112 protein-coding genes and 6 tRNA genes (2 of these 118 running past the window's edge) are annotated in these 111,404 nt (G+C 69.9%); 53 read left to right on the forward strand and 65 right to left on the reverse strand.

The genetic code is table 11. From position 1 onward, the window contains the following. The 5 genes from ACLJQF_RS05930 to ACLJQF_RS05950 all read right to left on the reverse strand — a co-directional run. Positions 1-29, reverse strand: a tRNA-Phe gene (locus ACLJQF_RS05930); it reaches 45 nt to the left of the window's first position. Positions 30-60: 31 nt separating this feature from the next. Then, positions 61-134 (reverse strand) — tRNA-Asp (locus tag ACLJQF_RS05935). 21 nt (positions 135-155) lie between these two features. After that, a tRNA-Glu gene (locus ACLJQF_RS05940) sits at positions 156-228 on the reverse strand. A gap of 118 nt (positions 229-346) precedes the next feature. Beyond that, positions 347-1,123 carry an SCO6745 family protein gene (locus ACLJQF_RS05945; RefSeq protein WP_410607178.1) on the reverse strand — a complete coding sequence of 259 codons (777 nt, stop codon included), beginning with the start codon at positions 1,121-1,123 and terminating at the stop codon, positions 347-349. Between the two features lie 149 nt (positions 1,124-1,272). Then, a complete protein-coding gene (locus ACLJQF_RS05950; RefSeq protein WP_410607179.1) occupies positions 1,273-1,527 on the reverse strand; it encodes a hypothetical protein in 255 nt (84 codons plus the stop codon). Positions 1,528-2,171: 644 nt separating this feature from the next. On the opposite strand from ACLJQF_RS05950, the gene ACLJQF_RS05955 reads away from it, so the two are divergent. Further along, positions 2,172-2,618, forward strand: a complete 447-nt coding sequence (locus ACLJQF_RS05955; protein ID WP_410607180.1) for a hypothetical protein — start codon at positions 2,172-2,174, stop codon at positions 2,616-2,618. A gap of 126 nt (positions 2,619-2,744) precedes the next feature. Here ACLJQF_RS05955 and ACLJQF_RS05960 read toward each other — a convergent pair whose 3' ends face one another. Next, entirely contained in the window at positions 2,745-2,948 is a 204-nt protein-coding gene (locus ACLJQF_RS05960; RefSeq protein ID WP_003097368.1) for a cold-shock protein, read from the reverse strand. Between the two features lie 463 nt (positions 2,949-3,411). On the opposite strand from ACLJQF_RS05960, the gene ACLJQF_RS05965 reads away from it, so the two are divergent. From ACLJQF_RS05965 to ACLJQF_RS05980, 4 genes are all read left to right on the forward strand, one after another. Continuing rightward, positions 3,412-4,617 (forward strand): L,D-transpeptidase, encoded by a 1,206-nt coding sequence (locus tag ACLJQF_RS05965; RefSeq protein WP_410607181.1) that lies wholly within the window; start codon positions 3,412-3,414, stop codon positions 4,615-4,617. A 170-nt stretch (positions 4,618-4,787) separates the two neighbouring features. Beyond that, positions 4,788-5,093: a hypothetical protein gene (locus ACLJQF_RS05970; RefSeq protein WP_410607182.1), complete on the forward strand. Its 306-nt coding sequence runs from the start codon at positions 4,788-4,790 to the stop codon at positions 5,091-5,093. Between the two features lie 4 nt (positions 5,094-5,097). Further along, a complete protein-coding gene (locus tag ACLJQF_RS05975) occupies positions 5,098-5,652 on the forward strand; it encodes a SigE family RNA polymerase sigma factor (RefSeq protein WP_410607183.1) in 555 nt (184 codons plus the stop codon). A gap of 5 nt (positions 5,653-5,657) precedes the next feature. After that, positions 5,658-6,140: a hypothetical protein gene (locus ACLJQF_RS05980; protein WP_410607184.1), complete on the forward strand. Its 483-nt coding sequence runs from the start codon at positions 5,658-5,660 to the stop codon at positions 6,138-6,140. Positions 6,141-6,406: 266 nt separating this feature from the next. Here ACLJQF_RS05980 and ACLJQF_RS05985 read toward each other — a convergent pair whose 3' ends face one another. Continuing rightward, positions 6,407-7,741: an MFS transporter gene (locus tag ACLJQF_RS05985; RefSeq protein WP_410607455.1), complete on the reverse strand. Its 1,335-nt coding sequence runs from the start codon at positions 7,739-7,741 to the stop codon at positions 6,407-6,409. A 237-nt stretch (positions 7,742-7,978) separates the two neighbouring features. On the opposite strand from ACLJQF_RS05985, the gene ACLJQF_RS05990 reads away from it, so the two are divergent. Continuing rightward, complete coding sequence (locus tag ACLJQF_RS05990) at positions 7,979-8,572, forward strand: PaaI family thioesterase (RefSeq protein WP_410607185.1); 594 nt, start codon at positions 7,979-7,981, stop codon at positions 8,570-8,572. Between the two features lie 26 nt (positions 8,573-8,598). On the opposite strand, the gene ACLJQF_RS05995 is transcribed toward ACLJQF_RS05990, so the two are convergent. The 10 genes from ACLJQF_RS05995 to ACLJQF_RS06040 form a co-directional block, all read right to left on the reverse strand. After that, positions 8,599-11,247 carry a tetratricopeptide repeat protein gene (locus ACLJQF_RS05995; protein ID WP_410607186.1) on the reverse strand — a complete coding sequence of 883 codons (2,649 nt, stop codon included), beginning with the start codon at positions 11,245-11,247 and terminating at the stop codon, positions 8,599-8,601. Between the two features lie 91 nt (positions 11,248-11,338). Continuing rightward, positions 11,339-12,280 carry a glutamate ABC transporter substrate-binding protein gene (locus tag ACLJQF_RS06000; RefSeq protein ID WP_410607456.1) on the reverse strand — a complete coding sequence of 314 codons (942 nt, stop codon included), beginning with the start codon at positions 12,278-12,280 and terminating at the stop codon, positions 11,339-11,341. Positions 12,281-12,309: 29 nt separating this feature from the next. Beyond that, the gene (locus ACLJQF_RS06005) at positions 12,310-13,719 is read right to left on the reverse strand and encodes a hypothetical protein (protein WP_410607187.1); all 1,410 of its coding nucleotides are present in this window, start codon (positions 13,717-13,719) and stop codon (positions 12,310-12,312) included. A gap of 190 nt (positions 13,720-13,909) precedes the next feature. Continuing rightward, the gene (locus tag ACLJQF_RS06010; protein WP_410607188.1) at positions 13,910-15,031 is read right to left on the reverse strand and encodes a sensor histidine kinase; all 1,122 of its coding nucleotides are present in this window, start codon (positions 15,029-15,031) and stop codon (positions 13,910-13,912) included. Positions 15,032-15,071: 40 nt separating this feature from the next. Continuing rightward, a complete protein-coding gene (locus ACLJQF_RS06015; RefSeq protein ID WP_410607189.1) occupies positions 15,072-16,334 on the reverse strand; it encodes a GAF domain-containing protein in 1,263 nt (420 codons plus the stop codon). A gap of 96 nt (positions 16,335-16,430) precedes the next feature. After that, positions 16,431-17,180 carry a thiamine pyrophosphate-dependent dehydrogenase E1 component subunit alpha gene (locus ACLJQF_RS06020; RefSeq protein ID WP_410607190.1) on the reverse strand — a complete coding sequence of 250 codons (750 nt, stop codon included), beginning with the start codon at positions 17,178-17,180 and terminating at the stop codon, positions 16,431-16,433. Then, complete coding sequence (locus ACLJQF_RS06025; RefSeq protein ID WP_410607191.1) at positions 17,177-18,211, reverse strand: ATP-NAD kinase family protein; 1,035 nt, start codon at positions 18,209-18,211, stop codon at positions 17,177-17,179. Before ACLJQF_RS06025 ends, ACLJQF_RS06020 begins: the two co-directional genes overlap by 4 nt. 106 nt (positions 18,212-18,317) lie before the next feature. After that, complete coding sequence (locus ACLJQF_RS06030; protein WP_410607192.1) at positions 18,318-18,518, reverse strand: cation-transporting ATPase; 201 nt, start codon at positions 18,516-18,518, stop codon at positions 18,318-18,320. A 64-nt stretch (positions 18,519-18,582) separates the two neighbouring features. Next, a complete protein-coding gene (locus ACLJQF_RS06035) occupies positions 18,583-18,786 on the reverse strand; it encodes a cold-shock protein (RefSeq protein WP_013222289.1) in 204 nt (67 codons plus the stop codon). 597 nt (positions 18,787-19,383) lie between these two features. Next, positions 19,384-21,042: a thiamine pyrophosphate-binding protein gene (locus ACLJQF_RS06040; RefSeq protein WP_410607457.1), complete on the reverse strand. Its 1,659-nt coding sequence runs from the start codon at positions 21,040-21,042 to the stop codon at positions 19,384-19,386. 84 nt (positions 21,043-21,126) lie between these two features. On the opposite strand from ACLJQF_RS06040, the gene ACLJQF_RS06045 reads away from it, so the two are divergent. Both ACLJQF_RS06045 and ACLJQF_RS06050 read left to right on the forward strand, forming a co-directional pair. Further along, positions 21,127-22,458 carry a hydroxyacid-oxoacid transhydrogenase gene (locus ACLJQF_RS06045; RefSeq protein ID WP_410607193.1) on the forward strand — a complete coding sequence of 444 codons (1,332 nt, stop codon included), beginning with the start codon at positions 21,127-21,129 and terminating at the stop codon, positions 22,456-22,458. Continuing rightward, a complete protein-coding gene (locus ACLJQF_RS06050) occupies positions 22,455-22,865 on the forward strand; it encodes an acyl-CoA thioesterase (protein WP_410607194.1) in 411 nt (136 codons plus the stop codon). Before ACLJQF_RS06045 ends, ACLJQF_RS06050 begins: the two co-directional genes overlap by 4 nt. 700 nt (positions 22,866-23,565) lie before the next feature. Here the strand turns inward: ACLJQF_RS06050 and lanKC are convergent. After that, on the reverse strand, positions 23,566-26,130 hold the full coding sequence (gene lanKC / locus ACLJQF_RS06055; RefSeq protein WP_410607195.1) for a class III lanthionine synthetase LanKC: 2,565 nt from the start codon (positions 26,128-26,130) through the stop codon (positions 23,566-23,568). 444 nt (positions 26,131-26,574) lie between these two features. On the opposite strand from lanKC, the gene ACLJQF_RS06060 reads away from it, so the two are divergent. The 3 genes from ACLJQF_RS06060 to ACLJQF_RS06070 all read left to right on the forward strand — a co-directional run bounded on the left by ACLJQF_RS06060 (position 26,575) and on the right by ACLJQF_RS06070 (position 28,287). Beyond that, a complete protein-coding gene (locus ACLJQF_RS06060) occupies positions 26,575-26,940 on the forward strand; it encodes a hypothetical protein (protein WP_410607196.1) in 366 nt (121 codons plus the stop codon). Positions 26,941-26,962: 22 nt separating this feature from the next. Then, the gene (locus ACLJQF_RS06065) at positions 26,963-27,334 is read left to right on the forward strand and encodes a hypothetical protein (RefSeq protein ID WP_410607458.1); all 372 of its coding nucleotides are present in this window, start codon (positions 26,963-26,965) and stop codon (positions 27,332-27,334) included. A 236-nt stretch (positions 27,335-27,570) separates the two neighbouring features. Next, a complete protein-coding gene (locus tag ACLJQF_RS06070; protein ID WP_410607197.1) occupies positions 27,571-28,287 on the forward strand; it encodes a S1 family peptidase in 717 nt (238 codons plus the stop codon). A 49-nt stretch (positions 28,288-28,336) separates the two neighbouring features. Here ACLJQF_RS06070 and ACLJQF_RS06075 read toward each other — a convergent pair whose 3' ends face one another. The 4 genes from ACLJQF_RS06075 to ACLJQF_RS06090 form a co-directional block, all read right to left on the reverse strand. Continuing rightward, complete coding sequence (locus ACLJQF_RS06075; RefSeq protein WP_410607198.1) at positions 28,337-29,638, reverse strand: alginate lyase family protein; 1,302 nt, start codon at positions 29,636-29,638, stop codon at positions 28,337-28,339. A gap of 108 nt (positions 29,639-29,746) precedes the next feature. Then, positions 29,747-30,256, reverse strand: coding sequence for a SixA phosphatase family protein (locus ACLJQF_RS06080; protein WP_410607199.1), 510 nt, complete (start codon positions 30,254-30,256; stop codon positions 29,747-29,749). 69 nt (positions 30,257-30,325) lie between these two features. Next, positions 30,326-33,841, reverse strand: a complete 3,516-nt coding sequence (locus tag ACLJQF_RS06085; protein ID WP_410607200.1) for a beta strand repeat-containing protein — start codon at positions 33,839-33,841, stop codon at positions 30,326-30,328. Positions 33,842-33,887: 46 nt separating this feature from the next. Further along, positions 33,888-34,046: a peptidase gene (locus ACLJQF_RS06090; RefSeq protein ID WP_410607201.1), complete on the reverse strand. Its 159-nt coding sequence runs from the start codon at positions 34,044-34,046 to the stop codon at positions 33,888-33,890. Positions 34,047-34,352: 306 nt separating this feature from the next. Here ACLJQF_RS06090 and ACLJQF_RS06095 point away from each other — a divergent pair, with 306 nt between their 5' ends. Then, the gene (locus ACLJQF_RS06095; RefSeq protein WP_410607202.1) at positions 34,353-35,708 is read left to right on the forward strand and encodes a glycosyltransferase family 2 protein; all 1,356 of its coding nucleotides are present in this window, start codon (positions 34,353-34,355) and stop codon (positions 35,706-35,708) included. A 608-nt stretch (positions 35,709-36,316) separates the two neighbouring features. Here the strand turns inward: ACLJQF_RS06095 and ACLJQF_RS06100 are convergent. From ACLJQF_RS06100 to ACLJQF_RS06120, 5 genes are all read right to left on the reverse strand, one after another. After that, positions 36,317-37,636, reverse strand: a complete 1,320-nt coding sequence (locus tag ACLJQF_RS06100; protein ID WP_410607203.1) for a hypothetical protein — start codon at positions 37,634-37,636, stop codon at positions 36,317-36,319. Between the two features lie 78 nt (positions 37,637-37,714). Next, entirely contained in the window at positions 37,715-39,115 is a 1,401-nt protein-coding gene (locus tag ACLJQF_RS06105) for an RNA polymerase sigma factor (RefSeq protein WP_410607204.1), read from the reverse strand. Between the two features lie 70 nt (positions 39,116-39,185). Then, positions 39,186-39,449, reverse strand: coding sequence for a hypothetical protein (locus ACLJQF_RS06110; protein WP_410607205.1), 264 nt, complete (start codon positions 39,447-39,449; stop codon positions 39,186-39,188). 485 nt (positions 39,450-39,934) lie between these two features. Continuing rightward, positions 39,935-40,753, reverse strand: coding sequence for an RNA polymerase sigma factor ShbA (gene shbA, locus ACLJQF_RS06115; RefSeq protein WP_410607206.1), 819 nt, complete (start codon positions 40,751-40,753; stop codon positions 39,935-39,937). Continuing rightward, positions 40,746-41,636 (reverse strand): hypothetical protein, encoded by an 891-nt coding sequence (locus ACLJQF_RS06120; protein WP_410607207.1) that lies wholly within the window; start codon positions 41,634-41,636, stop codon positions 40,746-40,748. The genes shbA and ACLJQF_RS06120 overlap by 8 nt, the downstream gene beginning before the upstream one ends. A gap of 229 nt (positions 41,637-41,865) precedes the next feature. On the opposite strand from ACLJQF_RS06120, the gene ACLJQF_RS06125 reads away from it, so the two are divergent. After that, positions 41,866-42,387 carry a hypothetical protein gene (locus ACLJQF_RS06125; RefSeq protein ID WP_410607208.1) on the forward strand — a complete coding sequence of 174 codons (522 nt, stop codon included), beginning with the start codon at positions 41,866-41,868 and terminating at the stop codon, positions 42,385-42,387. A 108-nt stretch (positions 42,388-42,495) separates the two neighbouring features. Here ACLJQF_RS06125 and ACLJQF_RS06130 read toward each other — a convergent pair whose 3' ends face one another. Next, entirely contained in the window at positions 42,496-43,359 is an 864-nt protein-coding gene (locus ACLJQF_RS06130) for a nucleoside triphosphate pyrophosphohydrolase family protein (protein WP_410607209.1), read from the reverse strand. 117 nt (positions 43,360-43,476) lie between these two features. Here ACLJQF_RS06130 and ACLJQF_RS06135 point away from each other — a divergent pair, with 117 nt between their 5' ends. The 4 genes from ACLJQF_RS06135 to ACLJQF_RS06150 are packed head-to-tail and all read left to right on the forward strand — an operon-like array spanning position 43,477 to position 45,905. Continuing rightward, entirely contained in the window at positions 43,477-43,749 is a 273-nt protein-coding gene (locus ACLJQF_RS06135) for a phosphopantetheine-binding protein (RefSeq protein WP_410607210.1), read from the forward strand. Between the two features lie 10 nt (positions 43,750-43,759). Then, the gene (locus ACLJQF_RS06140; RefSeq protein ID WP_410607211.1) at positions 43,760-44,134 is read left to right on the forward strand and encodes a helix-turn-helix domain-containing protein; all 375 of its coding nucleotides are present in this window, start codon (positions 43,760-43,762) and stop codon (positions 44,132-44,134) included. Next, positions 44,131-45,117 carry an ImmA/IrrE family metallo-endopeptidase gene (locus ACLJQF_RS06145; RefSeq protein WP_410607212.1) on the forward strand — a complete coding sequence of 329 codons (987 nt, stop codon included), beginning with the start codon at positions 44,131-44,133 and terminating at the stop codon, positions 45,115-45,117. The genes ACLJQF_RS06140 and ACLJQF_RS06145 overlap by 4 nt, the downstream gene beginning before the upstream one ends. Then, the gene (locus tag ACLJQF_RS06150; RefSeq protein WP_410607213.1) at positions 45,114-45,905 is read left to right on the forward strand and encodes a hypothetical protein; all 792 of its coding nucleotides are present in this window, start codon (positions 45,114-45,116) and stop codon (positions 45,903-45,905) included. The genes ACLJQF_RS06145 and ACLJQF_RS06150 overlap by 4 nt, the downstream gene beginning before the upstream one ends. Positions 45,906-45,917: 12 nt before the next feature. Here the strand turns inward: ACLJQF_RS06150 and ACLJQF_RS06155 are convergent, their stop codons facing one another. Then, positions 45,918-47,159 carry a nucleotide kinase domain-containing protein gene (locus ACLJQF_RS06155; RefSeq protein ID WP_410607214.1) on the reverse strand — a complete coding sequence of 414 codons (1,242 nt, stop codon included), beginning with the start codon at positions 47,157-47,159 and terminating at the stop codon, positions 45,918-45,920. A gap of 478 nt (positions 47,160-47,637) precedes the next feature. On the opposite strand from ACLJQF_RS06155, the gene ACLJQF_RS06160 reads away from it, so the two are divergent. The 5 genes from ACLJQF_RS06160 to ACLJQF_RS06180 all read left to right on the forward strand — a co-directional run bounded on the left by ACLJQF_RS06160 (position 47,638) and on the right by ACLJQF_RS06180 (position 53,574). Then, complete coding sequence (locus tag ACLJQF_RS06160; protein ID WP_410607215.1) at positions 47,638-49,398, forward strand: hypothetical protein; 1,761 nt, start codon at positions 47,638-47,640, stop codon at positions 49,396-49,398. A gap of 251 nt (positions 49,399-49,649) precedes the next feature. Beyond that, entirely contained in the window at positions 49,650-49,994 is a 345-nt protein-coding gene (locus ACLJQF_RS06165; RefSeq protein ID WP_410607216.1) for a hypothetical protein, read from the forward strand. Further along, on the forward strand, positions 49,984-51,153 hold the full coding sequence (locus tag ACLJQF_RS06170; protein WP_410607217.1) for a putative T7SS-secreted protein: 1,170 nt from the start codon (positions 49,984-49,986) through the stop codon (positions 51,151-51,153). Before ACLJQF_RS06165 ends, ACLJQF_RS06170 begins: the two co-directional genes overlap by 11 nt. 40 nt (positions 51,154-51,193) lie before the next feature. After that, a complete protein-coding gene (locus ACLJQF_RS06175; RefSeq protein ID WP_410607218.1) occupies positions 51,194-51,619 on the forward strand; it encodes a contact-dependent growth inhibition system immunity protein in 426 nt (141 codons plus the stop codon). A 725-nt stretch (positions 51,620-52,344) separates the two neighbouring features. Next, positions 52,345-53,574, forward strand: coding sequence for a tyrosine-type recombinase/integrase (locus ACLJQF_RS06180; RefSeq protein WP_410607219.1), 1,230 nt, complete (start codon positions 52,345-52,347; stop codon positions 53,572-53,574). A gap of 615 nt (positions 53,575-54,189) precedes the next feature. Here ACLJQF_RS06180 and ACLJQF_RS06185 read toward each other — a convergent pair. Next, a tRNA-Lys gene (locus tag ACLJQF_RS06185) sits at positions 54,190-54,262 on the reverse strand. 110 nt (positions 54,263-54,372) lie between these two features. Here ACLJQF_RS06185 and ACLJQF_RS06190 point away from each other — a divergent pair. Next, a complete protein-coding gene (locus tag ACLJQF_RS06190; RefSeq protein WP_410607220.1) occupies positions 54,373-54,768 on the forward strand; it encodes a hypothetical protein in 396 nt (131 codons plus the stop codon). A 51-nt stretch (positions 54,769-54,819) separates the two neighbouring features. Here the strand turns inward: ACLJQF_RS06190 and ACLJQF_RS06195 are convergent, their stop codons facing one another. After that, the gene (locus tag ACLJQF_RS06195; RefSeq protein ID WP_410607221.1) at positions 54,820-55,641 is read right to left on the reverse strand and encodes a hypothetical protein; all 822 of its coding nucleotides are present in this window, start codon (positions 55,639-55,641) and stop codon (positions 54,820-54,822) included. A 239-nt stretch (positions 55,642-55,880) separates the two neighbouring features. Between ACLJQF_RS06195 and ACLJQF_RS06200 the strand changes: the two genes are divergently transcribed. After that, positions 55,881-56,423: a DinB family protein gene (locus ACLJQF_RS06200; RefSeq protein WP_410607222.1), complete on the forward strand. Its 543-nt coding sequence runs from the start codon at positions 55,881-55,883 to the stop codon at positions 56,421-56,423. Between the two features lie 4 nt (positions 56,424-56,427). Here the strand turns inward: ACLJQF_RS06200 and ACLJQF_RS06205 are convergent, their stop codons facing one another. After that, positions 56,428-57,069 (reverse strand): TMEM175 family protein, encoded by a 642-nt coding sequence (locus ACLJQF_RS06205; protein ID WP_410607223.1) that lies wholly within the window; start codon positions 57,067-57,069, stop codon positions 56,428-56,430. 68 nt (positions 57,070-57,137) lie between these two features. On the opposite strand from ACLJQF_RS06205, the gene pcaB reads away from it, so the two are divergent. Both pcaB and ACLJQF_RS06215 read left to right on the forward strand, forming a co-directional pair. Continuing rightward, positions 57,138-58,604 carry a 3-carboxy-cis,cis-muconate cycloisomerase gene (pcaB, locus tag ACLJQF_RS06210; protein WP_410607224.1) on the forward strand — a complete coding sequence of 489 codons (1,467 nt, stop codon included), beginning with the start codon at positions 57,138-57,140 and terminating at the stop codon, positions 58,602-58,604. Between the two features lie 159 nt (positions 58,605-58,763). After that, positions 58,764-59,768, forward strand: coding sequence for an SCO0930 family lipoprotein (locus tag ACLJQF_RS06215; protein ID WP_410607225.1), 1,005 nt, complete (start codon positions 58,764-58,766; stop codon positions 59,766-59,768). Positions 59,769-59,783: 15 nt separating this feature from the next. On the opposite strand, the gene ACLJQF_RS06220 is transcribed toward ACLJQF_RS06215, so the two are convergent. Further along, positions 59,784-60,446, reverse strand: a complete 663-nt coding sequence (locus tag ACLJQF_RS06220; protein ID WP_410607226.1) for a DUF4383 domain-containing protein — start codon at positions 60,444-60,446, stop codon at positions 59,784-59,786. 190 nt (positions 60,447-60,636) lie between these two features. Here ACLJQF_RS06220 and ACLJQF_RS06225 point away from each other — a divergent pair, with 190 nt between their 5' ends. After that, positions 60,637-61,512 (forward strand): hypothetical protein, encoded by an 876-nt coding sequence (locus tag ACLJQF_RS06225; RefSeq protein WP_410607227.1) that lies wholly within the window; start codon positions 60,637-60,639, stop codon positions 61,510-61,512. A gap of 10 nt (positions 61,513-61,522) precedes the next feature. Here the strand turns inward: ACLJQF_RS06225 and ACLJQF_RS06230 are convergent, their stop codons facing one another. Continuing rightward, the gene (locus tag ACLJQF_RS06230; RefSeq protein WP_410607228.1) at positions 61,523-62,731 is read right to left on the reverse strand and encodes an alpha/beta hydrolase-fold protein; all 1,209 of its coding nucleotides are present in this window, start codon (positions 62,729-62,731) and stop codon (positions 61,523-61,525) included. A 147-nt stretch (positions 62,732-62,878) separates the two neighbouring features. After that, complete coding sequence (locus ACLJQF_RS06235) at positions 62,879-63,841, reverse strand: alpha/beta hydrolase (protein WP_410607229.1); 963 nt, start codon at positions 63,839-63,841, stop codon at positions 62,879-62,881. A 153-nt stretch (positions 63,842-63,994) separates the two neighbouring features. Between ACLJQF_RS06235 and ACLJQF_RS06240 the strand changes: the two genes are divergently transcribed. Next, the gene (locus ACLJQF_RS06240) at positions 63,995-64,444 is read left to right on the forward strand and encodes a MarR family winged helix-turn-helix transcriptional regulator (protein WP_410607230.1); all 450 of its coding nucleotides are present in this window, start codon (positions 63,995-63,997) and stop codon (positions 64,442-64,444) included. Next, positions 64,441-65,283, forward strand: coding sequence for an SAM-dependent methyltransferase (locus tag ACLJQF_RS06245; RefSeq protein ID WP_410607231.1), 843 nt, complete (start codon positions 64,441-64,443; stop codon positions 65,281-65,283). The genes ACLJQF_RS06240 and ACLJQF_RS06245 overlap by 4 nt, the downstream gene beginning before the upstream one ends. 12 nt (positions 65,284-65,295) lie before the next feature. Here the strand turns inward: ACLJQF_RS06245 and ACLJQF_RS06250 are convergent, their stop codons facing one another. Next, positions 65,296-66,234 (reverse strand): patatin family protein, encoded by a 939-nt coding sequence (locus ACLJQF_RS06250; protein ID WP_410607232.1) that lies wholly within the window; start codon positions 66,232-66,234, stop codon positions 65,296-65,298. A 126-nt stretch (positions 66,235-66,360) separates the two neighbouring features. On the opposite strand from ACLJQF_RS06250, the gene ACLJQF_RS06255 reads away from it, so the two are divergent. The 3 genes from ACLJQF_RS06255 to ACLJQF_RS06265 are packed head-to-tail and all read left to right on the forward strand — an operon-like array spanning position 66,361 to position 69,919. Then, positions 66,361-66,906, forward strand: a complete 546-nt coding sequence (locus ACLJQF_RS06255; RefSeq protein WP_410607233.1) for a PadR family transcriptional regulator — start codon at positions 66,361-66,363, stop codon at positions 66,904-66,906. After that, positions 66,903-68,915 (forward strand): FAD-dependent oxidoreductase, encoded by a 2,013-nt coding sequence (locus tag ACLJQF_RS06260; RefSeq protein WP_410607234.1) that lies wholly within the window; start codon positions 66,903-66,905, stop codon positions 68,913-68,915. The genes ACLJQF_RS06255 and ACLJQF_RS06260 overlap by 4 nt, the downstream gene beginning before the upstream one ends. Positions 68,916-68,965: 50 nt before the next feature. Further along, a complete protein-coding gene (locus tag ACLJQF_RS06265; protein WP_410607459.1) occupies positions 68,966-69,919 on the forward strand; it encodes a prephenate dehydrogenase in 954 nt (317 codons plus the stop codon). A gap of 50 nt (positions 69,920-69,969) precedes the next feature. On the opposite strand, the gene ACLJQF_RS06270 is transcribed toward ACLJQF_RS06265, so the two are convergent. Then, a complete protein-coding gene (locus ACLJQF_RS06270) occupies positions 69,970-70,194 on the reverse strand; it encodes an antitoxin (RefSeq protein ID WP_410607235.1) in 225 nt (74 codons plus the stop codon). A 23-nt stretch (positions 70,195-70,217) separates the two neighbouring features. Next, entirely contained in the window at positions 70,218-72,194 is a 1,977-nt protein-coding gene (locus tag ACLJQF_RS06275; protein WP_410607236.1) for an FUSC family protein, read from the reverse strand. Positions 72,195-72,262: 68 nt separating this feature from the next. Here ACLJQF_RS06275 and ACLJQF_RS06280 point away from each other — a divergent pair, with 68 nt between their 5' ends. Both ACLJQF_RS06280 and ACLJQF_RS06285 read left to right on the forward strand, forming a co-directional pair. Beyond that, a complete protein-coding gene (locus ACLJQF_RS06280) occupies positions 72,263-72,712 on the forward strand; it encodes an SRPBCC family protein (RefSeq protein WP_410607237.1) in 450 nt (149 codons plus the stop codon). 116 nt (positions 72,713-72,828) lie between these two features. Continuing rightward, on the forward strand, positions 72,829-73,575 hold the full coding sequence (locus tag ACLJQF_RS06285) for a polysaccharide deacetylase family protein (RefSeq protein WP_410607460.1): 747 nt from the start codon (positions 72,829-72,831) through the stop codon (positions 73,573-73,575). On the opposite strand, the gene ACLJQF_RS06290 is transcribed toward ACLJQF_RS06285, so the two are convergent. From ACLJQF_RS06290 to ACLJQF_RS06305, 4 genes are all read right to left on the reverse strand, one after another. After that, positions 73,572-74,045, reverse strand: coding sequence for a carboxypeptidase regulatory-like domain-containing protein (locus ACLJQF_RS06290; RefSeq protein WP_410607238.1), 474 nt, complete (start codon positions 74,043-74,045; stop codon positions 73,572-73,574). The genes ACLJQF_RS06285 and ACLJQF_RS06290 overlap by 4 nt on opposite strands. Beyond that, the gene (locus ACLJQF_RS06295; protein WP_410607239.1) at positions 74,042-74,647 is read right to left on the reverse strand and encodes an RNA polymerase sigma factor; all 606 of its coding nucleotides are present in this window, start codon (positions 74,645-74,647) and stop codon (positions 74,042-74,044) included. The genes ACLJQF_RS06290 and ACLJQF_RS06295 overlap by 4 nt, the downstream gene beginning before the upstream one ends. A 416-nt stretch (positions 74,648-75,063) precedes the next feature. Then, positions 75,064-75,729, reverse strand: coding sequence for an SGNH/GDSL hydrolase family protein (locus tag ACLJQF_RS06300; protein ID WP_410607240.1), 666 nt, complete (start codon positions 75,727-75,729; stop codon positions 75,064-75,066). A 9-nt stretch (positions 75,730-75,738) separates the two neighbouring features. Beyond that, entirely contained in the window at positions 75,739-76,347 is a 609-nt protein-coding gene (locus ACLJQF_RS06305; protein WP_410607241.1) for an NAD(P)-dependent oxidoreductase, read from the reverse strand. 84 nt (positions 76,348-76,431) lie between these two features. On the opposite strand from ACLJQF_RS06305, the gene ACLJQF_RS06310 reads away from it, so the two are divergent. After that, positions 76,432-76,995: a TetR/AcrR family transcriptional regulator gene (locus ACLJQF_RS06310; RefSeq protein ID WP_410607242.1), complete on the forward strand. Its 564-nt coding sequence runs from the start codon at positions 76,432-76,434 to the stop codon at positions 76,993-76,995. Here the strand turns inward: ACLJQF_RS06310 and ACLJQF_RS06315 are convergent. Next, positions 76,992-77,480, reverse strand: a complete 489-nt coding sequence (locus ACLJQF_RS06315) for a GbsR/MarR family transcriptional regulator (RefSeq protein WP_410607243.1) — start codon at positions 77,478-77,480, stop codon at positions 76,992-76,994. The two genes, ACLJQF_RS06310 and ACLJQF_RS06315, sit on opposite strands and share 4 nt — an antisense overlap. Before the next feature lie 93 nt (positions 77,481-77,573). On the opposite strand from ACLJQF_RS06315, the gene ACLJQF_RS06320 reads away from it, so the two are divergent. Beyond that, entirely contained in the window at positions 77,574-78,470 is an 897-nt protein-coding gene (locus ACLJQF_RS06320) for an ATP-binding cassette domain-containing protein (protein WP_410607244.1), read from the forward strand. Then, the gene (locus tag ACLJQF_RS06325) at positions 78,467-80,101 is read left to right on the forward strand and encodes an ABC transporter permease (RefSeq protein WP_410607245.1); all 1,635 of its coding nucleotides are present in this window, start codon (positions 78,467-78,469) and stop codon (positions 80,099-80,101) included. Before ACLJQF_RS06320 ends, ACLJQF_RS06325 begins: the two co-directional genes overlap by 4 nt. Here ACLJQF_RS06325 and ACLJQF_RS06330 read toward each other — a convergent pair. Further along, positions 80,098-80,565: a hypothetical protein gene (locus ACLJQF_RS06330; RefSeq protein WP_410607246.1), complete on the reverse strand. Its 468-nt coding sequence runs from the start codon at positions 80,563-80,565 to the stop codon at positions 80,098-80,100. The two genes, ACLJQF_RS06325 and ACLJQF_RS06330, sit on opposite strands and share 4 nt — an antisense overlap. Before the next feature lie 38 nt (positions 80,566-80,603). Beyond that, positions 80,604-80,924, reverse strand: a complete 321-nt coding sequence (locus ACLJQF_RS06335) for a hypothetical protein (RefSeq protein ID WP_410607247.1) — start codon at positions 80,922-80,924, stop codon at positions 80,604-80,606. A gap of 140 nt (positions 80,925-81,064) precedes the next feature. On the opposite strand from ACLJQF_RS06335, the gene ACLJQF_RS06340 reads away from it, so the two are divergent. Next, complete coding sequence (locus ACLJQF_RS06340) at positions 81,065-82,291, forward strand: MFS transporter (RefSeq protein ID WP_410607248.1); 1,227 nt, start codon at positions 81,065-81,067, stop codon at positions 82,289-82,291. Here ACLJQF_RS06340 and ACLJQF_RS06345 read toward each other — a convergent pair. Beyond that, positions 82,233-82,805 (reverse strand): TetR/AcrR family transcriptional regulator, encoded by a 573-nt coding sequence (locus ACLJQF_RS06345; protein ID WP_410607249.1) that lies wholly within the window; start codon positions 82,803-82,805, stop codon positions 82,233-82,235. The two genes, ACLJQF_RS06340 and ACLJQF_RS06345, sit on opposite strands and share 59 nt — an antisense overlap. 95 nt (positions 82,806-82,900) lie before the next feature. On the opposite strand from ACLJQF_RS06345, the gene ACLJQF_RS06350 reads away from it, so the two are divergent. Next, positions 82,901-83,350, forward strand: a complete 450-nt coding sequence (locus ACLJQF_RS06350) for a nuclear transport factor 2 family protein (protein ID WP_410607250.1) — start codon at positions 82,901-82,903, stop codon at positions 83,348-83,350. Here the strand turns inward: ACLJQF_RS06350 and ACLJQF_RS06355 are convergent. The 3 genes from ACLJQF_RS06355 to ACLJQF_RS06365 form a co-directional block, all read right to left on the reverse strand. Continuing rightward, entirely contained in the window at positions 83,313-84,101 is a 789-nt protein-coding gene (locus ACLJQF_RS06355) for a metal-dependent hydrolase (protein WP_410607461.1), read from the reverse strand. The two genes, ACLJQF_RS06350 and ACLJQF_RS06355, sit on opposite strands and share 38 nt — an antisense overlap. 59 nt (positions 84,102-84,160) lie before the next feature. Beyond that, positions 84,161-84,514: an STAS domain-containing protein gene (locus ACLJQF_RS06360; protein WP_003078104.1), complete on the reverse strand. Its 354-nt coding sequence runs from the start codon at positions 84,512-84,514 to the stop codon at positions 84,161-84,163. Between the two features lie 205 nt (positions 84,515-84,719). Then, the gene (locus ACLJQF_RS06365; protein ID WP_410607251.1) at positions 84,720-85,040 is read right to left on the reverse strand and encodes a WhiB family transcriptional regulator; all 321 of its coding nucleotides are present in this window, start codon (positions 85,038-85,040) and stop codon (positions 84,720-84,722) included. 164 nt (positions 85,041-85,204) lie between these two features. On the opposite strand from ACLJQF_RS06365, the gene ACLJQF_RS06370 reads away from it, so the two are divergent. The 3 genes from ACLJQF_RS06370 to ACLJQF_RS06380 all read left to right on the forward strand — a co-directional run bounded on the left by ACLJQF_RS06370 (position 85,205) and on the right by ACLJQF_RS06380 (position 86,879). Then, entirely contained in the window at positions 85,205-85,621 is a 417-nt protein-coding gene (locus ACLJQF_RS06370) for an anti-sigma factor (RefSeq protein WP_410607252.1), read from the forward strand. Continuing rightward, on the forward strand, positions 85,618-86,397 hold the full coding sequence (locus ACLJQF_RS06375; RefSeq protein ID WP_410607253.1) for a SigB/SigF/SigG family RNA polymerase sigma factor: 780 nt from the start codon (positions 85,618-85,620) through the stop codon (positions 86,395-86,397). Before ACLJQF_RS06370 ends, ACLJQF_RS06375 begins: the two co-directional genes overlap by 4 nt. Positions 86,398-86,459: 62 nt before the next feature. Continuing rightward, a complete protein-coding gene (locus ACLJQF_RS06380) occupies positions 86,460-86,879 on the forward strand; it encodes an ATP-binding protein (protein ID WP_410607254.1) in 420 nt (139 codons plus the stop codon). Here the strand turns inward: ACLJQF_RS06380 and ACLJQF_RS06385 are convergent, their stop codons facing one another. Then, the gene (locus tag ACLJQF_RS06385) at positions 86,880-87,380 is read right to left on the reverse strand and encodes a MarR family winged helix-turn-helix transcriptional regulator (protein ID WP_410607255.1); all 501 of its coding nucleotides are present in this window, start codon (positions 87,378-87,380) and stop codon (positions 86,880-86,882) included. Between the two features lie 42 nt (positions 87,381-87,422). On the opposite strand from ACLJQF_RS06385, the gene ACLJQF_RS06390 reads away from it, so the two are divergent. Further along, positions 87,423-88,400 (forward strand): aldo/keto reductase, encoded by a 978-nt coding sequence (locus tag ACLJQF_RS06390; RefSeq protein ID WP_410607256.1) that lies wholly within the window; start codon positions 87,423-87,425, stop codon positions 88,398-88,400. Between the two features lie 18 nt (positions 88,401-88,418). Then, positions 88,419-89,057, forward strand: a complete 639-nt coding sequence (locus tag ACLJQF_RS06395; RefSeq protein ID WP_410607257.1) for a nitroreductase family protein — start codon at positions 88,419-88,421, stop codon at positions 89,055-89,057. An 81-nt stretch (positions 89,058-89,138) separates the two neighbouring features. Here ACLJQF_RS06395 and ACLJQF_RS06400 read toward each other — a convergent pair whose 3' ends face one another. The 3 genes from ACLJQF_RS06400 to ACLJQF_RS06410 all read right to left on the reverse strand — a co-directional run bounded on the left by ACLJQF_RS06400 (position 89,139) and on the right by ACLJQF_RS06410 (position 91,327). Next, on the reverse strand, positions 89,139-89,879 hold the full coding sequence (locus tag ACLJQF_RS06400) for a 3D domain-containing protein (RefSeq protein ID WP_410607258.1): 741 nt from the start codon (positions 89,877-89,879) through the stop codon (positions 89,139-89,141). Between the two features lie 127 nt (positions 89,880-90,006). Next, positions 90,007-90,645 carry an alpha/beta fold hydrolase gene (locus ACLJQF_RS06405; RefSeq protein WP_410607259.1) on the reverse strand — a complete coding sequence of 213 codons (639 nt, stop codon included), beginning with the start codon at positions 90,643-90,645 and terminating at the stop codon, positions 90,007-90,009. A gap of 10 nt (positions 90,646-90,655) precedes the next feature. After that, complete coding sequence (locus tag ACLJQF_RS06410) at positions 90,656-91,327, reverse strand: HNH endonuclease family protein (RefSeq protein ID WP_410607260.1); 672 nt, start codon at positions 91,325-91,327, stop codon at positions 90,656-90,658. A 177-nt stretch (positions 91,328-91,504) separates the two neighbouring features. Between ACLJQF_RS06410 and ACLJQF_RS06415 the strand changes: the two genes are divergently transcribed. Together ACLJQF_RS06415 and ACLJQF_RS06420 are read left to right on the forward strand one after the other, a co-directional pair. Then, a complete protein-coding gene (locus ACLJQF_RS06415) occupies positions 91,505-92,548 on the forward strand; it encodes a tetratricopeptide repeat protein (RefSeq protein WP_410607261.1) in 1,044 nt (347 codons plus the stop codon). A gap of 100 nt (positions 92,549-92,648) precedes the next feature. Then, positions 92,649-93,116 (forward strand): hydrogenase maturation protease, encoded by a 468-nt coding sequence (locus ACLJQF_RS06420; protein ID WP_410607262.1) that lies wholly within the window; start codon positions 92,649-92,651, stop codon positions 93,114-93,116. Here ACLJQF_RS06420 and ACLJQF_RS06425 read toward each other — a convergent pair. Further along, positions 93,094-93,999 (reverse strand): LysR family transcriptional regulator, encoded by a 906-nt coding sequence (locus ACLJQF_RS06425; RefSeq protein WP_410607263.1) that lies wholly within the window; start codon positions 93,997-93,999, stop codon positions 93,094-93,096. The genes ACLJQF_RS06420 and ACLJQF_RS06425 overlap by 23 nt on opposite strands. An 87-nt stretch (positions 94,000-94,086) precedes the next feature. Here ACLJQF_RS06425 and ACLJQF_RS06430 point away from each other — a divergent pair, with 87 nt between their 5' ends. Beyond that, positions 94,087-95,388, forward strand: coding sequence for an aspartate aminotransferase family protein (locus ACLJQF_RS06430; RefSeq protein WP_410607264.1), 1,302 nt, complete (start codon positions 94,087-94,089; stop codon positions 95,386-95,388). Positions 95,389-95,470: 82 nt separating this feature from the next. Here ACLJQF_RS06430 and ACLJQF_RS06435 read toward each other — a convergent pair whose 3' ends face one another. From ACLJQF_RS06435 to ACLJQF_RS06470, 8 genes are all read right to left on the reverse strand, one after another. Then, positions 95,471-96,820 carry a cellulose binding domain-containing protein gene (locus tag ACLJQF_RS06435; protein ID WP_410607265.1) on the reverse strand — a complete coding sequence of 450 codons (1,350 nt, stop codon included), beginning with the start codon at positions 96,818-96,820 and terminating at the stop codon, positions 95,471-95,473. Further along, entirely contained in the window at positions 96,817-98,448 is a 1,632-nt protein-coding gene (locus ACLJQF_RS06440) for a glycosyl hydrolase family 18 protein (RefSeq protein ID WP_410607266.1), read from the reverse strand. The genes ACLJQF_RS06435 and ACLJQF_RS06440 overlap by 4 nt, the downstream gene beginning before the upstream one ends. A 385-nt stretch (positions 98,449-98,833) precedes the next feature. Next, positions 98,834-100,084, reverse strand: a complete 1,251-nt coding sequence (locus tag ACLJQF_RS06445) for a hypothetical protein (RefSeq protein ID WP_410607267.1) — start codon at positions 100,082-100,084, stop codon at positions 98,834-98,836. Between the two features lie 170 nt (positions 100,085-100,254). Beyond that, a tRNA-Arg gene (locus ACLJQF_RS06450) sits at positions 100,255-100,328 on the reverse strand. A 41-nt stretch (positions 100,329-100,369) separates the two neighbouring features. Continuing rightward, a tRNA-Ser gene (locus tag ACLJQF_RS06455) sits at positions 100,370-100,459 on the reverse strand. Positions 100,460-100,524: 65 nt separating this feature from the next. Then, a complete protein-coding gene (locus ACLJQF_RS06460) occupies positions 100,525-102,240 on the reverse strand; it encodes a phosphatidylglycerol lysyltransferase domain-containing protein (protein WP_410607268.1) in 1,716 nt (571 codons plus the stop codon). Between the two features lie 37 nt (positions 102,241-102,277). Next, entirely contained in the window at positions 102,278-104,257 is a 1,980-nt protein-coding gene (locus ACLJQF_RS06465) for an acetoacetate--CoA ligase (protein ID WP_410607269.1), read from the reverse strand. Positions 104,258-104,342: 85 nt separating this feature from the next. Beyond that, complete coding sequence (locus tag ACLJQF_RS06470; RefSeq protein ID WP_410607270.1) at positions 104,343-104,972, reverse strand: dienelactone hydrolase family protein; 630 nt, start codon at positions 104,970-104,972, stop codon at positions 104,343-104,345. Between the two features lie 146 nt (positions 104,973-105,118). On the opposite strand from ACLJQF_RS06470, the gene hisC reads away from it, so the two are divergent. Further along, positions 105,119-106,183: a histidinol-phosphate transaminase gene (hisC, locus tag ACLJQF_RS06475; protein WP_410607271.1), complete on the forward strand. Its 1,065-nt coding sequence runs from the start codon at positions 105,119-105,121 to the stop codon at positions 106,181-106,183. Here hisC and ACLJQF_RS06480 read toward each other — a convergent pair. Then, a complete protein-coding gene (locus ACLJQF_RS06480) occupies positions 106,164-106,937 on the reverse strand; it encodes a sulfite exporter TauE/SafE family protein (protein WP_410607272.1) in 774 nt (257 codons plus the stop codon). The two genes, hisC and ACLJQF_RS06480, sit on opposite strands and share 20 nt — an antisense overlap. A gap of 135 nt (positions 106,938-107,072) precedes the next feature. Between ACLJQF_RS06480 and ACLJQF_RS06485 the strand changes: the two genes are divergently transcribed. Together ACLJQF_RS06485 and ACLJQF_RS06490 are read left to right on the forward strand one after the other, a co-directional pair. Further along, on the forward strand, positions 107,073-107,597 hold the full coding sequence (locus tag ACLJQF_RS06485) for an RNA polymerase sigma factor (RefSeq protein ID WP_410607273.1): 525 nt from the start codon (positions 107,073-107,075) through the stop codon (positions 107,595-107,597). Next, entirely contained in the window at positions 107,597-108,406 is an 810-nt protein-coding gene (locus tag ACLJQF_RS06490; RefSeq protein WP_410607274.1) for a hypothetical protein, read from the forward strand. The genes ACLJQF_RS06485 and ACLJQF_RS06490 overlap by 1 nt, the downstream gene beginning before the upstream one ends. 9 nt (positions 108,407-108,415) lie before the next feature. Here the strand turns inward: ACLJQF_RS06490 and ACLJQF_RS06495 are convergent, their stop codons facing one another. Further along, on the reverse strand, positions 108,416-108,775 hold the full coding sequence (locus ACLJQF_RS06495) for a VOC family protein (protein WP_410607275.1): 360 nt from the start codon (positions 108,773-108,775) through the stop codon (positions 108,416-108,418). 54 nt (positions 108,776-108,829) lie between these two features. Between ACLJQF_RS06495 and ACLJQF_RS06500 the strand changes: the two genes are divergently transcribed. Further along, a complete protein-coding gene (locus ACLJQF_RS06500; RefSeq protein WP_410607276.1) occupies positions 108,830-109,519 on the forward strand; it encodes a FadR/GntR family transcriptional regulator in 690 nt (229 codons plus the stop codon). 15 nt (positions 109,520-109,534) lie between these two features. Further along, the gene (locus ACLJQF_RS06505) at positions 109,535-110,368 is read left to right on the forward strand and encodes a class I SAM-dependent methyltransferase (protein ID WP_410607277.1); all 834 of its coding nucleotides are present in this window, start codon (positions 109,535-109,537) and stop codon (positions 110,366-110,368) included. Here the strand turns inward: ACLJQF_RS06505 and ACLJQF_RS06510 are convergent. After that, on the reverse strand, positions 110,365-110,862 hold the full coding sequence (locus ACLJQF_RS06510) for an FBP domain-containing protein (protein ID WP_410607278.1): 498 nt from the start codon (positions 110,860-110,862) through the stop codon (positions 110,365-110,367). The genes ACLJQF_RS06505 and ACLJQF_RS06510 overlap by 4 nt on opposite strands. A 63-nt stretch (positions 110,863-110,925) precedes the next feature. Here ACLJQF_RS06510 and ACLJQF_RS06515 point away from each other — a divergent pair, with 63 nt between their 5' ends. Then, positions 110,926-111,404: the beginning of an adenylate/guanylate cyclase domain-containing protein gene (locus ACLJQF_RS06515; protein ID WP_410607279.1), read on the forward strand. It continues 1,021 nt past the right edge of the window; 479 of the gene's 1,500 nt are visible here — the first part of the coding sequence; its start codon is at positions 110,926-110,928; its stop codon lies off the right edge, out of view.

Here is a 111,404-nt window from a genome sequence, read left to right on the forward strand (position 1 = left end):
GACGCTCGTACCAACTGAGCTACCTGGCCGGGAACGCCGGCAAGGAGCCGAACGATCTTGCGACCCTGACGGGACTCGAACCCGCGACCTTCGCCGTGACAGGGCGACGCGCTAACCAACTGCGCCACAGGGCCTTGCGTTACTACAGTACTACGTACTCCCAACGGGATTCGAACCCGCGTTGCCGCCTTGAAAGGGCGGAGTCCTAGGCCACTGAACGATGGGAGCCCGGTCGGTTTCGGGTGACCGACCGACCGCGCTCTCAGGTTCCCCTGGGAGCGATTACAAGCATAGGGCACGCCACCACCGCTTTGCACCGGGGGTTCCTTAAGCCGTCGGCAAGGGCTCAGACCTGCGCAAACGGCGCCAGATCCACCAGACGGCGATCGAGCTCCGCCTGCTCCGGCTCCGCCAGTGCCGACGACAGCAGTTCGCCGATCCGGTCGTCGGTCAGGGCTTCGGCGCGCTGCCAACGGTCGCGCAGGTCCGGCTTGCGCTCCGCCGCCGCGAGGAGCTCGTCGGCCGCGTCCTCGGGCCACGCCGTGCGCAGGAGGCGCGCGCGGCCGCCCTCCGGGTCCGCGATCACCGCCTCCGGGATCGACAGGCCCAGCGCCCGCAGCGCGGCAAAGTGGAGGCCGCCGCGCAGCTCGCGGAAGACCATCAGAGCGAAGCCGAGGCGCTCGACGTCACCCGTGGGGCGCTCGGCGTGCTTCCATCCCGCGAAGAGCGCCAGCCCGCTGGCGTCCGCGGCGTCCACGACGCGGAACAGCAGCTCCGCCAAGCGGCCGGGCTCCGATACGGCCGAAAGGCTGACGCGCGACCACCGAGCCGATGACTCCACGTAGGCGCGGACCGCGGCGGGCGCGTCGAGGGCCGCCATCGCCGGCGGCAGGACGAACTCGAACAGCCAGTGCGGGAAGATGCCGAACAGCTCCGCAGCCACCTTCGGCGGGACGTCCCCGAGCACCGCCGACCGCCCCCGGACGTACAGCGAACGCGGCGGCAGCCCGACCTCCGCCTCGACCGCGGCCAGCTCCGGCGACGTCATGAACTTGCCGCCCAGCACCTGCACCACCGGCCTGATCCGGTGTGCCAGACCCACCGCGCCTTCGATCGTCGTCATGTCGTCCCCTTTCGGCACCGCTAACGTAACACTGTTACGAAAACCGCGTCAAACACTCGGCGACAACCTGGCAATTACTTCCCGAAAAGGGGCACAACCAGCGGAAATATCACCGGACGGGCCCGGCGCACCACGCCGGACCCACCCGCTCAACGCTGAACCGGCGCCTGCCCGTCCTCATCCAAGTTCAAGCCCAGCATCTCCAGCAACTGACCACAGTCCTCGACCCCCAGCGCACCATTCGCCACCGCCAGCCGAGCCCGCCGGACCTGATCATCCGACACCCGCTGCGCATCCGCCGCCCCACTCCGCTGCGCCGGCAACGCACCGGCCAACGGCGCACTCCCCCCATCGGCACCTTCGTACCGAAGGAGGAACTGCCGCACTTCAACAGACCCGCTCATAGCCCCTCCACACGGCTCACAACAACTTGGCCGCGAGGCTAACCAGCACCGGCCACCACACACAGCCCCCCGGAGAGTGAACCTGAGGCCACGCTCCGCTCAACGCAGCGCAATCAGCAACCCCGGAGAAGAACCCACCCGAACGAACGTCACCCCCGCGCCAAAGTGACACCACACGGGGAAATTTCCCGCTCTCCACTCGCCCAACCACCCAACTCGTGCAACAATCGAGGTGCTGACACACCCCCGGTCAGCGCCTGTGGAGATCCCCTCCGACCCCCGCGTTCCTCCCCCTGGCGCGGGGGTCCTCCATTTCTTGGCCCTCTTCGGGCTTCGCCCTTCGATGGCCAAGCATTTCGGTGTGCTGACCCGGGGGGCCGAGCCCCCCGGACCCCCCACGGTGCGGTGCGCTCGGCTTCCAGCGGGGTGGGTTTTCGGCTTCGGCTTCGGGCGCTGGGCGCCCTTGCCTTTGGGTGGTTTTTTCTGGGGCGTGGGGTGATCGATTCGGTTGGTTAGTGGGGGGTTGCTTTCTGTTGATGGGGGTTGGGCTTAATGGGTGAGGGTTGGGCTTTTTGGGGACCTTGAGGGGCGTGTTGTAGCTCACAGTGGTTTGTGTGGCGAGATCTAAACGTTATCGTGGGGGCGTGCCTCTTCCCTCCCTTGGCCGCTTGAGCAGCCGCACGAACCTGAAAGCCGCCGCGTCTTCCGGGCGTCATCGTGGTGCCGCGAAGCCCGTGGACGACGGTGTCGTCGAGGACACTGAGCTGACGTCGTACCTTGCCGCCCTTGCTCCGGAGAACGATCTGGAGAGCACCGGATCCGGCAAGCGGTTCGGGGAAGCTCAGGTGTTCCAGCTGCGGATGAGCCTTGTTGCCAGCCAGCAGCTCAAGGATATTGCCGCCGAGCGGCAGATCTCGCCGCAGGCGCTCGCTCAGGAGTGGATCCTCGAGCGGCTCAACTGGGAGGGGCAGGCCTCCTCCGTGCAGGACCAGCGGCAGCAGGCCGCCGGTGTCGGCGAGGTCAGCGATCTCACCGATGAGTTCCACTTCGCTGCCGATGCCTTCGATGCGCCGGCCGTTGCGCGGCGCTGAGCCCGGCGCACCAGACCGGCGCGCCACACAGACCCCATGAGAAAGGGCCCCCGGCTGCTGCCGGGGGCCCTTCGCTCAGGCCTTAAGACGCGCAAAAGGGCCTGCGAGGCTTGCTCAGCCTCAATTTCAGATCGCGCGGACCTTCTGGGCCTGCGGACCCTTCTGGCCCTGGCCGACCTCGAACTCCACTCGCTGGTTCTCCTCGAGGGTGCGGAAGCCGCGGCCCTCGATCTCCGAGTAGTGAACGAACACGTCGCCTTCGCCGCCGTCCTGCGCGATGAAGCCGAAGCCCTTCTCCGCGTTGAACCACTTCACAGTGCCTTGCGCCACCGCTGTACTCCTCGTTACACAGATCCGCTTCGAATGCCACCGAAGCGGCACCCCGACCGTCCCGGGCGGTTCCAACGAGACGAGTCAAGAGCGGGTCGGCTCCATGGCTCGCGTCAGAAGTTCCGCGAGTGTGAAGCCACGAACACGCAAAACGACGGCCTGAGAGCAGACTACCGGGATCTGGCCAAAGTTGAACCCCGTGATCGAGGCGAAAACCGGCTCTGCGCACCAAGGTCACCGGAACGTCGTAGGGCTCCCGGCCGGTTCTGTCGGACCCACCGGCTAGTCTGACGCGGCACAGCGACACCGTGATCACCGGATACGGGTCGGAGTCGGCCGTGCCCCCTCCGTGAAAGCCTTTCCAGGCCACTGTGACGCTCGTCACGCCTGGGTTACTCAACGTACCTGGTCCGCGGGGCGTCTCGAAGGGGGGAAGCACCAAAAGGGGCAAAGGGGAATAGGTGTGACGGTCAGGATTTCCACGCGGCGCCGGGGCGCTGCCGTGGCACTGGGCTTGGTCGCCGTGCTCACGCTGGGGGCGTGCAGCAGCGAACCGACGGTCTCGGCGAGCGGTTCGTCCGGCGGGGGCCCGACCAGCTCGCCCGCACCCAGCGCGCAGCCCGCCAAGCTGACGGTGACGCCGGCGGGTGGCGCCCAGGACGTCGCACCCGGTGAGCCGGTCGGTATCCAGATCACCGACGGCACGATCATGTCGGTGACGCTGACCAACCCGGAAGGCAAGCAGGTCCAGGGCCAGACGTCGGCGGACAAGAAGACCTGGAACACCACCGAGCAGCTCGGCTACGGCAAGACCTACACGTGGTCCGGCCAGGCGCAGGGCGCCGACGGCAAGAACCTGCCCATCGCCGGCGCGTTCACCACGGTCAAGCCGAAGCGCCAGATGGCCGCCAGCCTGAACGTCGGTGACGGCCAGACGTACGGCATCGCGATGCCGATCGCGCTGACCTTCCCGAACCGCGTCACCGACAAGGCCTCCGTCGAGAAGGCGCTGTCGGTCGAGACCACGCCGAAGACCGAAGGCTCGTGGGCCTGGATGCCCGGCGACGCCTCGGTGCACTGGCGGCCGAAGGAGTACTTCAAGCCCAACACGCAGGTGAAGGTGAACGCCAAGATCTACGGCGTCAAGATCGGCGACGGCGTGTACGGCAAGCAGGACGTGTCGGCCAGCTTCGCCATCGGGCGTTCCCAGATCGTCAAGGGCAACACCACGCAGCACACGATGCAGGTGATCCGCGACGGCCAGCAGATCGCCGACTACCCGGTGAGCTACGGCCTCGACTCCGACCCGGGACGCGTCACGCACAGCGGCGTGCACGTCGTCATGTCGAAGCACGCGACCTACTCGATGAGCAACCCCCGGTACAACTACACGGACGTCAACGTGCCGTGGGCGGTCCGGATCTCCAACAACGGCGAGTTCATCCACGGCCTCGCGGCGTCGGTCTGGGCCCAGGGCAAGAAGAACATCTCCCACGGCTGCCTGAACCTCTCCCCGGCGCGGGCCAAGGAGTACTTCGACGGCGTGCTCACCGGCGACCCGGTCGAGATCACCGGCAGCACGCAGACGCTGAGCGCGAAGGACGGCGACTACAGCGACTGGACCTACGACTGGGCGAGCTGGCAGAAGCTCTCGGCGCTCGCCCGCTGAGCCACCTGCGAACACGGGGCGGCCGGGAAGTCCACTGCGGGCTTCCCGGCCGTTCGCGGTTGCGCCCCGGAAACCGCGAAAATCCGATGCAACCCCGGCGATCACCCACCGCATGACTAAGGGCAGAGGCGCAGCGATTCCTGCTGCGCCCGCGAGAATGAGGAGCTGTCTTGCGTATCCGCATCGCCCTGACCCTCGGCGCGCTCGTGCTCGCCGGTGGCGCCCTGACCAGTGGCATCGCGCTGGCTTCCGAGGCGCAGGCGCCGGCCGCCCCGACCACGACCCAGGCGACCCGGCCGGGCGAGCCGACCGTGGCGCCTGCCCCGGACTCCACCCGTCCGGGCCGCCCGAGCGCGATGCCCGCGCCGCGCGACACGACCAAGCCCCGCACGGGACAGGTCCCGCGCGTCCCCCGTGCCGTCCCGGCCGGGCCGACCGGTGACCTGCACCTCCCGGCCGTGTGGGAGACCCGGTAACCAGGTGATTTCCCGCTCCCGTCCGGCGACCGGGCCGGGCTCGCCGTGGGACGGCGAGTTCGCCCGGTACTTCGGCGAGCGCGCGCACAGCCTGCGGTCGACCGCCTTCCTGCTCTGCGGGGACTGGCACCAGGCCGAAGACCTCACGCAGGCCGCGCTGCTCAAGCTCTACCTCGCCTGGCCGAGGCTGTCGCGGCACGACACGCTGGACGCCTACGCGCGCAAGATCGTCCTGCGCACGTTCCTCGCCGAGCACCGGCGCAGCAGGTGGAAACGGGAGCGGCTCACCGACGCCCCGCCGGAACTCCCGGCGGAACCGGCCGCGAGTGACCGGGACGAACTGGTCCGGCAGGCTCTGGCCGTGCTGGCCCCCAAGCAGCGCGCCGTGCTGGTGCTGCGGTACTTCGAGGACCTGAGCGTCGATGAGACGGCGAAGGCGCTCGGCTGCAGCACCGGCACGGTGAAGAGCCAGGCCTCCCGCGGCCTGGCCACGCTGCGCAAGCGGCTCGGCCCGCACTACGGTGCGCTGACCTTCAGCGCGCCCACGGAGGGGAGGTGACGAACATGGACCCCGAAGACGACGTCCGCGCGATCCTGACCGGCGCGGCCGGCGGCGCACAACCGCCGATGCGCCTCGAAGCCGCCGACGTGATCGAGCGCGGCGGCCGGGTCCGGCGACGACGCAAGCGTTTCGCCGTCGCGGGCACTTCGGCCGCGACGGCGGTCGTCCTCGCGGTGGCCGGCTTCCTGGCCGGCCACCGCGTGGGCCCGCCGCAGCCGGTCGAGCCGGCCGGCCCCGGGTTGTCCACGATCGGCACCACGTCCCCCAGCCCGTCGCCCCTGGAGGTGCCGGTCCCGGCGACGTCGATCGCTCCGGCGGCGCCGTCGGCCGAGCCAGGCGAGACCCGGCCCCGCACCCAGCGGACGTCGGCTCCCCAGGTGCCGTCCGCGGGTCCGCGGGATACCTCCCGCCGGGCGCCGACGGCCACGCCCTCCTCGACGACGGTCGCGACCCGGCCGGGGGCGGCGACGCCGACCACGCGCTAGTACTGCAGGGCGAGAACTTTGCCCGGTGCGGCCGAAGACAGCCTGCCAGGACAATCCTGGACGCCGGCCTGCCGATCTGCCGCAGCCGGTCGTGAGTGGTAATTCGGGTTCTAACCCGAATTACCACTCACGACCACCAGCCACGGCAAACGGGAACCTTGATCCCCCAGGTCACGCACACTCCTCGCCGCGACGCGAACTGACCCCTGGCGCACGTGTGCCCCGCCCGGTGATCCGGACGGGGCACACGGCTATCCGTGGACCGCTCAGCGTTGAGCAGCCGCGGAGGTCAGCTTGCCGCTGTTGTCCTCGGTGTCGATCTGGTCCATCGGCACCTGTGACGTCTCCGGGATGCGGATGATCGGGATGATCGCGATCAGCGCCGCCGCCATCAGGTAGTAGGCCGGCCAGTCCTCGTTGCCGGTGCTCTTGATCAGCGCCGTCACGATGACACCGCAGGTACCGCCGAACAGCGACGTCGAGATGTTGTAGCCGATCGCGAACGAGCCGTAGCGCACCCGCGTGGGGAACATCGCCGGGAACGTCGAACCGATCACCGCGAGCATGAGCACCAGCAGGAGCGCCACGATCAGGAATCCGACGAACAGCCACAGGATGCTGCCGGACTGCATGAGCTTGAGGCTGGGCCAGCTCAGCACCAGGAATCCGATGGCCGCGGTGAGCAGCAGCGGTTTCCGGCCGATCCGGTCGGACAGCGCGCCGAGCGGGATGATGATCGCCATCTGGATGACCTCGACCGCGATGATGATCAACGTCGAGGTGTTGTCGTTGATCTTCAACGTATCGGTGAAGTACGTCGGCATCGTCGTCAGCAGCAGGTAGTCCGCGACGTTCAGCAGCAGCACGATGCCGATCAGGTTGAGGATCATCCGCCAGTTGCGGACGAAGATCTCCCTCAGCGGTGCCTTCTTCGGCGCCTCGCCCGCGGCCTCCATACGGCGGAACTCGGGGGTGTCCTCGAGCTTGTTCCGCAGGTAGAGCCCGATCAGGCCGAGCGGCAGCGCGACGAAGAACGGGATCCGCCAGCCCCAGGCGTCGACCTGCTCGGACGACAGGGACAACGTCACCGACAGCACCACGAGGTTGCCGAGCACGTAGCCGGCCAGCGTGCCGAGTTCGAGGAAGCTGCCGAAGAAGCCGCGGCGCTTCGTCGGGGAGTACTCGGCGATGAACGTCGCCGCCCCGCCGTACTCGCCGCCGGTGGAGAAGCCCTGGATGATCCGCAGGAGCAGGATCGCGATCGGCGCCGCGATGCCCATGCTGTAGCTGCCGGCGTACGTCGGCAGGACGCCGACCAGGAACGTGCAGCCGGACATCAGCAGGATGGTGATGGCGAGGACCCGCTTGCGGCCGAGCTTGTCGCCGAGCGGGCCGAAGAACGCCCCGCCGAACGGCCGCACGATGAACCCGACGGCGAGCAGCGCCAGTGATTTCAGCACGGCGTTCCCCTCACCGGGGAAGAACTGCGTACCGATGCTCACCGCGATCGCGCCCGAGGTGAAGACGCCGTAGTCGTACCATTCGGTGGCGTTTCCCATGGCCGACGCCCACACTGCGCGCTTGACGGTTCTCTCGTCCACTGACGGTTTGCCCGTCGTTGCTGCTGGTTCGCTCATGCCGGCGACGACTCCTCCCGTGCAGTGCCCACTGGGCCATTCGAGCTCATCAGCCCAGTCTTGACCGGCTTTCGCAGGTCGGCAGTCTGAGCCGGAAATTGCCTACAGTGGGGAACTTTCCGACTACTGAGAGAGGTGGGTGGTCCGGCGGCGCCCCGGGTCGCGCGCGAGGGCCGGCTACCCGCCGGTTAACGTCAGCGCATGAGTCGTGTTTCTCAACCCTGGCCGCCGGTGGCAGTGGAGCCCGCGGTCCCGCACCCCGAGGCGCCGAAGCCGGGCACCGAGCTCGGCGTGCACTTCACGGAGTGCTTCGGGTGCGGCGACGAGGCCGACGCCGGGCTGCACCTGCGCTCGACCGTCGGCGAGGGCCAGGTCGTGCACTCGCGGTTCACCGTCACCGCGGCCCACCAGGGCGCGCCCGGGCTCGCCCACGGTGGCCTGCTGGCCTGCGCGTTCGACGAAGCGCTCGGCTCGACGGTCGGGAACCTGATGCGCCGCCCGGCGGTGACCGGCAAGCTCGAGACGGACTTCCGGCGGCCGGTCCCGGTCGGTTCGACGCTGTTCATCGCGGCCCGCCTGGACGGCATCGCGGGCCGCAAGATCTACGTCAGCGCGAACGGCCGCCTCGACGCCGAAGACGGCCCGATCGCGGTCAGCGCGCGGGCGTTGTTCGTCATCGTCGGCTTCGAGCACTTCAGCACCCACGGCGACCCGCAGGCGCTGGAGAAGCTCGCGGCGCAGCACGAAAAGAACCAGCGGGAGCGCGGCGAACGCGACTGGGAGATCAACCCCTGAGGGGCACTTTCACGTGAAAGTGCCCCTCAGGTGAGTGTTCGGGGGCGGATGGCGTTCGCCCGGTCCACCAGCTCGATGCGCTCGTCGAGCGTGCCCGCCAGCCGCGCCAGCGCCCGGTAGCACCGCTCGAGACCGAACCGCAGCTCGCGTTCCTCGAGCCGGCACCCGAGCACGCGCGCGCCCGGCGTCGGCTTGCCCTGCTTGAGCCATTCGTGCGCGGCTTCGAGCACGCCGGCGGACAGGCGCGTCTGGCGTTCGACGTCCAGCCGCAGCCGCTCGAGCCGGGCCGACGCGTCGAGCAGGTCGTGCTCGGTGACCGGGGTCTCGCGGCCGTTGGCCTTGGTCGCCGTCGTCTTGATCTTGATCGCCGCGACCTGCGCGTCGACGTAGTGGGTGGAGGACGGCGGCACGGTCTCCAGCACCTCGACCGCGCTCGCCCGCGCGCCCTGCGCCAGGTACACGCGGGCGAGGCCGAAAGCGGCGCTGACGTAGGTGCGGTCGGTGCGCCAGACCAGTTCGTAGAACCGCGCGGCGGCGAAGTAGTCACCGACGCCTTCGGCGCTGACGCCCAGAGCGAGCTTCGGGGCGATCTCGCCCGGCAGGTCGTCGTACACCGCTTCGAACGCCACGTGCGCGACCCGCGAACGGCCACCCGCGAGTTCGATCAGGCCGCGGTACCAGTCGATCCGCCAGTCGTGCGGGAAGCCGTTCTTGATGGCCAGGTACTGCGCGGCCTGCAGCTGCCGCTGCGCCTCCGCGAACTCGCCCAGCTCGATCCGGGCGCGCACGATCCGCAGCCGCACCTCGATCGACTCCCGCGGCGCGCCGCTCAGCGCCTCGATGGCGGCCCGCGGGTCGAGCGCGGTCGTGGTGGCGAGCACGCCCGCCGCCGGGTCGTCCGTGTCCACCTGCGGGATCGGCAACCCGGCGACGACCTCGTCCGCGCCGGGCAGCGGCACGCTGGCGCCGGCTTCGGGCACCACCAGCTGCACACCGAACGTGCGGCTTTCCGGGCCGAACACCGTGGACACGCCGGGCCGCGGCTTGCCGGTGCCGAGCGCCATGATCTCGCGCAGCACCCCGGTGAGCTGGTCGGCCATCTCCTCGGCGGAGAGGAACCGCCGGTCCGGGTCGGAATGCGTCGCACGCCGGAGGAACCGGTAGTACGAACCGAACAGCGCGAACAAGGGGACGGCGTCCGGGCCGGGCAGGGTCGTCTTGAACTTGCTGGTGTAGCCGGTGAATTCGAAGCTGAGCACGGCGAGCGTGCGCCCGACGGTGAAGAGGTCCGACGCCACCGACGCGCCCTGCTTCGGCAGTTCCGGCGCGCTGTAGCCGGTGGTGAAGAACAGCGGGCTCTCGTAGTCGTCGGTGCGGCGGACCGCGCCGAGGTCGATCAGCTTCAGCTGCTCGTTGGTCTGGATGACGTTGTCCGGCTTGAGGTCGCAGTAGAGCAGGCCCTGGCTGTGCAGGTAGCCGAGCGCGGGCAGGATCTCCAGCCCGTAGGCGATGACCTGGCCGATCGGCAGCGGCTCCGGACGGCGGCTTTCCCGGTGGTGCGCCAGCGCGAGCTGCCGCAGCGACTGGCCGCCGACGTACTCCATCACGATGTAGCCGACGGTCGTCCCGCTGTGGGCGTCCGGGTGCTGCACGAAGTTGTGGATCTTGACGATGTTCGGGTGCTCGACCTCGGCGAGGAACCGCTGCTCGTTGGCCGCGGCCGCCATCGCCGTCGCGTCACCGGTGTCGATCAGTCCTTTGAGGACGACCCAGCGGTCGCTGACGTTGTGGTCCTGCGCCAGGTAGATCCAGCCGAGGCCACCGTAGGCGATCGCGCCGAGGACCTCGTACTGGCCGCCGACGAGCTCGTTCGGCTGGAGCTTCGGCAGGAACGAGAACGGCGCGCCGCAGTTCTGGCACTTCCCTTCCGGCACACCGGGTTGCCCCTCCATGCCGCGGCCGACCTTGGCGCTGCAGCTGCCGCAGAACCGCTTTTCCTCCGACACCACCGGGTTCGTCAGCACCGCGGACGCGGGATCGCGCGCGGGGACCGGCGGGACCTCGACCAGCCCGGCGCCGAGCCGGCCGCGACGTGATCGGGACGTCCGCGACGACGTCCGCCGCGAGGTGCCGGGGAACGCGCCGGAGCCGGAACCCGAGCCACTGCCTGTCCCTGTTCCAGTGCCCGTCCCGGTGCCGGTGTGGCGGCCTTCGCTGGTGCGCTCGGGCAGGACGCTTTCGGTACCCGGATCCGGCAGCGGCGCGCCGGGAGCGGTGTCCGGCCGCGGTGCCGGCGGCATGATGCTCTGGGTCTCCGGCGCCGGCGCGGCGAGGACGCTCGTCGGCTGCGGCGCGTCGGGGTCCGGGCGCAGGGCCTGCGTCGGCGGGGCGACGGGGGCGATGCTGCCCGGCGGGCGGGTCGGGTCTTCGGCACCCGGGATCGGCGGGCGGCCGGCGGACGGCTGCCCGCGCGGCGGCGTCGGCGGACGCCGCACCGGAGCGTGGAACACGGTCTCCTGGCCACCGGACGGGTCGCCCTCGTCGAGGCGGCCCGAGATCGACGGCTCCGGCGTCTCCCACCGCACCGGTGGCGGCGGCTGCCAGTTCGGCGCGGCCACCTGCTGCGGCTCGTCGTCCGGCGCGGCGTGCCGAGGACGGCGCGACTCCTCCGACACTGCTACCTCCCGGATCCCCTGCGACGTGCGGAGATCGATCCTAGTCGCGCTGCATTGCCTGAGAACGCTGTATTGCCTGGTCCTGCGCCGTTCACTGCTGGTACTGGGGCGACGGCGGCGAAGCCGGTCCGAGACGGGCTTCCACCCAGCGGCGGTAGCTGTCCTGCCACACGCCGTTGCCGCGGATCTGGTCGAGCACCGCGTTGACGTAGCGGACCATGTCCTCGTGGTCCTTCGGCACGCCGATGCCGTAGTTCTCCTGCGTCAGCCGATCGCCGCGGACTTCCAGGGTCGAGTCCTGCGCGGCCATCCCGGCGAGGATGGTGTCGTCGGTCGACACCGCCTCGACCTGGCCCTGCTGGAGCATCACCAGGCAGTCCGACCAGTTGTCCACCGAGATCGGCACCGGCTTGGCCGGGTCCGTCGCGATCTTCGCCAGCGACGTCGACTTCTTGGTCGCGCACACCCGCTTGCCGCTCAGGTCCGCCAGCTTCTGCGCCTTCGACTCCTTGGTGACCAGGATCTTCTGGCCCGCCACGTAGTACACGGAGGAGAACTCGACGTCCTTCTTGCGCGTGCAGGTGATGCTGTAGGTCCGGACCACGATGTCGACCTGGTGCTTCTTCAGGACCTCTTCGCGCTGCGACGACGGGATCGCGCGGAACTGGACGTGACCGTCGGCCGAGCCGAAGATCGCCTTGGCGACCGCGTTGACCATGTCGATGTCGAAGCCCTCGAGGTTGCCCGAGGTGGGGTTGCGGAAGCCGAACAGGTAGGTGGTCTGGTCGACACCGGCGATCAGCTTGCCGCGCTTGCGGATGTCGGACATCGTCGAGTTGTCGGGGACGGTCGTGCTGGTCGGCGACAGGCTGGCCAGCGGGTTGCAGCTGGTGTCGGACGTCCCGCCGGCCGTCGCGTCCGGGCCGCCGACGTGCGCGGGCTGCGGCCAGGCCGCGTTGCTGACCGGCGCCGGGTCGACCGGTTTCCCGGGGCTGCCGCAGGACGCCGCCAGCAGCGCGACGACCGCCAGCACACCCGCCCGGACCGTGTTCCCGCGCCTGCTCACCGGTACTCCCTCAGTCGCTCCCGGATCCCCATGGTGACACCCGCCGCGGCGACGATCGCCAGCACGGCCAAACCGGGTGCGAGGAGCGTCAGCGCGCGGTCGCCGTTGTGGGTGTCGTCGAGGAAGTCCTGCCTGCCGACGTCGATCGCCGCCTGGAGGCTGTCGTCGAGCCGCCGGAACGCCGGCGCGGAACCGCCCTTCGCGTCCTCCTTGACAGCGAAGTCGACGGCTTCCTGGTACGCCCCGGCGTCGTCCTGGGCACGCACCTGCCGGTGCGCCTTCAGCCAGTCGGTCGCGGCCGCCGACGCATCGGCGACCTTCGTGGCGCCCTCGCCGTCCTTGATGAGGCCGCGGGCTTCGCCGAGGAGACCGCCCTGGCCGTCCTCGCCGACCAGCTGGACCGCCTTGGCGCTGAAGTCCTTCTCGTACGTCCCGCCGTCACCGCGGGCGACCAGCGTCAGCGTTTCGTCGGCACGGGCCTGCAGCGCGGCGATCCGCGCGCGGACGAGCACGTCGACGCGGTGGGAGCCGTCCTCCTGGCCGCTGCCGACCAGGCTGCCCTGGAAGACCAGCGCGACCGCGCCCCACAGCAGCGACACCACGACGGCGGCCGTCGCGACGACGAGCCCGACGTTGAGCAGCCGGTTGGTGCGCCGGGTCAGGTAGACCTGGGCGACGATCAGCGCGGCCAGCAGCGCGACCACCAGGATCGTGGCGAGCCACGGGAAATCGGTGGCGCCGTCCTGCTCGTCGATGAGCCGTTCGGTGTCGACGCGGTAGAGGTCCTGGGCGGCGGGCAGGATCTTCGCCCGCATCAGCTCGGACGCCTCGCGCAGGTAGGACGCGCCGACCGGGTAGCCGAGCCGGTTGTTCGCCCGGGCCGTCTCGATGAGCCCGGTGTAGACGGGCAGCTGCTGGTTCAGCATGTCGACCGGGGTGGCCGCGTCGGCGACGTCCGCGGCGTCGGAAGCGGCTTTGGCGAGCGCGGCGCCGGCTTCGGCAATATCCCGTTCGTAGCGCTGGCGGAGCTCGGGCGGCTCGGTGCCGATGGAGAGGAACGCGCTCGCCGCGGTCGCGTCGGCGTCCGAAAGGGAGCGGTAGACCTGCTGCGACGCGGCGGCGAGCGGCTCGCGGCGGTCGATGACGCCGCTGATCGTGTCGTCGCGGACCTGCACCGACAGCGTCGCGACGAGCCCGGCGACGAGCGCCAGCAGGACCAGCCCGACGGCGATCACGGTGAGCCGGCCGGGCGTGGCCGCGGCCGACCGGACGATCGCACGGACGCCCTGACCCGGCAGCTCGAGCAGCCCCAGCAGGCCGCCGCGGCCCCCGGTGCGGTCACGGTTGTCCGGTGGCGACGGCGGAGCTCCCGGCGCGGGCGCCGGGGCCGTCGCTGTGCTGGTCATCCCCGAATTCCTCCCCCTGCCATCCGGGGCATCGCCCCAGGCCGGGGCTGCGCCTCCCGGAGCCCCCGAAAAAGATCGCTGTGAGCCGTACCCGCAGAAGGTAGCCGAGTCGCCGCGCGCGCAGCCACCGGCACCGCCCGCTGTCATCAGCACGTGATCTGGGCGGATGTGTTCCCGCGCACACCGGTGATCAGGTGCGGACTTCCGCCAGCACGCGCCAGTGGCCGTCTTCGGGGCCCGACGTCAGCGTGCCACCGGCGAGGGCGAGCCGCTCACGCATGCCGGCCAGGCCGAATCCTTCACCTGTCCGGGTGAACGTCTCGAGGGCGTTGCGGACGTCGAGCCGGACGACGCCGGGCGCGTGGTCCAGCCGCATCCGGATGTCCTCGCCGGGCGCGTGCTTACCGGCGTTCGTCAGCGCTTCCCGCGCGATGCCGGCCAGGGCGACGACGGCCGCGGACGGGAGCGGCCGGGGTGCGCCGTCGGCGGCGAATTCCACGGTGACGCCGTGGTCGCGGGCGTGCGCGGCGACCACCGCGGCGAGGGTTTCGGTGAGCGGCAGGACATCCTGGCGGAGCGCGGCAACGGCGTCGCGCGCCTCGGCAAGCCCGTCCGCGGCGAGCTTCCGCGAGCGCCGGACGGACCGCAGCGCACCGTCCACATCGGACCGTTCGGTCAGCAGCGCCTCGGCCAGCTCGAGCTGCACGCCCAGCGCGCCAAGGGAATGCGCAAGGACGTCGTGCAGCTCGCGGGCGATCCGGGTGCGTTCGTCGAGCGCTGCGGCGCGGGCGTGTTCGGCCTGGGCGAGCCGCGTCTGCGCCAGCAGCGCCTCGCTCTGCGTCGCCTGCACCTCGTACTGGCGGCGGTTGAGCCCGAGCAGCACCAGCAGCAGCATCACCCCGGCGTCGGCGAGCGACTCGCCGAGGGAGTGGCCGGCGAACGCGTGTGACGTCACCGCCAGCGCAGCGTCCAGCAGGCTGGTGGTGAGGATCGCGCCGACGCTGACCGAGGTGAGCGTCGCGAGCCGGCCGAGGGCGATGACGGACAGCAGGATCGCCGACGAGTCCCCGGCCCAGCCGACGATCGCCGCCGGCAGCGCGCTCGCCGCGGCGAGCAACGCGGCCGCCGTCTTCGGCCGGCGGGAGGCGAGGAGGACGAAGCCCAGCCAGCAGGCGGTGGCAACGCCGTACACGGTCCACACGCGCGGGTCGGTCTCGCGTGCGGTGAGCAGGGTCGCCGCGAAGAAGAGCGTGCCGAGCAGCTGCACGACCAGCCAGCTCGGCGCGATGGTGTCGGGCAGGCGTTTCGGCACGGCGTCCATGATCCCCCGCCCGTCCCGGCCGGTCGGTCGGTCAGCCGCGGATGGCCGGGGCGAGCGAGTGCGGGAGGACGGCTTCGTGCTCCGGTGGCCGCCGGACCACCACCTCGACGTCGTCGGCGAAGCGGTACGGCTTCGCGCCGAGGATGCCGCCGAAGTGACGTCGCAGCCGGGACATCTCGGCGCGGACGGTGACCGTCCGGCCGGCGTCGCCGAACAGGTCGGCCGACAGCTCGGACGCCGACCGGCCGTCGCGGCGGCTGGCCAGCACGTACAGGACCTCGGCGTGACGTGGGCTGAGCCGGTGCGTCCAGGTCCCGGCGGCACTGGCCACGGTGAGTTCGGGCTCGCGCGGCGACCGGACGTCGAGCACGACGCGGGTGGGCGGGGCGGTGTCGTCCTCGGTCAGCCGGAGCAGCCAGCCGCCGGGCACCGGCTCGACCGAGCAGCCGCCGTACGCCGGCAGCCAGGCCCGGCCGGGGCCGAGGCCGGTGGGCAGGGCGACCCGATCGACCGGCGCGAGCCCCGCGGCCGCGGCGACCCAGCCGTGTCCGTCGGCCACCATCGCCCGTCCGCCGACCTTCGCGAGGACCGGGACGGCGAAGCCGCGGAGCCGTTCGAGCTCGGTGAGGTGGGTGGTGCGCAGCTGGGCCTCCGCGAGCCGCGTCACGGCGTCGACCAGCGCCAACGTCGTCGCGTGGACGGTCGAGGCCGAACCGGAGAGGTCGACGACGCCGAGCAGCCGGCCGTCACGTGGATCGTGCAGCGGCGCGGCCGCACACGTCCAGGAGTGCTGGGCCCGGACGTAGTGCTCGGCGGAGTACACCTGGATCGGGCTGCGCGCGACGAGCGCGGTGCCGATCGCGTTGGTGCCGACGGATTCCTCCTGCCAGTCGACGCCTTCGACGAACCCGAGCCCGTCGGCGCGGCGGCGGACCGCGGCACTGCCGTCCCGCCAGAGGACGGCGCCCCCGGCGTCGGCGATCACCATGATGTGCGCGGCCTGCTCGGCGAGGCTGATCAAGCCACCGCGCAGGACCGGCAGCGCCTCGGCCAGCCCGCTCGCGCGGCGGCGCCCTTCCAGCTGTTCGAAGGTCAGGACGGGCGCGGCGGCCCGGCTGTCCGGATCCATGCCGAGCCGGCGCATCCGCTGCCAGGACGCGCCGATGACCGGCCGCGGCCGGCTGGGCAGCGCCCGGCCGGCCAAGGCCGCTTCGTGCACTTGCGCGAGGACACGGGCGTGCCGCCGGGGATCCGCCCCGGCCGGCAACGCTGCCTCGAGGTCCTGCTGCCCCAACCGCCGCTCCTTGCGCTGTGCCTCCTCGGAGTCTGCCGTTTCGGCGGGATGATCGGTAGGTGGCGCACGTCGCGGTCGGTCCCGGGTTTGCTGCGGTCAGTAAGAGACGTAGACGTCGGTCTCGACGTCTTCCGGGGCGGATTTCGGCGCGGAGACGGAGTCCGCGATGAGCCGCGCGACTTCGGCGTCGATCGCGTCGAGAACCTGTTCGCGCAGCTCACCGCTGTCGGTGACGCGGGTGCGGAACCGCTGGAGGCAGTCGCCGACGTGGCGGGGGAAGCCGGCCTCGATCAGCGTCGGGCCACCGCCGTCGCGAGCCCGGCCGACCGCTTCTCCGGCCGCTTCGTGCACGGCGAAGAAGTCGGATCCGTCGACGACGACCCCCGGCACACCGAACCCGGCCACCCGATCGGCGTAACCGGAGTCCTCCGTGACGAAGATGGCGGGCAGGTGCCAGGCCGACGCGAGGTTCAGCGCCTCCAGCGTCGTTCCCGGGCCGTCCCCGAGGAAAGCCACTCCGACGCCGCCGGTGTCCTGCTGTTTCGCGGCGATCGCGGCGCCGCAGATCAGCAACGGAACGCCACCGAGCGTGTCCGTCGCGACCAGCCGGTGGTGCCGGATCTCGGCCATGACGGCCCTGACGTCGACGCCCTTGGCGATGCGGTGGCCGTGCCGGCGATGGGTGCCGGCGATGGCGTCACGGCCGTCGAGGTGGAGGCAGACGCCCGCGGCCAGGGCCTCCTCACCGGCGTACGGGTGCCCGCAGTCGCCGGTCGCGCGGACCTGCTCTTCGACGGCCCGGATGGTCCGCATCACGCGATACGCACCCCGGAGGGCGTCCGTCATCTCGGGCGCTCCTTCCCCAGCTCGGTGTCTGTGCGCAACAGCCCTTTCCGGGCCGCTTCCGCCATCGCCGCCCGCACGTCGACGACCCACGGCCCGTCCGGCTTGAGCTCGACGAACGCGCTCTCTCCGGTCTTCAGCTCGAGTTCGCGCTCGCCGTCGAGCGCGATGACACCGCCCGCCGCGGCGAGCTCGACGCGCATGCCGGGCCGCAGGAGCCCCCAGCCACGCACGCCGACCGGCCGCACGAGCCCGGGCGCGATCGGCGCGTGCACGACGTACGGCGTCTCCCCGACCGGCCCGAGCTGCAGCGCGACGCCGTCCGGGCTCGACCGCGGGCTCGGGCAGAGTTGCCCTGGAACGCTGGAGAGGCCGATACCGTCCGGCTCGGCGAAAGTGCAGTAGAGCTCGGTGAGCGACGACGGGTCCCACAGCGCCCGTGCCCCGATGTGCCTGCTCAGCGACACGCAGACGTCGACGAGCGCGATCTCCCGGCGTGCTTTCGTGACGACCTCGAGCACGCTGACGCGGTGGGTGACGAGGTCGGGATCGATCTGCCCGGTGGCGATCAGGCCGGCGGCCAGGCCGGCGACGGTCGCCTCCCGCATCTGCGGGAAGACGTTGTTGGTCCCGGTGGAGAGGGCGAGGAGCGGAACGTCCTCGCAGGCCGCGGCGGCGACCCGGGCCGTGCCGTCCCCACCGAGGACGACGATGACGCCGGCGCCGGCCTCGACCATGCGACGCACCGCGTTCGTCGTGTCGGCAGCGGTGCCGGTGATGTCGTCGTCCTCGCAGAAGTCGACCTTCGGCCAGGAGCCGCCACGGCCGAGCGCGCGCAGAACCGCAGCGGAAATGCCGCCGAGGTCGGTCGAGACGAGGGCCCGGTCGAGCCCGGTGACGGCGAACGCTGCCAGCAGCCGCTGGACCATGTTCGCCTTCTCCGCGGTGGGGAACACCGACGCCTGCGCGACCAGCCGGCGGATGTCCCGCCCCGAAGCGGGGTTCGCAACGATCCCCGCCACCGTTTCGCCCACCTGACCTCCCGTTCTTTCACCAACAACAGGAGACTCCGCGATCGGGCGGAACGGAAGGGTTGCAGGGCGTTGCAGTGCCGGTGCGATGCGGCCGAAGCGACGCAGATCACACCGCGCGTCTCACCCAGTGATCTTCAGTGGACAGTCCAACCTGGATCGGCGAGGAATGAACCAACCGGCGCGAGGTCCCGGCAGAGGACGACGAGACCAGGTCGGCGACGCCCTCGGAGCCGAAGCCGGCTTCGGTCACCGACTGGGCGCAGTGCCCGCAGTTCATCCCGGAAACGGTGTAAGCGTGCTCGACCATGGTGTGGAGCGCACGAAAAGGGCCGCCACCCCGAACGGGTGACGGCCCTTCCCCAAGATCAAAGTCAGATCACGGTGACCGACGTGGCCTGCGGACCCTTCTGGCCCTGGCCGATCTCGAACTCGACGCGAGCGTTCTCCTCCAGGCTCTTGAAGCCGTTACCCTGGATCTCGCTGTAGTGAACGAAGACGTCGCCGCCACCGTTGTCGGGGGTGATGAAGCCGAACCCCTTCTCGGAGTTGAACCACTTCACAGTGCCCTGAGTCATAAAAAAATCTCCATGTGTAACACAAAAAAAACGGGAAGCCACATCAGCGACCCGGGTCATCACCCGGACGGTTTGCTTCCTCGGTGAGGAGACACTACGCCCGCCGAATCTTGCGAGCGTGACTCAACACGAACACAAAAATCAAGACCTTAAGTAGTAAAGCACACGTGGACCAGGGCGGACAAGCCGTCTTCACCCGGGCGGGGTGAGCTATTCGCCACTCGCCGGGCGCAGCCCCTCGGTCGTGAACGGCGAACGCCAGGTCGCGTCCCGGTCCGCAGCCACTACAGCGTCGTCGTGGGCCTCTGAGCTGGCGCTGAACAGCACCGGTACGACGCCGGAGGCCTTCCGCGCCGGTTCGGATGCGTGCTGGTGATCGGTCACGTCGAAACTCCCCTCGTTCCCTGCCCGCTTCGGCGCGGGTCATGACCGTGATGGTGCCATGCGGCACCGACAGAAACCGGTTGTCTCCCGCCGGGACCCGGCCGGGAAGGTTCAGCGGCGAACCACCACCGGAACACCGTCAGGTTACCCGAGCCAACGCCCTGCTACCACACGACATTCCCAGCTTTTCCGGAACGAAACAGAGCAAAACCGTTACTGGGCGGGAGGTTGCGGACGCGCCTGGCCGAGCAGGGCCGAGAGCCGCACGTCCGGGGTCACGACGTCGGGATCCGTGCGCACGTCGATGACGCACGGCCGCTGCCGGACCAGAGCACTGGCGATGATCGGCTCGAGCTCTTCACGATCGTCCACGGTGTACCCGGCGGCGCCCAGCCCACGCGCCCACGAAGCGAAGTCGGTCAGTGGGATGGAGACTCCGGTGAGCCGGCCGTAGGTGCGGGCCTGGTGCATCGCGAGCGCGCCGTGCACGCCGTTCTGGAAGACGACCACCATCACCGGAGCCCGGTACCGGACGGCCGTTTCGATCTCCTGGCCGGTCATGAGCGTCCCGGCGTCCCCGACCATGGCCACGACGGTCCGCCGCGGCTCGGCCAGTTTCGCCGCCACCGCGGCCGGCACGGCGTACCCCATCGCGGCGTTGCTCGGGCCGAGCTGGCTGCGCGGCGCCGTGAAGCACCAGTAGCGGTGCATGAACTGGGCGAAGTTCCCCGCGTCGCTGGTCACGATGGTGTCCTCGGGCGCCAGCTTCCGCAGCGCACGGACGACGTCGACCGGGTGCACCCGGGTGTTCCCGCTGGTGTCGGGCGGGGTCATGAAGGTGTGGACGGCTGCGTTCGCCGCCGAAGCCCGCCGCGTCCGCGGCGACGCCACCTCCCGCAGCTCCCGCAGGAACGGCTCGACCTCGGAGTCGACGCGGAAGGTGAGTCCCCGCCGCTTCGGGCTGACGTCGATGCCGGTGCCGACCATCACCAGCGTCTGCTGCGCGGTCGGGTAGCGGTAGGCCTGGGTGGTCACCTCGTCGAGCTGGGTGCCGAGCGCGAGCACCAGGTCCGCGCGCTCGAGCGCGTCCAGCTGCCGGGCCGGGATGCCGAGACCCAGGTGGCCGGCGTACCGAGCATGGTTTTCCGGGAAGGCGTCCTGCCGCCGGAAGGCGTTGTAGACGGGCAGCGCGAGCTCATCGGCAACGGCGATCAGCTCGTCCCGCGCCGACCGCGCCCGTCCGCCGACGATGACCACCGGGTACTTCGCCTCGTCCACCAGCTGCGCCACGGCGTCAGCCGAACGGCCCAGTGTTCCGGACGCCGGCGGCCGCACCCGCGCCATCGGCTTCGCCGCGTCGTAGGGCATCCCCCAGATGTCGCAGGGCACGCCGAGCACGACCGGCCCCGGCCGTCCTTCCTGCGACGTCGTCAGCGCGTGCGCGAGCAGCCCCGGCAACCCGTCCGGGTCGGTCACCCGCACAGTCGACTTGGCGATCGACTCGAACATGGCCGTCAGGTCCGACGTCGGCAGCTCCCCCGACGACGACGGCACCGGCTCGGTCGCCGGCGTCTCCAGCAGCACGACCATCGGCGTCTCGTCCTGGTACGCCGTTTGGACGCCGATGGCCAGGCTCGCCGCACTCGGCCCCCGGCTGGCGAGCAGCACGGCGGGACGTTCGGTGAGCTTCCCTTCGGCCTCCGCCATGAACGCCGCGCCCGCGTCGTGGCGCGCCGAGACCAGCGTGATCTCCCGCTCCCGCTGCAGGGCGTCGAGCAGTTCCAGGAAGGACTCACCGACCACCGCGTACACGCGGCGGACACGCGCCTCGGTCAGGATCCGCACGGCCGTCTGGGCGACGGTCGCTCCCAGTTGGTATCTAATGAGGAGAGCTTAGGCGGGCACCGTTCAGTGCAGTCAAGTGATCTTCACCGAAACCGGACAAGGATAGGCCGAATGTCCGCTTTGACCGACTGCCAGCCGATCAAGGGAGCGAGGACCACCGACTTGGCCGCGACCGAACATGAAACTGTTTTTACTTATGGCGCACCGGCGTTGAAGTACGGCACCGGCGCCAGCGACGAGATCGGCTACGACCTGACCCAGTACGGCGCGCACCGCGTGCTCGTCGTGACGGATCCTCAGGTGGCCGCGACCGGCTGGCCCCGCCGCATCGCCGACGGCATCGCGGGCTACGGCATCGAGACCGAGATCTTCGACGGCGTACACGTCGAACCCACCGATGTCAGCATGCAGAAGGCGGTTGACTTCGCGCGCGGAACGGGTCCGTACGACGCCTTCGTCGCCGTCGGCGGCGGGTCCGCCATCGACACCGCCAAGGCGGCGAACCTCCTGACGAGCAACGACGGCGACCTGATGGACTACGTCAACGCACCCGTCGGCGGCGGCCGCGCGCCGGCCCAGCCGCTCAAGCCGCTGGTCGCGGTACCCACCACCACCGGTACGGGTTCGGAGAGCACCACAGTCTGCGTCCTGGACGTGTTGTCGCTGCGCGTCAAGAGCGGAATCAGCCACCTGCGGCTGCGCCCGACCCTGGCGGTCGTCGACCCACGGCTCACCGTCAGCCAGCCGCCCGGAGTGACGGCCGCCAGCGGCATGGACATCCTCTGCCACGCCGCGGAGAGCTACACGGCCAAGCCGTACACCGACTTCGAGCGCAAGCGCCCGGAGCAGCGCGTGCCGTACTGCGGCTCGAACCCGCTGGCCGACATGTTCGCCGAGCAGTCCCTGCGGCTGCTGTCGTGGGCCCTCCCGGCAGCTGTGCGCGACGGTTCGGACCTCAAGGCCCGCGAAGCCATGGCCTTGGCCGCGACGTTCGCCGGGCTCGGCTTCGGCAACGCCGGCGTGCACATCCCGCACGCGAACGCCTACCCGATCGCAGGTCAGGTCAGGGATTTCCACCCGGACGGCTACCCGGGCGAAGAACCCATGGTCCCGCACGGCATGGCCGTTTCGCTGACCGCGCCCGCCGCGTTCCGCTTCACCTTCGACGCGGCACCGGACCGCCACCTGCGCGTCGCACGCCTGTTGGCACCCGACTTCGAGTGGCCCGGCGACTTCGCCGACCACCTGCCCGCGGTGCTGATCGACCTGATGCGGCAGATCGGCATCCCGGACGGCATCGGTGCCGTCGGCTACGCGGAGTCCGATGTGGACTCCCTAGTCGAGGGAACGCTCAAGCAGCAGCGCCTGCTGGCCACCGCACCCCGCGAGGCCTCCGCGGACGACCTGTCGGACATCCTGCGCGAGTCGGTGTCGCTGCGGTGAGCGACTACCCGCACTGGCAGACGGTCCCGTTGCGCTGGAAGGACAACGACGTCTACGGGCACGTGAACAACGTCGTCCACTACGCGCTGATGGACACCGTGATCAACACGTGGCTCATCGAACAGGGCGGCCTCGACATCGAAGCCGGGGCGGTGATCGGGCTGTGCGTCGAGTCGCACTGCGGATATCACGCATCGGTGTCCTTTCCTGGTTCGCTCAGGGTCGGGTTGCGGGTCGCGCACCTCGGGAAGTCCAGCGTCCGCTACGAGATCGGGATGTATTCGGTCGACGAGTCCCTGGTCGCGGAGGGGCACTTCGTGCACGTCTTCGTCGACCGCGAGTCCCGCCGGCCGACACCGGTCTCCGGCAAGCTGCGCGAGGCACTGGAGGCACTGCAGCCCGGATGACGTGCACCGCCGCCGTTTCACCTCCTTGTCCGACAGTGTCGATTCCGGCCTGCTCTTCTCCCGCGTTCGATCATGCACCACAGCGCCGACAGAACCGGCCGATCGGCCCGAGTTGTCCACAGGCGGCCCGGACACCGGCGAGTTGTCCACAGATTTCCTGCAGGGGGTTCCCCACCCGCTCGACGGCGATAAGCTGGAAAGCACATGAGATCGGTCCACAGTGGACGAGCTGTTTCTTACCGGATCGGCTAGTAACACGGATGGCGGCCTAGGCGTCGATCCGGTTGCGGCGACAGAGTGGTGAGCCGACGGCTCGAGAGTGGTCCCGGACCCGTCGCCGGCAGGCGTCCCTGCGACGGTCGAGGCACCCAAACACAGAAGTGGACCACAGTGGTGGTGGTCGCGCGTCCGCTCCCGGCAGACGCCCCGCGGGCGGACGCGCCACTGCTTTTATGTGGCCTGGTGGAGATCGCGGAGCCGTCGCCGGAAGGCGTCCCGCCGACGACTGAGACCCACCCGTAGATGGCCTGGTAGTGGTGCGGGCCGTCGCCGGAAGGCGCCCCGCCGGTGGCCCGCATCACGACCGCAGGCAGCCGCCTCCCGACAATGGGCGGCGGGCGGCCTGCCCCGGCCGTCGCGGCACCGGCCGGGGACGGCGAGCGTGCCCCATCACCGGTCCCGGCGGTCGTGGCGCTTCCGCTCAACGACCGGTAGCCGGAGAACACGGCGTGCCACCCAGGAAGGGCAAAACTTCCTTGCCGTCAAAGAGCGAAGCGAGAGAAAGGAGGACCCCCGCACCGCCGGTCTTGACGTCCATCGAGAGGCGCAGCAACCGGTCGCCTGGGAACGCGAGGCCGCCCTTGTACGGCACCGCGTACCAAGCCAGCCACTCCAGGTGCCGGTCGATCGCCGCAACATGGCTCGGCTGCTCCGCGTCCTGGTGCGCCGCCAGCGCGACAGCCAGCCCGCACCGGCCGTTGAGCAGGCCCGGGTGGACGACGAACTCGCCGAGGCACGCCTCGCGTAAAGCGGGAAGGCTGTCACCGGCCTCTGCGTCCGGACGGTGCCGCACCAACTGCTCGGCGGCCAGGAGAATCCCGGCGCTGCCGACACCGACGTAGGGCAGTGTGCGGGCTGCGCCGTCGCGGACATGCAGCGAACCGTCACCGGCCTCGATGCATTCTTCGAGGTCACGGCACAGCGCCTGGTCGGCGAACGAGAGCCAGGCCGGCTCACCGGTGCGTTCGAAGAGCCGGATGAACAGCAGCGCCGGCCCGGCCCAGCCGGACAACAGGCCCGCCCGAGCGGAGTTCCCCGGCGGCGCCGCGGTCTCGAGCGCCTCGGCCAGCCGGACGGCCGTGGCCAGCGCCTGGCGGCCGAACTCGTTGTCCTGGCGGACCGTCGCGAAGTGCAGCATGGTCAGCCCGATGCCGGCCAGGCCGCTCTCCAGGGAGTGGTCGGTCGTCTGTTCGACGAGCCGCGCGGACGACGCCAACAGCTTGCCGGCTTGGTCGTGGTAGCCGAAGTTCTCCAGAACGTAGGCGATGCCGGAGCTGCCGTCGTAGAAACCCGGGCTGGACGGCGGCTCACGACGGACCGCTTCGACCAGCCACCGTTCGTGCTCGGGAAAGCGACCGGCGCCAGCGAGGTCGAGGGCGTGCAGCACGCCGGCGGCACCGACACCGAAACAGGCACTGCCGACGCGGAACTGCTCGATGTCGCCGGGGAACAGCCGGTCCTGGCGGGAGGGTGTGGCGCTGGCCAGGATCGCCTCGGCGATCTGCTTGCGAACCAGCGGCCAGTCCGGTTTGCCGTGGTCGAGCTCGGTGTGGACCGGCACCGGCTCCGCGTGGGCACCACGCGGAGCCAGCACCGCGACTATGGCGTCGGCGTACCCCTCGGGCAGCGCGAACCGGCGTTCGGCGAAGTCGGCGATACGGCGCAGCTTCGCCGGGGCGAGCTCCGCCAGGGGCGACAGCGGCAGGAACACCCACAGCCGCAACGCTGCGAGCGCATGCTCGTCGACCTCGAATCCGCTGCGGTCGGCCGGGGCGCGGAAGCCGGGTGTGCCCGGGGCGGGGCGGCTGCCGGACTCAGCGTCTGAGGCCGTCCCGAAGTCGGTCAGGGAGATGCGGTCCTGGTGGTCTTCGTCGATCAAGATGTTCTGCGGGTGCAGCTCACCCAAGACGATGCCGCGGGCGTGGACTTCCGCGAGGGTCTTCTCCACTCGCGCGATGATGTCCAGCGCGCGCCGTACGTAGGCGGCGAGGTCGGCAGGCGCCACGTTGCTGCTGGTCAACGGGTAGTTGCCGGTCAGCCAGCTGGCCAGTGAGATACCCGGCAAATACTCCGTGGCGAGGTAGTGTCGCTCCGAGACGGTGAACTGCTCGACGACCCGCGGCACACCCGGGATGCCGGCAAGCCGGCCGAGCATCTCGTGCTCCCGGCGTAGCCGTTCGACGGCGTCGATCCGCGCCTCGTCGAGACCCGCGTGCGCGCGGGCCTCCTTGAGGACGACCTGGTCGCCGCCCGTCGTGGGGTCGGCAAGGTAGCTGCCACCGCCGTTCGAGATGTGCAGTGGCCGCACTATCCGGTAGGGGAGCCGGGCCGGGATACTTCCGATGCGCGCGGGGATGCTTCGTAAACAGGCCGGGACCTTGACCCAGTCGGGCACGGAGAACGTCGGTTCGCGCTTCTCGGGGACCAGCCGACCGTCCGGCTTGCGGACCGCCGGGACGCGGTTGCCGTTGTGTTCGACCCACTGGTCGACAAATCCGCCGTAACGCACGTAGAGGGGACCGTCGCCGTACCGCAGGCCCCCTGGAATGCTGGGGCCGTGCTCGCCCTCCAGCCGCGTTGACAGGTCGGTGAGTACTCGCTCGAGTTCGTTGTGGTCGACCGGGTAAATGGTGGCCAGCTCGACCCCACAGTCGCCGGAGGCGTATTTCGAATTTCGCGCGAGCAAAGTCAGCCTCGAGCGGAGGTGCCTGTAGCCGACCGCATACCCGGCACAGCACTCGTACACCTGCGCGAGAACCCGGCTCGCGTTGTCCAGGCCAGCGGAGACATGGATCTTCCAGCCCTGAGCGGGAAGAACCTGACCTTCGGGCTGCCTCGTGCGCCACACGCCACGGTCGGTGGTCACCCAGCCGATGTCCGGCGCCGGGAGCGTCGCCGCAAGATTCTCGGCCGGCGCGCCGTTTTCCTGTTGTTCGTCGTAGAACAACGGGTCGGCGAAGCAAAATGCTTCGTAGCGCAGGTCCATCGAGATACCCCTCCGTGCGATCCCCTGGACACCACGGTCCTGGGACGAGGATATTCCCCCATGCCGAACAGCCCTGGGCCAATCCGCCAACCCGGCGGTTCAACTGGGCTATCCGAGGTAGGCAAAAAGTGCGTCTACCGACCGGTAGTCGAACCCAGGGTGATTTTGTCCAGTCCGATCACCACACCATGGTGGTGTAACGTGAAGGCCTTTCCAGCATTTCCGCAGGTCGACCAGGGAACCGCGCCGGATATTCCACCGAATTGGCAGAATGCCATCAAGCGCAGCCCGTGACCAATTTTCGCGATAGGACCCGTTCACGTCCGGCGCGCCGAGAACGCGGGATGACCGTGGTGGTCCGCGCCACGCCCGCGACACCTCGGCCGACGGGCCCGTCGGTACCACGGAGTAAGTTGACGAGCGGCGGACCGGAAGGAGGAACGGGTGATCTTCGGATTCGCCGTGACGGTCGCCGTGGCTGCCACGCTCGTCGCGCTCTGGAGCTTCGTCCAGTCGGCTCGGAACCGGCTTCCGGACAACCCGCTCCTCATCGCGATCGCGGTCCTCGAACTGCTGCTGGTCGTTCAGCTGGTGATCGGGATCGTGCTGCTCGCCGGCGGTGACCGGCCCGGCAGCCTGGCGACCTACCTGGCCTACCTGATCGGCTGCCTGGTCGTGCTGCCCGTCGGCGCCGCCTGGGCGCTGGCCGAACGGAGCCGGTCGAGCACCGCCGTGCTCGGCATTGCCTGCCTGGCCGTCCCGGTGATGGTGCTGCGACTGAACGAGGTGTGGAGTGGAGCAACAGCGTAGGACGGCCAGCGGCCCCGGACGGGTGCTCGTCGCCGTGTACGCGATCTTCGCGCTGGCCGCGACGTCGCGGGCCGGCGTCCAGATCGGCACGAAGTTCCACGAAGCCCCGCTCGCCTACCTGCTCTCGGCGTTCGCCGCGGCCGTCTACATCGTCGCGACGATCGCGCTGGCCCGGCGCGGTGACGGCTGGTGGCGCGTGGCCCTCGTCGCCTGCTCGATCGAGCTGCTGGGCGTGCTGACGATCGGCACGCTGAGCCTCGTCGACGCAGACGCATTCCGGCACCCGACCGTCTGGTCCGTCTACGGCGAGGGCTACCTCTTCATCCCGCTGGTCCTGCCGGTCGTCGGGCTGTACTGGCTGCGGAAGACCGCCCCGGTGAAGATCGCCGCCTGACTTCCCCCCACGGCCGGCACGCACCTCACCGCCGCCCTCCCGGACAGCGACCGCCACTGCCCAAGAGCGCGGAACAGTACGGGAACTGCACGTAGCCCACTCCGGGAAATAAATACGGATTCGACCGGCGACTTTCGTCGGTTCCGGACATTCGCCGAAAACTCGGACAATCTTCGAGTTCGGTCCCCACCGGCTTTTCCCCCACGCGGTTCTCCCCCGCGTGGAAAGGAGTGAGCGTGAAATTCGGCAAGTTCGTCCTGCTGGCCGCGAGCACCGCACTGGCCGTCGTCGGCCTCGGCGGTCCGGCGGCCGCCGACAGCACCCCGCAGGCCCAGCCGTCGATCATCGGCGGCAGCACCGCCACCAGCGGCCCCTGGGCGGCCCGGCTGTTCGTCAACGGCCAGCAGAACTGCACCGCGACGATCATCGCCCCGCAGTACATCCTGACCGCCAAGCACTGCGTCAGCAGCTCCGGCACCTACACGTTCCGCATCGGCAGCCTCGACCAGTCGAGCGGCGGGACGACGGCCACCGGCTCCACCATAACGCGGTACCCCGGCTCCGCCGACCTGGCGATCGTCCGGCTCACCACCTCGGTGAACGCCACCTACTCGCCGCTCGGCAGCGTCGGTGACGTCTCGGTCGGCCAGAACGTCTCGGTTTACGGCTGGGGTGCCACCAGCCAGTGCGGCTCCGAGATCAACTGCCAGTCACGCTACCTCAAGGTCGCGACCGTGCGGGTGAACTCGATCGGCTGCAGCGACTACACCGGCGGCGTCGCCGTGTGTGCGAACCGCGTCAACGGCATCACCGCCGGCGGCGACTCGGGCGGCCCGATGTTCGCTTCCGGCCGCCAGGTCGGCGTCGCGTCGACCAGTGACCGCGCGAACAACACTGCCTATACCAACATCACGCGTTATCGCGGCTGGATTTCGCAGGTGGCGGGCGTCTGATTCCGCCGAGAAAGGGCCCGGCCTCGAATTGCCGGGCCCTTTCTCGCCGTCAGGACGTCGAAATGTCGTCGAGCTGTTCCGCCGCCGGCCGCACCGGGTAGAGGTCGCCGCCCGGCTCCACGGGCACCCGTGGCAAAGCCGAGCGAGCCGGTGCGTCACCCGCGTCGGCCGCCGCGTGCAGGACGTCCAGCGCCGCGTACGGCCGGAAGTCCAGCTCGGGGTACGGCCACGCCGGCTGCCCCTGCGTGGCTCCCGGGATCAGGAAGTCGACGGCGGCGAACAGCGTCGCGCCGCTCGGCGCCGTGTAGCGCCACAGGTCGACGCCGACGTGCTTGCCGATCTGTGCGAGCCGGGTCAGCGCGACCAGGTTGAACGCCGAGTAGTGCCAGCTGCGCGTCCGGCTCGTCTCCTGCGGCTGCAGCCCGCCGGCCTGGATCTGCGACGCGATCCGCATCGGCCCGGCGTCCCGGGCGATGGCCGCGGCCAGGTCCCGCTGTCCCGTGCCGAGGGCGAGCGCCGCGACGAGCATGTCGTAGAAGCTGCCGTGGTTGTTCTGGGCCTTGGCCTCGTCGGTCCCGTTCCTGCTGGTGCGCAGCCAGTCCAGGAACTGCGTGTACCAGCCGGTCATGCCGGCCTGGTCGGTCTTCGACCAGCCGGGAGCGCCGGTCGCCAGGATCGCGGTGGCGTCGACGACCTGGCTCAGCGTGTACGCGAACTCGATGATGCCGATGCCGCGGCCGTCCACCTTGCACGGAATGCCCTGGGCGAAGTTCATGTTCGGGTTCATCTTCGTCGCCGCGTCGAGGAACCACGTGCGCAGGTCGAGCGCCGCACGTCGGGCGTACCGCGCGTCCCCGGTGTAGTACCAGGCGAGCGCGAGCCGGTAGATCGCGGCGAACGCCTTGCCTCGGTAGGCGTGGTCGGTGATCTCGTCGACGATCGGGTTGCGCTGGCCGTCGCGCTGCACGAACGGGCAGCCCCAAGGGTTCTCGGCGGTCGGCTGCGTCGTCGGCCACCAGTAGGGCGCCAGGCTGAGGTAGTCGTGCTTGTCCCCGCTCGGCGGGACCTGTTTCTTCGACGTGACGCTCCACGGCCCCTCCGTGAGGTCGGTTTTCGCGGCAGCGAGCAGGTTGTTCAGCGCGGTGCGGGACGTCTTTTCGCCGACGAGTGCGGCGAGCTTCGTGCGTAGCAGCTCCTTGCCGTCGAGGACGGCGGTTGCGGGTGCGCACACCGGCCCGATGACCGGGACAGTGCAGCCGATGGGGCGCGACGCGGCTTCGGCCGGCGCGGCAACGGAAGCGACGAGGCCGAGCGCAGCGAGCGCGGCCACGACGGTGTGGCGGGAAACCATGTCCGCTCCATTCACAAATATGAACACCAAACCTGTGAGTGAATGGAGCGTACGCATGTGAACATGAATGAAGCAATGCTTGGTCCAAACCACCGGGCCGACGGACCGTCAGCCGGCGAAGTCCCGAGGCCGGAAGAAGGCGATGAGCCGCGCGGTGCGCAGCGCGTCCCAGGGATCCGTGGTCGCCAGCACGGCCGCGGCACCGGTGGGGAACTTGGTCTGGACCGGCACGGTCTCGTCCCCGTGCCCGGCGAGGTGCAGGGTCACGTCGCTGACCCCGGGCTCGTGCCCGACGAGCGCGAGCGCGGTGACGCCGGGCGGCGTCCGGCGGGCCGCGGCCAGGAACTCGGGAACGTCGGCGCCGTACAGATCGTCGTCGTACTCGACGGGCGGCGGCGCCGGAAGTTCGTCGCTCACGCGCAACCACGTTTCCCGGGTGCGACGCGCGGTGGAGCAGACGACCAGATCGGGCACGTGCCCCTCCGCCGCGAGCCACCGGCCGAGCCGGGGCGCGTCACGGAGACCGCGCGGCGCCAGCGGCCGCTCGTGGTCGGGCAGGCCCTCCGACCAGTCCGACTTCGCGTGCCGGACAACGATGAGCCACCTGGTCGCGTCCATGCCCGCCACCCTAACGGCGAAGGGGCCCTGGAGCGGATCGCTCCAGGGCCCCGATTACCGCTCAACCGATCACGGCCGGGTCGACACACCCGGCAGCTCAATCCCCAGCAGGCTGCTGCCGGCGAAACCGGTCACAACGGGCACGGTCGGCACAGACGGGCTGTCACTGCGCGCCTCGCGCCCGGCGGCACCGGCCACGGCGCCCGGCAGACCGCCGACCGTCCGGCCCGACACCGAGCCCAGGGCACCGGTCGCCTTGCCGAGCGCGTCTGCCGGCCCGTACCCGAGCAGGCCAAGCGCGCTTTCGACGCCGTCCGCGCCGAGCCCCGGCGTGTCGGCCCGCGCCGAGACGTCGTCACGAGCCAGTGGCGACACCCCACCGAGCGCACCGGTCAGGTCGAGCTCCACCGGGATGTGCGCGGCCTCGGTCCGCCCGACCACGACGTCGGTCGTGTCGGTGCCCGTGTTGAGCACCTCCGCCAGGACCGGGATCGTCACGTTCTTCACCTGCGGCACCACGCCGACCGGGAGCTGCACCGCCGGCTTCGCCGTCGGCGTGCCGCTGACCTGGCTGTCCACCGTGCTGTCGACGTGGTTGTTCACGGTCGACAGCGCGCCGACGCCCCAGCGGAACGCTGCCGGGTCGACCGCGACCGGCACGTCGAGCAGAGCGCCGCTGAGCGCGCCGGCGCCGGCCGTGGTCTCGTCGCCGCCGTCGGTCGCCGTCACGTCGTTCTGGACGTCGTTCGTCGCGGACCCGAGCGCGGCGACGCCCAGGCCGTAGACCTGCGGCATCGCCTGGGGGTCGGCCGAGACGATGTCGCCCGAGAGCGCGCCGCCCGTGCCGTCGGTGACGATCGGGCCGCCGGAGACGAGGTCGTAGGCGTTCTCGGTGTGGTCGGCCGTGGCGGACATCAGCGAGATCGACTGACCGGTCGCCTGGACCAGCGGCTGGATCGGCGCCGCGACGGCGTCACCGGCGATCGCACCGTCCACACCGGACGTGTACGTGGTGCCACCGGCGTGCGAGCTGATGTCGTTGTCCGCGTCGGTGACCGCGCCACCGATCCAGGACACTGCCCAGCTGCTGACCTGGCCAGCGCCACCGATCGGCGCCTCGACGACGTTGCCGGCCACCGCGCCCTTGTCGCCGTCGGCGTAGTTGGGCCCGCCGGAGTTGAAGGCCGTGATGTTGGTGCCGGTCGCCTCGGCCTGGCCGCCCCACGTGGCACCGATCGTGTTGACCTGCACCGGAAGCGAGCTGGCCTGGTCGACGATGTTGCCGGCGACGGCGCCGCCCTTGCCGGTCGCCGAGTCGGCGCCACCCGCGTGCACGTGGGTGATGAAGTCGCCGTGGCTGGTCGGGTTGCCGCCCCACGCCCCGGCGATGTTCATCACCTGGGCGCCGATGGCTTCCGGCGCGGAGACGATGTTGCTGGAGACCACACCGCCGTCGTCGTCGGTGTTGTTGTCCCCGCCCGAGGTCAGGCACTTGTGCTCGGTCATCGTCGAGGTCGGGATGCCGCCCCACGCGTAGGCGCCGTTGAGCACCTCGACCGGCGTCGCCAGCGGCGCGTCGACGAGGTTGCCCGCCGCGACGGAGTTGTTGCCCGAGGTGCCCTGGAAGCCGCCCGCGACCACGTTCTCGGCGTTGGAGCAGGACGACGTCGGGATGCCGCCCCACGCGCCGGCGTTGCAGATGACGTCGGCGTCGCCGGCCAGCGACGGGCCGACGATGTTGCCGCCACCCACGGAGTTGTCGCCGTGGTCGTAGGTGTTGCCGCCGACCACGGAGTCGACCGTGGTGTAGCACTCGGCGGTGGAGATGCCGCCCCAGTCGCCCGCGGTGCCGCAGACCTGGGCCGGGAGCGTCGCCGGCGCGTCGGCGACGGTGCCGCCGAGGATCGAGCTGTCGCCGGTGGTCGCCTGGCCGCCGCCGGCGTGCGCGGTGTTCTCGTGCGTGCAGTGCGTGGAGGTGACGCCGCCCCACGCGCCGGTGTTGCAGGAGGCCACGACGGGCTCCGCGACCTGCGGGTGCGCGATCGTCCCGCCGGCGAGCGAACCCGCGCCGCCGCTGTAGACGTCACCGCCGGCCGTCGAGTCGACGAAGCTGGCGCCCATCGCGTCGGACAGGCCGCCCCACGCGGCGGAGTTGTGGTTGCCGGTCACCGGCAGCGCGACCGGCGCGTCGGCGACGGTGCCGCTCGCGACCGACTTGGTGCCGTCGGTCACGTCGCCGCCGCCGGACTGCACGGAGTAGTCGTTCGTGCAGGTGGTGCCGGTGATCCCACCCCACGGGCCGGTCGTGCAGTCGACCTCGGCGGGGCCGGCCACCTGCGGGTGGACGACGCTGCCGGCGGCCAGCGCTTCGGTGCCGGCGGTGAGGATTTCGCCGCCCGCGACCGAGCCGACGTTGTTCTCGGAGTTCGCGAAGGCGTCGCCGCCCCACGCGCCCGCGGTGCCGAGCACGGTGACCGGCAGGGCCACCGGGGCCTCGGCGCCGGTGCCGCCGGCGACGGACTTGACGCCGTCGGTGACGATGCCGCCGCCGGTGTTCGCGTCGAGGTTGTTCACGGAGTCGGTGTGGGTGAGGCCGCCCCAGGCACCCGAGGTGCCGTTCACCGCGACCGGGCCCGCGACCTCGGGAGCGAGCGCGGTGCCGCCGGCCAGCGAACCCTGACCGGCCGTCGTCGCGTACGGTCCACGGCCTTCGCCGCCCCGCGCGGCCGATTCGGTCGTGCCGGCCTCGGCGAGCACCGTGTTGACGGTGTTCGCGGTGCCCGTGCCACCCCAGCCGGCCGCGGTCCCGTCGACCTGCGGCGCCACCGCGACCGGCACGCCGGCGACGGTGCCGGACGCGACGCCGTCGTTGCCACTGGTGGTCAGCTGGCCTGGCGAGTGCGCGCCCTGGCTCGTGGTGGTGTTGACCGTGCCGGTGCCGCCCCAGCCGGCGGCGGTGTTGTTGACGCCGATCGGCAGCGCGCCCTGGACCGCGGCGATGGTGCCGGAGATGACGCCGTTGTCGCCGTTGGTGGTGACCGGGCCGCCCACCACGCTGTCCTGGTTGGCGAAGCCGTCGACCGTCGCGTCGGACAGCGTGCCGAACGCCAGGTTGTTGACCCCGATCGGCGCCGTCACCGGCGCGGTGACGACGTTGCCGCCGAGCGGACGTCCTTCACCCGTGGTGGTGATCGGGCCGCCCTGCTGGTGGAACTGCTGCGAGTCGTTGACGACGTGGGAGTCGCCGCCCGCGCCGACCGCCCAGCCGGTGACCTGGACCGGAGCCGACACGTCGGGCTTGACGACGTTGCCCAGCAGAGCGCCGGCGAGCGGCTTGCTCGAGTCGTGGAGCACCGTGCCGGTGGTGATGTCGGCGTCGGTGTCGAGCGGCAGCGGCGTCTCACCGGCGGGCGTGCCGAGGTTGATCTTGCGGATCTGGATCGGCACGGACGCGCCACCGTCCAGCGGCGACGGAGCGAGGTCGGGGTTGACCTGCTCTTCGGCGGAAGCGATGCCGGTACCCAGCATCATCAGACCGCCGGCCAACATCGCGGACTGCAGCCCGCGCTTGGCCCAAGGGTGCATTACCTGTTCTCCTGTTCGTGTTCTTCGCGGAACTGGTGGGGGAACGTCAGCCGGCGGCCCGCGCGCGGCGCCGGGCGGACCGGACGAGCACGACACCCAGAACGAGACTCACGACCCCGAAGACAATCCACCACGTCAGATTCGCGCCGGTCGTCGCCAGCAGCCCGCCGCCCCCGACGACACCGCCGATTCCAGGTCGATACACGATTTTTCTCCGTTTTTTGGCATGACCGCGTCGCGCGACGCTCACCGACGCGCGGAACCGCGAATGAATTGATCATGACAGTATCCGCGGCGTGACATAACGCGCAAACGGGATGCCGAGACTACACCTGATGGTGGGGTTTGAGCCGTCCACCAAGGTTACTGACGCGGGGTGATCACCGAGCCGGCCGCGTGCTGCCCCGAACAACGGACGCCCGGACGAGTGATCAACCCCGCCCGGAACTGCGCAGCGCAACCCCGTTATCGTCCGCCCAGCACGCTGTTTCTTCCGTCCCGGAGCGACGTAATGAGCCTGTCGTTATTGCTGAGCTTCGCGCAGGCGTTCGCGATTGTCATGAGCGCGGCGTTCGTTCTCTACGTCTGCGCGATCATCGTGCCGTACCTGCGGCACCGGCCCACCTGGCCTGGCGATCCGACGCTGTTTCGGTGGCATTTCTTCGTGCCGTGCCGCGACGAGGAACAAGTCATCGGCGACACGATCCGATACCTGCGGACGCGCTTCCGGGCCGCCCATGTCTGGGTGATCGACGACCATTCCGACGACCGCACGCTCGACGTCGCCCGCCGGCTTCAGGACCCGCAACTGCACATCGTCGCCCGCCGCCGTCCCCACGCCCGGACGGGTAAAAGCGACGCCCTCAACGCGGCTTACCGGGCCCTGCGCGCGTGGGCCGGCGGGCACGACGACGGCACGAACACGATCGTCGTGGTGGTCGACGCGGACGGCAGGCCGGCGTGGAACTGCCTGTACGTCTGCACGGCGCCGCACCTCTTCGGCGACCCGTCGGTCGGCGCGGTGCAGATCGACGTCCGGATGGGCAACCGCGGCACGGCACCCGGGGCGGGCAACAAGATCCGCCGCAGGTTCGGCCGCGCGCTGGTGCGCATGCAGGACCTGGAATTCCGCACGGCGATCGCGGCGATCCAGATGTCCCGCGGCCACACGGGAACGATCGCCATGGGCGGCAACGGCCAGTTCACCAGGCTGTCCGCGCTCGATTCGATCGCCGGCCCCCACCGCCGCCCCTGGCGCGGTTCGCTGCTCGAGGACTTCGAGCTCGGAGTCCACCTGCTGACGGAGGGCTGGAAGACGGGCTTCAGCGTCGACACGCACGTCGACCAGGAGGGCCTGTACAGCATGCGGCGGTTCCTGGCGCAGCGAACCCGCTGGAGCCAGGGCACGATGCAGTGCGCGCGGTACGCCCGCAGGATCTGGAAGTCCCCGCACCTGACGACGTTCGGCGCGGCGGAGATGCTCTACTACCTGGCCCAGCCGTGGATGCAGCTGCTGGGCAGCGTGGTGTACCCGATCCCGTTGGTGCTCCTTACGATCCACGCGGTCACCGAACCGGCGGCGGTGTGGGCGTGGTTCACGGGTGGGGCGTGGAAGTACCTGCTGATGTACGGGATCGCGGGGTTGCTGCCGTTCCTGATCTGGGGACCGGTTTACCGCAAGCACTGCGAGCCGCGGTCCGGGCCGCTGCGCGGAATCGCGTACGGGCTGGGGTACGCGTGCTACATCTACACGTTCTACATCACCGTGTGGCGAGCGGTGTTCCGGCTGGTCCGGGGGCAGAACGGGTGGGCGAAGACCCGGCGGAACACCGAGGCCGACGCCAAGGTGGTGGCGCTGGACCGGTGAGGTCACCGGCATGCCGGTGACCTGAGCTTTGAGTGGGCCGCCTGGGGCTCGAACCCAGAACCTACGGATTAAAAGTCTACGGGAAATGAATGTCGGCGAGTGTCGCTAAGTGTCAGACTCTGCCGATAAATGCAGGCCAGCCGACATCTTCACCGATTTTCAGTGTCGTCTAGTGTCGCACAGTGTCAGGCACTACTCAAGCAGCGGAGCCCCATCGGAGACGCACTGGCCGCGATCCTGGTCCATTGTGCACCAACGTGAACCACGACAAAAGACGACTTGATCGCCGCCACCAATCGGCTCAGCGAATGCTGGCTGAACCAACTCGACGAAAGACCGCCGGCCACCCCCTCGTACCGGCGGCCCAGGCTCGATTGACCCTCGATCATCACGGTGATCGGCTCGCCGGGACGCCGACCAGCGGGACGCTGTAGCCGACGTTATCTGGCGAGCCAGGCAGATCGGTGTTGAGCAGCTCGCTCGGTCATGATCGACCGGTGCGCCGGTGCGCCGGTGAGCTCGTTGAGCGGCAGACTCTCGCCCTGGTCAGGGCGGTTCAAACCGCCCGAGATTGGCGCGGCCCTGGTACCGGTAGGAGTCGCTGCTATTTACCTACCTGGATCGGCGGAGGCGGCTGGTTGTGTCCAGCGGCCCACGGCGGCGCGCAGGCTCGTGCGGATGTGGCTCGGATCGGCGATGCCGGTCTCGACATCGCGCTGAGCCCGGAACAGCGCCCGGGTGTCGATCAAGACACCGTTCTCCTCGACGAGGTTTTCCAGGTCTTCCTCATCCGGGATCGGTATGGGACGTGCAGCCGGGTCGACCTGGCGGAACGCGTTGACCACGTGCCAAAGCGCATCTGGATCCCGTCCGCTGTCCTTGACGTAGTGGGATTTCCAGCGCAGCAGCTTGGCCAGATCGTTGACCTTCGCTCCGGCGGTGTAGCTCTTCACCTCGACGATTGCTTCCCAACCCAGGACGCCGGGATCGGTCACCCGCAGGTCTTCACGGCGCTGTCCTTGCGCGTTGACCTGGTCCATGTCCCGCACCGCGAAGCCGAATGTTTCGAACGCGGCGTGCACCGCATGGGCGAGGTCGTCGCCATCGGCGGTGAGCAGCCGACCGGCGCCGGCCGCGGCGCCGGCATCCGCGCGGCCGACCTCGCCTTGAGCATCGGTCAAACGCTGATCCAGGTCCTGGAGCAGCTGCTCCCGCTCGGCTTCGAGATCGGTCACCGCGGCTCGGGCCCGTTGTTGCGCGGGAGTGGCCCAGTCCGGTGTTTCCCACCACTTCGGCAAGCCGGGAACGGCAACCGGATCCAGCTCATGGAACTCCTTTAACGCGGCGGCGACCCACGTCTCCGGAACGGGACAGTCCGCGGGCAACACCCAGCATCGCCCACCACGGTCTCCGGCGAAGGTGACCGCACCGGCCAGCACCCTGCCGTCGCCGCTTAGCAGGAACGGCGTGCAGAACTTGTCGGCGTGCAGATACCGAGACCGTGGACCTGAAGTCGAAACCGAGCAGCTGAGTATGGGTTTCGTGTCCAGAGCGGAGAAGTAGGGTACGAGGTAGGTGTGGACAAGGTGACCGAGTTGACCGGTGATTCCGTCCGGCACGTACAGCTCTGTAGCCAGCGTGGTTTTGTCTCCATACGTTGCCGTTCCGTACCCATGGCTCTGATCGTCATAAACAGTTACCTGGCCTAGGCCAGAGACACCAAAAGCGACCGTGTGCAGGTGCGTCGAACGGCTGAGGGTCTTTGCCGTGATCAGGATGTCGTACTCGAGCAGGTACACCGGCTCGCCTGTCTCGCCCCGACGGCCGTGGGCGAACAGCGGCTCAATCCGTCCCGCGACGTCGTCTTGCAGATTCTGCAGCAAGGCGCGCGGGCGTGGGGCGTCATTATAGATGCGGCGAGTGCTCATCGTTCCGTTCTTCAGCGTGCGTAGAACCCCCCGGGAGGCTTGTCCGAGAGCTGCGTGTCGTGAATGTATCCGTATTTTTCAGGCCGATCTAACTCGATGATCGGTCACCAGAAGCGGCCAGGCCTTTAGGGTCTGGTAGCTCTTGTCGACGATGATGATCGGCTGGCCGAAGGCCATGTTCTCGGGCAGTGCGTGACCGGGGGCGCGGATGGTGAGCTCGTGCACCCGGGGTGAGGTGAACATGGCCAGGGCGGCGGCGCTGGCGTTGGTGACGTCGCGGACGGGCTCGCTTTCGATCAGGCGCAGCTGGTTGATGACCAGCTGACTGGAGAAGGCGCGGCCGCCGCCGTTGACGGTGCCGACGTCGACCAGGACCCGCAGGTTCAGCCGGTCGACGTGGCGGGCGTTGTTGGCCGCCAGGGCCCGTTGGATCCGCATGGTCAACGACGCGACGTAGCCGGGAGCCCAGGTGTTCAGGGGTTGAAGGACCAGCACGGCGTCCCCGGCCGGGAGGAGCTCGGCCAGGCCGGGCAGGACATCAGCCACGATCTCCCCTAGCCGGGCCTGGGCGGCTTCGCGGAGGCGCTTGGAACGCTGGCGCAGGCGCGCGACGTCGAAGGCGATCACGATCATCTCCGGGTGGGTCTCGACGGAGGCGTCGGGCCCGTCCGGTTCGGAGGCGGCGATCGTGCTGAGCAGATCGAGCATGTCCTTGATCGTCTCCGGGCTCAGCTGCAGCCGGTCGGCCAGGGAGCTCCGGGCCTGGTGCAGGCTGACGCGGGCGCTGTTGGCCGTGATGCCCAGCTGCCGGGCGATGTCGCAGGGCGCGAGCCCGCCGTAGACGTTGTAGTTGAGCACTTCACGCTGCCGGGGCGGCAAGGTCCGGATCGCGTTTTCCACGATCGAGTGCTGCTCGGCCGCCGGTTGCGGATCCGCGATGATCGCCGCGGTCCGGCTGCGCGGATCCCACTCGGTGTTCTGGACCAGGCGCTTTGCACGTTCACGGACTTCAAGGACCTGCCTGGGCGCCACGTCGAGGATGCCGGCCACCTCGAGGGACCGGAACCCCAAGGCCAGGTGCTGAACGATCTCCAGGTCGAGGTCGGTGAGGCCTTCGGCGAGGTGCTCCAGCAGCCCGCTGTCCAGCCCGAGGTCCGACCGCCCGTGGGTCAGCGGCCCGCAGGCGACCCGCTGGAGGTCGGCGTTCAGCCCGACGGCGACCTCGTGCGAGTTCACCGTGCGCATGATGTGCCGCTTGGCCACCGAGGTGAGCCAGGCCACCACCTGGGTCGGATCGCTGATGGTGTGGGACTTGCGGCTCAGCTGGTGGTAGGCGACCAGGATCGCGTCGTCGTGCAGATCCGGCGGCCAGCCCAGCCCTCGCAGGTTCGAGGCCACCGGCTTCCAGGTGAGCGCCATGATCCGGCGCAGCACCAGGTCGTTGCCCTCGACCGCGCGCACCAGCTCGCTCAGCGTCAACGGGGAATTCTCCTCCGGCGCGGCGGCGCGGGCCTCACTCGAGGCCCGCGCCGCCCACCGGAGGAAGCCCTCAGCCCACACGGGGCGAGGCGGCGGCCGCACCGCCGGCCGGCGGCAGCGCAGCGCAGCCGATCAGCAGGGCGATCAGCCCGGTGATCTCGGTGACCGACCAGTGGGCGGCCATCCCGATGAACACGATCAGCAGCCACGGGATCGCCCGAACCAGATCCCGCCACGGCGACGGCTCGCCGGCGCCGCCCGGCTGGGGCAGGGCGGAGATGAAGCTGGGGAGGGTCAAGCGGCGGCCCGGCGGGCCGCCTTTCTTGTCAGACAACGGGATTCTCTTTCGTTGATGGATTTCCGCGTCCCGCCACCCCTGCACTCCGGCCAGAAGTCGACATGACGAACCGCGCTTGCACCCGAGTTTCTCCAGGTATTCACCAGCCGCGCAACAAGATCTCCAGCCCGCTAATGGGTGGCAAACGTCACAAGCGGTTGACGATCTTCAAAACGTATGCCGCCAACGCGTCCACACGGTTAGTGACTACCCAGTAGCTAGCGCAAACAACAAGGTGAGACGTTCCCTCCGCCACTTAATGTGGTACAGGTCACACATTACTAATGCTGGTGAGCCCATCCGGGGGGCACTATGAAGTGCGCGGCCGGTTCGAGTTGTCGGAGCGGTTGCGTGACGGGATACGTCCCGCCGAATCGGGTTCAACCCGTTGATGGTGGTCCCGCCGCCCCTGCACTCCGGCCAGAGACGCATTCGAGGCGGCGGGACCGGTCTACTTCCTGCGCTCTCCCGGTATCCCGGGGTCATCGACGCAGGTCCTGATCGAACTCCTCCGCGTGGACCATGCCGCGCAGGCGGGTCAGGGCGCGGTGCTGGGTCACCCGCACGTTCCCGGCCGAGATCCCGAGCGCCTCGGCGGTCTCGCTGGCCGACAGACCCACGGCGATACGCAGGGTGAGGATTTCCTGCTGCACGCGCGGTAGGCGGGTCATCAGCCGGCCCAGCCGGGCACCGAGATCGACGTTAAGGGCGCGAGCTTCCGGCTCCTCGGCCGCCCTCAGCGGCTGGTCGGGAATTTCGCGGACCGGGTCGGCGCGGTCGCGGGCGACGGCCCGGTAGGCGTCGGCGACCTTGTTCGCGGCGATGGCGTGCACCAGGTAGAGGAACGAGCCCTCGCGGTCCTGGTACGCCGGCAGCGCCTTCAGCACCGCCAGGCAGACTTCCTGCGCGACGTCGTCCGCGGCCACGTAGGCCAGGTCGCGTCCGCCCATCCGCGCGCGGCAGTACCGCACGATCACCGGGGTGATCACCTCCAGCAGGGCGTGGATCGCCGCCGGGTTGCCCGCCGCGGCCTCTGCCACCGTGGCCGCGATGCGGTCGGAGGTCAGCGCGCCGGCGCCGCGGGCCAGCCCGTGCAGGGCCACGTACTGCTCGCTGTCCTCGGCCGTCCCGCCGTGCCCGGGGGCGGGTTCGGTGCGGTTGGCGCGATCCAGCACCGCGGCCACCGCATCCGGGGACACCCGTGCGGCCAGCTGGCGGGCCCCGCGGGTGCCCACCGAGGAGCGGTCGACCAGCGCCCGGGCGTTTTCCGGCGTCATCACCGTCGTGGAAGCCTCAGCCATGGTGTCCTCCTTCGCGCTGCTGCTGCTTGATGTAGGCCCGGTAGGCGGTGCGGACGGCGCGCACGGTCCGGGCCGTGCAGGTGACCGTCTCGCTGGCGATCAGCTCGACGATGGCGGGCACCTCAAACTCGTTGATCAGGTAGTACAGGATCAGCCGGACCACGTCCGGGGGCAGCTTCGCCCTGGCCAGCTTGCGCATCGTCCCGGCGAAGGCGGCATCGACGTCAATCTTGGCCAACGCGACCTCTTCGGCCGAGGGGACGCTGCTCTCGTCCCAGTCGAACCGGCCCACCAGCACGTCATGAGCGGCCCGGCGGCGGGCGGCCAGCTGCTTGCGGCAGGCGTTGGCGAAACACAGCACGCAGGAGCCGAGGAAGTAGGTCGAGAGCCGGGCACCACGATCCGGGCACCAGCCGCCCTCTTCGATACCGTTCGTGCGCAGCAGCCGGATGCCCTCGGCGACAGTCTCGTAGACGAGAGCGATCTGCTCATCGCGGGTGAACGCCGGCTGCGGCACCGGCACCGGCCGGCCTTTGTCTCGGCTGCGCCGGTAGATCTCCTCGTTGGCGGTCCACGCGCCGATGATCCCGATCCCGTAGGAGGCCAGCCGCTGCTGCAGCTCCGACCAGACCAGCCCGTCGAACCCCTCGGCCTCCAGCGCGCACAGCAGCTCCAGGTCCGGAATCGACATCGGCCGCGCAGCGCCTTCACCCATCCACAGCTCCCCCACCGGCGCAGACGCGCCCGGCAGGACCTGTTCCAGCAGCTTCCGCAGAGCAGCCCGGCCCAGCGGCGGCGCAGCCAGCGGTGTCACGACCTGCCGCAGCAGCGGAGCGCCGCGATCGCGCGGTGCCCAATCGAGCGCGTTGTCCTCGGACGTCATCAGCGGTTCCTCGATGGAGTGGGGAGCCAGAGCGGTGGCCATCGAGGAGTTTCACGAACCTCTCGGCAACCCGGACCTCAGCCTTATAGGTGCGTCACCTCCGCCCCGCGACCGCCCCGTTACTGTTTCGTTATAATCAGTGGCCGCAAGGCGGCTTAAGCGCCGTTCGCGCCTCACTCCACGGCCGTGGAAAGTCCGACCGCGTGAGCGTCGTGCCCCGGAAGTTCCGGTGTCGGGGTTCGGCCGGACCCTAACCGCACCCGCGCGAGTAACGGCACAGCCGTCGCGCACGACTTGCCGACGTCCGATCACAACGCGGAAAGGTGACCCCGAGCCGCCGGGCCACCACCTCGGACGCCCATACGCCACGGTCTACCAGCTGGCCATCGCGCTCCACACGAGGTACCCCGAGGTCGCCTACGAGCCGGGCTTCGAGATCGGCGGCGCCGACACCGGCCGCCACAACAGCCTCGCGCAGTACCTGGGTCAGCAGCTGTCGACGCGCATCGCCCGCGACGGCGACGCGAGTGCGATCGAAGGGGCCTTCCTGTCCAGCGACCACATGACAAACCTGGAATTCGTCGACGCCCACGGCGGCCACCACGCCAGCAGCCTCCGCTCGGCTCGCCGGCGAGCGCTACCCAATGCCCCCTCCAAGCAACGTGAGGATTTCGGCGATTGCGCCGCCGTTGGTCCGACACGACGCGCAAGCGCGCCCGGGTCACGGCTCGTGATGTCGCCGCTCGCGTAGCAGGGCCGACGTGCAGTGCAGCGGGCCTGCGAGGCGCTACGCAGTGCCACCGACCAGCTCGCCGGAGGCCCACTGCGCCGGATCCGCAAGTCTGGATTCGCGTTGAGGTCAAACCACGCAGAGGGTACGGGCGTCAGCATCCAGTTCCACCGTGCCTCCGTGTGTCTGGTTGAGAGTCCGCCATACTTCGAAGCCTGTGAGGATCGCTCGTTCCCAGTCTGCGGAGCGCAGGACACTGACTTCGAGGCCGCCGACGAGGGTGCGGATGGTCTCGAGCATCGGCTGGTCGATGTGCTGGATTCCATCGAAGTAGTCGTGGGCGGAGGCGTAGGCGAACACCAGTGCCGAGATGCCCTCCTCGACAACAACCGCCCGGCCGCCGTCTTCGGCTTCGTCCGTGGCCGGATCGGACTTGCGCTTGCGGCGCATCAGGGCGCGCATCACCGGTGACCAGCCGAGTACAGCGGCATAGGCGAGGTGGAAGGCGTCGTGAAACCGGTACCCGTCCTCGACCCGGGCGGCGTCGGTGAGGGGATCGCCTAGCGGGGCGCCGTTCCAGACCATCGCGCTGGCAGTTCGGCCGTCGTCCAGCTCCCGCAGCTGGAATTCGATCCGCGCTTGACGAGGCAACTGCTCGTGCTCGGGAAATGCCCGATCGAAGGGTTCGACGTGGGGCGAGGGCCGCCACCGGTCCTTGACCTTGTCAAGGTTGGCAACGGCGACGTCGTCCAGGTCGAGGCCGAACTTCTCGCACAGGTCGGCCACGTACCAGAGGACGTCGCCGAGCTCCTCGCGCATTCGGATCTTGGACGCACGGTAGGCCGCGCCGTCGCGACGCTGCTTCTTGTACTCCGTGGCGACCGACCCTGCCTCGCCGGCGAGACCGAGCAGACCGATGGTGATCGCTTCGAGATCAGCACCGGGTCGTTGGTCAGTCCGAACGGCGGCCCGCTGATAGTCAGACAGTTGCATCTCACCCCTCCTTGTCAGCTTCTCCGACAGCACTTGTCGGACGGATCGACAATGTGCGAGAATACGACAGAGTTTGTCGGATGACAAGACAGAGCATCCGGACTGCAGGGGGTGCACGTGGTACCGACACAGGCCGAAGTCGAAGATGTGATCCTGGAGCTCCTGGCGCTGGAGACGGGCTCCGACCCGGAGATCTTGCGTGAGGAGTTACTCGCCGAAGGCGCGGAGATGCCGTACAGCTCACTGGTGCTCGTGCAGTTCGTGGTCGAGCTCGAGAAGCGGTACGGGGTCCGGGTGCCCCACACGACGGTGGCCGCAAGCGCCTTGAGGTCGGTGTCCACCTTCGCGGAACTGATCGTGACGCTGGCGACCAGCAACACCACGGCCTGAGGAGAGCGACGTGAACGAGTTGTCCGCTGATGCACAGTTGAGCGATTGGCGCAAGCTCGGCCTAAAACTCAAGGAAGTGCGCGAGTATCTGACCCTGTCCCAGCAGTACGTGTCGGACCGGACGGGGATACCCAGATCGGCTATTTCGGACATCGAACGTGGCGAGCGGAAGCTGGACAGCCTCGAATTGAAGAAACTCGCCGGGCTGTACCGCAAGCCGGTCGGGTACTTCCTAGACGAAGACGGGGCGTCCTCAGCTGGCGATCACGCGATCGCAGCACTGATGCGCAACTTGACGAATCTGACCGAGGAGAATCGCAAGGCCGTGCAAGCGTTTGCCGAGTTCCTCGCCCAGGACAAAGCCAGCAATGGTGACCGAAGTTGATCGCCACGTGGCGGCAAGCCCACCGCGTCGCGCAGCTCGCCGCGGTGCACGCCCGCGCGGACTTCGACCTGCCGCGAGACACCTATGTCGACGTCCTGGAGGCGATCCGCCGCGCCGACATCCCCCTGATGCTCCAAGATATGCCCGGTCACTTCGGCACCTATATCTCCCCGGCCACGCATGGCCCAGGGATCCTGATCAACTCGCGCTTGACGATGCCGACGCTGCGGCACACTGCCGCCCACGAACTGGGTCACCACCATCTGGGCCATGGCGACGCGAATGACCTCAACCTCGATTTGTGGGAGTCGCAAGCTCCTGGCGCATGGACCGGCACAGAAATGTCTGCGGAAGCCTTCGCGGCATGGTTCCTAATGCCGAGACCGGCGGTCCTGCGCTGCCTCCGGCTCCTGGGCACGGACAAGCCGCGGTCGGCTTACGACGCCTACCGTCTCGCGACCCTGCTCGGCGCATCGTTCCGCGGCGTATGCCGCCATCTGGTGAACCTCGAACTCCTCGCGCCGGCGACCGCGGCGACGTGGGCGAGGGCAGGCCGTGCTCGGGTACGGTCCGCGCTGGCGGGCCCATACGCTCAAGTCGCCGATGGAGAGGTCCACGTCCTCGACACCGACGTGCGAGACACTACGGTGTATGTCTATGTCGCCGCGAACGATTTACTCGTCGCTACGCCGACCGTGGACAGGGCCCTCACGATGCTCGCTGGCGAGATCGTCGGCCTGGAACGAGTTGAGCTCGACGACGCAGCGGAGGGACAACTTGATCTCCTAGACGAGCCCCACATCGCCTGCTGGCACGTCACACCGGAGTTCACCGACTCCTTACACCTGAGCTCGGACGACCCCACTGCCGCGGGATGGTCCATCGTCATCGAGCCCGTCTCGATACGCGACGGGATCGACCTAACCTGGCTGGAACGTCACCAGACTCCCATGCCCAACACACCGGAGGAGAGCGCGGAATGATCAATCCGATTCAGGCCGACACGGTGTCAGCCGCGTGGTACGAGGCCGTGACAGCGACCCGCGCGGTCGCCGGCCACAAGGTTTTTCACCTCATCGTCACCATCACAGACCCCGTCGCCGAGGACGACGCGACTCGGCATGAGGTGGACAAACTCCTCGCCAACCTTGGTCTGCAAACAGTCGAAACGGTCGCCAACACGATCATGCCGACCGGCTTGGCCGCGTTGTGCCGCACGCATGAGCAACTCGTCGCCAAGTACCGGGCCAGCTACGAAGTGATCCAACGGTTTCCGAAGAATTCCTGGGGCACCTACTTCGGCCGACTTGTCGCTTACCCGGTCGGCAGCGAGAGACACCCGGCGCCCTTCGATCAGCTCGCGCCCGTGATCAAAGCACTCCGGGGAGAACGGGTGATCGGCGCCAACTACGAGACCGCCCTAGCCACCGCCGAGGACGCGGCAGAGCCGTCGGAGATCCCCGATCCCGGGACCCTCATCCACCATCCCACCCGCGGTCGCCACGGCCGCGGCGGTCCCTGCTTGAGCAACGTCGCGTTCCAGCGAGAAGGCAATCGAGTTCACGCTGTCGCGCACTACCGCAGCCACTACCTCCTCGAACGCGCCTACGGGAACTACCTCGGCTTGGGGCAGCTGGTCCGCTACGTAGCCCAGCAGGCCGGACTCGAGGTCGGCCGCCTGACCGTGGTGGCGGGCTACGCCCAAATCGAAGGTCACCTGTCCGACCTCGACAAGACTTTGGACCGGATCGCCGACCAGCGTCTGATCTGAAGGACGCTTCGTTCAGCCCAGCTGTAGCTGCAGTTGATCCGGCCGCCGACGCCGGTCGGCGGCCGCGACGGGTGATGACGTTCGTGGTGTCGCCTGACCGATACGGGCGTTGATGCCCCACTTTGGCGGGAACCAGGCCGCAACCGGCGCCGGGTCACGGCGGAACGTCTGTTTGATCCGAGTGCGTCCCGACAAACCCTCTACCTCGGGATGCGCCACGCGCGCGTACTTGTCGACTTCGCAGAACAGGTTCTGGCAGTCGATCAGTTGAAGCGGTCTGCCCCACAGCCCTGGGAACGACAAGCCCAGCCGAGCAAAGTGTTCTTCCTGATGATCGGCCATGTAACGGATGATCTCGCGCTCGATCCCGGTTGACGCGGGACCGAAACACTTCATGATCCCGTCCTTGGCACCGGGCCCAGGGACGACGAACTCCATCTCGTCGAAGTCCAGGCCGACGGAGTAGTTGAGATCGATCAAGTACTGGTACGCCAGGAAGTCGCCCATACCGGGGAAGCCCCGGAGCACAGTGAAGGCGTCCTGCATCTTGGCCGAGTCCTGGATTCGTTGCGGCGCTGACGAGCGCATCATCAGTTCGATCAACCGCAAGTGGTTGCTGTGCTTACGCACCTCAGACAGGTGCGGGGCCGGCATGACATACGCGGCGGAGTACAACTTCTCCCCCGCCTCGAACGCGCGGCTCAGCACCTCGTTGTAAAGGTCGAACGAGTACTGGTCCCACCGGATCTCGCCGAGCGACCCACTCAGCAGCTGCCACGTCGAGAGACGGTTGAACAGCTTGAAGACGATCGTCCGGAAGAACACCTCCTCCCAAGCCTGGTCACCGTCGTAACTCACTTCGGCGATCAAGTATTGACTGACTCGATCCGCAGCCCGATAGCAGTTGGTGAACCGGTGCCTGAGCAGGATCGGATCATGGGTCCACGGACCCGGCTGCCCCTCCACCCGAGCCAGGTACACCTCCTGGCGGGCAGCTGCGAACCGCCAGTAGGTATCGAACACTGGACTCGGCTTCAGAACGCGTCCGGCGACCTCGATAGGCGCGACGTCAACCTGCGCACCGCCAGATTCGAACGGCAGCCTTAGCCCACCATGATCTTCAGCAACACTGCTGTTCAGCCTGGTAGCTACCATATGTTTATTATATGTCATGAAGTTCGCGAGGTCGAGATGAGGCTGTACCGCGGGAAGCGGCGCAGCACGCTCGTCCACTGGCCAGAGAAGGTCGACCACCGTCTGGACCTGCTACTGCACCTCGTCGAACAAGCGGGAGAAAACGCGAGTCGCGCCCAGCTTCTCGCCGCCTTGGTCGCGGCGGCTCCACGCGACGGCGGGAAACTAGCCACTCTGCTGCGCAACTACCGCACTCAGGACGAAGCAGCCTTCACCCGCGAGGAAGAGGAGACACCGCCGTTGCCGCGAGGCAGACGGAAACCTGGCCCTCGAGGCCGCTCACTCGAACAGCCGCGGTCTGAACAGTAAGGCGGGGTCCACCCCCATTCGTGCCCCTGCGCTTCCTTGACAGCTCAACTACACCAAACTCTCGACCAGAAGCTGGGATAGTCTGCCGCCAGCGCCTCACGGCACAGTCGATCCGGTTTGCCGGTCACCTCTTCAGCTAAGGAATGCAACGGCGTCAGGTCCGGGAGCTCACCGGCTTTCATAGCGGAAACGATGTATGCGAGCAGGTCGACGCCCTATGCTGGTGCGAATGAGGGGAAAGATCGTTTTCGACGCGCGACTGAGGACGACAAGTTCGGCGGAGTCCTTGCCCTGGCTGGCCGGGACGGTGACGTTGTTACGAATAGGTGCGGACGGCTTGGTCACCCAGGCCAAGACTGACGCCGCGAAGCGCGCGATGCTCGGTGCCGCCGAAGAGACTGACCTGCTGATCGTGGCTTGGCCAGGAGAGTGGAGCCAGGATCTCTTCGTCGTCGACGACCTGCCGGCAGCCAGACTCGCTGTCGGTCTCCCACGCCGTAGGGTGGTTCCCGCCGTGACGGCTAACGAGCACCCTGAACGTTCCTTGGGTACCGGCTGGTCCTCCGCCGAGTCGCAAGGTCTGTGGGGGCGCCTGGCCGCGTTGCCGGGTCTGCCGGAAGAAGGAAAGCAGCAACTCGTCGACAAAGCCGCTCAGTGGATATCCTCGCGAGGGATCAAGCCGCTGCTCGCTCGAACGGACCTCGACAACGAGACGCGGCAGAGACTGGTGGCCGGTGTGGAGTCGTGGGACGCCGCGGATCTCGTCGCTGCCGACTGCTGCACTGCAGCGGAGGCTCTCGAACTGCTGAACCGGTTTCCCGCCAAGGCAAGCGTTCTCGGAGCCGCGCTACAGCGGCCCGAGATCTCGCAGACAGCCATGCGCGAGGTCGCCACGCTGTCCTACGACGACGCCGCGAAGCTTTGGTGGGATGCCAAGAACTGGCCCGCTCAGACGAAAACGCAACTCGCCGCGACCATCCTCGACGTGGTGCTCGGTTCGCAGCCGCCGGAACCCCCGTCCGAAGTCCCAGGCCGGCGGGATCGGCACACCCCGGAGATGCTGCTCAGAGACCTTATCGCCGAGCAGCCGTCCGATCGGCGCAAGGAACTGCTGTCCCACCCCGAACTGGGTTCACGGATCAGGCGCGCGTTTCTCGCCGCCGACGAACTCACCGACACCGAACTACTTCAGTGCCTGCCGGAATTGAAGACCGCGGAGGCCACTGATGTGCTTGCTTATCTGAAGCGGTTTCCACGACTCACGCAGCTGGCGCGAGACGAGGTGGGCAACGTGATCGCCGACATGATCGCCGGCGGATGGGATCCGGTGCGGATCGCCCACGCGGGCGAGTGGGCCGATCTCGTAGCAGTCGCCAACGCGACCACCACTTCCGCGTGCGTCGATGCTTTGGTGACCGCCGCCGTCGACGCCCGACCTCGACAGCAGGTCTCGTACTACCAGCTCGTCGATGCGATCGTGGCAAACTCCGCGGCATCGACGGCGCAGCTCCGTCGCCTGCTCGAACACCTACCGGACGATCACCTCCGTGACATCGAGGAGCCGCTGCCCGCCCGCAGCCGCGCACGTCGTCTGTGCGCCGAGGTGCTCACCGCCCGGCAATCACGTACAGGCCCCGCGGCCAAGCCAGCGCCAGCCACGGAAAACCTGCCGACGGACGAGGAACTCTCGGCGATGGCAGACCCGGTGGCGGCGCTTGCTGACCTCCTCCGCGATCGGGGCCAGAATCGGGACGCAATCGTCGCTCACGCCCTCAGCTCCGCCCATATGACCGACGACCTCGCCTGGCGCATGCCCGTGCGCGAACTCGAGCGCCATCCCGTGTACGGGCCGCGGCTCGCGGCGAAAGTCGCCGAAATCTGCGGTGATTCACCCGACCGATGGCGGGCGTTCGCCGCAGCATGGGGAACGCAGACACAACTCCTCACCACGACCTTGTTCAAACGGATCGAAGCGGCGCGCGGCGACTAACCCATGAGCTTCCGACTTGTCCGGACGTCTTAACCTGAGGCGTCCGAACAACCGGAAGGTCGTCCCAGGCCGATGAGTGGCTACCAGCGAACCCAGATGGACGTCCGTGCCAACCATGCCAGCCCGCACCATGCGCTTAGCAATGCGTCGCCGATCACGCTCTACTGTGTGCGAGTACAGGCGTGCCCTTCCCGACGATCGGCCACTTGTCAATTGGTGACCGCATCCTCCACACTCGATGAATACTGAACGTGTTCGAGGGGATGGTTTCAGTAGTGGACGGTCCTGGGTTCCACATCGACGTCGGCAAGGTCGAGGAAGCGGCGAACGGCATCAAGCGAAGCGTGACCGACCAGTCGAGCTTCGAGCTGCGCGATCTGTGCGGCGACACCGGCCTGTATGGGCACGACGGCATCCACAACGCGCTGATGAACTTCTGCGTCCGCTGGAGTGACGGCCTCGACATCTTGACCGACGACGCGGACGCGATCGGCAACGTGCTGACCAGAGCAGCTGCCGCATACCGAGCAGCCGACTCCGCCGCTGCCGGCTCGCTCACCACCGACCCGGGCCAAGAACCGGTAGATGATGGCTGAACTCGGCGACACCAACGACCCGACAGCTCTCGTCCCAGGCAAACCCGAAGCGATCGAGGAAAACGCCCGCGTCCTCAACGCCCGCGGCGACCTCGCCGGCCAAGCCGCAGACGGGCTCAAAGCCATCGACACCGGAGCCTGGGAAGGCCCCGCCGCCCGCGCGTTCCATGACAAGTTCAGCTACGAACCGAACAAGTGGTTCGACGCCGCCGACGCCCTCCACCGCGGCGGATCACTGCTGACCGACTACGCGCGCACCCTCCGCTGGGCACAAACCCAAGCCGGCGAAGCCATCGCCCAGTGGAACAACGCCCAGGCTGCCACTCAACAGGCCAAGACCCGACACGATGCTGCATCTGCCGAAGCGCAGGCGAACAACCAGCCTCCGCCACCGTTCACCGATCCGGGTGAAGCCGGACGGCAAGCTGCCCGGGACACGCTGAACCGGGCCCGAGCACAGCTGACCGAGGCCGGGGACGCCATCGCCGGCATGCTCGACACCGAAGCGGACGTGGCGCCACAAAAGTCCAGCTGGCTCGACGACGCCGGCAACTTCCTCGCCGACCTCGGCACCCACGCCGCGAACAGCCTCGCCTCGTTCGGCAATGCCATGCTCAACCACCCGGTCGACACCGCCGCCGCAGTCGGCGGCATGGCGCTGACCGCGATCAGCTCAGCGGGTGAGGGCGCTGGCATCGCCCTCGACGCCACCGGCGTCGGCGCCATCGCCGGCGTACCCCTCAACGTCGTGTCCGCGGCCGGCATCGCCGTCGGCGGGACGATGACCGTCGGCGCCGTCGGCGACCTCGCCCGGCACGCCATGACCGACGACCACGTTGAACCCGTCAAACCGCGCGCCAACCCGACCAAACCCACCAAGACGGACCGGCTCAAAGAACACCTCACCGATAAGGACCTCGACGGAGCCCGCCGCGAGCTGAACGGCGAAGTCGTAGCCCGAAAGGGCGACGGCACACCTTGGGACCACGTCACCGAAGTCAGAGAGGCCCAGAACGGCCTCTCGAACCAGATCAACCGGCTGAAACGCCAGCTCAGCGACTCGCGACTGGCACCTGAAGATCGGCCCGCGGTTGAGGCCGAGCTGTCCGAGGCCAGCCGCCTGCTCGACTACAGTGAGCAGTGGGTACCACGCGGATAGCAGCCTCACGTACACGACACAACAGCTGACACGAGGAGCCATGGGGACCAGTCCTAACGTCGACGAATCGCTCACCCTCGAGCAGATCGAAGACCGCCACTGGGGCAACCCACCAGCCGACGCAACTCGGCTGATCAAAACCGTCTACGAGCTGCGCCACAAGCCGGTGGGTGCCATGGACATCGAAGACCTCCGTGTGCTCCTGCTCCAGCAGGAGAGCGTCGACGTACTGGTCCCCGTCGCGCTGACCCACCTCGAACAGAACCCACTCGCCGAAGGCGACTTCTACCCCGGCGACCTGCTCACAGCAGTGCTGAAGACCCCACAGGCGTACTGGCAGCAGCACCCCGACCAGCGTCGTCGCGCTTCAGCCGTGATCACAGCAGTCGAGGCCCTTGGCAACCTCGACGACCACGACGCACCACACGAACCCATCTGGCAACAGATCAACGCCTTCCGCGGCTAACGACAGCCTGGTGTAACACTTTGCTGGACGCGCGGCGACACTGACCTGCTGGGGGTTGAGAGAGGGAGTCGCTAGAGTTGCCGGCCACCCTGCTCGACGACGTGGCAGACGTCGCGTGAACGGACCAGTTTCGCGAGGAATCGGTCTGAGTCGCCGCGGATGGAGTCCCCCGTGCGGTGGGTAAGTGGAGCGCATAGCGCAGTGCGGTGATCATCGTCTTGCCGGTGCCGTCGTCGGGCCGCGACGCCGTGTGCATAGTGGGATCGAATGGATCGAACCAATCGAAATCGAAGCCCTCCGGCCGCGACTCGATCAACCCAGCGCTGGCCATGAGCATACGAGCCAAGCCTCGTGATCGATCAGACAGGACATCTGTCCTTTGTGGTCTACTATGACCACAGAGACCGAGGCTGCTGCCGCACTGCCAAATTCCATTCCTCTTCGCCTAAACTTTGTTACAAATAGACTGTCTCTTGTAGACATTCGTCGGACACCCGTTCACGATCATAGTCTCGCGGTGATCCGCCGTGATCGCGGCAGCACGCCGTCACCGCATCCCTGCGAAGTCACAGTCACGGATGGTCTTCTTGTGAATGAGGTGTATGACCATGACATCTGGTGATGGAGTGTTCAAGCGGTGTGGGTGCCGGTGCCCGGTGACGGGGAGGCAGCTGGGTACACGTTGCCGCCGGTTGAGCGAGCCAGGGCACGGCTCGTGGTGGTTCGTGGTCGAGGGGTTGCGTACTCCGGACGGTTCTCGTTCGCGGGTGCGTCGCGGTGGCTACGTCTCGGAGGAGGCCGCGAAAGCCGCCCGGGAACAGGTCGCGGCGACCGCCAAAGGCATCGGACTGACAACCGGTCACTGGCTGGATTACTGGATCACCAATTGCAAGCTACGTCCCAGGACGCGCCGGTCCTACCGGCAGCATGTCCTCACGTACCTGATCCCGCAGCTCGGTGATCTGCCGTTGGTGACACTCGACGTGACCGACGTGCAGAAGGCGTTCACCGCGATCGCGGCCGGGAGTGGATCCCGGCATGGGCGTCTGGCCCCGTCGACGGTGACGCGGGTCCGAGCGACGTTGAGCTCCGCCTTGACCGCCGCGGTCGGTCTCGGGCTACTGGGACACAACCCAGCACGAGGCCGGGAGATCGGCCTCCCGGAAGCGGTGAAGCCCCGGCCGTACGTGTGGACCGAAGAGCGAGTGGCACGCTGGCGGGCAACCGGATGGCGCCCGGGACCGGTGTGCGTGTGGACGCGAGAACAGACGATCGAGTTCCTCAACGCCATCGCCGGACACAAGCGCTACCTGTACTACCACCTCGTGGCCGTCACCGGCCTACGCCGCGGCGAAGCCGCCGCCTTGCGCGAGATCGACGTGGACCTGCAACACAACGAACTATTCGTCATCACCAGACCCGACCCCAAAGAGCAGGAAGACGACGACGGGAAGCTGAAGAGCCGCCACAGCACACGGACCATCGCTCTCGACCACGTCACCGCCAGCCTGATGCGACGCCACCTCGCAGCTCGAGCCGGGCTGCCTGCAGGACCAGACGGAGAGCGGTACCTGTTCACCACCCCCACGGGGATGCCATGTCGGCGTGACCGGTTCACCCACGAGTTCGAGGACCTGCTGGTCGAGCGCACAAACCTGCCACCGATCCGGCTGCACGATCTCCGACATGGCGCGGCCTCGCTGTCGCTGGCCGCCGGCAACGACCTCAAAAGCGTCCAGGACATGCTCGGACACGCCTCGATGTCCTTTACCGCTGACTACTACGTCTCGCTCTACCCCGGCACCCGCCACCAGGCCGCCGAGAAGATCAGCGCATCCCTGTTCGCCGCACCGCCCGGCCGTACGCACCGAGCACGGCTCCCGCTCCACTGCCGACGCGTGGCGGGCAGGGCCGCCCAGTGCCCGGACAGGTCGGCAACTGTCTCGAAAACCTGACCCGCGGACGACAAATCTGCAGGTTCGCCGCCTTCGCTGAGCACCAAATGTCGGCCTTGAGCTGGGGAAACACGGCCTACGCGGGCTACGGCCCAGCACCACGGGACTCCGATGCGTCTCCGTTCGTCATGCCGTGCCGAACCGCTCCGGCACGCCAGCAGCAACTGCCGCAGAGCCGGACCTCGGTCAGTAAATCCGCAGGTTCACCCCTTCACCAAGCACCAAATATCGACCCTGAGCTGGGGAAACACGGGTCACACGATGTTGACGGCCCAGCACCAGGGGGCTCCGATGCGTCTCCGTTACGCGCGCCGTGCCGAACCGCTCCGGCACCGCCGGGCCACACCCACGGACACACCACGCCCGACGAACACAGACACGGAAACCACACCCAGAGGGCGCCGACCGCCCATCGCCACAACGACGATTTCCCCGCAGCAGCAACAAAAACGACCGCTACCGCCAGATCGAACATCCGGTGCCGACGTGCACTCACAGGCCAACCCGATCACCGGAGCCTACGGCCGCGGATACACAAGGGTCCACACAGATCCACCTGACCTGCAGAAAGATCGCCAAATCGAACGTTTCCGCAGGTCAGAAGCATGATCGTAGTGGGCCGCCTGGGGCTCGAACCCAGAACCTACGGATTAAAAGTCCGCAGCTCTACCAATTGAGCTAACGGCCCGCGCCCCCAGTTTAGCCAGGCCCCGGTCGGGCGCTTGCACACCGGGTCCGGCTGACGCTCCGGCGAAGGTCAAGACTGGTCCCGGTGCCGGGAAGTCGAGCGTGGCCCGGATGGTGGCGACCGATGCCGAACGACCTACCGTGCACCTGCACATCGACAGTTTCTACGTCTGGATCCGGACCGGGTTCGGTGGCTATGCGCGCGGGGGCTACGACGTGCTTCTCGACGGTGTCGTCGGCCCGTGGGCGCTGCAGCCCTTCCGGGACGCCGCCGAGCGCGACGGTCTGGACCTCTACTACGTCGTGCTCCGGCCGAGCCTCGACGTCACCCTCGCGCGAGGCACCGCCCGCGACGCGACGGAACTCACCGACGTCGAACCGCTGACGGGGATGCACGCCGCGTTCGTCGGGCTCGGGGAGCTGGAACCGCACGTCATCGACACGAGCGAGCAGTCCGTCGAAGAGACCGCCGACGCGGTGCGTGACCGGGCGGCGTTCGCGCTCTGATCCTGTATGGACGGACGCGCGGGACCCGGCCGGGCCCCGCGCGTCACGCCGTCAGCACTGGACGAACAGGCCCGTGTAGGCGGTGCACTTCTTCGACGCCTTGTCGTTCGCCGCTTCCGGATCCGCCGGCGCGCTCGCCGTCCGCTGAGCCGTTGCCGTGAACGCGCCCCACGCGAAGATGCCGCCTTCCGACGAGAACTTCGCCGTCGCCGAGGCGCCCGGGGCCAGGGTGCCGATCGCGCAGTTCAGGGTCGCGCCCGAGCGGGTGCAGCCGGTCGTCGAGACGATCGTGCGGCCCGAACCCGGGTTGACCGCCACGCGGACGCCCGTCGCGGTGGACGGGCCGGTGTTCGACACCTTGATCACGTAGTCGACCCGGGCGACCAGGCCGGCTCGCGGGGTCGCGGTCAGCGCCACCTTCACGTCGGCCTCGTCCGGCGGGGCGATCGTGACGGCCGGGCCGTCCTCCACGCTGAACGCGTAGTTGTCACCGGCGAACTGGTGCTGGAGCGTGAACTGGCCGGGCGCGACGCCGTCCTTGACGCGCAGGGTGAACTTCACCGTCCGGCTCTCGCCGGCACCCACGTCGCCGACGCCGCCGCGGAAGCTGCTGAGGTACGGCGCGCACGGTGCGATCGCCCCGGTGCAGGACACCAGGTCCAGCACGTCGGCGATCGGCTTCTCCTTCACGTAGAGCGCCGCCTTTGCGCCGGTGACCGTGAAGTCCGTCGGGTTGGTCAGCTGCTCCGTGACCGTGAACGTGGTGCCCGCGCGCACGGTGGTCACGCTGACGTCGATCGTGCTCGCGGGCGGTGCCGCGAATGCGACGGCGGGCGCCGCGCACAGGGCCGCGGCCGTCAGTGCGGCCAGCACAGCAGTTCTTCGTCCGGTTCGCTGCATAGTGGTGATCTCCTGGTTCCGAACCGAGGGGTGCCGCTCCGGCCGGTGAAACTGGCGTGCGCAGCGGGGGTGACGAAGATCAGATCGTCGCGCCCCGAAATTCGTTACCGGGTTCGGCAAACCGTGCTTGAACTGGGGTTTCGCGGCCGTTGCCCGGTCACCGACCTCAGCGGCCAACCGAAATTGTCGGACCCCTGTGGGACGCTCCGCGCATGACCGAACACACCATCCCGGTGGCGCCGCCACCCCGGCTGACCGCCCCCAGAACCGACCCGGCGCCGGTCGCCGACGAGCGCCAGGCGCTCACCGAGACCCTCGACTACTACCGGCGCACCTTCGAGCTGAAGTGCGCCGGTCTGGACCCCGCGCAGCTGTCCGAACGCTCGGTGCCACCGTCCACATTGACCCTGCACGGGCTGCTGCGGCACCTCACCGGCTGCGAACGCTGGTGGTTCCGGATCCAGTTCACCGGCGAGGACGTCCCGAACCTCTACTACTCCGACGACGACCCGGAGCAGGACTTCACGGACCTGGGCGGCGACGTCGACGAGGCATTCTCGTTGTGGCACGCCGAATGCGCGCGCTCCCGCGAGATCGTCGCGGCCGCCTCACTGGAGCAGACCGGCACTCGCCGCAGCACCGGCGAACCGTTCACCCTGCGTTGGCTGATGCTGCGGATGATCGGCGAGTACGCGCGCCACATCGGCCAGGCCGACCTGATCCGGGAGCGGATCGACGGCGCGACCGGCGAGTGACGGCTCAGGCGGCTGCCGTCCGGCGGCGGAAGCGGAAAAGGAGGTTGACCACGAGCGGGACGACGATCCAGCACGCGTAGGCCCAGTGCGTGAAGAAGGCGGCCGGGATCGAGACGGCGAAGGCGGCGGTCATCGCGCCGATCCCGCGGTAGACCGCGCCGAAGAGCTCCGGCGGGGTGTCCGCGCGGTACAGGTGCTTCCGCTGGATCTGCCAGGCCATGAGGAGGAACAGCGTCAGCGCGACGACCTGCACGACGGCGTAGAAGACGAACCGGAACTCGAACGCTCCTTCTTCGGCGATCACCTTCGTGGCGAAGGGCATGATCACCTGCATCAGGAGCCAGCCGAAGGTGAGGCGGGCGAGTCCGCCGCCCAGCGTGGTGACGTAGTTGAACAAGCGGTGGTGAGCGCGCCAGTGGCCGCCGATGACGATGAAGCTGATCAGGAAGGAGACGTATTCGGACTGGTGATGACCGAGTGACCGCAGCAGTTCGGCGCTGGTGGCGCCCTCCGGCAGCGGCAGCTCGAGCGCGAGCAGCGTGATCGCGATGGCGACGACGGCGTCCGAGAAGAAGGTCAGCCGCTCGGCGGCGATTCCCCGGGATTCGGAGCCGGCGGTGTCCTCGGTGGACGGGGCGCTGGTCATGGCGGATGAGCGTGCCAGACCCGGTCGTGCGACCGCCGCCGAGGTCGGGCGCGTGCGATGCTGACGCCATGACCGTCGACCCCGACTCCGGCCTCCTGTCCCCGGTGCGGGCCGGTACGCCGGCCGAAGCGTCGACCGGAGACGAGGCCTGGCTGCGCGCGATGCTCGACGCCGAGGCGGCGCTCGCGCGTGCGCAGGCGCGGCTGGGGACGGTGCCGCCCGAGGCCGCGGACGCGATCACGGAGGTCGCGGGCAAGGCGCGGATCGACGTCGCCGAGCTGGCGCGCGGGGCGCGGGCGACCGCGAACCCGGTCGTCGGCCTGGTGAAGGCGCTGACGTCGGCCGTCGGCGAGCTCGCGCCCGGTGCTGCCGAGTACGTGCACCGCGGCTCGACCAGCCAGGACATCTTCGACACCGCGATGATGCTGGTCGCCCACCGGACGCTGCGGCCGCTCGCCGCCGACCTCGACGCCACCGCCGAGGACCTGGCCGGGCTGGCCCGCGCGCACCGGGACACGACCATGGCCGGGCGGACGCTGACGGCCCACGCGGTGCCGACGACGTTCGGGCTGAAGGCCGCGGGCTGGCGGCAGCTGGTGCTGGACGCGGCCGTCCGCGTCCGGCGCGTGCTCGACGGCGGGCTGCCGGTCTCGCTGGGCGGCGCGGCCGGGACGTTGGCGGCGTACGTCGAGTACGCGCGCCTCGACGGCGAGGCGGCCGTCGGCGGGCCCGCCGACGGCTTGGACGTCGGCGACTACGTGGAACGGCTGACCGCCGCGTTCGCCGAGGAGACCGGGCTGGCCGCTCCCGTGCTGCCGTGGCACTCCCTGCGGACGCCGGTGGCCGACCTCGTCGGGGCGCTGGCGTTCGCTGCCGGGGCGCTGGGGAAGCTGGCCGTCGACGTCGAGACGCTCAGCCGGACCGAGCTGGGCGAGGTCGCCGAACCGGCCGCCGATGGGCGGGGCGGTTCCTCGGCGATGCCGCACAAGCGGAACCCGGTGCTCGCGACGCTGATCCGGTCGGCCGCGCTGCAGGTGCCCGTGCTGGCCGCGGGGGTCACGCAGTCGATGCTCGCCGAGGACGAACGGTCGGCCGGGGTCTGGCACGCCGAGTGGCAGCTGGTGCGCGAGTGCCTCCGGCTGACCGGCGGCGCCGCGCACACCGCCGCCGAGCTGGCGCGCGGGCTCACCGCGGAGCCCGGGCGGATGCGGGCGAACCTGGCGTCGACGCACGGGCTGATCGTCTCCGAGCGGCTGTCCGCGGTACTCGCGCCGCTGCTCGGCAAGGCGAAGGCCAAGGAGCTGCTGGGCGAGGCGTCCCGGCGGGCGGTGCGCGAGGACCGGCCGCTCCGGGACGTCCTGGACGAGCTGCCCGCCATCACCGGCGTGCTGACGCCGGCCGCGCTGGACGAGCTGCTCGACCCCGCCGGCTACACCGGCGCGGCGGGTGCCCTGGTCGACCGTGCCCTCGGCGGCGGCAGGGGCAGCGGCGGAGACCGCGACGGCGGGCCGGCGCTCGGCGGCCCTTCGGAGTAACGGCCCGGGAGACGCTGCGCTCCGGAGGCAGTCACCCAGAGCAGTTGCCGAGGTCGGCGAAAATTCTTTGAACCGCCCTCGGCGGGGGTCCGTGTAGTGGGTATCAAGCAGCCGCACCGAGCGGCCGGGAAAACCCAACGGACACAAGGGAGAACTTCCATGCTTCGCACGCGCATCGCCGTCTCCGTCGCCGCGGCGGCAGCCGGGCTGGCAGTGCTCACCGCTTGCTCGGGTGTCGAGACTGCTCAGCCGGTTGTCGCTCCCGCGGCGGCCGGTGGCACCGGTGGCGGCCAGGCCGCCAACAACGGCCAGGTGGGCAACGCCGCTCCGGCGTCCAACGAGAGCAAACTGGTCGTCGCCGACGTCGCCGATGTCGGGCAGGTGCTCACCGACCAGAACGGCATGACCCTCTACCGGTTCGACAAGGACACGGCGAAGCCGCCGAAGTCCAACTGCGACGGTGACTGCGCCAAGACCTGGCCGCCGATGCTGGCCACCGGGGACGTCCAAGTACAAGGCGTCGACAAGAACAACGTCGGGAAGGTGACCCGCTCCGACGGGACCGAGCAGATCACCGTCGGCGGGTGGGCGCTCTACCGCTACGCCAAGGACACCAAGCCTGGTGACGCGACCGGCCAGGGCGTCGGTGGCGCCTGGTACGCGGCGAACGCCAAGGGCGGGAAGTCCGGGCAGGCCGCGGCGACCGGCTCCGAAGCCGGCGGCGTCAAGCTCAGCGCCAGCAAGATCGACGGCCTCGGCGACGCGGTCGTCGACCAGAACGGCATGACGCTCTACCTGTTCCAGAAGGACACCAAGAAGAAGGCCTCCGCCTGCAACGGTGACTGCGCCAAGACCTGGCCGCCGGTGCTCGCCAACGGCAAGGTCGAGCTGCAGGGCATCGACTCGAAGCTGCTCGGCAGCATCAAGCGCCAGGACGGCTCGGAGCAGGTGACCCTCGGCGGCTGGCCCCTCTACACCTTCTCGAAGGACACCAAGGCGGGCGACGCGAACGGTCAGGGCGTCAACGGCACCTGGTTCGTCATCGAGCCCGCCGGGTGCAAGCTCGGCAGCAACCCGGCGACCGCTGCCAACCAGCAGCCTGCTCCGGCCGGCAGCGGTGCGGGTACCAGTGACACCTCCGGTTCCGGTGGCACCACCTACTGAACCACCCCGAACCTCCTAGTGGGCGAGGCCCGGCGGACGCTCTTCATGAGTGACCTCCGGGCCTCGCCCCTTGTGGTCACGACGCAGGAACGACCGGCGACGCGGTTCGGCGGTGACGCCGTCGTCAGTGCGGTCGGCAACAGGGTGGTCGGTAACCGGACGATCTGCAACCGGGCGATCGGTGCGCTGCTCGACGACCGTCGGCTCGTCGGCCGTCTCGTCCTCGGGCAGCAGGATGGTGCGGCGGGCCGGCAGGACCGCGATCAGCAGGCCGAGAGCGGCGACGCCGAGGTGCAGCCACGTGTCGGCGGGCCCGAGGTCCATCGGGTTGCCGGCGGTGGCGAAGGGGTTGTTCGAGATGAGGCCGTCGATCATCAGGCCCCACACGAACAGCAGGCCGTAGCCGATGAACAGCAGCCAGCCGAACGTCCGCGCGCGGCCCGAGCCGAACGCGAGCAGCAGACCGACGACGCCGGTCACGACGCGGACCAAGCTCATCAGCGGGTTCGCGGAGAACCGCCAGAACCCGACGTCGTTGTGCCCGGCGAAGTTGCCGAAGCCGGTCCTTGAGAATCCGATGATGCCGACGACGAGGAACGCGATCCCGGCCAGTCCGGCCAGCACCTGCGCCGGCTGCAGGCCTCGGACCCGGATGCGTGCGCCTTTCGCGTGAACCATGACTCCAGTCCTTCCCAGCGGGTGGTGACGACCGTCACCGCGCTGGAGTACCCCGCGACCACGGTGAGCGAAACGATGGTGCTTGCCCGTAGGGCCCTGGTGCGTTCCCGATTCAGGCCCTCTTCGAGAGCTATCCCACAAACAGACCCGTTCGGGCGAACAGCGCGCGGCCTTCCCGGCAATTCAGGTCATGCGCAAGCTGAGCGGCATCTTCCTGGTGGGGCTGTGCCTGGGGGCGACCGGCGCGGTGGTGATCACGGCGGGGCACAGCTCCGCCGCGGCGCCCCGGCAGACCGCGGTCTCCGAAGTCGTGGCGACGACGTCCGAGACGCCGACACCGACGGCGGCGCCCAAGACCGAGGCGCCGGCGTCGTCGGCCACGCCGACGGCCAAGACCGCCCCGGGCCCCGCCGGCGTGGAAGCCGGCACGCTGGACGGGATCATGCGGGACGGCACCGCCAGCGCCGTCGTCTTCGACACGGAGAGCGGCAAGACGACCGTCTCGGTGCGCCCGGACCGCGGATACACCTCCGCGTCGATCGTGAAGCTGCTGATTGCGCTTTCCGTGCTCGACCAGGGCGGCCCGGTGGCGGACGTGCAGCGGATGCTGTCCCGCAGCGACGACGACCTCGCGAGCCGGTTCTGGTCGAGCTACGGCGGGCCGGCGATCGTCACGCGCTGGGCCACGAAGCTGGGCCTCACCGGCACCCGGCCGCCCGCGGACCCCGGCCGCTGGGGCGACACGCGCATCACCGCGGCGGACATCGTGAAGGTCTACCGGTACCTGCTGGACCGCAAGTCCACCGCGATCACGAACGCGCTGCGCGACGCGACCGAGCGCGGGTCCGACGGCTTCCGGCAGTACTTCGGCATCCCGGACGCCGCCAAGGGGCAGGACTGGCTGGTGAAGCAGGGCTGGTCGTGCTGCCGGCCGACGCGGATGCTGCACACCTCGGGCGTGGTCGGGCACGTGATCGTGGTGGTGCTGACCGAGCACCCCGCCAAAGTGGACTACGTGACCGGGTCGAAGCGGGTCACGGAGATCGTCTCGAAGCTGCTCGGCTGAGGCGAGCGGGTCACTGGTCGGTGTCCGCCAGCGCGCCCGGCGCACCCGAGCGGGGCAGTGGCCACGGCTGCACCCCGCCGGTGGTCGCGACCTGCCGGCCCGCCGGGGCGGGCGACGTCGTGTGAGCGCCGATCCAGCTGAGGATGTCGGGGATCTGGGACTTGAAGGTGTTCATGTTGTGGCCGGCGTCGGGCACCTGCCACGACTGGAACCGGACCGGAGGCCGGACGCCGGCGCGGATCAGCTCGGCCGCCGCGCCCTCGAACTTCTCCTTCTCGCCCCAGATCGCCAGGATGTCCACCGGGGACGGGTGCAGGCGGACCGTGATGCCGACGTTGTTGGCGTCGTCGACGTCCTGGCGGCCCTTGTAGAGGTTCTCGGTCTCGGCGTCCATCTGGGCGCGGTCGTAGCCGCTGACGCTGACCGCCTGGCCGTACCACTGCGGGTGGCGGGTCACCAGGTTCATCGCGCAGTACCCGCCGGACGACCAGCCGGCGAAGGTCCAGGCCTTCCGGTCCGCCGCCACGCCCAGCTTGTGCAGGGCCCATTCACGCAGGTCCGCCGTCAGGAACGTGTCGTTCGCGGCGCCGCCGACCTCGTCGACGCACTCGGTGTCGTGGCCGATCTTCGGGACGCCCGTGGGGTCCGGCATGATCACGACGACCGGGGGCAGTACCCGCTTGGCGATCGCCGCGTCGAGCTGTTCCGGGAGCTTGTAGCCGTCGGTGACGACCTCGGGTCCGGACGGGTAGTTCGGGATCCACTCGATGGCCGGGAACTTGAGGGTCTTGTAGGCCAGGTCGAAGTACTGCGGCGGCAGATAGACCGTCACGTCGCGGGTGAGCTTGGTGCGCCGGCCGGTCACCTTCATGTGGACGACGGTTCCCTTGCCCTCCTTGGCGTGCGCCGCACCGACCTCCCGGACGACCTCGAGGTTTTCGCCGTTCGCGGTCGTCTCGGCGTCGATGCTGTCGGCCGCGTAGACACCGGTGCCGAGCAGCGAGCCGAGCGTGGGGAAGAACCCGCCGATCAGGTTGCCGGCCAGGCCGGTGGTCACCACGATGGAGACGACCGCGCACAAGATCGTGACGGTGCGCCACAGCAGCTTCCGCTTCCACCGCTCCCAGAACAACGGGATCGCGATGATCGCCAGCAGCGTCACCACCACCACGATGATCATCGTGATCGGCGAGTCGAGCCGGATGCTGCTGAGGTGCATGGGAACGGTCCTTCCGGGCGGGCAACGAATGCGCACCCGGACCCCCCGGGACTCGCGTATATATCACGTTTGACCCGCCTTGCACGTTGCGGACCTGTGAGTTGGGTCATAGGGCCGCAACGTGCGGGGCACTCAGTGTTTTCTCAATTACTTCGCCAGGGCGCGCGTCAGCACGGTGACGGCCTGGGTGATCGCGGCCTCGGCGGCGTGCGTCTCGCGAAGCGCGTTGACCATCACGAAGTCGTGGATGATCCCCTGGTACCGGACGGCGGTGACGGGCACGCCGGCCTGACGCAGCTTCGCCGCGTACGCCTCACCTTCGTCGCGGAGCACGTCGGCTTCGCCGGTGATCACCAGGGCCGGCGGCAGCCCCGCGAGCTCGTCGAGCGACGCGCGCAGCGGCGACGCCGTGATCTCCGCGCGCTGGGCGGGATCCGTCGTGTACTGGTCCCAGAACCACTTCATGCCTTCGCGGCCGAGGAAGTAGCCCTCGGCGAACTCCAGGTACGACTCGGTGTCGAAGTTCGCGTCGGTGACCGGGTAGAAGAGCACCTGCTGCTTGAAGGTGACGTCGCCGCGCCGCTTGGCCAGGATGGTCAGCGCCGCGGTCATGTTCCCGCCGACGGAGTCGCCGGCGATCGCGATGCGCGAGGTGTCGAGCCCCTTCTCGGCGCCGTGCTGGGCAACCCACTTCGCCACCGCGTAGTTCTCCTCGATGGCGACCGGGTAACGCGCCTCGGGCGACCGGCTGTACTCGGGGAAGACGACGGCCGCGCCGACGCCGGCCGCCAGCTCGCGCACCAGCCGCTCGTGGGTGTGGAAGTCGCCGAACACCCAGCCGGCACCGTGGATGTAGACGATCACCGGCAGCGGGCCCTCGGCCCCGGCCGGGCGGACGATCCGCGTCTCGACGTCGCCGTTCGGGCCGCCCGGCACGGTCAGCACCTCGATCTCGGCCGGTGCCATGGCGACGTCGCCGTCCTGGACGCCGTCGACCGCCTTGCGACCCTCCTCCGGCGGCAGCTGGAACAGGTACGGCGGCTGGTCGGTGGCCTCCGCGAACGCCTGCGCGGCCGGTTCGAGGGCCAGCTTGTGCGGGTTGGCGGTCATGTCGTCCTCCTCGTGCTGGAAGCTGATGTCACGAAGGTAGCGTGCAACTCAGTTGTGCACAACTAATTGGAGTCCAATGAGATGCAGGGCACTTAAGTTGCCACCCAGCCGGATGGCGGGGACCATCGACGGATACGAGATAAGGAGGACGCCATGGCATCGCTGCGACTGGACGACCAGCTCTGCTTCGGGCTGTACTCGGCGTCGCGTGCGGTGACGTCGCTGTACCGCGTCGTCCTGGAGGACCTCGACCTGACCTACCCCCAGTACCTGGTCATGCTGGCGCTCTGGGAGAAGGACCACCGCCTGGTCAAAGAACTCGGGGCCGAGCTGAACCTCGATTCGGGGACCCTCTCGCCGCTGCTCAAGCGGCTGCAGACGGCCGGACTGGTGGTCCGGAACCGGCAGGCCGACGACGAACGCTCGGTGCGCGTCAGCCTGAGCGACGACGGGCGGGCGCTACGCGAGAAGGCGCGGGGGATCCCCGACGTGATCGGCACGGCGATGAGCCTGGACGACGCCGGCGTGGCCCGGATGCGGGCCGAGCTGGATCGGCTGACAGAGTCGGTGAACGCCTATCGGGAGGGACTGGCACCGGCATGATCAACCACGACGACGCGCTCAAGGCCGTCGCAAACAGCCTCGACCGGCCGTCCGCCGCGCGGATCTACGACTACTTCATCGGCGGGAACACCCACTACGCGATCGATCGCGACTTCGCCGAGAAGGTCCGCGCCCGGCTGCCGCTGATGGGCGACTACTGCCTGACGAGCCGGCAGTTCCTGGGCCGCGCGGTCCGGCAGTGCGTCCGCGAGGGCATCCGGCAGTTCGTCGACGTCGGCTCCGGCCTGCCGACCGCGGGCAACGTGCACGAGGTCGCAGATGACGCTAGTCCGCGGCTGGACACGCGGGTGCTCTACATCGACAACGAGCCGATCGCCCTTGCCCACTCGACGCTGCTGCTCGCCGACACCGCCGACCCCGAGCGCCACCACGCCATCGCCGCGGACCTCCTGCAGCCGGACGACCTCTGGGAGCGGGTGAAGGCGTCGGAGATCATCAACGTGCGCGAGCCGGTCGCCCTGGTGATCAACGCGGTCATGCACTTCGTCAAGGACGAGCAGAACCCGGACCGGCTGCTCGAGTACTACCGCACCCGGCTCGCCCCCGGATCGCTGCTGGTGCTGTCGCAGATGACCAACGAGAACCCGGTGAACGAAGACGAGCGGCAGGCGCTACTCGACCTGCTCGAGTACTACGAGACCACGACCAACCCGGGTTTCCTGCGGACGATGACCGAGTTCGAACGCTTCTTCGGCGGCTGGCCGCTGCTGGAGCCGGGGCTCGTCTACGCCCCGGCGTGGCACCCGGACGAGCACACCGTGTTCGCCGGTTCGCCGTCCGAGTCGCGGGTGATCGGCGGCGTCGCGCGCAAGCCCTGAAATGTTTCAGCCCTAGGAGGCTTCGCGCAGGCTGTCCAGCACGTCGAGGACCGCGCTTTTGCCCAGCTCGACGGCCTTCCGCAGCACCTCGGGATCGCGCTCCAGCACGGCCACGTCCGGCGCGCCGGCCGGCGGGCGGACGCTCAGCATGCGCGGGTCGGTCGCCAACGTTTCTTCGTCCTCGACGTCCCGCCGGTAGGTGTCCTGCCAGGCCGGGATCGCGCCGGGCGCCTGGCGACGCAGGAACCGCGGCACGACGACGTCGTGCACCCGCGGCGGCGGCAGCGGCAGTTCGTCGGCGCGGCGGGTGCGCAGCACCAGGACGTCGGTCGCGCCCTGGGCGAGCGCGGTGCGGTACGGGATCGGCTCGGCCACACCGGCGTCGACGAACCGGCGGCCGGCCATCGGGATCGGCGGCCCGGCCAGCACCGGCATGCACGACGTCGCGGCGAGCGCGATCTTGACCGCGTCGACGTCGTCGAGGAACGGGTGCAGGTCGGTGGACTCCCCCGTGTCGGCGTCGGTGGCCAGCGGGTGGAACGTCACCGGGTTGGCCAGGATCGCCGGGAAGTCCATCGGCTCCAGCACCGAATAGACCTGGTGGACGAGGTATTCGAGGTCGATCACCGCGCGGCCGCGCAGGGTGTGCAGCGGGTTGATGATCCGGCGCATGACCACCGGGTTCCACCACGTCCGGATGCCGGTCGCGGACCGGCCGCAGAGCAGCCAGGCGCCGTTCAGCGCGCCGGCCGAGGAGCCGTAGACGGCGTCGAGCGCCGGTGTCACGCCGAGTTCGTCCAGCGCCAGGACCATGCCACTGGAGTAGGTGCCGCGGCTGCTGCCGCCCTCGATGGCGAGTGCGAGGCGCCGGCCGTCGGCGCGTTCGCCCGGGACACTGCCCGCCGCGATCCGTTCGGAGATCAGTTCGAGTACCGGGTGCACTCCTCCCATCCTGGTCCTTCCGATCGATTAGTCGACCCGTTTTGCGCCACCCGGAGGGCCCCAGGTGGGCACTTTCACGTGAAAGTGCCCGGCGCCACCTTGCCTACGCAACTGGGTGCATATGAAACTGGGCGCATGGCACTGGAGCACGCGATCCTCGTCTCGCTGTCCGAACGCGCCGGCTCGGGCTACGAGCTCACGCGCCGCTTCGAGAAGTCGATCGGGCTCTTCTGGAGCGCCACCCACCAGCAGATCTACCGCGTGCTGAAGCGGATGGAAGAGGCCGGCTGGGTGGCCGTCGACGTCGTCGCGCAGTCGGGCCGCCCGGACAAGAAGGTCTACACGGTCAGCGGCGGCGGCCGCGCCGAACTCGTCCGCTGGCTGGCCGAGCCGGACCCGTCCGCCGGGCCGGTCGAGCTGGCCGTGAAGATTCGCGGCGCGACCTTCGGCGACCCGGCGAAGGTCGCCGAGGAGATCGCCCGGCACCGCGCGAAGCACGCCGAACGCCTCGACGTCTACCGCCAGATCGAGAAGCGCGACTTCCCCGCTCCCGCCGGTCTCCAAGGTCAGCACCTGCACCAGTACCTGGTCCTGCGCGGCGGCATCCGCGTCGAAGAGGGCCAGGTCGACTGGTTCGACGAGATCCTTGCCGCCCTCCACCACCCGAAGGACGCCCGATGAGTCCGTACCCGCACCTGCTGTCGCCGTTGGACCTCGGCTTCACGACGCTGCGCAACCGCGTCCTGATGGGCTCGATGCACACCGGCCTCGAGGACAAGGCCGCGCACTTTCCCGCACTGGCCGAGTACTACGCCGAACGCGCCCGCGGCGGCGTCGGGCTGATCGTCACCGGCGGGTTCGCGCCGAACCGCACCGGCTGGCTGCTGCCGCTCGCCTCCAAGCTGACGACGTCCGCCGAGGCGCGGCAACACCGGCAGCTCACCGCGCCGGTGCACGAGGCGGGCGGCAAGATCGCGCTGCAGGTCCTGCACGCCGGCCGGTACGCCTACCACCCGCTGAGCGTGTCCGCGTCGAGCATCAAGGCGCCGATCAACCCGTTCCGGCCGCGCGCGCTGACCGGCTACGGCGTGCGCCAGCAGATCCGCGCCTTCGCCGACTGCGCCGCTCTCGCGCGCGAAGCGGGCTACGACGGCGTCGAGATCATGGGCTCCGAGGGCTACCTGATCAACCAGTTCCTGGCCGAGCGCACCAACAACCGCACCGACGCCTGGGGCGGCACGCCGGAGAAGCGCCGCCGGTTCGCCGTCGAGATCGTCAAACGCACCAGGGAAAAGGCCGGCGACGACTTCATCATCATCTACCGGCTCTCCATGCTCGACCTCGTCCCGGGCGGCCAGCGCTGGGAGGACGTCGTCGCGCTCGCCCAGGAGGTCGAGGCGGCCGGCGCCACGATCATCAACACCGGGATCGGCTGGCACGAGGCCCGGGTGCCGACGATCGTGACGTCGGTGCCGCGCGCCGCGTTCACCTGGGTCACCGGGAAGCTCAAGCCGCACGTGACCATCCCGGTCGTCACCTCGAACCGGATCAACATGCCGCAGGTCGCCGAGGAAGCCGTGAGCAGCGGCGACGCCGACCTCGTGTCGATGGCCCGGCCGTTCCTCGCCGATCCCGAGTGGATCCGGAAGGCCGAGAGCGGCCGCGAGGACGAGATCAACACCTGCATCGCGTGCAACCAGGCCTGCCTCGACCACGCCTTCAAACGCAAGCTCGTGTCCTGCATGGTCAACCCGCGCGCCGGCCACGAGACGACGTTGACGCTCGCGCCGACGCGGCGGTCGAAGCACGTCGCCGTCGTCGGCGCCGGGCCGGCCGGGCTCTCCGCGGCGACCGCGCTGGCCGAACGCGGGCACAGCGTCGAACTGTTCGAAGCCGACGACGAAGTCGGCGGCCAGTTCGGCATCGCGCGGAAGATCCCCGGCAAGGAGGAGTTCGCCGAAACCATCCGCTACTACCGGCGGCGGCTCGAGGTGACCGGGGTGAAGCTGCACCTCGGAAAGCGCGTGTCCGCGGCCGAACTCACCGGCTTCGACGAGGTCGTGCTGGCCACCGGGGTCGTGCCGCGTGTGCCGTCGCTGCCCGGGATCGACCACCCGAAGGTGCGGTCCTACGTCGACGTCGTCAAGCACGGCGCGCCGGTCGGCGAGCGGGTCGCGGTGATCGGGGCCGGCGGCATCGGCGTCGACGTCAGCGAGTTCCTCACGCACACCACGTCCCCGGCGCTCGATCGTGAGACGTGGATGGCCGAATGGGGTGTCACCGACCCGGAACAGGCCGCGGGCGGGCTCGGCACGCCGCGGCCCGAGCCGTCGCCGCGGCAGGTGTTCCTGTTGCAGCGCAAGAAGTCCGGCATCGGCGCCGGGCTCGGCAAGACGTCCGGCTGGGTGCACCGGGCCGCGCTCAAGGCCAAGCGCGTCGAGCAGCTCACCGGCGTCACCTACGAGCGCATCGATGACGCCGGCCTGCACATCACCGTCGACGGCAAGCCGCGGGTGTTGGACGTCGACACGGTCGTCGTCTGCGCGGGTCAGGAGCCGGTGCGCGACCTCGTCGACGACCTGCGGGCGAAGGGCCTGCCGGTGCACCTGATCGGCGGGGCCGACGTCGCCGCGGAACTCGACGCGAAACGCGCGATCGACCAGGGGACACGGCTCGCCGCCGCGCTGTAGCCCGAGATCGGTCCCGCACTGGCAGGATGGGCCCCGTGCGAGACGTATGCGTGATCGGGCTCGGGCTGATCGGCGGGTCCCTGCTGCGCGCGGCGGCCGCCAGTGGCCGCACGGCGTGGGGTGCCGCGGTTTCCGAAGTGGACGCCGACGCGGCGAGCAGAGCGGGCTTCGACGTCACGACGGACGTCGAAGCGGCCCTGCACCGGGCCGCGGCCGAGGACGCGATGGTCGTGCTCGCCGTGCCGCTGCCGGCCGTCGAAGACCTGCTGCGGCTGGTCAACCAGCACGTGTCGCACGGCCTGCTCACCGACGTGACCAGTGTGAAAGCGCCGGTACTGGACGCGGTCCGGCGTCGCGTGCCGTACACGCGGTACGTCGGCGGGCACCCGATGGCCGGGACGTCGAACTCCGGCTGGCTGGCCGGGGACGCCTCACTGTTCCAGGGCGCCGCGTGGGTGGTCACCGTCGAAGAGGACACCGATCTCGAAGCCTGGGCCGAGGTGGCGAAGCTCGTGCTGGACGTCGGGGCGCACATCGTCCCGCTGCCCGCGGAGTCGCACGACGAGGCCGTCGCCCGGATTTCGCACCTGCCGCACCTGCTGGCGGCGATCCTGGCCACGATCGGCGCCGAGGGCGGCCCGCTGGCGATGTCGCTCGCCGCCGGGTCCTACCGCGACGGCACGCGGGTCGCCGGTTCGAACCCGCAGCTCGTCCGGGCGATGACCGAAGGCAACCGGGACGCGTTGCTGCCGATCGTCGACGAGGCACTCGGCCGGCTCGGCGCCGCGCGCGGTTCGCTGGCGTCGACCGGCGGGCTCGCGGCCACGATCAACGCGGGATACGAAGGCGCGCAAGCGCTTGCCGCCAGCCTGGACGTCGAACGGGCCGGCGTCCGGATCAGCCTGGCCGCGCCGGACGCGCGGCAAGGCCTGATCGCACTCGGCGAACGCGGTGGCCGGATCACCGGCCTGTCGGACGGGATCGCGACCGGCGAGGTCCAGTAGCAAGTTCGTGAAGGCCACCTTGAGGAACTTTAAGTTCCTCAAGGTGGCCTTCACGAACTTGCGGAGCTACTGGCCGGGGGCGCGTCGGGCGTGTCGTCGAACTTGTTGAGGAAGTCCTTCGCCTTGTCGACGCCCGTGTCGATCTGGCTGTCGTGGCCGGCGAACTTCGACTTCGCGAAGTCGGCGGCCTTGTCGAGGCCTTCCTCGATCTTGTCGTTGTGCTCGCGCAGGGCCTCTTCGGCCTTGCCCTTCAACGCTTCGAAGTCGATTCCCATGGGTGCATTGAACCGCACGATGCTCACGTGCGCCTGTGGTAGGGCAGGAACCGCCGGACGAGCCCCAGTGGCGCGCGTTCGGCCAGGTCGGGGCCGCGGACGGCGTCGAAGGCCGACTCCAGCTGGTCGACCACCCCGGCCAACTGCTCCGCGTCCGGCAGCGGCATCGACCGCGGCTCCCGCTGGTCCCGGACGGCCGACGCGAGTTCCCCCAGCGCGGCCGTGAGCAGCTCGATGTCGGCCGGGTCCGGCGGCGGCACACCCCGCCCGATCGTGACGCCGACCTCGGTGACGGCGTCCGCGACGCGCTCCTGCGCGGCGATCACCGGCCACCACGCCACCGCCTGGCGGCCGTGCGCGGACGGCTCGACGACGGCCTGCTGGAACGCCGTCCGCAGGTCGGCCAGGGCCCGGTAGGCCCCGCGCCGCGCCCGCGACCGGGCCAGCCGCGCCTCCCCCGACGACGCCGCTGAGGCCTCGGCCAGCGCGTGGGAGACGTACTTCGCGACGGCGTCCAGGCCGTCGGCCAGCCGGCCGCCCACCCGCGGGCGCCGGCTGCCCGGCCAGAGCAGGTAGCCGAAGACGAGCACGATCACGCAGCCCAGCACGGTGTCGACCAGCCGCGCCAGCACCACGCTCCAGTTTCCGGTGTGGGCCAGGCCCATCTGCAGGATGATCAACGGCGTCACGAAGGCGCTCTGGATGCCGTAGTTGCGCACTTTCCCCACCGCGATGCCGCCGGCGAAGACCGCGCTCAGCGCCACCAGGACCCAGCCGTTCGCGCCGAGGCCGAGCACCGCCGCACCGATCCCGACGCCGATGACCGTGCCGATCCCGCGCAGCACCGCGCGGCCGAACACGGACCCGAAGTCGGGCTTGAGCACGATCCCGACGGTCAGGGTGATCCAGTACGACCGCTCCAGCGGCACGAGCAGGCCGACGACCTCGGCGATCGCGACGCACAGCGTCAGCCGCAGCGCGGCGATCCAGGTGAGCGGGCCGGATGCGAGCGAACCCGCCCAGTCCCGCAGGCGGCGGTACCACGGCGTCGGCTGCCGGCGCTTGCGGTCGTCGCCCTTGCCGATCCGGACCAGGCCCGCGTAGAGCGCCGCGAGGACCGGGTCGGGGTCGCCGGGCGGCACCGGCGGCGGTTGCGGCAGTGGCTGACCGGCCAGTACCGCCGCCGAGAGCGCGACGAAGTGGTCGATGACGTCCGCGGCCGGGCGGCGGCCGGCGTTGACCATCGCCACCGACGCCTCGACGGCGGGCGTCGTCGCCGAGAGCAGGTTGAGCAGGTGGCGGTAGGCGGCGTCGCGGCCGGACAACCAGGAGCGCGCGGTGAGCAGCTGGTCGTAGGCGGTGTTCATCGCTGTGGTCAGCCGGTGGCGGGCCACCCGCGAGACCTCTTCGTCGCTCGCCGACAGCATCGCGGCCAGCTCGATGTAGACGTGCGCGACGGCGGAGCGTTCGGGGCTGGTCGCGCGGACCGTCCAGGTGACGAGCGCGACCAGGAAGCTCCAGGCGGCGCCGAGGCAGAAGCAGCCGAAGAGGACCTCGACGCGGACGCCGGTCGCGTGCTGCCCGGTGGCGAGCACGCAGAACACCAGCATCTGCAGGCCGGCGACCGAAGCGTTGCTCCCGGCCGCGCTGACCACCGCGGACACCGCGGCGACCAGGATCACCGCGGGCACGGACAGCGCCGGCGTGCCGCCGGTGAGCAGCCCGACGAGGTAACCGGCGGTCGCGGCGAGCGTCGCACCGCCCAGCCGGCGGGCGCGGTAGCGGTAGGGCCCGGCCGATTCGGACAGCACGGCGGGCAGGGCGCCGGTCGAGATGAGCGCGCCGACGGCGATGTCCCCCGCCGCGTACGCGATCGCCAGCGGGACGGCCAGCGCGACCACGGCCCGGGCGACCATGTTCCACGGCACCGGCACCGGCGTGCTGCGCAGGAGCTGGACCAGCCAGTGCGGCGCGGCGAGGTCGGGACGCGGCGTGCTCACCCCCTCATCTTGACCTACGCTCCCGGAGACGATTAATTATCAGGACGTCAACAACATGGGAGGTTCCGGTGGGTCGCAGGTACTCGTACGAGGTCAACCGCACGAGCACCGCGCCGCCGGAGGCGTTGTTCGCGCTCGAAGCGGACGGCCCCCGCTGGGCGGAGTGGGGAAAGCCACTCATCGTCCAGGCCCGCTGGGCGCGGCGGGGCGCCACCGAACCGGACGGCGTCGGCGCCGTCCGCGAGGTCGGGATGTGGCCGGTGCTGATCCGCGAGGAGACCCTCGAGTACGAGCCCGGCCGCAAGCACGTCTACGCCTTCGCCACCGGCAAGCCGCTCAAGGACTACCGCGCCGAAGTGCTCTTCACGCCGACCGCCGACGGCGGCACGCACCTGCGGTGGACGGGCTCGTTCACCGAGCCGGTTCGCGGCAGTGGCCCGGCGCTGGCCGCGACGCTGCGGGTGGTGATCCGGCTGTTCTCCGCCAAGCTGGTCAAGGCGGCCGAAACCGGGCGCTGACCTGGGTGGCTCCGGCCACACAAGATCGCCCGGCGCGCAACTTCCCCACCCGCTCCCGCGTCACCCTTTCGGGTAGTACACGAAAGGGGGAAAGCGTGCGGAAGCGCTTGACGGCCGTGGTTGCGCTGGCGGCATTGGTACTGACCGCGTGTTCGGGCCACGAGCCGGACCAGCGGGAGTTCGGCACGAGCCAGCCGAACCCGGCGCCGCAGGCCGCCCCCGACGTCAAGGTGGCCGGTCCCTACCCGTTCGGCACGGTCCAGCAGAAGGCGCCCCCGGTCGAGAACGGCCAGGTCCCGCTGATCCGCCGGATCACCACCGACAAGCCGTACGTCTTCCTCACCATGGACGACGGCGCCGTGCAGGACCCCGACGCGCTGAAGCTGATGCAGCAGAACGCGACCCACCCGGTGCTGTTCCTGAACCAGAAGTACGTGAAGGGCCACGAGGCCTACTTCAAGCAGATCCTCGACGCCACCGGCGCGACGCTCGGCGACCACACGGTCGACCACCCGAACCTCAAGGGCAAGCCGTACGAGTTCCAGCGCAAGGAGATCTGCGACGACGCCGACGACTTCCAGCGCGGCCTCGGCATCCGCCCGTCGCTGTTCCGCCCGCCGTTCGGCAACTACGACCAGAACACTCTGAAAGCGGCGGCCGCCTGCGGCATGCGCGCGTCGGTGCTGTGGACGGCCGCGGTCAACGACGGGCACGTCCAGTTCCAGGTCGGCGACAAGCTCAAGCCGGGTGACATCGTGCTGATGCACTTCCGGAAGACCTTCAAAGAGGACTACACGGCGTTCGTGGAGCAGGCCAAGAAGGACGGGCTCACTCCCGTCCCCCTGGCCGACTTCCTGGGTTAAAGCACGACCGTCGGCGTCACGACCGTCCGGCGGCAGGACACGTCACCGAGGTGCACGAGGATCTGCGTCGTCCCGCGTGGCACGTTGTCGAGCACGAACCGGCCGCCTTCGTCGGCCGTCGTCGACGACGTGCCGTGCTCGGCGACCCGCACCTCGACGCCGTACTGGCCGGCCGGGACCAGCCAGCCGTCGATGCGGTGCAGCTTGCCCATCTTGGTCAGGTTGATCATCACCGTCAGGTCGCTGACGGTGAACGTGATCGTGCCGGTGCCACCGCCGCGGACACCGGCGAGGTTGTCCGAGCGCTCCCACCGGGCGACTTCGACGTCGAGGTCCTCGAGGGCGAGCGCGAACTGGACCCGCTGCACCAGGTCACCCGGTGGCGGATCCAGCTCGTCGAGGAAGCGGCCGACGTCGGCGAGGATCATCTCGTCGGAAAAGGCCTCGCCCGGCGCTCCGAGGTCGTTCATCGGCTTCCCCCTTCACTGGCGAGGAGATCGCGCATCTGGTCGAGGCAGCGACCCCTGGTCGGGCCGACACTGCCGCGCGGCATGCGCAGCGCCTCGGCGACGAGCTGGTACTCCGCGCGACCCGCGAGCACGGTCAGCCGGAGCAGTTCCTGACAGCGGTGGGGCAGCCGGACGAAGGCGCGCCAGACCCGGCGGTCGCGGTCGGCGCGGATGGCTTCGTCTTCGGGTGCCGGTTGGGTGCTCGGCATCGCTTCGGCGACCTCGTCGCTCAGCGGCACCGGCTGCATGCGGCGGCCGAACGGGTGGGTGGCCTCGCGGCGGGTGGTGGTGATCAGCCAGGCGGCGAGGGCCTTGGGGTCGCGGAGCTTCCCGAGCTGGCTGAACAGGGCCAGCCAGACGGTCTGGACGACGTCCTCGGCGACCGCGCGGTCGAGCCCGTTGGCCCGGGCGACGTGCCAGACGAGGGGGGTCAGCTCTTCGACGAGGCGAGCCATCGCCCGGCGGTCACCGTCTCTGGCGGCCTGCATGCACGCAGCGTGCAGCTCGGCACCGGTCAGGCCCTCCCAAGGCGGGTCTACCTCTGTGGTTTGCACGTCGGTCACCGTATCTGCCCCTCTTCGGAAGAGTCTTCGAGTCGGCAATGGCAGTATCGCGGGTCCTTCGGGGGGAAGGAGCGTGCAGGTGGATCTCGGATACATCAAAGTCACTTACTTCGTCGGTCGTGCACTACCGGTCAATGACAAATCGGGAGGTACCGGCCGGCGCGCGTGGCACGCACCGGCCGGTACTCCCCTCCCTCAAGGACCCGCTCCCCAACGGGTCCCGCCGGATGTCCCCTCCCCCGAAGGGCACCCGGCCGACGGTGGCCGGCAGCCCCCTCGGCTCCCGGCCACCGCGTTCACTGCGAACGCGACACCCCCTGTCGTGTTCCTCCGTGCTCGGCTGCTCCACAGGACGCAGTGGGGACACCGCCAGATACCGGATCCGGCGATTTTTTTTGAAGATCGACGCAGAGCTGCTAACTGATCACGGCCCGTGCCAGCGTCCCGGCCCAGCGGGCGTAGCCGACGGGGCCAGGGTGGAACCGGTCGCTCGCGAAGGCGGCCGGGTCGAGCAGCCCGGGATCCATCGGGAGGTGCCGGACGCCGGGGATCCTCTCGAGCGTCGCGGCCGCGTGGTCGAGAGCGGTTGAGCGGGTGGAAAGAACGTCACGCAGCGGCCTGGGCAGGGCCGGGAAGCGGGACATCGGCGGCACCCCCGCCAGCAGGACGTCGACCGGCCCCAGCCGCCCGCGCAGGTCGAGCACCAGGCGCAGGAGGTCGCGGCGGTAGCCGGCAGCCGTCCGGAGCTCGATCGTGTCGTTGACGCCGAGGGCGATCACGACCAGGTCCGCCGGGCGGAGGAGCGGGACGAGCTCGGCGCGCACGACCCGGGCGTTGGCGCCGGTCCGGCCGACCGCCTGCCAGCGCACCGCCCGGCCGTCGCGGGCCAGCTCGCGGGCGAGGCAGCCGGTGAGCGCTTCCTCGTGGTCCGCCGCGCCGACGCCGTCCACCGTGGATTCACCGAGCACGGCGAGCCGGAACGGTTCGCCGTCACCCGGGACGAGTCCCTCCGTCGGTCCCGCCGCGCCCGGGAGCCGCGGGGTCTTGCGTTTGACGTAGACAGCCTGAGCGAGGAGCACCATCCTTCGAAGTTAGCCGTGGGCGATCGAAACCTTCGCCCTGATCAGCGTGGGGTCCGCCACGGCGTCGAGCAGGTACGCGGCGACGTCGGCCCGCCGGATGGTGAAGGTGCGGACGTTGCCGTCGAGCCGGCTCGCGACCTTGCCCGTCCGCGGTCCGTCGAGCAGCATCGGCGGCCGGACGATCGTCCAGTCCAGGTCGGTGGCGGTGACCACGGCCTCCATCGCGAGCATGTCCGCCCAGCCGTGCTTCAGCACCTGGTTGAGCAGCGGCTTCACCAGCGTGCGCGTGAAGAAGCCGTCCCCCTCGGTGTGCATGCCGCTGGCGCTGACGACCAGCAGGCGTTTCGCGCCCGCCTGGATCGCCGCACGGGCGCCGTCCGCGCAGACCGTGGTCGGCCCGCGGTCACGGGAGCCGACCGCCGAGATCACCGCGTCGCGGCCGTCGACGGCGGCCGCCAGCTTGTCGTGGTCCTCGAGCCCGGCGACCACGACCCGGGCCGGTAGCTGCAGCTTGGCCGGGTCACGCACGACGGCCGTGACGTCCCAGCCGCGGTCCAGGGCCTGCTTGACGACCTCGCCGCCGACGCCGCCGGTGGCTCCCAGCACGGTGATTTTCATGGTGTCTCCTTCTCGGTTAGTGAACACTCACCAGGTAGGGTGAGTGTTCACTAACCAGACTGAGAACGCACTCAGGGAGCCGCCATGGGAAGCCGTGAAGAGATCGTCGCCGCGGCCGCGAAGGTGATGCGCGAGCAGGGCTACGCCCACGCGACGACGAAGGCCATCGCACAGACCGCGGGGTACTCGGAGGCGATGCTCTACAAGCACTTCCGCGACAAGACCGACCTGTTCCGCAGCGTGCTGGCCGACGAACTGCCCGCGCTGGGCGCCACCTTGGCCGAACTGACCGCGAACCCCGGGCAGGCGCCACTGCGGGACAACCTCGTCCGCGTGGCCCGGCTCGGCCTGGCGTTCTACGTCGACAGCTTCCCGATCGCCGTGTCGATGTTCTCGTCGCGGGAACTGCTGCGCTCCCATCGGGAGCGGATGCGCGGACACGGCCCCCACCTGCCCGTGCAGGGGGTCGCGGACTACCTGCGTGCCGAGCAGGCGCTGGGCCGGCTCAAGGCGGACACCGACGTCGAGGCGGCCGCGGCCTTGCTCCTCGGCGCGTGCTTCCAGCAGGCGTTCCTGGCCACCTTCGAAGAGGCCGAGCCGGCGGACCGCGCCGAGCAGCTCGCCGACGTCCTGCTCACCGGACTCTAGGCGTTCTTCTCCTCGCGGAGCTTGTGCCAGCGCTCGTACATGTTGTCGAGCTCCTCCAGCATGAAGGACAGGAAGTCCCGCATCTCGGCGAGCCGCTTGCCCGAAGGAGTGTCCGCGCCGAGGGCGTCGATGCCGTTCTCGGCCGCGTCGCGCCACATGATGATCATGCGGTCGCGCTTCATGAACGTGGCGTACCAAAGGTCGTCGTAGAGGCGGTAGTGATCACGACGTTCACCGGGCTCGCGCTCCTTGGCGACCAGGCCGATCTGCTCGAGGTAGCGCACCGCACCGGAGACGGCGGCCGGGCTGACGGACAGCTGGGCGGCCAGGTCGGCGGCGGTCAGCCGGCCCTCGTCGGTGGTCATCAACGCGGCGAACACCCGCGCGGGCATGCGCTGCATGCCGATCTGCGAAAGCACGAGCCCGAGGCTCTCGACGTACCGGCGGACGGCGTCTTCATCTCGCTTCGTGTCAGGCGTCGTCATCGGCCCATCCTCCCGTACCCCTCCCCCATGATCACTCGATCTAGACATTTTCTTAACTTCACAACTTCATGAAGCGAGTGTAGCTTCCGAAGCATGGAAACTGCCATTTCGGTCATCGACCTGCACAAGTCGTTCGGCCGGACGAAGGCCCTCGACGGCCTCGACCTGCAGGTGCCCGCCGGGGAGGTGCACGGCTTCCTCGGGCCCAACGGGGCCGGGAAGTCGACCACCGTCCGGGTCCTGCTCGGCCTGCTCCACGCGGATTCCGGGGACGTCCGCCTGCTCGGCGGCGACCCCTGGAAGGACGCCGCGAGCCTGCACCGCCGCCTGGCCTACGTGCCCGGCGACGTCAACCTCTGGCCCAACCTCTCCGGCGGCGAGGTGATCGACCTGCTCGGGCGCCTGCGCGGCGGCCTGGACGAGAAGCGCCGCGCCGACCTGATCGAGCGCTTCGACCTCGACCCGAAGAAGAAGGGGCGGACGTACTCGAAGGGCAACCGGCAGAAGGTGGCCATCGTCGCCGCCCTCGCGTCCCGCGTCGACCTGCTGATCCTCGACGAACCGACGTCCGGGCTCGACCCGCTGATGGAAGCGACCTTCCAGTACGCCATCCAGGAGGAGCGCGAGCAGGGCCGCACCGTGCTGCTCTCCAGCCACATCCTCGCCGAGGTCGAGGCGCTGTGCGACAAGGTCAGCATCATCCGCAACGGCCGCACGGTCGAGTCCGGCACGCTCGCCGAGCTGCGCCACCTGACCCGGACGTCGATCACCGCCGAACTCGCCGGGCCACCGAACGGGCTCGCGAAGCTGGCGAACATCCACGACCTCAAGGTCGACGGCAACCGCGTCCGCTTCGACGTCGAGACGCGCTCGCTCGACGAAGCCCTGCGCCGGCTGACCGAGGTCGGCGTGCGCAGCCTGGTCAGCCAGCCGCCGACGCTGGAGGAACTGTTCCTGCGCCACTACACGACCGAAGCGAGCGCGAAATGACCGCGACGCTCGAACGCCCGGCCGTCGCGGCGCCCGCACACGAACTGGCCGGCACCTGGCACCTCACCCGGCTCGCGCTGCGCCGCGATCGCGTGATCCTGCCGATCTGGATCGTGCTGCTCAGCGTCGTCCCGGCGAGCTCGGTCAAGACGTTCACGCAGTTCTACCCGACGGTCGCCGACCGGCTCGCCCTGCAGGCGGGCGCGAACGCCAACCCCTCCTACGCGCTGCTCTACGGCCCGCCGTTCGACCTGACCTCGGCCGGCGGGTTCATCGCCTGGCGCATGTGCGGGTTCCTGGCGCTGCTCACCGGGCTCATGGTCGTCTTCACGGTCACCCGGCACACCCGCGCCGAGGAGGACACCGGGCGCGCGGAACTGCTCGCGTCCGCGGTGGTCGGCCGGTACGCGGCGCTGACGGCGTCGCTGCTGGTGGCCGGCGGCGCGAGCGTGCTGACCGGGCTGGTCCAGGCGGTCACGCTGATCGGCGCCGGCCTGCCCGCGGCCGGTTCGCTCGCTTTCGGCGCCTCGGAAGCATTGGGGGGACTGGTGTTCACCGCGGTCGCGGCGGTCGCCGTCCAGCTGGCCGAGTACTCCCGGACCGCCAACGGCATCGGGACCGCCGTGGTCGGCGCCGCGTTCCTGCTGCGCGGCGCCGGGGATTCCACTGTGGACGCCCGCTGGCTGTCGTGGCTGTCGCCGATCGGCTGGGTGCAGCAGGTTCGCGCGTTCGCCGGAGAACGCTGGTGGGTGCTCCTGCTGCCGGTGGCGTTGGCGCTGGTCGCCGGCGGGATCGGGTACTGGCTGCTGCCCCGCCGCGACGTCGGCGTCGGCATCCTGCCGCCGCGACCGGGCCCGGCCCGGGCCGCGACGAGCCTGCGGTCACCGTTCGCGCTCGCCTGGCGGCTGCACCGCGGCCCGCTGCTCGGCTGGGTGCTCGGCACCGCTGTGGTCGGCGCGGTGTTCGGCTCGATCGCCAGCGGGATCGGCGGCCTCGTCGGCTCCAGCCCGCAGGCGCAGCAGATCATGGAGCGGCTGGGCGGCAGCCACGCGCTGACGCAGGCGTTCCTCGCCGCGATGGCCGGGATGTTCGCCATGGTCGCTTCGCTGTACGGCGTCCAGGCGGTGCTGCGGATGCGCGGCGAGGAGACCGCGATCCGGCTCGAGCCGGTGCTGGCCACCAGCGTCGGCCGGCTGCGCTGGGCGGGCAGCCACCTGGTGTTCGTCTTCTTCGGCACGGCGGCGCTGCTGCTGTCCGGCGGGGTGTTCATGGGCCTGGCCAACGGGCTGCGCACCGGCGACGTCGGCGGCTCGCTCGCGGACACGCTCGCCGGGATGCTGGTCCAGCTGCCCGCGGCCTGGGTGGTGGTCGCGCTGGCGGTGGCGATCTTCGGGCTCCTGCCGGGCTTTTCGGCCGCGGCGTGGGCCGTCGGCGCGCTGGCCCTGCTGCTGAGCCTGTTCGGCCCGGTCCTCGACCTGCCGCAGGCGGTGCTGGACGTCTCGCCGTTCCAGCACCCGCCGAAGATCCCCGGTCAGGAGTTCACCGCGACGCCACTCGCCTGGCTCGTGGCCATCGCCGTTGTCGCAGTGGTCGCCGGTCTGGCCGGCTGGCAGCGGCGGGACGTCGGCTAATGCACCCGCAGCTCGTGGTCGGCCCCGGTCACGAGCTGCGCCTGCGGGCCGCCCACCCCGCAGCCGGGCCCGTTCGGCTCGCTGGTGGTCGGCGTCACCTCGATGGTGTGCGGTTTCCCGTCGTCGAACCGGACGGTGACCTTCACCGGTTCGGCGGGCAGGCCCGGGATGTCCGCGAAGCCGTGGAATCCACCGGTGGGGACCATCGACGTCCCGCACCAGCTGTCCAGACCGGAGCCCGTGCAGGTCGTCGCGCCCGCCGACGTCTCGGGGTAGAGGCCGACCTCGCGCGTGACGCACTGGCCGCGCCAGCAGGCTTCGAGCGTCGCTTTCGAGATTCCGATCGATCCCGGGACCGACAGGCTGATGCCGACCGGAACGCCGATCGCCGTGCAGGCCCGCTCCGGCCCGGCACATCCGGCCGTGACGGCGGCGAGCATCGCGAACCCCAGTACGTAATGCATGCCAACCAGACGGCGCCGGCGGCCGCCGGGTTGCATCCTCAGTCGCGCCAGACGGAGGTCAGCGGCAACGTGGAGGTCTCCGAGGTCGGCGTGACCGAGGTCGTCGGCTGGACCGTCACCTCGACGAAGCTGGTGGTGGTCGTCGGCGGGGACGTCTCGACGGAGGTGACCGTGGACGGCGGCACGGACGAGGTGACCGTGACCGGCACCGCGGAAACGGTCCTGGTCGGCGGAGTGGTGAACTCGGCCGGGCGCGGACCCGCCCGCCCGGCGACGAGCAGCGCGGCCACCAGCAGTCCGCTGGCGAACCCCGCGAGCCCGGTGACCGCGGCGGATCCCCAGGTAGGTCGGCCACTCATCCGGGCACCCCCTCGCCACGCGCAGCGCAGGTACGAGGACTAACTCGCGTTGATCTTACGTCGTGTTACCCGAAGTGCGCCTGGAGCGCAATCGACTCAACTTTCTTGCGTCGAGCACGCGCATGTGCCAGCTTGGATCGATGGGGGTACTGGGGAACCGGGACTTCCGGCGCCTCTGGCTCGCCGACCTCGTGAGCCAGCTCGGCAGCCGGATCGACGTCCTGGCGGTGCCGTTGCTCGCGATCACCGCGCTCGGCGCACCCGTCTTCGAGATCTCCCTGCTGCGGACCGCGCAAACGCTGCCCTACCTGGTGCTCGGCCTGCAGGTCGGCGTCTGGTGCGACCGGATCCGCCACCGCCCGGTCCTGATCGCCGCGGACGCCGGGCGGGCCGTGCTGATCGCCTCGGTCCCGGTCGCCGCGCTGTTCGGCGTGCTCGGCATGGCCCAGCTGCTCGTCGTGGTCCTCGCCGTGGGCCTGCTCGGCGTCTTCTTCGACGTCGCCCACCAGACCTACGTCCCGCGGCTGGTGGCGCCCGAGCAGCTGCCGGAAGCCAACGCCCGGCTCCAGACGAACCGGTCGATGGCGGCGGTCGCGGGCCCCGGCCTCGCCGGGGTGCTCGTCCAGGCGCTCGGCGTCGCGGCCGCGCTGGGCGCCGACGCCGTCAGCTACCTGTGGTCGGCGCTCTGGCTGCGCCGGATCGAGACGCCCGACCCGCGGCCCGCCCCGCGGGAGCGGCGGCTGCTGCGCGAGATCGGCGAGGGGCTGCGGCTGGTCCGCGGCGATCGCGTCCTGCTGGCGATCAGCGCGCACGGTGCCGTGTCGAGTTTCTTCCAGTCGGCCCACCTGGCGATCGTGATCGTCTTCCTCGCCCGCGACCTCGGGCTTTCGCCCTGGGTGATCGGGGCGCTCGGCACCGCGTCGCTGACCGGCGCTCTCACCGCCGGGCTCACCGCTCGGCGGCTCGGCGAACGGATCGGCCAGGCGCGAGCCTTGTGGGGTGCGGCCGTGCTGTTCGGCCTGGCGTACCAGCTCTACCCGTTCACCGGCCGCGGCTGGGCGCTCGCCTGCTACGTCCTCGCCGGCTTCTTCACCAGCTACAGCGTGATCGTGCTGAGTGTCTTCGGCGTGAGCTTCCAGCAAGCCGTCACGCCGCCGGAGCTGCTGGGCCGGGTCAACGCCATCTCGCAGACGCTCGTGTACGGCGTCGTGCCTCTCGGCAGCCTGCTCGGAGGCGCGCTGGCCGGCGCGGCCGGCATGCGGACGACGCTGCACATCGCGGCGGCCGGCGTGCTGGCCTCGGCGGCGATCATGGTGTGGTCGCCGCTGCGGAAGCTGCGTGACCTGACGCCCGCAGGCCGTCGATGACCACGCGGACCAGGTGTGCGCTTCCCGGCGCGTACCGCTCGACGGCGAGGCAGCCGACGATGAGCGCCCGCAGGTCGTCGCCGTCGATGTCCGGGCGGACGGCGCCGGTTGCCTGTGCGCGAACGAGCAGCTCGGCCAGCGCGGCGCGGAACTCCTCGCCCGCGCCGGCCTTGAAGGCGTGCCCGCCGGACTCGGCCAATGCGTCACAGATCGCCCGGTTGAGCGACGCCTGTTTGATGACGCGGACGAAGTAGTCGACGAAGACCTCGCCGGGGTTCCCGGCGGTGGCGAGCGCGCGGGCTTCCTCGGCGAACTGCTGGATCCGTTCGAGGACGACGGCCTGGAACAGGGCCTCTTTGCTGGGGAAGTGCCGGTAGACGGTCCCGGCGCCGACACCGGCGAGGCGCGCGATGTCGTCGAGCGGCACGGCCAGGCCGTCGAGGGCGAAGGCCTCTTCGGCGGCGGCCAGCACCTTGGCCCGGTTGCGCCGCGCGTCGGCGCGCATCTTCTCCATCACGTCTCCTCGTTGACAACCGGAACGTTCGCTCCGTATCGTCCTAAGCGGGCCCGCCGTTCCGATTCAACGTCCAGTCTTCCAGGAGAATTCCGATGCCGCCCACCGTGCCCGAAATCGCCGCTTCGAACCTCACCCGTGCGGTGTTCGACCGGTTCCTCGCCGCCTCGGTGGAGAACCGCTGGGACGACCTTGCCGACCTCTACGCCGAGGACGTCGTCCTCGAGATGCCCTTCACGCTCCCGGGCGCGCCGCGGGTGACGAAGGGCCGCGAAGAGCTGCGTCGCCGCTTCCGCGCCGCCGCGGCGTCGCGGCGGATCACCGAGGCCGGCAACGTCGTGGTCCACGAAACGGCTGATCCCTCGGTGCTCGTCGCGGAGTTCGACCTGCACCAGGAGATCCGCGGGACGGCCTTCACCGTGTCGTACGTCCTGGTCCTGACCATCCACAACGGACTGATCACCCATTCCCGCGACTACACCGACACCGCCGCGGCCGCCGAACGGCTCAAGGCGTGGTCGCCTGCTGGCTCGACGGCGGAATGAACAGCCGCTCGAACGTGCTCACCGTGTGCTCCCACACCCCCGGCACCAGCAGCACCCCGAGCAGCGCGAACACCGGGAAGATCAGCCGCTTCTCGACCTTCTTGCCGGTCCGGAAGCGCAGCACCTTCGGCGGCCGGATCTCGTACCACGTCTCGCCGGCGATCGGGACCGGGAACAGGAACGGGCAGCCGGCCTCGGTCAGCGCGTCACCCAGGCAGTGGGTCAGGCAGCCGGCCGCCACCGCGATCCCGAGCCAGCCCGAAATGGACGCCAGTTCACCCGCCCGATCGGGTGGCGCCGTGAAGAACCACCACGCCACCGCGGCTCCACTCACCGGGAGGAGCCAGTCGCCCAGTGCGCCTTCGGCCAGCATCAGCCCGAAGACCACCACGCCCACCACGGCCCACGGGCCGCCTTCGGTGGTGCCCCACGACGTCAGCAAGCCCAGGCCGGCCGCGAACAGGACGGTGTGGGACAGGTGGCGGTGCTTGCCGGTGACGTTCTCGTCCCGCGGGCCCTTCGTCAACGCGTAGAACCCCGCGGAGACGCGGCGCAGGACCCACGACAACGCGCCCGTCAGCCAGCCGAGGAGACGGGATGCGCTCGCGCCGGGGTGGTCGAGGTCGGGCAGCAGGGCGAACCCCGCGGTGGTCGCCGCGAAGACGACCGCCTGGTGCACCGAACCCGCCCCCACCGCGGGCGCCAGGGCCAAGCCCGCGCACCAGCCGGTCAGGGCATGCGTCCGCCCCATCATCGTGCCGCCCCCAAGTTCCACGCACGGAAATCAGTCCGCGGAACCGTAGCGGGCGGTCAGGCTTGGGGGTCCTCCGACACGCTCAGGTGTTCGGCCACGCCGGTGAGCTCGATCACGCGGCTCACCGCGGGGCTCGGGACGACCGCGAGTTCGACATCCTGCTCGCCTGCCTGGCGTTGTGCGCGGAGCACCACGTTCAGCGCGGAGGAATCGAAGAAGGTCACCCCGGTCAGATCGGCCACGACCCGCTGCGCGCGCTTGTCCGCGATCAGCCCCGCCAGGGCCTCCTGCAGCTGCGGACTGGTCAGCAGGTCGAGCTCGCCGGTGACCACCACCCGGGGTTCCGTCGCGTCGGTGTCCAGCGTGATGCCGAACCCGGGCGGGGTGGCGTTCTGGTCGGCTGCGGGCATGCAGTTTCTCCTCGTCAGGCGCTGCTCCTGCGCCGGGTACGCGCCTGTTGTTTCAAGCGGCAACCGTGTCACCGTGCCTTCCCAAGCTCGCGCCGGGCACGGTCAAGGCAACTCCGGGGCCAACCCTAACCCAGTGAGCGGCCGCGCCCGCCACGGCCGCCGCCCTTTCGCGTGTACTGCTCACCGACGATCAAATCCTGCCTGCTCAGCGCTCTGCTCCGTGCGCACTCAACGTCTTCCGCGCGGCCCTGCGCTGACGCAGGAAGAGCTGCCGCCGCTCGATCTCCCCGAGGCCACCCCAGATGCCGTACGGCTCCTGTACGGTCATCGCGTGCGTGCGGCACTGGGCCAGGACCGGGCAGGTCTGGCAGATGGCCTTCGCTCGCGACTCGCGCCGCTCCCGCGCCGAGCCCCGCTCGTTGTCCGTGTGGAAGAAAAGGGCGCTGTCCGCACCCCGGCACGAACCGAGCAGCTGCCATTCCCACTCTTCGGCAACCACATTCGGCAGCCGGCTCACGTCAGCCATGTCGTCCCCGCCTTTCCCAGGATCTCCCGTGTCGACCGCTACATGCCCGCCGGTGGAGCGGATCAAACCCGGGTTTGGTTTGCTCACACCACGGGCATCTCGCTGACCGGGCGTGGCAGACACCGCCGATCCCCGGCAGCGCGAGTGCGGAGAAAGGAACAAACGTGGAGGACAACGCCCCGCTCGTCCCGGAAGGCGCGCAGGTCATAGAGGTGCGGACGGCCGCGATCCCGCATGTCGTGCCCACGCTGCGAACCATCGTGGCCGACATCGCGATGCGCCAGGACTTCGACCTCGACGCGGTCGAAGATCTCCGGATGGCGGTGGACGAAGCCTGCTCGCTGCTGCTCCCCGCCAGCGCGGACGGCCGGCTGACCTGCGTCTTCTCCTGGAACGGGCCACGCATCGAGGTCTCCGTGTCGGTGCTGTCCGACAGCGCCGACCACGAGGACGACACCGGTCTGTCGTGGCAGCTGCTGACCGCCCTCGCGACGACGGCCGAGCGCACGATCACCCCGGAGAACGGCCGCTACGTGTCCCGGGTGGACCTCGTCCGGGAGAGCCAGGCGGCGGACTCGTGAGCGATCCCGCCGGGAGCAACGGGGGCGATCTCGACGTCGGCGCGCTGTTCACCCGGCTTGCCGCCTTGCCGGCGGACTCGCCGGAGCGCGAACGCATCCGCGACACCCTCGTGCGCGCGCACCTGGAGCTGGCGCGGAACCTGGCCCGGAAGTTCCGCAACCGCGACGAGGCGATGGAGGACCTGGTCCAGATCGCCACGGTCGGGCTCATCCACGCCGTCGACCGGTTCGACCCCACACACGGGACGGACTTCCTGGCGTTCGCCGTGCCCACCATCTCCGGGGAGCTGCGGCACCACTTCCGGGACAACAGCTGGTCGGTGCGGGTGCCGCGGCGGCTCAAGGAGCTGAACGCGAACATCTCCGCCGCGCGCGAAGAGCTCACCGTGCAGCTCTCGCGCGCACCGAAGCCGAGTGAGATCGCCGCGCGGCTCGGAGTGCCCATCGAGGACGTCTACGAAGGACTCCGCGCCGGTCAGGGCCGCTACGGGGCCTCGCTGGACCACCTGCTGGAAAACGCGGCGCACACGCGCTTCGGGGCGCCGGACGCCGAGCTGGGCCAAGCCGAGCTCCGCGAGGCGCTGCGCCCGATGCTGGACAGCCTGCCGGAGCGGGAGCGCAAGATCGTCGCGCTGCGGTTCGGCTCGGGGATGAGCCAGTCGGACATCGCCCGCCGGGTCGGGGTGTCCCAGATGCAGGTGTCGCGGCTGCTGGCCGCGACGCTGAAGAAACTGCGGTCCGGCTTGGACGAATCCGAGCTGGCCGACGGCACCTGATTAGCCGATCGGCCGCCTGGGTACTTGGCGGGCGGTACCGAACTCACTGGGAGGGGGACCGGATGACGACGTCGGAGATGCCGCAGCGTTCAGCTGTGACGGCCGCCCCGCTGAGGGTGCTCCTCCCGGCCGACGTCACGGCGCCGGCGCTGGCCCGGCACGAGGTCCGGTCGGCCCTCCTGCGCCTCGGTGTGTGCGAGCGGCGGCTCGAAGACATCCTGCTGGCCACGTCGGAGCTGGTCACCAACGCCCTCGAGCACGGTGAACGGCCCCAGCGACTCGAGCTGGAGTACGCCGCGGGCCGGCTGACGCTGCGGGTGCACGACACCGGCCGGATGCTGCCCGAGCTGCGGGCGCCGTCCCCGGCCGAGGCGCGCAGCCGCGGGCTCGTCCTGGTCCAGGCGCTGTCGCTGGAGTGGGGCTTCGAACGCTGCCCCGGCGGCAAGTACGTCTGGGCGGTGTTCCCGCTTCCGGACGTCTGATCAGCGCAGTTCGCGCGCGGCGACGGTCTCCCCGATCCGGTCCCGGAACGGCTTGCGCGCCAGGGCCTCCATGATCGCGTCCAGCAGCGCGCGCAGCGAATACGGCAGCTCGGCTTCGAGGGCCTCCGTCGCTTCGGTCGTCGCCGTCCACTCCGCCTCGATCAGCGGCAGCAGGTCGCGCGTCTTCTCGCTGAGGGACACGATGCGCTGCCGGGCGTCGGCGCCCGGTTCGAGGGCGACGAGTCCCGCCCGGTTCATCTGCGCGACGGTCTGGCTGGCCGCCGAGTGCGTCACGCCGATCTCCGCGGCCAGGTCGCGGATGGGCAGCGGGCCGCGCGCGAGCAGGGCTCGCACCACCGGGGAGTACCGCGGCCGGTAGTCGTCGAGGCCGATGTCGGCGAGGAAGCGCGCCACGTCGCCGTCGAGGATCTCGAGGACGTGCCGCAGCCGGGTCCCCAGGCCCTCCGGACCCCGCCGCTCCGGATCACCCGTGATGGCCATGACGGCGAATCATAGGCGCCGGTCGTGTGCTTGGATCGCGACATGGAGAACCGGAAGATCGCCCGCCTGGGCCGCGAGGTGTCCGTCGTCGGGCTCGGCTGCTGGCAGCTAGGGGCGGACTGGGGCGAGGTCGACGAAAACGACGCGCTGGCCGTGCTGCACGCGGCGGCCGACAACGGTGTCACCTTCTTCGACACCGCCGACGTCTACGGCGACGGCCGCAGCGAGCGGCTGGTCGGCCGGTTCCTCGCCGAGCGCGGCGACGTCTTCGTGGCGACCAAGATGGGCCGCCGCGTCGAGCAGGTGCCGGAGAACTACGTCGCCGCGAACTTCCGCGAGTGGAACGACCGGTCCCGCCGCAACCTCGGCGTGGACACGCTCGACCTGGTCCAGCTCCACTGCCCGCCGACACCGGTGTACTCCTCCGACGCGGTGTACGACGCGCTCGACGCGATGGTCGACGAAGGCCGCATCAAGGCGTACGGCGTGAGCGTCGAGACCTGCGAGGAAGCATTGACGGCGTTGGCGCGGCCTCATGTGGCTTCCGTCCAGATCATCCTCAACTGCCTGCGGCTCAAGCCGCTCGAGCGCGTGCTGCCCGCGGCCGCGGCGGCGGGTGCCGGGATCATCGCGCGGGTGCCGCTGGCGTCCGGCCTGCTGTCCGGGCGCTACACGGCGAGCACGACGTTCGCCGAGAACGACCACCGCAACTACAACCGCCACGGCGACGCGTTCGACGTCGGCGAGACGTTCTCGGGCGTGCCGTACGAGGTCGGCCTGGAAGCCGTCGACCGGCTGCGCGGGCTCGTGCCGGCGGGTCGGACGCTCGCGCAGTTCGCGTTGCGCTGGATCATCGACCAGCCGGGCGTAAGCACGGTGATCCCGGGCGCCCGCAACGCGGGACAGGCGGAGGCGAACACCGTGGCGGCCGCGCTGCCGCCGTTGTCCGCCGAGGCGACCGCCGGTGTCCGCGAAACCTACGACGAGCTCATCCGGCCGCTGGTGCACGACCGCTGGTAAGCCCGGCATGATGGGCCGATGATGACGCCCGAAGAGCTCCTGACCACCACCAGGACCGTCCGCAAGCGCCTCGACCTCGAGCGCCCGGTGCCCCTCGACCTGGTCAAGCACTGCGTCCAGGTCGCGCTCCAGGCGCCGAGCGGCTCGAACACCCAGCGGTGGCAGTGGCTGGTCGTCACCGACGCGGACCGGCGAGCCGCGCTCGGCGAGATCTACCGCCGGGCGTGCCAGGAGTACCTGGCGTCCCCCAACGCGGCGGGCAAGCTGTTCGCGGACGACCCGGAGCGAGCCCAGGTCCAGCAGCGGGTCGGCGACAGCGTCGCGTACCTGGCCGATCGGATGGGTGACGTCCCGGTGCTGGTGGTCCCCTGCCTGGAGACGGCGTCCTCGGAGCTGCCGCCCGGGAACCAGGCGGGGCTGTGGGCATCGCTGCTGCCCGCGGTGTGGAGCTACATGCTGGCGGCCCGCTCGGTGACGCTGGGCACGGCGTGGACGACGCTGCACCTGAAGTACGAGCAGGAGGCGGCGGAGGTGCTGGAGCTGCCCAAGAACGTCCACCAGGCCGCGCTGATCCCGACGGCCTTCTACACGGGCGACACGTTCAAGCCGGCGGCGCGGCAGCCGCTGGAGGAGGTCCTGCACCTCGACCGCTGGTGACCAGGTCTGCCGCAGCTCTCGTGAGTGTTTAGTAGGGTTAGAACCCTAATTACCACTCACGACGAGCTGCGGCAGACTGGCTCACCGCACGGTGAGGGTGAGCCGTTGGATGCCCCAGGCGTCGGCCTGGGACCCGGGCAGCCAGACGTCGACGATGTCGTCTTTGATCCAGCTGCCGATGTCGGCCGCGTAGCACTCGCCGTAGCCGGGCACGGAGAACCGGGTGCCCCACGGGACGAGCCGGGCGTCGACGGCGCAGAAGCCCGGCCCGGCCTGGTAGCCGAGCGCGGTCTGGGCGACGTCGTTGTACGCCGTGACGCGGTAGTTCAGCGTGGTGCCGGCCGGGATGCGGTAGGCCGCGAGCCGGTTCGCGCCGTCGAGGCGGTAGGCGGTGGAGATCTGCCCGAGCGAGCCCGGGGAGTTGTCCTCCGCCGTCATCGCGTAGAGCTGGTAGTTCGCGTTCTGGCAGGGGCTCGCGTCGGTGACCGTGAGCGTCGGCTGGCCCCAGTCGCTGATCCACTGCAGGGCTTGACCGTTGCGGAAAGCCCGGTAGGCCTTCGCGCCGGCGACCCGGGCGAAGGTGAAGGTGACCTTGCCGTCGGTGCCCAGTCCCCCGCTCACCGAGCCGGGTGCGGGCAGGCGGTTGCCGACGTTCGCCGCGCCGACGAGCGTGCCGGGCCCGTGGCCGCCGGTGACCGGGCGATCGGGGATCGGACCGGGGTAGAAGTGCTGGCAGGTGGGCAGGGTCGCGGCCGAGGCCGCGGGGGCGACGAGGAGGCTGCCGGCTAGGACGGTCAGCGCGAGGACGTGCGCGAGACGCATGGCGGGGAAACCTCCGTGGTGGGGACCGGGTGGAGGTGACGCGAGCGGGTTCACCGCTGATCAAGACCGTAAGTGGCCTGGACCACACAGTCAATAGGTCTAGACCTTTAACCGTCGAACGGCGCAGTCAGAGGTAGCTCACCAGGCGGTCGGCCAGCGGACCGGGGTGGCTGAGCGGTACGCAGTGCGGGCCGTCGATCTCGTCCGGCTCGATGCCGAGGCGCTCGCGCGCCACCCGCCGCTGGAAGCCCGGGACGAAGAACCGATCGTCACGGGCCAGCAGGACCCGGGTCGAGACGTCGGGGTGAGCCGGCAGCGGCCACGGCTCGTCCCACTCCTTGCTGACCTGCTCGCGTCCGTGTGCCTGGCACGCCTCGGCGAGCTCCGCCGGGACGCCGTTGAAGAACTGCTCGGTCTCCGTCAGGCCCTTCGGCGATTCGAAGGCCGTGTGGCCCCACCACTGCCCCGGCGGCTCCCCCGGCGCCGGGATCATCCCGGCCAGGTACACCAGCAGCCGCGCCCGGACCTTCGCCGCGACCAGCGGCGCGGTGAACCCGCCGTACGAATGGCCGACGACGGCGACGTCCGTGCGGTCGCCCAGCGCGGCCAGCACCGTCTCGGTGAACTCGGCCAGCCCGGCCGCGGAGTCGGTGATCGGCAGGTCGGGGGCGACCGCGTCGTGCCCGCGGGCCGCGAGCTCCGGGATGAGCAGGTGGAAGTCCCAGCCGCTGCCGCCGCCTCCGTGGATGAGCGCGAAAGTCGTCACGGCGGCCAGCTCAGCAGCGGCGCAGCATGTCGGTCAAGGCGGTTTTCTCGGCCTGCGTGATGGTGAGCCCGTAGAAGTGCTTGACGACGATCCAGTCGGTCGCGTAGGTGCACCAGAAGGCCACCAGCGGCGGCTTCCACTGGTCGGGCGCCTTGTCGCTCTTCTGCTGGTTGACGTTGTCGGTGACGGCGAACAGCTGCGGCCGGGTCAGGTCGTTGGCGAACTGCTCGCGCTTCTCGGTCGTCCACGACTTGGCGCCGCTCGCCCAGGCCTGCCCGAGCGGGACCATGTGGTCGATGTCGACGTCGGTGGCCTTGGTCCAGGTCTCTTCGTCGTAGACGCTGGTCCAGGTCCCGGACGTCGGCTTGCAGTCCTTGTCGGTCTTGACGTCCTTGCCGTCGCGCTTGAGGACGACTTCGCGCGTGTCGCAGCCGGACCCCTGGCTGTCCCAGTGCGGGAACTTCTCGCGCGAATAGCCGTCCATGGACGTCCGTGCGGCGATGGTCAGCTCGCCGAGCTGCTTCTGCGCGTCGGCCGCGCTGACCGGCACCGGTGCGCCCGATGTCGGCGGGGCGGCGCCCGCACCCCTCGTCGCCCAGTACCCGAAGAGCGCGACAGCCAGCACCGCGATTACCAGCAGGGTTCGCTGCGTCACGCTCAGCCGAAAGCTCCGGGCCGCCACGATTTCTCCTCTCACCTGCGCGCTCGCGCGGCGTAGTCTCACCTCTGCCGACGCGGGACAACCGCGCCGACACGACGACCTGGCGCGAATGTGACCTCGCCCACCCATGGCGGAGCTGTCACACGGAGCCGATCCTCTGCGACTACCGGAGCAGGACCCATCCGGAGGGAGCAGCCGATGCCCGGCCGGCTCAAGAAGTTCGACGAGTTCTTCCAACGCAAAGCCGCCGAGGGCGGCAACGTCGTCGCCATGGCCCGGATGGGCTCGGCGATGCGCGAGCGGGGAGAGCTGTCCGAGGCCGAGTCGTGGTACCGCAAGGCCGCGATGGGCGGCGACCGCGTCTCGATGACGGCGCTGGCCCACCTCCTCGCCGAACGCGGCGCGCGGGAGGAGGCCGAGCGCTGGTACCACGAGGCGGCGCTGGCCGGCGAGCCGCACGGGATGCAGCACCTGGCCAAGTCCTACGAGCGGCGCGGCAAGCGCGAAGACGCCCGCCACTGGTACGGCGAGGCGGCCCGGACCGGCGACCTGCCCTCGATGGCGGCGCTGGGCCGCCTGCTGCGTGAAGAGCGGAAGGGCGACGAGGCCGAGTCGTGGCTGCGCCAGGCCGCCGACGCGGGCTTCACCGGCGCGATGATCGACCTGGGCATCGTGCTGCGCGACCGCGGCCAGGCCGCCGAGGCGGCCCGCTGGTGGCGCTCCGCCGTGCAGGCCGGCGACCTCGCGGCCACCTGCCAGCTCGGCAGGCAGGCCGAACGGCTCGGCCGGCCGAGCGACGCGGAATCGTGGTACCGCCAGGGCGCACAGGGCGGTCACGTCGAGGCGATCACCCGCCTCGGACTGCTGCTGCACCGCCGCGGCGACGTCGAAGAGGCCGAGAACTGGTATCTGGAGGCGGCCGAGCACGGCGACCCGGCGTCGATGACCAACCTCGGCGTGCTGGCCCGCAACCGCGGCGACGAGGGCGAAGCCGCCGCCTGGTACCGCAAGGCCGCCGAGCACGGCAGCGTTCCGGCCCTCACCAACCTCGGCCACCTGGCCGAACACCGCGAGGACCTGGCGGCGGCCGAGCTGTGGTTCCGCCGCGCCGCCGAGGTCGGCGACGTCCAGGGGATGCTCAGCCTGGCGCGCATGCTGCGGGCGCGGGGTGCCGCCCATGAGGCCGATCTGTGGCTGGCGCGGGCGGAAACGGTGCAGGACGAGCGGGAGCATCAGCACTAACCGTTTTGCGGGGGTCCGGGTGGCGGAGCCCCCGGCTCGGAGCGAAGCTCCGCGCGTAACGGGTATTGTGTGATCCAACTCACAGATCTAGCCTGGACGGATGAGGCCACGAGTCCTGGTCGCGGGCATCGGCAACATCTTCCTGAGCGATGACGGCTTCGGCGTCGAAGTGCTCCGGGAACTGGACCGGGCCGGCCTGCCACCGTGGGTGCAGATCGCCGACTACGACATCTCGACGGTCCACCTGGCGTACGACCTGACGGGCGGCTACGACACGACGATCCTCCTGGACGCGACCCCGCACGGCGTCCGCCCGGGCACGCTGTCCCTGACGTCGGCGACCGACACCCACGACCTGCACGGCGACGCCGTCATCCGCCTGCTCCGCCTGCTGGGCGGCGACGCGGGCCGGGTCCTGGTCCTCAGCTGCGAACCGGCGTGCGTCGACGGCGGCATCGGGCTGTCGGCCGAGGTCCGGGCGGCCGTCCCGGCCGCGGTGCGGGTGGTCACCGAACTGGCGTGGGGTGCGAGCCCGGAGCTGCCGGTCAAGGAGAAAACGGAAGTCTGACCAGCTCCGGCAGGTCCGGCGGCTGCCGCAGCGCGTCGAGGACGACGTTCACGCCCGCCCGCAGCGGCGTCCCCCGCCGGACCACCGCCGCGATCGTCCGGGTCACCGGGGTCGACAGTTCCCTGGTCGCCACGCGGTAGCGGCGGTCCACCGCCAGGCCGGGCAGCAGCGCGATCGACAAGCCGGCCTCGACGTGCTGCAGCGTCATCAGGTAGTTGCTGAAGCGGCACACCACCCGCGGCTCGAAACCCGATTCGCGGCACAGGCGCAGCGTCAGGTTCGCCATGTACGACTGCGGCATGTCCAGCGCCCAGGGCGCGTCCGCGTAGGCCGACAGGACCGCGGGGCCGCGAGGCGCGTCCGGCGGCGTCACCAGCACGATCGGGTCGGTCGCCAGCGGGACGATGTCGAGGTCGGGGCCCAGCGGGAGCTCCACGAAGTCGGTGGTGGTGATGATGACGTCGGCGTCGCCGCCGCGCAGGGCCGGGATGCTCTCGTGCGGTTCCAGCTCCAGGAGCTGGACCTCGAGGTGCGGGTGCGCCAGCCGGGTCACCGCCGGGACGGCCAGGGTGTGGATCGCGCTCTGGAACGCCCCGAGCCGGACCAGGCCGACGGGCTCCTCGCCGAGGCTGCGCAGCTCCGCCTCGACCGTGTCCATGTGGTCGAGGATCACCCGCGCCCGGCGGGCCAGCATCAGCCCCGCCGGGGTGAGCCGGACCCGCCGGCCGGTGCGTTCCAGCAGCTGAGTGCGGGTTTCCGCTTCGAGAACGGCCAGCTGCTGCGACACGCTGGACGCGCTCAGGTTGGCGTCCTGCGCCACCGCGCGGACCGTGCCCAGGGTGTCGAGCCGGCTCAGCAGCCGCAGGCGCCACGGGTTCAGCATGCCGCCATTGTTGTTCGGCAAAACCGAACACGGAAGCCGGAAACGTGAGATGGACGTGTCGCTCGCCGCGGACTTACCGTCGATGCCATGGCTGACACCTTCTGGGGTGACGTCGACCGGCACCTCGTGCGTTACGGCGGCGCCTTCACCCGCGAAATCATCGACCACGCCGAAGGCAGTTTCCTCTTCACCGAGGACGGCCGCCGGATCCTCGACTTCACGTCCGGCCAGATGAGCGCGATCCTCGGGCACGGGCACCCGGAGATCGTCGAGACCGTCCGGCGGCAGGTGAGCAAGCTCGACCACCTGTTCAGCGGCATGCTGAGCCGCCCGGTCGTCGACCTCGCGCGGCGGCTGGCCGAGACGCTGCCGGCGCCGCTGGAGAAGGCGCTGCTGCTGACCACCGGTGCCGAGTCCAACGAGGCCGCGGTCCGGATGGCCAAGCTGGTCACGGGCAAGCACGAGATCGTCTCGTTCGCCCGCTCGTGGCACGGCATGACGCAGGCGGCGGCGAGCGCGACGTACAGCGCGGGCCGTCGCGGCTACGGGCCGGCCGCGCCCGGCAACTTCGCCATCCCGGCGCCGAACGCATACCGCCCCGACTTCACCGACTCTTCCGGTGAGCTGGATTGGCGCCGTCAGCTGGACTTCGGGTTCGAGATGATCGACGCGCAGTCGGTCGGCAGCCTGGCCGCGTGCCTGGTCGAACCGATCCTCAGTTCCGGCGGCATCATCGAGCCACCGCCCGGCTACTTCGCCGCGCTGGCCGGGAAGTGCCGCGAGCGCGGAATGCTGCTGATCCTCGACGAAGCCCAGACGGGGTTGTGCCGCACCGGGAACTGGTACGCGTTCGAGCGCGACGGCGTCGTCCCCGACATCCTGACGCTGTCGAAGACGCTCGGCGCCGGGCTGCCGCTGGCCGCGGTGCTGACCAGCGCCGCCATCGAGCAGGAGGCGCACGACCGCGGGTTCCTGTTCTTCACGACGCACGTGTCGGACCCGCTCCCGGCGGCGGTCGGCAACACGGTGCTGGACGTGCTGACCCGCGACCGTCTCGACGCGCGGGCGCTCTCGCTGGGCGCTTTGCTGCGCCGTGGTTTGGAGGAGATCGCGGCCCGCCACGAAGTCGTCGGCGACATCCGCGGCCGGGGGTTGCTGGCCGGGGTGGAGCTGGTGGTGGACCGGGAGACCAAACGGAGTTCGGACGAGCTGGGGGCGCGGGTCACGCAGCGGTGTCTCGAGCTGGGGCTGCACATGAACATCGTGCAGCTGCCGGGGATGGGCGGGGTGTTCCGGATCGCGCCGCCGCTCACCGCATCCGAGGAGGAGATTTCGCTGGGCCTGTCGATGCTGGACCAGGCCATCGGAGATGTCGTGAAGGTGTTGTGAGGGACCCTCCGGCGGGCGGTCTGCCGCGGCTTGTCGTGAGTGGTAATTAGGGTTAGAACCCTAATTACCACTCACGACGGGGTCAGAAGCCCGCTGTCACCTTCGTGAAGTCCCAGTCGTTCTGAGCGATGCCGCTGCACGCCGACTGGACGCCGCCGCCGGGGCAACCCCGGTCGCGGTTGACCGACCAGAACGCCAGGCGCGCGATCTTGTTCGACTTGGCCCAGTTCGTGATCTGGGTCCACGTCGACAGATCGGTCAGCTCCTGCTGGTCGGACAGGCCGTTCATGCCCGAGATGCCGAGGTGGGCGTACGCCGTGGCGTCCGACCACCCGAACGTCGACTTCAGCTTGTCGCGCAAGCCGTTCGCCGCGCTCACCGTGCTGTTGTACATGTTCGCGCCGCCGCCGAAGTCGAACGGCATGATCGTGAACACATCCACGTTGGCACCGAGAGCCTTCGACTGGTCGATGAGCCGGTTCCCGTAGTAGTTCGGGCCGGTCGTCGACGTGCCGAACGTCAGGATCGTCTGGATCCCCGGGTTGTTCTGCTTGACGATCTTCAGCGCGTTCAGGATGCGGTCCTGCACGGCCTCGTTCTCGAACTCGTCGGAGTTCTCGATGTCGATGTCGATCGCCTTCAGCCCGTAGGCGTTGATCACCTGCTGGTAGGCGCCGGCCAGCGCGGCCGGCGTCGAGCAGTTCGGGCCGAGCTTGTTGCCGCTCCAGCCGCCGAACGACGGGACGATCTGGCCGCCCGCCGCCTTGATCTGCGCGATCGCGTTCGCGTCCGCGCTGCCCGAAAGCGGACGGCTGCTGTCCCACGCCGGGTTGCAGCCACCGGAGGCGTTGACGAACGCCATGGTGAACCACTTGACCCCGGTCGCGTTCATCACCGTCTGCGGGTTCGGCGGGCTGCCCCAGCCCAGGTACAGGTACGGCGCGCCACGGCCACCCGGCGGGGGCGGCGTGGTCGTCGTCGGCGGGGTCGTCGTCGTAGGCGGCGTAGTGGTCGTGGGGGGTGTGCCCCCGGCGGCACACGATCCCCCGTTCAGCTTGCAGTTCGCCGGTGCGGTGTACGAACCGGAGTACGCCACGTTGAAGCCGAAGCTGGCGCTACCGCCGTTGGCGACGTTGCCGTTCCACGTGTTCTTCACGGTGACGTGCTGGCCGGACGCGGTGTAGCTGCCGTCCCACAACGACGAGATCTTCGCGCCGGACGGCAGGTCGAACTCGACCGTCCAGGTGGCGAGCGTCGAGCCCGAGCCGTTGGCGATCGTGTACTTGCCCTCGTACCCGGTGCCCCAGTCGGAGCCCTTCGAGAAGGTCGCGGACACCCCGCCCGCCGCGTTCGCCGGGGCGATCACGAACATCGCGCCGATCGTGGCGGCCGCGGCCGCCAGCCCGAGTGCGGGCAACCACCGGCGCCTCATGACAGGCCGTTCTTCATCGCGGTGATGAGCTCGCCGCCCGTGGTGTCGCCGGTCAGCTCCCAGAAGAAGGCGCCGCCGAGACCCTGCTGCCTGGCGTAGGACATCTTCCCGCCGATGGTCGCCGGGGTGTCGTAGCTCCACCAGTTGCTGCCGCACTTGGCGTACGCGGTGCCGGCGAAGGTGCCGGTCGACGGGCAGGTGTTCTTGAGGACCTTGTAGTCCTCGATGCCCTGCTCGTACGTGCCCGGCGCGGGACCGGTCGCGGTGCCGCCGGGCGTGCTCTGCGTGACGCCGGTCCAGCCGCGGCCGTAGAACCCGATGCCCAGCAACAGCTTGCTCGACGGGACGCCCTTGCTCTTCAGCTTCTGGATCGCCGCGTCGGAGTAGAAGCCCGGCGTCGGGATGCCGCTGAAGTTGGTCAGCGGCGAGTGCGGAGCCGTCGGACCCTGCGCAGCCCAAGCGCCGAAGTAGTCGTAGGTCATCACGTTGTACCAGTCGACGTACTGCGCCGCGCCGCCGTAGTCGGCGACGTCGAGCTTGCCGCCACTGCTGCCGTCCGCGGTGATCGCCGAGGTGACCAGGAACGACGAGCCGAACTTCGCCCGCAGCGCGCCCATCAGGTTCTTGTAGGCCGCGGCACCGCTGGTGTCACAGGAAAGGCCGCACGAGTTGGGGTACTCCCAGTCGATGTCGATGCCGTCCCAGATGTCCGCCCAGCGCGGGTCCTTCAGCAGGTTGTAGCAGGACTGCGCGAACGCGGCCGCGTTCTGCGACGCCTGGCCGAAGCCGCCCGAGTAGGTCCAGCCGCCGAACGACCAGATCACCTTGAGACCGGGGTGCAGCTTCTTCAGCTTGCGCAGCTGGTTGAAGTTGCCGGCGACGGGCTGGTCCCAGGTGTCGGCGACGCCGTCGACGCTGCCCGCGGCGTCGTAGGTCTTCTGGTAGTCGGCGTACGGGTCGTCGTTCGCCGTGCACTGGCCGTTCTTGACGTTGCCGAACGCGTAGTTGATGTGCGTCAGCTTGTTCGCCGAGCCCGACGTCTCGATGTTCTTGACGTGGTAGTTGCGCCCGTAGACGCCCCACTGCACGAAGTAGCCGACGTTCTTCAGCCCGCCCGGCTGCGGCGGCGTGGTGGTGGTCGGCGGGGTGGTGGGCGTGGTCGGCGTCGTGGGGGTGGTGGTCGGCTGCGTCGGCGTCGTCGGCGTGGTGGTCGGGGTGCCGCCGCCGGGGTCGCAGGAGCCGCCGTTCAGCTTGCAGTTCGCCGGGGCCGAGTAAGTGCCGGAGTAGGCGACGTTGAAGCCGAAGTTGGCGCTCGCGCCGTTGCCGACGTTGCCGTTCCAGGTGTTCTTCACGGTGACGTGCTGGCCGGACGCGGTGTAGCTGCCGTCCCAGAGCGACGCGATCTTCGCCCCGCTCGGCAGGTCGAACTCGACCGTCCAGGTGGCGAGTGTCGAGCCGGAGCCGTTGTTGATCGTGTACTTGCCTTCGTACCCGGTGCCCCAGTCGGACCCCTTGGTGAAGGCGGCGCCAACGCCACCGGCGGCGTTGGCCGGCACGGTGACGAGACCGACCGCGATCGCGCCGACCGCGGTGAAGAGACCGAGGAGGTGCCATCTCTTTCTGGACATCGCTCTCCTTTGAGGCAGGTGAAGGACGGCGGACACCGACACCGCCGGCGGGGACCAGGGCGGTGTTTTGCACCGTTTGCGCAAACGGTACGTGGTCCAGACCAATGAGGAAAGGGTCACCACGGAGCGTGGCCGATGGTCAAGACCACTGCTTGACGACGGCGCCCTACTGGTCCAGACCGGTTACGCACCGCACACGATCGGCTCCGGGTCCGGCGTCACCCGCGCACGCGCCGATGACCGCGAGAGCCGGCGGCGTGATGCGGTGCGTGGCCAGGTTTTCGTGCCGGTCGATGGTGATCAGACCCGCGTCCCGCAGGACGCTCGTGTGGCGGCTGACGGTGTCCGAATACGTGCGCCAGCCGGCCGGAGCAATCCCCCGCGGTCAGGTCGCGTTCGCGCCGCCCGGCACCCGGTTGGCCTTCCACTGGGCCCACAGCACGTCGCCGAAGTTCTGCCACTTCGCGAACTGTTCGTCCGGGCCCGCCGGGGTCTGGGGGTCGAGCGTGCCGACCCTGGCCGCCGGGCCGGCGTCCCGCGGCGGGACGGCGGCCTGGCGCTGGAGTTCGTCCCGGAACTCCGCCCAGATCTTCTTGGCTTCCGCCTTCATGTCGTTCTCCACGCCGTCGAAGAGCTGCCACACCTCGCCGAGGCAGTTGCCAGGGGAGAACGTCTGCAGGAAGGCCTGCTGCAGGTCGAGCCAGCCGACGTTGCCGCCGAACATGGTGTCCATGGCACCGTTCAGGTTCTTCCCCAGCCACGTGGCGGACAGCCCGGCGGCCGGGACGACGATCGCGCGCACGCTCGCCGCCCGGCCCGCCAAGGCGCTTTCGCTCGCGTAGAAGGTGGCCACCACATCCCTGAACTCGGTGAAGTCCGTGGCCCGCTGGGCCGGACTGACCGCGGTGAGCCGGTCTTTGACCAGCGCGGTCACGGCCCTGCGGACGCTCGACTCGGCGGCGGCGGTCCGCTTCGTGAGCAGCTTGTCGATGGCCGCGGGGATTTCCGGCAGGACGGTTTTGTAGGTGTTCGTGTAGTAGACCAGTCCTTCGGTTGCTTTCAGCGCCCCGCTCCAGTCCTCGCCCGGGACGCTGGTCTGGGAGGCTCGGAGGTATTCGGCCACTTCGGCGCCGTAGGCCGCGCCGTCGGCGGCCTGGCTCCTCCCGCCACCGCAGGCCACGAACTTGAACGCCGTGTCCTTCTTCAGCTGCCGCCGATCCTCGGAGACGTCGGCGACGAAATCGACCGGGGTGAGTCCGCCCAGCTTCGCGCGGTTGCCATGGCCGTAGAAGACCGAGGCTTCGGTGGTGGGGGCCGGGGGAAAGACCCACGAGGCATCCCATGGGTGCTTTCCGCCCGCACCGGCGGCGCCCTTGGTGGTCAGCGATTCTTCGATCTCGTCGACCTCGGCGTCGCCCACCATGTTGTGCATGCCTTGGCCGAAGGGGTTGGGCATGCGCACCATCAGCCGTTGCACCGGCACCGCCGGCTCGTTCCGCCCGAGCATCGCCAGCACGGCCCGGTTCCCGGCGAGCCGCTGCCAGCCCAGGAGCTGGTGGACCGGCGCTCCGTCCGCAGCACGGGCGGCGGGGCGTTTCGGTGCGTGTTCCGGCTGGGGTTCGGCGTGTTCTTCCACGAGGCACCGGCTTTCGGAATGTGTCCGATCGGACACTACCCGTGACGAGCCGAGTCCCGGCAGGCCCACAAGGGCACGGATCACTGCCCGTCGGGCCGGAAAATCACAACAGGCCCAGCTTCTCCCGAGGGAGGAACTGGGCCTGTTGCTTTTGCTGTCTCAACCTTACGTGCGCCCGAAGGGATTCGAACCCCTGACCTTCTGATCCGTAGTCAGATGCTCTATCCAGCTGAGCTACGGGCGCGTGTTCAGTTGTAACCTAGCACCCGGCGAACCGGGCACCAGCGGAGGCTCCGGGATTTGAACCCGGGAGGGGGGGTTACCCCCAACCGCATTAGCAGTGCGGCGCCATAGACCAGACTAGGCGAAGCCTCCTGGGCCCAACGACCACTGCTCAGATAGGTTACACACCCCCCGATCACCCCGGAACAGGGCCCCCCTTACGCCCGGCGCAGCAGTCTGAGCAGGCGCGGAGAGCGGCCGCCCAGGCCCTCGGCCTCGAACGTCGCGATGCCCACGCGCGGGAGTTCACGCACTCCCGGGTACACCAAATAGCGGGGCACCCAGCGCGGCTGGAACTTCGCGTTGAAGCGGTACAGCGTCTCGATCTGGATCCAGCGCGAGAAGAAGTGCAGCACCTTCGCCGCCGATTTGGCGACCGGGCCCGCGCCGATCCGCTGGCCCTGTTCCATCAAAGCGCGGAACGCCGCGAAGTTCAGCGAGACCTGCTCGACGCCGTGGCGGCTCGCCGCCAGGAGGAGTTCCGAGATCATCAGCTCGTTGACGCCGTTGTCGGCCGTGCGGTCGCGGCGCATGACGTCCAGGGAGAGGCCCTTCGTGCCCCACGGCACGAACTGGAGCACGCCGCGGACGCGGCCGCCCTGCTCGGCCGTCACCAGCACCGAACCCGGGTCGCCCATGCGGCCCAGTGCCATCGAGAAGCCGCGCTCGGTGTCCGTGCCGCGCCAGTTGGCCGCCAGGACCTCCAGCTCGGCCAGCTCCCCCGGCCGCAGGTCCTCGGCGCGGCGCACCAGCACCTTGTAGCCCGCGCGCTTGGTGCGGGCCGCCGCCTGGCGGACGCCGCGCATCGTGCGGCCGTCCAGGGTGAACCCGGCCGCGTCGACGACGGCTTCGTCTCCGATTTCCAGTACCTCCAGGCCGAACCGGGCCCAGACCGTCGCGCCGAGCTCCGATACGCCCATCGCCGCCGGGACCCAGCCGCCGCGGCGGCAGACCTCCAGGTACTCCTCGATCGCGCCCGGCCAGGCCTCGTGGTCGCCCAGCGGGTCGGCCGAGCAAAGCGCGACGCCGGCGATCACGCGGTAGGTGACGGCGGCCTTGCCCGTCTTCGAGAACACGGCGAACTTGTCCCGCCGCAACGCGAAGTACCCCAGCGAGTCGCGGCCGCCGTGCTCGTCCAGCAGCCGGCGCAGCCGGGCGACCTCCTCGTCGGACAGCCGCGGCGCCGGCTCGGCCGAGCGCAGCAGGAAGTACGCCGACACCAGCACCGCGGCGAGGCCGAACAGCAGGCCGACGGCGGCGGTGAGGTCCTCCAGCCACATCTGGTGGAACACGGCGGGCCCGCTGGCGGCGACCAGCGCGAGGGCGGACTCCGCGAGCCGGTCGCCGAAGCCCATCGGCGCCAGCACCGCCCGCGGCGCCACGGACAGCAGGATGACGTTGATCACGAACCCGGCCAGCGCCAGCTGGAGGAACACGCGCATCGCGCGCCAGGGCCCGACCACCGGGTCCGGCTTCGCGACGAAGTAGCGCCGGTTGGCGATCAGGCCCACCAGCAGCAGCACCGACACCAGGCCGGCCGCGAAGACGTGCTTGAGGCCGAGGTGCGACATCGTGAGCAGCACCGTCGCGCCGACCGCCAGCTGCCAGGCCCGGCGCTTGCGGCGCCGGAGCCCCGCGGCCAGCAGCACCAGCAGCACGCCCATGACCAGCGCGACGGTCGCCGCGGCGACCGTCGCCTCCTGCGGCAGCTCCAGCCATTCCGCCAGGTGCCCGCGCAGGCTGCGCCGCCCGGCCGGGATCAGGATCGAGCCCAGCGTCAGCAGCCCGGCCAGCCGGGTCACCCAGGTGATCACCCCTACGGTGGTGGCACCGGCCACCTTCCAGGTGATCTGCGCGCGTGTCCCCGTCACCACCCGTACAACCCGCCGTGGATGATCATGCTTCCCCCATCTACCCCCCGGCGAGCTCCACGAACGGCGCCAGCGCCGCCGGATTGGCCAGCGCGTCGCGGCTGACGGCCCGGTCGGGAGCCACACCGGCGAGGATCTTCTTCACCGGTACCTCACACTTCTTACCGTTCAAGGTACGAGGAATCTCGGAAACCACGACGAACCGATCGGGTACATGGCGTGGTGACAGCGCGCTACGAAGCTCCTTGCGCAGGCGCGGCTCGACGTCTTCGAGCGCGACGCCGCCGGCCAGTACGACGAAACAGATCAGCTGCCCGTCCTCGTTCCCGGCCGCCGAGGTGTCCACGACCAGGGAATCCGCGATCTCGTCGTAGCCCTCGACGACCCGGTAGAACTCGGCCGTGCCCATCCGGACGCCGCCGCGGTTGAGCGTCGAGTCGCTGCGGCCGTAGATCACCGCCGAGCCGCGGTTGGTGACGCGGATCCAGTCCCCGTGGCGCCACAGCCCGGGGTACATCTCGAAGTACGCCTCCCGCAGCCGCGAGCCGTCGGGGTCGTTCCAGAAGAACACCGGCATCGACGGCATCGGCTGGGTGATGACCAGTTCGCCGACCTCCTCGACGACCGCGTGGCCGGCTTCGTCGAAGGCGTTGACCGCGGCGCCGAGCGCCGGGCAGGACAGCTCGCCAAGCCAGACCGGCACGTCGGGCGCCGACGCGACGAACGCCGCGCACAGGTCGGTGCCGCCGGAGACCGAGCAGATCTGGACGTTCTTCCCGACCTCGTCGACGATCCACCGGAAGCCTTCGACGCTGAGCGGCGCGCCGGTGGAGCCCAGCGCGCGCAGCCCGGTCAGGTCGTAGCGCTCGGCGGGCTTGATCCCGGCCTTGAGGCAGCTCTGGATGAACGGCGCCGACGTGCCGAAGTAGGTGACGCGGTGCTGCTCGGCCAGGTGCCAGAGCGCGTTCAGGTCCGGGTACCCCGGGCTGCCGTCGTAGAGCACGATCGTGGTGCCGACCAGCAGGCCGGAGATGAGGAAGTTCCACATCATCCAGCCGGTGGTGCTGAACCAGAAGAACCGGTCACCGGGCCCGAGGTCGGTCTGCAGGGCGAGGGCCTTGAGGTGTTCCAGCGTGATGCCGCCGTGGCCGTGCACGATGCCCTTCGGCAGGCCGGTGGTGCCCGACGAATAGAGCACCCACAGCGGGTGCGCGAACTCGACCGGCTCGAACAGCAGCGGCGCGCCCTCGTGCTTCGCGAGCAGTTCGGCCCAGTCGAGCGCACCGTCCATCCGGCCTTCGCCGACGTACTCGACGAGTACGGTCGCGGCGAGGGACGGCAACTGCGCTTGAAGGTCGGCGACCGTCGTCCGGATGTCGAACCGGCGGCCGTTGTACGCGTAGGCGTTGACCGCGAAGAGCACCTTCGGCTCGATCTGGACGAAGCGGTCCGCGACCGCGCGGACACCGAAGTCCGGCGAACACGACGACCAGATCGCCCCGATGCTCGCCGCGGCGAGGAACGCGACCAGCGTCTGCGGGCAGTTCGGTGCCAGGGCGACGACCCGGTCGCCCTTGCCGACGCCGAGTTCGAGGAACGCGGCCCGGGCGGCGGCGACCTGCGCGCGGAGCCGGCCGTACGTCAGGTGGCTCGCGAAGCCGTCTTCGCGGTGGAAGATCACCGCCGTCTCGTCGTCGCCCTTCGCGGCACCCGCGACGCCGGGGGTGAGCGCGTGCTCGGCGTAGTTGAGCGTGCCGCCCTCGAACCAGACGGCGTCCGGCATCCCGCCCGACAGCACCCCACCGGGCTGGTCGTGCCAGCGGACGCCGAGGAAGTCCGCGACCGCCGCCCAGAAGTCCGGGCCGCGCTCGACCGAGAACTCCCACAGCGCGCGGTAGTCGTCCACCTCGACGCCGCGCTCGGCGCGCAGCCACCGGCGGAAGGCTTCGATCTTGGTGTCGGCAACGTGGCCCGGCTCGGGGCGCCAGAGCACTTCGGGGGCGTCGGCGGTGTGCGTCACGCCCCGAGCCTAATCCCTCGGATCGGGAAGTCACCGTGGTCGGAACCGACATGGAACGCGGGTTCCCGGTGGTGCCCGCCCACACCTATCGCAGGTGCGCGTCGAACCAGTTGAGCGTGCGCTGCCAGGCTTCCGCGGCCGCGCCCGGATCGGCGTCGAAGCGGTGGTTCGCGCCCGGGTAGTGGACGACGTTCGTGGCGACCTTCGCCGACGCGGCGGCATCGCGCAGGCGCTCGACGTCGGCGCCGCCCGCCTCGTCGCCGGCGTCGCCGTACATGCCGAGCCACGGGCTGGTGAGCTTCCCGGCGATCTCGACCAGCGCGGGGAGTTCGGCGGCCCGCTGCCCGCCGACGCTGACGGCCGCACCGAGCCGGCGGTGCGACGCGACGACGAGGGCCGCGGTGCCGCCGAGGTCGAAGCCCATCACGCCGAGCAGGTCGCCCTGGACGCCCCGCTCGACCAGCCAGGCGAGGGTGAGGTCGGTCGCGTCGAGCAGGTCCCGCTGCGTGAGTCGGTCGTTCTCGAGGTGCGGGGTGACGGTCAGCCAGCCCTCGGTGGCGAGGCTGGCGAGCAGCAGCTTGACCCCGTCGGTGACGCCGTCGGCCTCGTGGAGGACCACCAATCCGCCGCGTAGCGCTCCCTCGGGTTCCGAAAAGGTCAGGCGCAGGGTGCCGCCGTCGGTGCGCGGGTAATCCACGGTGGAGGTCGACGTCATTGCCTCACCCAACCACCTGGAGGTGAACGGGAGGAAGCCCGGTGACCCAGGTCGCCGGGGCGAAACCGCCTGAAGGGAGTCGCGGGGCGACGGCCGGGAAAGCTACGGTGACGGGGTTGTCCCGTCGAATTCCAGGAGCGCCGAAGATGTCGTCCGTGTCCCCGCGTGCCGATCTCGAATCGTTGCCGAAATACGTCCCCGGCCGGACGATCGAAGGTGCCATCAAGCTGGCGAGCAACGAGGTGCCCGGCGGTGCGCTGCCGAGCGTCGCCCAGGCGATCGCCGAGGCCGCGACCGGGATCAACCGCTATCCGGACACCGGTTCGCAGGTGCTGCGCGAGCGGCTGGCGCGCGAGCTGGACGTGCCGGTGGAGCGCGTCGCGATCGGCTGCGGCTCGGTGTCGCTGTGCCAGCAGACGGTCCAGGCGGTGTGCACGCCCGGCGACGAGGCCATCTTCGGCTGGCGTTCCTTCGAGGCGTACCCGATCGTCACGCAGGTCGCGAACGCCGTCTCCGTGAAGGTCCCGATCACCGAGGGCCAGGAGCTCGACCTCGACGCGATGCTCGCGGCGATCACCGACCGGACGCGCGTGGTCTTCGTCTGCAACCCGAACAACCCGACCGGGACGGCGGTGCGCCGCACGGAGCTGGAGCGGTTCCTGACCGCGGTGCCCGAGCACGTGCTGGTCGTGCTGGACGAGGCGTACAAGGAGTTCGTCACCGACCCCGAGGTGCCCGACGGCGTCGAGTACACGCGCAGCCGGTCGAACGTCATGGTGCTTCGCACGTTCTCGAAGGCGTACGGCCTTGCGGGCCTTCGCGTCGGTTACGCGGTCGCGCCCGAGCCGATCGCCGACGCGCTTCGCCAGGTGTACGTGGCTTTCTCGGTGAACATGCTGGCCCAGGTGGCCGCGCTGGCGTCCCTCGACGCGGCCGACGAGCTCCTGGCCCGCTGCCAGGAAATCGTCGTCGAGCGCGGACGGGTGCGGGAAGCGCTGCTGGAGGCGGGTTACCGGGTGCCGGACACGCAGGCGAACTTCGTCTGGCTGCCGCTCGGTGACCAGGCCATCCCGTTCGCCGAGCACGCGCTGGACCGCAAGCTGGTGGTGCGCCCCTTCGCCGGCGACGGCGTCCGCGTGACGATCGGGACCCGCGAGGAGAACGACCTGTTCCTGGCCGCGGCCCGCGAATTCAGTTCGCGAACTGCTTGACGACCAGCTGGATGACGGCGGCGACGCCGATCACCACGATCACACCGCGCAGCACCACCGGCGACAGCTTCCGGCCGATCTTCGCGCCGAGGAAGCCGCCGGCGGTGCTGCCGACGGCGAGCCACAGCACGACGGCCCAGCTGACCGGCGCGACGAACGCGTAGATGACCCCGGCGACGAGGTTGACGACGGCGGCGAGGACGTTCTTGACGCCGTTGAGCTTCTGCAGTGGTTCCGACAGCAGCATCCCCATCACGGCCATCAGCATCACGCCCTGCGCGGCGGTGAAGTACCCGCCGTAGATGCCGATGAGGAAGATGAAGAACATCAGCAGCGGCCCGGGTTTGTGCTCGGTCCCGTTCTGTTCACGCCGCTGCGCGACCCACTTCGACACCTTCGGCTGGATGATCACCAGGACCACGGCCAGGCCGACGAGCACGGGAACGACGGCTTCGAAGGCATCCTTCGGCAGCGAAAGCAGCAAGATCGTGCCACCGATGGCCCCGAGGAAGGACGCGACGGCGAACTTGGCGGTCTGCCGCCAGTAGCCCTTGAGCTCGTGCCGGTAGCCCCAGGCCCCGCTGAGCGTCCCGGGCGCGAGGCCGATGGCGTTCGAAGTGGTGGCCGTCACGGGCGGGTACCCGAGCGCGACGAGCACGGGGAAGGTGACGAGCGTCCCCGACCCCACGACGGCGTTGATGGTCCCCGCCCAGATCCCGGCGACCACGACGATCAGCGCGTGCCACCACGTCATGAAGCATTCACGTGCGGAGCCTAAGCATCGTGGGCCGCTCCCGCGACGCGGATGTGTCAGGTCAGACACCCACGACGATGCAGCGCTTCGGCCGGCCGCCGCGTAAGAAGCCGTACCTGACATGAAGGAGGCCACATGCGGGCAGCCGACGAGGATCGGTTTCGCGAGTTCGCCAGGGACAACGCCGTGCCGCTGCGTCGCTACGGCTACCTGTTGTGCGGCGACTGGCACCTGGCCGAAGACCTCGTCCAGACCACGCTGCACAAGCTGTACGGCGCGTGGCCGCGGATCCGCGGCACCGACCGGCCGGTGAGCTACGCGCGGCAGACGCTGACCCGCTGCTGGCTCGACGAACGACGGCGGCCGTGGCGGCGCTCCGAACACCACACCGGCGCGCTGCCGGAGGTCGCGGACGCGGCCGCGGATCCGGCCGTGCTCCAGCAGTACGCGGGCCTGCGCGCCGAGCTGGCCACGGCGCTGGCGACGCTCGCGCCCCGCCAGCGCGCGGTGCTGGTGCTGCGGTACTTCTGCGAGCTGCCGGTCGCCGAAACCGCACGGGAACTGCGGTGCTCGGAGGCCACGGTCAGGAGTCAGGCCACCAGGGCGCTGCGAATCCTCCGCGGCGCCTTCCCGGATTCACTGGCAGAAAGCGAGCTGTGATGGACGAGCAGACACTGGCCCGCGAGTTCACCGCGGCCGTGCGCACCGAACCGCCGCTGGGGTTCGACCCCGACGAAGTCGTCACCCGGGTCGCCCGGCGGCGGCACCGCCGTCGCACCGTCCTGCTGGCCTTCGCCGGTGTCGTCGTGGCCGCCGTGGCCGCTGCCGTCGTCATTCCCGGGGCCGACGTCCCGGCCCCACCGGCGTCGTCGCCCGGGATTGCGCCCCGGATCGCGCCGTCCGCCGGGGAACGGTGGTGGCCGCCGGGCACCGGCCAGATCCCCCAGCCGACCGACGCGCGGCTCAACGCCCGGGCCCCCCGGATCGCCGAGCACCTCGAAGAGGTCCTGCGGAAGATGCTGCCGGCCGCCGATCCGATCCGGCGCGATTCCCTCACTACCGCCCACTTCGGCGGCATCATGCCGACCAGCCAGCGCGGGGTGAGCATCACCGAGCACGGTGGGCCGGAAGACACCGGCTACTCCCTCACGGTCGAGGTGTTCGTGCCGACCAACCCGGTGAAGCGGTTCCAGCCCCGGCAGCTGTGCGCGGAGATGAAGGTCCAGATCAGCCCGTCGACGACCTGCCGCTATGCCGCTGTCGGCACCGCCGGGATCCTGATGACGTCGGAGGCGGACACCACCGACCGGGAGGGCACGCTGCAGCACGGCATCACGGTGACCGACTACCGGGCGGACGGCAGCTACGTCCTGGTCAGCCTGGGGGGCACGATCGGGGTCAGTGGTCCGCTGCCGTTCACCGCCGAGGAGCTCGCGACCTTGGCGCGGGATCCGGGGCTGACCTTCTAGCCGGACGGCTCAGCCCGGTGGCGGGGCAAAGACGCAGAATTCGTTGCCCTCCGGATCGGCCAGCACCTCCCAGTCGGTGTCACCGCCGCGTTCCCGGACCAGGGTGGCGCCGATCGCCACCAGCTCCGCGGGGTCGCCGAAGACGTCCAGATGCATGCGGTTCTTGACCGTCTTCCGCTCCGGGACCGGGTTGAGCCAGATCAGCGGGCCCTCCCCCGCCGGGTCGACGATCGGGACTGGCCAGGACTCCGGGCGCGTGTCCCCCGTCACCGAGTCACGACGGACGTAGCCCAGGGCGCGGCACCACCAGTCGGCGAGGGCCTGGTGGTCACCCGCATCCAGAGCGAGGTCCTTGAATCGAGCGGTCATGCGGTGATCATGGCAGTCACCCCCGACAGTTCCGTGAGCTGAGAGGATGGGCGCGTGGACACCGAGCAGGTCTGGAGCGCGACCGTGGACCGGCTGCGGGCGCGGATCGACTCCGGCGACCTGCCGCCCGGCTCGCGGCTGCCCGCCGAACGCGTCCTGTGCGAAGAGCTCGGGATCAGCCGCGGATCGCTGCGGCAGGCCCTGCGAGTGCTCGACTCCATCGGGTACGTCCAGATCCGGGCCGGCTCGGGCACCTACGTCCGCGAGCAGCAGGAACAGCCGCTGCGGACCTGGTTCACCGAGCACGACCAGCTCGTCGAGAAGCTCTTCGACCTGCGGGCGACCGTCGAACCCACCCTCGCCGAGCGGCTGGCCCGGCACGCAGGAGCGAAGACCGTCAGCCGGCTCGAGGACAACGTCGCCGAGATGGCGCAGGCCGCCGAAGACGGGGACATGCTGCACGTCATCGCCGCCGACGCCGAGTTCCACCGGGTCATCGCGCAGAACGCGGGCAACGACGACGTCGCCGCGTTGCTGCGGTCCGTGCTCGCCCTGGTCGGCGAGGAACGGCGGACGGCGTTGCGGCTGCCCGGGCAGATCCGCAAGGCCGTCGCCGACCACCGCGCCATCCTCGACGCCATCCGCCGGTCCGACCCCGTCGCCGCTCGCGAGCTGACCCTCAAGCACCTGGTGGACGCGAAAACCTACGCGCACGACTACGCCGCCCACCCCGAAACGCGCTAGACTTTTCACAACATTGTGAAACTTCTGGGGGTCGTGATGGAGAAGGTCCGCTTCACCGAAGAAAAGGCCACCAACCTGGCCACGCTGTACGGCCGCGCGCTCGACTACCGCAGCGCCCACCCGATCCTCGGCGACAAGGCGGCGGACGACGCCGTCCGCCGGATCGACTACGACTTCACCAAGATCGGCATCTCCCCCGACCGCGCGGTGTCGGTCGTCCTGCGGGCGAAGCCGATCGACGACTGGGCCGCCGAGTACCTGCGCGCCCACCCGGACGCGATCGTGCTGCACCTGGGCTGCGGCATGGACACGCGGTTCCAGCGCCTCGCGCCGCCGGACACCGTCCACTGGTACGACGTCGACTACCCCGAGGTCGTCGAGCTGCGCGAAAAGCTCTACGACCCGGCGCCGAACCAGACGCACATCGCTTCGTCGGTGACCGACTTCGAGTGGCTCGACCAGGTGCCCTCGGACCGGCCGGCGCTGATCGTCGCCGAAGGCCTCACGATGTACCTGAAGCCCGAGACCGGCACCGAACTGTTCCGCCGGCTGGCCGCGAAGTTCCCCTCCGGCGAGCTGATCTGCGACCTCTTCAACCGGACCGCCATCAAGATCCAGAAGCTCAACGCGCCGGTGCGCAAGGCGGGCGCGACGCTCTACTGGGGCGTCGACGACCCGCGCGACCTCGAGCGCTGCGGCCTCCAGCTGGAGTCCTCATTGGACGCCCGGCACTGGGCGACCCCGGAGGTGCTGGCCAAGCTCGGGCCGGGCACCCGGTTCCAGCTGCGGATGCTGAAGGTCTTCCCGGCCCTGGCCAAGACCGCGCACATCGTGCGGTACCGCTTCTAACGGGACTCCAGCACCCGCGCCACGAACTTGTGCAGCTTCTCCTCCAGCCGCGCGACGCGCTCCTCGAGCGTGAGCGTCTCGAACGGCTGGGGGACGTCGGACTTGAGGTCGCCGCGGACGTACTGGCAGCAGGCCAGGTTGCCGCAGGCGTAGATGCCCAGCGTGTTGCCGTCGCGGCCGGCCTTCCCGGCGCGCTTGCCCGAGAACAGCGTGATGTCGGCGAGCCCGTGGGTCGTGGTGCAGAAGCCGCAGATGTTGCTGCGCAGGCGTGACTTCGGGGGCGGTGCGGCACGCAGGGCGAGCCCGACGACTTCGCCGCCGTAGGGCAGCACGAGGTAGGCGCGCGCGGGCGCCTTCGGGTCGCGCCAGCCGAGGAACTCCCGCTGGTCCCAGGGGATTTCTTCGGGCCGGGCGGGCAGGGTCACGCCCTTGGCTTCGCCGCGCGTGCAGTTGACGAACGAGGCCCGGATCTCCTCCTGGCCGAGTGGCTCCATGATCGGACGGTAACCACCGGACACGGGCGGTGGCCACGCATTTTCCGCCGTACGATCAACGCCGTGCGCAAGATCGCCGTCGGCAACTTCCGGGTGGTGTTGCGCACCAGCCTGGGCTTCGCCGGGCTGGGCCTCGGGTCCAGCGTCGCCGGGTCCGGCGTGGTGGCGCTGCTGCTGGTGCTGCAGGGCCTGCCGGGCGACGTCGGCGACCGCGGCTGGGTGCTCGGGCTGACCGCGGCGGGCATCGTCGCCTCGGCGCTGCTCGCCGGGACGCTGTGGACGGCGTGGCTGCAGCGCCGCACCGCGATCTGGTTCGTGCTCGGCCGCCCGCCGTCGGTCAGCGAGGCGCGGCGCGCGCTGCGGCTGCCGGTCGACATGGCGGTGGTCAGCGGCACGCTCTGGCTGATCGGCACCGTGATCCTTACCGCGCTCGCCGGGGCGCTCGGCAGCGCCGACGATGCCGGGGGCATGGCGACGGTGATCGGGCTCGGCGGGCTCACCACGGTCGGGCTCACCTACCTCGCGGCCGAGTGGGTGGCCCG

The sequence above is a fragment of the Amycolatopsis sp. lyj-109 genome, assembly GCF_046548995.1.
In the GTDB taxonomy this organism is placed as follows: domain Bacteria; phylum Actinomycetota; class Actinomycetes; order Mycobacteriales; family Pseudonocardiaceae; genus Amycolatopsis.

Excerpts from the sequence above, each read along its gene's own strand:
- ACLJQF_RS06160 (WP_410607215.1), top strand. The coding sequence starts at position 47,638 with ATGAGGGGAAAGATCGTTTTCGACGCGCGACTGAGGACGACAAGTTCG.
- ACLJQF_RS06345 (WP_410607249.1), bottom strand. The coding sequence starts at position 82,805 with ATGGAGAAGATGCGCGCCGACGCGCGGCGCAACCGGGCCAAGGTGCTG.
- ACLJQF_RS06220 (WP_410607226.1), bottom strand. The coding sequence starts at position 60,446 with ATGGTTCACGCGAAAGGCGCACGCATCCGGGTCCGAGGCCTGCAGCCG.
- ACLJQF_RS06235 (WP_410607229.1), bottom strand. The coding sequence starts at position 63,841 with ATGACCGCCAACCCGCACAAGCTGGCCCTCGAACCGGCCGCGCAGGCG.
- ACLJQF_RS05990 (WP_410607185.1), top strand. The coding sequence starts at position 7,979 with ATGAGTCGTGTTTCTCAACCCTGGCCGCCGGTGGCAGTGGAGCCCGCG.
- ACLJQF_RS06240 (WP_410607230.1), top strand. The coding sequence starts at position 63,995 with ATGGCATCGCTGCGACTGGACGACCAGCTCTGCTTCGGGCTGTACTCG.
- ACLJQF_RS06095 (WP_410607202.1), top strand. The coding sequence starts at position 34,353 with ATGAGCCTGTCGTTATTGCTGAGCTTCGCGCAGGCGTTCGCGATTGTC.
- ACLJQF_RS06390 (WP_410607256.1), top strand. The coding sequence starts at position 87,423 with ATGGAGAACCGGAAGATCGCCCGCCTGGGCCGCGAGGTGTCCGTCGTC.
- ACLJQF_RS06120 (WP_410607207.1), bottom strand. The coding sequence starts at position 41,636 with ATGACGTCCGAGGACAACGCGCTCGATTGGGCACCGCGCGATCGCGGC.
- ACLJQF_RS06045 (WP_410607193.1), top strand. The coding sequence starts at position 21,127 with ATGTCCGCTTTGACCGACTGCCAGCCGATCAAGGGAGCGAGGACCACC.
- ACLJQF_RS06315 (WP_410607243.1), bottom strand. The coding sequence starts at position 77,480 with ATGACGACGCCTGACACGAAGCGAGATGAAGACGCCGTCCGCCGGTAC.
- ACLJQF_RS06350 (WP_410607250.1), top strand. The coding sequence starts at position 82,901 with ATGCCGCCCACCGTGCCCGAAATCGCCGCTTCGAACCTCACCCGTGCG.
- ACLJQF_RS06290 (WP_410607238.1), bottom strand. The coding sequence starts at position 74,045 with ATGAACGACCTCGGAGCGCCGGGCGAGGCCTTTTCCGACGAGATGATC.
- ACLJQF_RS06365 (WP_410607251.1), bottom strand. The coding sequence starts at position 85,040 with ATGGCTGACGTGAGCCGGCTGCCGAATGTGGTTGCCGAAGAGTGGGAA.
- ACLJQF_RS06300 (WP_410607240.1), bottom strand. The coding sequence starts at position 75,729 with ATGGTGCTCCTCGCTCAGGCTGTCTACGTCAAACGCAAGACCCCGCGG.
- pcaB (WP_410607224.1), top strand. The coding sequence starts at position 57,138 with ATGACCGTCGACCCCGACTCCGGCCTCCTGTCCCCGGTGCGGGCCGGT.
- ACLJQF_RS06175 (WP_410607218.1), top strand. The coding sequence starts at position 51,194 with ATGGGGACCAGTCCTAACGTCGACGAATCGCTCACCCTCGAGCAGATC.
- ACLJQF_RS06085 (WP_410607200.1), bottom strand. The coding sequence starts at position 33,841 with ATGCACCCTTGGGCCAAGCGCGGGCTGCAGTCCGCGATGTTGGCCGGC.
- ACLJQF_RS06495 (WP_410607275.1), bottom strand. The coding sequence starts at position 108,775 with ATGACCGCTCGATTCAAGGACCTCGCTCTGGATGCGGGTGACCACCAG.
- ACLJQF_RS06005 (WP_410607187.1), bottom strand. The coding sequence starts at position 13,719 with ATGACCAGCACAGCGACGGCCCCGGCGCCCGCGCCGGGAGCTCCGCCG.
- ACLJQF_RS06400 (WP_410607258.1), bottom strand. The coding sequence starts at position 89,879 with ATGCGTCTCGCGCACGTCCTCGCGCTGACCGTCCTAGCCGGCAGCCTC.
- ACLJQF_RS06310 (WP_410607242.1), top strand. The coding sequence starts at position 76,432 with ATGGGAAGCCGTGAAGAGATCGTCGCCGCGGCCGCGAAGGTGATGCGC.
- ACLJQF_RS06325 (WP_410607245.1), top strand. The coding sequence starts at position 78,467 with ATGACCGCGACGCTCGAACGCCCGGCCGTCGCGGCGCCCGCACACGAA.
- ACLJQF_RS06340 (WP_410607248.1), top strand. The coding sequence starts at position 81,065 with ATGGGGGTACTGGGGAACCGGGACTTCCGGCGCCTCTGGCTCGCCGAC.
- ACLJQF_RS06355 (WP_410607461.1), bottom strand. The coding sequence starts at position 84,101 with ATGGGGCGGACGCATGCCCTGACCGGCTGGTGCGCGGGCTTGGCCCTG.
- ACLJQF_RS06130 (WP_410607209.1), bottom strand. The coding sequence starts at position 43,359 with ATGCAACTGTCTGACTATCAGCGGGCCGCCGTTCGGACTGACCAACGA.
- ACLJQF_RS06205 (WP_410607223.1), bottom strand. The coding sequence starts at position 57,069 with ATGACCAGCGCCCCGTCCACCGAGGACACCGCCGGCTCCGAATCCCGG.
- ACLJQF_RS06190 (WP_410607220.1), top strand. The coding sequence starts at position 54,373 with ATGGTGGCGACCGATGCCGAACGACCTACCGTGCACCTGCACATCGAC.
- ACLJQF_RS06100 (WP_410607203.1), bottom strand. The coding sequence starts at position 37,636 with ATGAGCACTCGCCGCATCTATAATGACGCCCCACGCCCGCGCGCCTTG.
- ACLJQF_RS06360 (WP_003078104.1), bottom strand. The coding sequence starts at position 84,514 with ATGCCCGCAGCCGACCAGAACGCCACCCCGCCCGGGTTCGGCATCACG.
- ACLJQF_RS05945 (WP_410607178.1), bottom strand. The coding sequence starts at position 1,123 with ATGACGACGATCGAAGGCGCGGTGGGTCTGGCACACCGGATCAGGCCG.
- ACLJQF_RS06245 (WP_410607231.1), top strand. The coding sequence starts at position 64,441 with ATGATCAACCACGACGACGCGCTCAAGGCCGTCGCAAACAGCCTCGAC.
- hisC (WP_410607271.1), top strand. The coding sequence starts at position 105,119 with ATGTCGTCCGTGTCCCCGCGTGCCGATCTCGAATCGTTGCCGAAATAC.
- ACLJQF_RS06075 (WP_410607198.1), bottom strand. The coding sequence starts at position 29,638 with ATGGTTTCCCGCCACACCGTCGTGGCCGCGCTCGCTGCGCTCGGCCTC.
- ACLJQF_RS05980 (WP_410607184.1), top strand. The coding sequence starts at position 5,658 with ATGGACCCCGAAGACGACGTCCGCGCGATCCTGACCGGCGCGGCCGGC.
- ACLJQF_RS06470 (WP_410607270.1), bottom strand. The coding sequence starts at position 104,972 with ATGACGTCGACCTCCACCGTGGATTACCCGCGCACCGACGGCGGCACC.
- ACLJQF_RS06030 (WP_410607192.1), bottom strand. The coding sequence starts at position 18,518 with ATGGTCGAGCACGCTTACACCGTTTCCGGGATGAACTGCGGGCACTGC.
- ACLJQF_RS06305 (WP_410607241.1), bottom strand. The coding sequence starts at position 76,347 with ATGAAAATCACCGTGCTGGGAGCCACCGGCGGCGTCGGCGGCGAGGTC.
- ACLJQF_RS06035 (WP_013222289.1), bottom strand. The coding sequence starts at position 18,786 with ATGACTCAGGGCACTGTGAAGTGGTTCAACTCCGAGAAGGGGTTCGGC.
- ACLJQF_RS06395 (WP_410607257.1), top strand. The coding sequence starts at position 88,419 with ATGATGACGCCCGAAGAGCTCCTGACCACCACCAGGACCGTCCGCAAG.
- ACLJQF_RS06200 (WP_410607222.1), top strand. The coding sequence starts at position 55,881 with ATGACCGAACACACCATCCCGGTGGCGCCGCCACCCCGGCTGACCGCC.
- ACLJQF_RS06150 (WP_410607213.1), top strand. The coding sequence starts at position 45,114 with ATGATCAATCCGATTCAGGCCGACACGGTGTCAGCCGCGTGGTACGAG.
- ACLJQF_RS06255 (WP_410607233.1), top strand. The coding sequence starts at position 66,361 with ATGGCACTGGAGCACGCGATCCTCGTCTCGCTGTCCGAACGCGCCGGC.
- ACLJQF_RS06270 (WP_410607235.1), bottom strand. The coding sequence starts at position 70,194 with ATGGGAATCGACTTCGAAGCGTTGAAGGGCAAGGCCGAAGAGGCCCTG.
- ACLJQF_RS06215 (WP_410607225.1), top strand. The coding sequence starts at position 58,764 with ATGCTTCGCACGCGCATCGCCGTCTCCGTCGCCGCGGCGGCAGCCGGG.
- shbA (WP_410607206.1), bottom strand. The coding sequence starts at position 40,753 with ATGGCTGAGGCTTCCACGACGGTGATGACGCCGGAAAACGCCCGGGCG.
- ACLJQF_RS06380 (WP_410607254.1), top strand. The coding sequence starts at position 86,460 with ATGACGACGTCGGAGATGCCGCAGCGTTCAGCTGTGACGGCCGCCCCG.
- ACLJQF_RS06440 (WP_410607266.1), bottom strand. The coding sequence starts at position 98,448 with ATGTCCAGAAAGAGATGGCACCTCCTCGGTCTCTTCACCGCGGTCGGC.
- ACLJQF_RS06020 (WP_410607190.1), bottom strand. The coding sequence starts at position 17,180 with ATGACGGACGCCCTCCGGGGTGCGTATCGCGTGATGCGGACCATCCGG.
- ACLJQF_RS06250 (WP_410607232.1), bottom strand. The coding sequence starts at position 66,234 with ATGGGAGGAGTGCACCCGGTACTCGAACTGATCTCCGAACGGATCGCG.
- ACLJQF_RS06430 (WP_410607264.1), top strand. The coding sequence starts at position 94,087 with ATGGCTGACACCTTCTGGGGTGACGTCGACCGGCACCTCGTGCGTTAC.
- ACLJQF_RS06260 (WP_410607234.1), top strand. The coding sequence starts at position 66,903 with ATGAGTCCGTACCCGCACCTGCTGTCGCCGTTGGACCTCGGCTTCACG.
- ACLJQF_RS06225 (WP_410607227.1), top strand. The coding sequence starts at position 60,637 with ATGCGCAAGCTGAGCGGCATCTTCCTGGTGGGGCTGTGCCTGGGGGCG.
- ACLJQF_RS06080 (WP_410607199.1), bottom strand. The coding sequence starts at position 30,256 with ATGGACGCGACCAGGTGGCTCATCGTTGTCCGGCACGCGAAGTCGGAC.
- ACLJQF_RS06510 (WP_410607278.1), bottom strand. The coding sequence starts at position 110,862 with ATGGAGCCACTCGGCCAGGAGGAGATCCGGGCCTCGTTCGTCAACTGC.
- lanKC (WP_410607195.1), bottom strand. The coding sequence starts at position 26,130 with ATGGACCTGCGCTACGAAGCATTTTGCTTCGCCGACCCGTTGTTCTAC.
- ACLJQF_RS06170 (WP_410607217.1), top strand. The coding sequence starts at position 49,984 with ATGATGGCTGAACTCGGCGACACCAACGACCCGACAGCTCTCGTCCCA.
- ACLJQF_RS06415 (WP_410607261.1), top strand. The coding sequence starts at position 91,505 with ATGCCCGGCCGGCTCAAGAAGTTCGACGAGTTCTTCCAACGCAAAGCC.
- ACLJQF_RS06435 (WP_410607265.1), bottom strand. The coding sequence starts at position 96,820 with ATGAGGCGCCGGTGGTTGCCCGCACTCGGGCTGGCGGCCGCGGCCGCC.
- ACLJQF_RS06330 (WP_410607246.1), bottom strand. The coding sequence starts at position 80,565 with ATGCATTACGTACTGGGGTTCGCGATGCTCGCCGCCGTCACGGCCGGA.
- ACLJQF_RS06480 (WP_410607272.1), bottom strand. The coding sequence starts at position 106,937 with ATGACGTGGTGGCACGCGCTGATCGTCGTGGTCGCCGGGATCTGGGCG.
- ACLJQF_RS06425 (WP_410607263.1), bottom strand. The coding sequence starts at position 93,999 with ATGCTGAACCCGTGGCGCCTGCGGCTGCTGAGCCGGCTCGACACCCTG.
- ACLJQF_RS06230 (WP_410607228.1), bottom strand. The coding sequence starts at position 62,731 with ATGCACCTCAGCAGCATCCGGCTCGACTCGCCGATCACGATGATCATC.
- ACLJQF_RS06385 (WP_410607255.1), bottom strand. The coding sequence starts at position 87,380 with ATGGCCATCACGGGTGATCCGGAGCGGCGGGGTCCGGAGGGCCTGGGG.
- ACLJQF_RS06335 (WP_410607247.1), bottom strand. The coding sequence starts at position 80,924 with ATGAGTGGCCGACCTACCTGGGGATCCGCCGCGGTCACCGGGCTCGCG.
- ACLJQF_RS06485 (WP_410607273.1), top strand. The coding sequence starts at position 107,073 with ATGCGGGCAGCCGACGAGGATCGGTTTCGCGAGTTCGCCAGGGACAAC.
- ACLJQF_RS06320 (WP_410607244.1), top strand. The coding sequence starts at position 77,574 with ATGGAAACTGCCATTTCGGTCATCGACCTGCACAAGTCGTTCGGCCGG.
- ACLJQF_RS06490 (WP_410607274.1), top strand. The coding sequence starts at position 107,597 with ATGGACGAGCAGACACTGGCCCGCGAGTTCACCGCGGCCGTGCGCACC.
- ACLJQF_RS05950 (WP_410607179.1), bottom strand. The coding sequence starts at position 1,527 with ATGAGCGGGTCTGTTGAAGTGCGGCAGTTCCTCCTTCGGTACGAAGGT.
- ACLJQF_RS06420 (WP_410607262.1), top strand. The coding sequence starts at position 92,649 with ATGAGGCCACGAGTCCTGGTCGCGGGCATCGGCAACATCTTCCTGAGC.